Here is a 115,343-nt window from a genome sequence, read left to right on the forward strand (position 1 = left end):
GTAAAATTAATTCAGGAACAAAAATGTTTATTTATATTCCTATGTAGAGATTTGTAAATGATCATTTCTTATAAAAGTAACGATTGCAAAACCATTGATTATAATAGCATATAATACAAAAATTATAAGCTATAAATCTTTTACGTTAGCTATTATCAGTTCAGTATCAAACGTGTAAACCCTTGGTATACCTGTTGCAATATCTACTTTTACAATATCAAGCGGACTGATTTTTTCCAGATACATCATCAGGGATCTCAGACTATTGCCATGTGCAACCAGTAAAACATTTTGTCCCATTTTTAATTTTGGTTCTATTTCGTCTTTATAATAAGGAACCACGCGATTGTAAGTATCCAAAAGGCTTTCGCCACCGGGAGGACATATATCATAACTTCTTCTCCAGATTTCTACCTGTTCGAGTCCATATTTTTTTGCCGTTTCATCTTTATTTAGTCCCTGTAAACTGCCATACATTCGCTCATTAAAAGCTTTATTTTTTACTACAGGAATTTTTATCTTCATATCATTTAAGATAATCTGCAATGTTTCCTGAGCCCTGATAAGCATTGAAGTATACGCAATATCAAAAACATGGCCTTTTAGTTTTTCTCCTGCAAGTTTTGCCTGCTCTTTTCCAAGTTCTGTCAGCGGAATATCGACGTTTCCTGTAAATCTGTTTTCTAAATTATAAAGGGATTGTCCATGTCGGACAAAAATTAATTGCGCCATTTTTGTTATTTAAAGCCATATTACAGCTAACATAAAGATAAAACAAATACTTCTTTAGTTTTCAGAATTCCGCACCATTCAACATTAAATTTCATTTTAAGGAACTAAGCTAAAACAAATGAGCCCGATAAATATCGGGCTCATTATTACTTTTAAATTCATGTACGCTTTTGGGTTTAGAATTTACAGTATTTTTTTTTTAGATAAATATGATTTTAATGTAAATCAAATCTGTCCAGATTCATTACTTTATTCCAAACGGCAACAAAGTCATTAACAAATTTTTCCTGAGCATCAGCACTTGCATAAACTTCTGCTATTGCTCTCAATTCAGAATTAGAACCAAAAACAAGATCTGCTCGTGTTCCAATCCATTTAGGCTGACCAGTTGTACGGTCGTTTCCTGTGTATAATTCCTTATCACTTGACACAGCTTGCCATTGGGTATTCATATCCAGCAGATTTATAAAAAAATCATTGGTCAACTGACCCGGACGATGTGTAAACACGCCGTTTTTTGTTTTATCAGTATTAATATCCAATACACGCAATCCGCCTAAAAGTACCGTTAATTCTGGCGCTGTCAGGGTTAATAAATTAGCTTTATCAATAAGAAGTTCTTCTGTAGAAACTGTTGATTTTGTTTTTCTGTAATTTCTAAAACCGTCTGCTTTAGGTTCTAAATAACCAAATGATTCTACATCTGTCTGTTCTGCTGACGCATCCATACGACCTGGAGAAAATGGTACTTTAGCCGAAATTCCTGTTTGTTTAATTGCATTTTCTACTCCTACGGATCCAGCTAATACAATTAAATCTGCTAATGAAACTTTCTTGTTTCCAGGCTGTGCAGCATTAAATTGGGATTGAATGCCTTCCAGTTTATCTAAAACCTGCTTAAGATTTGAAGGGTTATTTACCTGCCAGTCTTTTTGAGGTGCCAGTCTTATACGTGCACCATTGGCGCCGCCACGCTTATCTGATCCTCTAAAAGTAGCTGCAGACGCCCATGCCGTTCCTACCAATTGTGATATGCTTAATCCTGAATTTTGTATTTTTTCTTTTAATTGGTTAGTATCGTTTTCGTCAATTAATTCATGATTTACTTCCGGAATTGGATCTTGCCATAACAACTCTTCCTGCGGAACATCCGGACCTAAATAACGGTCACGTGGTCCCATATCACGATGTGTTAGTTTAAACCATGCACGTGAAAAAGCGTCTGCAAACTCATCCGGATTTTCGAAAAAACGACGTGATATTTTCTCATACTCAGGATCTAATTTTAATGATAAATCTGTTGTAAGCATTGTTGGCAGATGTTTTTTTGTACTATCAAAAGCATCCGGAATAATTGCTTCGGCATTTTTAGCAACCCATTGATGAGCGCCTCCGGGACTTTTAGTAAGTTCCCATTCAAAGCCAAATAAATTTTCGAAAAAATTATTACTCCATTGCGTTGGAGTTTTTGTCCAGGTAACTTCAAGTCCGCTTGTAATCGCATCCGAACCTTTACCGGAACCAAAACTATTTTTCCAGCCAAAGCCTTGTAATTCTAAACCTGCAGCTTCCGGCTCTTTGTCTACGTGATCAGAAGTAGCTGCACCGTGAGTTTTACCAAATGTATGACCACCTGCAATTAAAGCTACGGTTTCTTCGTCGTTCATTGCCATGCGGCCAAACGTATCTCTAATATCTTTTGCGGCTGCAATAGGATCAGGATTTCCGTCAGGACCTTCAGGATTTACATAAATAAGTCCCATTTGTACCGCTGCAAGAGGTTTTTCCAGATTTCTGTTATGAATATTTCCATCAGCATCATCATCTGATGATACAACTCCGTGATCTTTCGGCACACCTTCAGAACCGTTGTCATAACGCTCATCTCCACCAAGCCATGTCGTTTCAGAACCCCAGTAAACAGATTCGTCCGGTTCCCAAACGTCAGCTCTTCCACCTGCAAAACCAAATGTTTTAAAGCCCATGGATTCCAACGCTATATTCCCGGTCAAAATCATTAAGTCAGCCCAGGAAATTTTTTGTCCATATTTTTGTTTTATTGGCCATAATAATCTTCTGGCTTTATCAAGGCTCACATTATCAGGCCAGCTGTTTAAGGGTGCAAAACGCTGTTGCCCCGCTCCTGCACCACCACGTCCGTCATGTACACGATATGTTCCGGCGCTATGCCATGCCATTCGTATAAAAAGACCTCCGTAATGACCAAAATCTGCAGGCCACCAATCTTGTGAATTAGTCATGAGTTCGTGTAAATCTTTTTTTACAGCCTCAAGATCAAGAGTTTTAAAAGCTTCAGCATAATTAAAATCCTTATTCATAGGATTTGATAAAGCTGAATTCTGTCTAAGGATATTTACCTTTAACTGCTTTGGCCACCAGTCACGGTTTTTTGTGCCTGTTGCGGCTTCATTATCCATACTGCCATTATGAAAAGGGCATTTGCTGATGTCATTTGATTGATTCTCCATAATTCCAAAATTTTATTTTGATACTAATTTACAAAGTAAACCAAGAGAATGCTATTAGCTTTAATAATAAATAATTTTTATTTGATAGCTAAAATCTATACAAAGCAAATAGTTTTCTAATAATCAATTCTTTTATGGAAAGAAGGCAATTATTCGAAATCAACAAAAATACTATTGAATATGGGAAAATACTGAAGAAAACCTAAAACTGTATTCTTTATTATACATCAAAATGAATTTGATTATTTTCAAGTTAATGATATCATGAATTTTTAAAAATTAACAGGATTTATATTTTTTATAACTTTTAATCATTTGAATTATTCCTAAGGAAATAAAAAACAACGGAATAAAAACAGGAATTATGAACTTTGAGAATTGATTTGTTTTTACAAAAATAGTCTGCAATACTACAATCAAACTAAACATTCCTAAAAAAACACCTATTACAGTTCCTGCAATATAATAGTATTTTAAATCTCTTTCGACACTAATATATTCTTTGTTAAGCAAATAGAGATTCCAACTTGTCCAGAAAGGCAGCTGCAAAAAATTAACGCCATTTAATATTATACCTATTATAAAGGGTGAATACAGTAGATATTCCTGTAAAAAGTTATTCGAATTTTCTGTCTGATTAAAATTTAAATAAAAAACAAGAGCCAGAATAAACATAAAAAGTACTGAAAATAAATCGATTATCTTTAATAGCTTTTTATTCTGTATGAGTTTTTTGGCGAAAAGTAAGGTAAAATAAATTACAAAAGTTTCTACAAAAACGACTCCAAATAAAAAGAATACCAAATTATGCAATCCTGATTTTGAATAAATTTCTACTCCTGCAAGGTTTAGATATCCTAATGGAATTGATCCCAGAAAGCTGACTACAAAACCAATCGAAATATTTTTTATTCGTTTCATTTTTAAAAATTCATGATTTTACTGTTTTGTGCCAAATGCAGTCTGTATTCCCTGATGCCTACTTTGTAATTTAAATAAGGAACTCCCATTTTATGGTTTTCAACACTTATTTCATACATATAAGTAATGTGTCGCGCCAATTCTTTCCAGGCAAACCAAACGGAATGTTTAGGGTCGTAAATATGTGTGGGTTCACTTGCGGCTCCGTTGAGCTCCACGATTTGAAAGTTTTCTCCTCTTTCCAATTCTTCAAAAGTGTTGTACATAATATCAAAACGTCCAAAATAGAATTCCGGGATTTGAATCGCAATTTCATTAATCATCCAGGTTAATTTTGGCGTAATCAAATCGCTTCCATCCAGAAATTTTGCTCCGCGGGCATGATTGCCAAACGGAACCAAATTTAATGTTTCGTCTTTGGCTAAAATACAATATAGCTGATCTCCATATTCTTCTTTTAAAACTTCTAACTGTAATTCAAACCGTGGCGTTTGTTTGATTAAATCTTCTATAGTTGATTTTCCGTCTCCTGTTACAATCAAAAATTCTTTGGACACGATTCCGGTTATTTTTCCGTTTTTCTGGAGCGGATGCCGAACATAAAAAATACCCACTTCATTTTTATACGGAATCAAATCCTGTATCAAAAAATCGAAATTTGCTTTTTCAGCATACTGTTTCAGCTCAGAAGCGGTCCTGATTTTTTTTACACCGGAACCGCGCAAACCAATATCAGGTTTTGCGATTAACGGAAAATAGATTTGTTTCTCGACCACACTATCCACTATCTGTTTTAAATCAGTTTTCTCCTTAATTAAAATAGTTTTGGGATAATATTTTTTAGGAAGCAAATCGTAGATTTGTTTTTTACTTTCCATAATAAATCCTCCATTTTTAATTTTTGGATTAGAAGCATTAAAGAAAAAAACAGACCTTGCTTTGATTGCATAATATGCCCAAAGAAAATAAATAGGTGCATACAAAACCTGAAAAGGCCAATACTCCCAATTGGTTATTTTATGGATAAATAATTTCATTTCTCTCAATTTTAAATACGAATAAACGTGGTTGAAAAATTTCTTGTTTTTACTAAATCATAATATTGCATCATGCCTTTATTTTTTTCAATTACAGTTTGCGTGACACTTAAAGTTTTCATGGTGTTTTCTCTGTTGATGACTAAACCATTTTCAGAATCACCACTTTCTGTATTTCGATGAAAATCGAGCATCTGTGCAGGCGAGATTTTATTTTTATCTTTCAAAAAATCAAAAAACCAATCATTTCGTTTCTTTCTGATTTCACCAGGATATAAAGTAACCGATGACCAAATATGATTTTTAGTACTGTCCAGAAAAATCTTCATTTTGACGAGACCGTCCCAGATCAATTCATACAATTTTTCGTTTTGAAATAATACTAATGTAAAGGGTTCAATATTTTCGAGATCGATCTCACTCCAAAAATCTTTTGGCGACTGGTTCGCCATAATATCCAAAGCAATCAATCCGCGGCTTTTTCTATACGGAAATATCGGATTGTGTTTTGCTATTCCACCATTTAATAACACCAGAACAGTTCCGTTTTGATCTATGGCAAACCAGGTTCCTCCAGCTTTTGGATCTTTTGGATACATAATATTTTTGCCGTTATGACAATAATTTCGTGGTACAACAGCAGCGGGACGAATTACTTTTTCGTCCCGGTTTGAAGTAATAATTACAACTCCGCTATTATTGATAAAACTTACTGTACACATTGTCTTCTGTATTCTATAGTTGATCGTGCCACACCAAAATTTTCATTCATTAAAATGTTTTCAAATTGCAAAGCAGCAACTTTTATCAAGGCCTGATGATGAATACAATGTTCCAGATTATAGAGCAATTCTCTGTAATAATTGCTTTGAATCCTGATGGCAAGATGGTCAATTACCTGTTCGAGGTAGATTGTTTTATTTTCGCTTTTTAATCCTGTTTTAATTTCGATGATAGCTTGTTTGGCAAATGCTGTTTCTGTTTGAATACGATTATTTCTCTCGCGGTTATCATAATTCAAAACGGCTGAATCGTAGCTTTTTTCAAGACATTGAAACATTTCAATGATGTGTCTTGTATGTTCGCCGATAGTCGTATTGCTTAAAGCTTCGCAAGATTTTGAATAATCCTTATCAGACAATTGGTCTAACAGATCAACTAATTCATCTAAACTGTGGCGTATTGATTTTAGTAACATAACTTTTAATTTAGAAGATTAAACAATTTATTTTTATTGAAATAAAGCAATCCCAGACAACATAACAGGGTAATAACAGCCAAGGCAAAAAGAGTTCCTCCGTCATTTTTAACCACTATTCCCAGAACAAATAAGTGTGATAAAATAGCTCCTGTCATAATACCAAATCCGCCTAAAGCACCAATCCAGGTCGTTTTTGGTATTAAAATCAAAATTGCTGCGAGCAACTCGGCAATTCCTGAACCAATTCTGCCGTAAGGTTCTAGTCCTAAAGTCGAGAAAATATAAATACTTTCTTCTGCTCCGCTGAATTTAAAATATAATGTCTGCAATAAAATTACCGAAGCCACTATTCTGAGTATCCACATTATAATTTCCTTTTTCATGGCTCCGGATTATTTGTATATTTTTTTCCAATTATTATCTGCCTGGTTTTTTAAAGTATTCTGGTCTTTGTTCCAGCTTTTCAGGGTATTATTAAAATATGCATTGTAAAAAAGATATAATTTACCGTCGATAATTTTGAACGTTTCCGGGTTTATTGACACTTTTTCTCCGGCGCTTCCCATCGCATATGCACACCATCCACCATATTGAGGTTCATATTTTGACGGATTTGCGAGGAAGGCATTTTTATTTTCAGCTGACGAAAAATTATAAACCACACCCTGATAAGAAACTGAGATTTCTTTTTTTCCTTTGATTGCTTTTCCCTGATTAAAATATCCTACGGGATCGTAACCCTGAATGGCAACTTTATGTTCTACATTATATTGATTAATGCGTTTGGTCTCATTTTGAGCAAATGAAACTCCAGAAACCAAAACCAATAAAAATAATACTAGCTTTTTCATGTTTTTTATTTTAAGTTTTTTAATATAGAAACCAGTAATTCGGTTGTTATACGCTGTTTAAAATCGGGCGAAACATATTCAAAAAGTATGTCACTCTCAGTGTTTACAACAAAAACGGAAGGAACTGGTAAAAAACTCGTATTGATTCCATTAGAATGTACGTTAATTACTGATTTGTAGTTTTCCGGAGCTTCAAAAGCAATTCCAACTGCTTTTATTAATTCTCCTTTTGAGTCAGAAAGCAAGGTATATTTTACATTATCTTTTTGTTCTGTGCTTTTCAAATTTTCAGCAGAATCCGGGCTTACTGCAATAATCTGATATCCCAAATCCAGAATTTGTTTTTCGGCTTCGGCCATTGCCTGTAAATGCAGATTGCAATATGGGCACCAGCCACCGCGATAAAAAACGAGAACTGTTTTTTTCTTTTTTAGCAAGTCCGAAATTTGAACAGCTGTATTTTCAGATGATTTTAAAGTAATGTCCGGGATCTTCTCTCCTATTAATAAAGGAGCGATATCAGTCGCAGATTTAGGGATTGCGTTCTGGGCATTAGTAACCGAAGTCAGGGCTACTAAAAACATAAAAAGTAATTTTTTCATAGTAAATAGTTTTACATCTTTTTTGATGATGTAAAATTATTGTACTGTGAAAAAGCAAAATGTCGGCTAATTTACACTTGGATTGAATTAACTATAATTGGGTAATATCTGTAATGATAATTTCTTTTCTATTATAGTGTAAAAGATTATTGGTTTCCATTTCGTTCAGCAATTGTGTTGCGGTTTGTCTTGAGGTACAAATGATTTGGGCAATATCATTTTGGGTTAAATAATTTTCAATTATTACTGTATTTCCGTTTTGAATGCCTTCTTGTTCTGCCCAGTCTTTCAGGAACTGATACAATCTGGTTTTAGCATCTTTAGAAATTAAATTGGCATAACTATTTTTAATCCGTTTCATTTTCAAGCCTACAAACTTGGTGTACGAAAGTGCCAATGTTGGGTTTCTAAGCAATAAATCTTCAAAATCAGACATTAAAAAACTGCAAATTGCAACATCGTCAGAAAGTACTTTTGCATATTCTTCGACTTTGTTATCTGTTTCTAAAGTCAACTCGCCAAATAAATCGCCTTTTTGAATAATGTCTTTTATGGTTTCGTTGCCATTATCATCGATGGCAACAATTTTTATATTTCCTTTTTTAAGTAAAAAAATCCGAGGCACATCTGAAGATGAAAAATAAATAATTTCGCCTTTTGATGCTTTCTTAAAGCCTGTAATAATACACAATTGTTTGATCTGCGAATAGCTAAGTGTCCTGAATAATTTATGATCCCGCAAGTACCAATATTTTAATTCTTCGTACATATTTATTTGTATTATTTGTGTAAATATACCAATTTAACAAATAATAAATTTTCAGATTTAATGGTAAAGCAAATTTCATTCTTTGGTAACAGCTATATGTTGATTTAAATAAAGATCCTCGGTCTTTCTTGCTATATATAACAAATTAACAAAAATTAGGAGGTTATTTACTTGGATAAAGCAAATTACATTTTATATATTTACCACTATTTAAATTAAGTCTAAATAATAATGATACGAATTTCTACATGCCTATTATTCCTGTTCTTCACTATGGGTTCACTTTCTGCCCAACAGATTTCTAAAACAAATACAAATAACGAAAAAGATAAAAATAGTAAAAGCCAGGATACCATCTTAAATGATAAATCAGCAGATAATGAACTACAGGAAATTGTTGTTTCTGCTTCCAGAAAGGCTGAGATTTTAGATGAAGTTCCTTCTTCTGTTACATTATTATCCAAAAAACAAATACAACAGCAACTCAATATAAGTTCTAATCTTAGTGATATTTTGGGCGCATCAGTTCCCGGTTTGGGATTTACGACCAATAGAACTCAAAATTTAGGTCAGACTTTACGTGGCCGTCGTGTATTAGTTATGATTGACGGTATTCCTCAATCTACACCTTTAAGAGACGGGGCAAAAGACATGCGTTCTCTGGATCCTACCGTATTAGATCGCGTTGAAGTGATTAAGGGAGCAACTGCAATTTATGGTAATGGTGCAGATGGCGGTTTGATTAACTATATTACTAAAAGAGCAAATGTTGACAAAGCAATAAGCGGATCAACGGAGGCAGGAACTAATTTTTCTCTTGTAAAACCTAAAGGAACAGCCGGTTTCTTTGTATCTCAGTTATTGACCGGAAAAGTAAACAAAATTGATTATGTTGTAAGCAGCCGTTATGAAGAAACAGGGCTTTATCGTGATGCGAAAGGACGTGTACTTTCTCCTGAATATGGAATGAACGATCTTAAAAACTGGAATGCTTTTGCAAAAATTGGATATGACATAAATGACAATAATCGCCTGGAATTAATGTATAATTATTTCCAGAGCACGCAACATACTGATTATATAGCGAAAGCTGGGGTTTACGGCAATTTTGATTCTCCAACTATTGGGGTTAAAGGACAAAGACCGGGAGATCCGGAAGGAACGCCGTACAATCATAACGCAAGTTTAAGTTATATTGGAAAGAATTTTATTGGAAAAACGGATGTTAATGCGTCTTTATATTTTCAGGATTATCTAACGTTAATTAATTACAGTGACTTTTTTGAAAATAACGGACAACCTGCTACTCAAAGTAAAAAACTGGGTTTTCGTTTGAATTTAAATACGCCATATGAATTCAGTTCTCTTATATCAGGGAATTTAACGTATGGATTGGATATTCTATCTGATATAACAGATACACATCTTACAGACGGCAGATTGGTAATTCCTGAAATGAAGATGAACAATCTGGCGCCTTATTTCCAGCTTAAAAACATGTTTGGGCCAAATTTGGTATTGAAAACCGGTTTAAGGCTTGAAAATGTTAATATCGATGTACCGGATTATACCACCATTGGCATTCGTAATTATGTAAACGGCACTTATGTTGGCGGTGGTGTTGCAGTAAATGGCGGAGCATTAGATTTTAATGCGCTTATGTTCAATGCAGGATTGCGTTATACAAAATGGACATTGTTTAAACCTTTTGTAAGTTTTTCGCAGAGTTTTAGTGTGGCTGATTTAGGTTTGGTGCTTCGTGCTGCAAAAGAAAATACGGTCAACAACACTTCGATAAAAGCGGTTACAGCCAATAATTACGAATTTGGATTTTCAGGAGCTGTGGATAAACTTTCTTATGAAGGAGCTGTTTATTACAGTACTTCAAAATTAGGGGCTTCTTATGTTTATGTTGATGGTAATCCGCAAATTTCACGATCACCTGAAAAAATCTATGGTTTTGAGTTGTCAGCAAAATATCGTCTTCATCCAAAAGTTGATGTTGGAGCAAATTATTCTTATACAGAAGGGAAACGTGAACTTACAGATAAAAAAGTATATCTGGGAGGAGATCGTATAAATCCGCCAAAATTAGTAGCTTATACTGTTTATAGACCTCTGGAAGACTGGTCAGTATTTTTGCAAATGATTAATACAACAGGAAGAGATCGATTTGAACCTGTTAATGGAGCTTATACTTATGGAACGGGACCTATAAAATCTTTTACGGCTTTTAATCTTTCTTCGAGTTATACCTTCAAAGAAAAAAGTACGATTCGTTTGGGTGTCGAAAACCTTTTTAATAAAGATTATTATAGTGTTATATCGCAATGGCAATCTAATAATATGAATTATGTCAAAGAAAATGGTACACGCTTAACGATTAGTTTTGCGCAGGCTTTCTAAAAATATTTGTATAATTAAACGAACAAAACCTTCAAAGTCATTATATTTTGAAGGTTTTTTGCTTCAATTCAGTGGCAGGAAACTTAATTTGGTAAGTTCGATAAGTTGGGTTCATATATTTAGTAATTTTATCCTTTACAGAACAACTTATATGAGCTTAAAAAATGCTTTTTAATGGATCAAATAGTTAGCTTTTTTGTTGCAGGAACAACTTTATTACTGGCATTTTTAATTTTTGCAAATATTAATCAGGTAAACACCAAATCAAATCGATGGTTTGGGGCTTTTATTGTATGTGTTTTTATTATTCAGTTTAATGACTTATTAGAAAAAACTGAGTTTATGAAAACAAGAATGCTCTTAAATGATTTTCTGGGCCTGACAGATTTTATTGTAGCTCCTGTTTTTTATTTTAGTGTAGTTTATTTTATTCAACCTAATAGAAAATGGCAACTAAAGGATCATTTTCATTTTGCATTTGCTGTTATCGTGCTAATGTTACTTTGTCTTTCGGTACTAATTGAGGTAAAACCACCAACTGACATCGATATAAAAAATGCTGCTGTTATACTTAAATTTTTTAATCTGGTGTTTTGTATTCAGGTTATTTCGTATTGCGTTTTAGCGTATAAAAAAATCAGCTCCTATCAAAAAAACTTGTTTTTGTATACCTCAAATGCGGCTGCAATTAACTTAAAATGGTTACAAAAAGTAGTAGTTTGCGTATTACTAATTACGGTTCTTTGGCTAATTGACAATGTTTTTAAATTAGCCAGAACAAATATTTTATTTGACCAGTTTGCGAGTGTAATTTATCTTGCCGGATTTTTTTATATTGCTTATTATGCTTTAAAACAAAAAGAAATTTCAGAACTTAATCAACATGAAAAAAAAGAAATTGATAGTATTATAAAAGAGAATTTTAATGTAGAAAGCAATCAGAAAAAACTAATTCCGGATGTTGAACTACAAGAAATGAAATTGATTTTAATTGAAGTAATGCATACTAAAAAACCTTTTTTAGATCCTGAATTGAGCGTCTTTAAATTGGCTTCGCAATTGGATATTTCATCTCATCAGCTTTCCTATATTATCAATAAAGGTTTTGACGAAAATTTTTATCAATTTATTAATGGGCACCGAATCGAAGAAGCCAAAAAAATGATCCAGGATCCTAATATGCAGCATTTAAATTTAATTGGAATTGCTTTTGAAGTGGGCTTTAATTCTAAAACAGTTTTTAATACCACTTTTAAGAAAAGAACCAATCAAACGCCATCAGAATTTAAAAAAGCAAATTTTGCTTTGGTATAATTCATTATCGTTATTTTGATTTTTTGCAGCTGAATGGGTTTGTAGATTATAGTTCGTTTAAAAGAGGTTCTGATTCATAAATCAGAACTTTTAATTGGTAAATGATACTAATATTTGTATCGAATTTACTTTAAAAACGAATTAAACTACCATGATCCTTAAAAAAGAACTCCGAAAATTAAACCCAAATAAAAACATTAAAATTAGACTGTTAGCTGTTTTTATAATTCTTATTTCTATATTCTCTTCTGCTTCTTGTTCTGACGATTATAAAAATCGAAATACAGATTATCAGGAAACTGCGGTAGATTTAGGAACTCACAAACTGATGGCATATACGGTATCAAAAAAATCAAAATATCTGGTTGTTTTTGAATCAGGTCATGGCAATGATCATACATCCTGGTACAGCACCGGAAAATCTTCTGAAATTTTTTCTATAGCTGATTTTTTAGATTCTGATGTTTTATTATATGACAGGGCCGGTTACGGAAAATCAGAATTTAATACGGAACCCAGAAATATCAATACATTAAGAAGTGAATTAGAAACTGTTATCGATCAATTTGCAAACGGCAGAAAAGTTGTACTTGTCGGGCATTCGTTAGGAGGTTTGATTATTAGGGATTATGCCATAAAAAATCCAGAAAGGGTTGCGGGATTGGTATTTATTGATGCTTCTCACGAAAAATACAATCATTTTTCGCAGGATCAGATCAATACTTTTTATACAAATTATAAAACAATGTATGGGGCAAATTCCGGTATAGCATTAGAAACGCTTCAATTAATTGAAGATTTTAAATATGCGGCAACATTGCCCAATTTACCTGATGTTCCGGTTCTTGCCATAACGAGTATGAAAATAGATGCTGAACATAATGCTGCAGACAGGCAGTTATGGTACGATTCTAAGGAAGCTCTTAAGACTGGAATAACCAATTTTAAACACATTACAACAATAAAATCCGGGCACTTTATCCAGCTTGAGGAACCTAAACTTGTTTTAGGAAATATTCGATCAATGTTATCGCAACTTCCTTTTTAATTTTATTCAAAACATAAAAAAACCTCAATTGCTTTACGGATTGAGGTTTAAATAAATTTTATCTTTTGACTGAATTATACAGTAACATTTCTCTTTTGAAGTTTAGCAACTAAAAGTCGAATTCGTTTGTGCAGCATACTTCTGGTAGACTTTTTTTTGAGTTCATAATCTTTCGCACATTTCTTTAGTTCAGCGAGTAGGAACTTAAAGTTGTTATATAATGCAGCGAGTTCTTCCATGTCTTTTTGAATTTTGGAATACTCCTCAGATGTCACATTATTTTTGTCAATGACAGACATTTGCTCATATTTATAAAACACATCCAATAAATTTCGATGCTCCCTATTGTCAATTCCCTGCATAGTCCTTAAAAATCTTTTAAATTATAATATCGTTTTAAATTAAGGTATTATATGCAGCAAGGGATCAGCATCTGTAGTAATGACAGAAAGTGGTAATGACCTTAATGTTGATGTTTTTTGTTTTGCTGTATTTCCGTTTATGGTGTTTAATGCCGTTTTTAATAAAATTTCTGACGGATTACCAAGGGTAAAAATTTCTGGTCCCTGAAGTTCATTGGTATAAATAGTTGGATTAATTCCTTTAGAATATTCTCCTTCATGTCTGGAATTGAATAATTTATAGATCGAAGGATATAATATCCATCCTTTAGTTCCCGGAATTCGGTCATCTTCAACAGGAAATCCGGCTACATCTTTGCCAAATGTTTTTTCTCCTATAGTTACAACATTCATATAGGGTTTGAGATTATTAATAATAAGTTCTGATGCAGATGCAGTACGGTTTCCGCATAAAATATACACTTTATTTATCGACGGATGAACGTTGCGTAAAGCATCAAAACCTATTTTGGATTCATTGCTTTCTAATGCCTGCAAAAAGGACTGATCTATATTGCCTCCGTTGGCATTTGCTTCAAATTTTATAAACAGATCGCCCGATTTGATATTAGGTGCTAAAATTATACTTAATGCTGCGGCGGCGGCGATATCTCCTCCTCCATTATATCTTAAATCTATAATTAACTCTGTGATGCCTTTACTTTTTAATTCCTGAAAAACGGGAAGAAACAATTGTGCTTGTCCAACATCAAAATGCGGAATTTCGACATATCCAATTTTGGTGTTTTTATCCTGGATTATTTGATATGAAACGGGCTGTAAAAAACTATATCCCTGCAATAAGGAAACTTCTTTTAATGCCGAAAAACCGGATTGTGAGGTATAAGAACTTATTTCTAGTTTTAATTGTGATGCAGCAATCATGTTTTGATACAATCTATCGTAATTTCCCTGATCCAGCCCTGTTCCTTCTATTTTAGTAATGAGTTGTCCTCTTTGCAGTCCGCTTTTTTGCGCCGGTGAATCTGCTAATACATATAAAATTGCGCCGTAAGTTTTTCCTTCAAACTCAAAAAATGACACGTCAAATCCAAATTTTCTTCTCAGGCTTTGTGGCGCCGTTTCAGGTAATGCAGGATGTAATGCATAAGAATAAATATCATCCTTTTGTAATAATCCTGCAAAATATTGCTTTGGATTCACAGATAAGTCATTTTGTTGTGGCATTGTCGCACTCCAGCGGTAGTATTTTTTCATTTGCTGATACATCCAGTCATTTACATATTCATTTGAACCTTCCTGATAAAGAGGAACAGAAGGATCATCTGATGTACACGAAAAAATAATAGTTACCAAAAAAAATAATGGTAAAATGAGAACTGAAGGATATTTCTTCATTTGAAACATTTGAAATTTATACATCCGGATTTTGACTTTTTCTGCAACAACAGGAAATTTAATTACTTAAAAACAAAATAATCTGTAAGGTTCAGGGTTCCGTCTACGCCAGAAAAAGCAGCATTGGCATCCTTTTTTTCTTCTAATATTATCAATTTTGATTTATTTACGGACATGGTCATATTCAGCGTTATTTTTTTTCCCGGAACATACGATTCTGTTGTACCGTGTTTAACAAGTTCCATTATAATTGTTGGCGGTGAGCTAAACGGAAACTCGATGAATGCACTATATTGATCTTTGCTTATATTTTCTACAACTCCCAAAAGCTGACCATTAAGTTTGCGTATAATCCCGTCTAATTTGCCATTATAACCTGTTTTTGAATACAAGTTAAGCGTAGGAAAAATAAATTTATATCCGTTATAACCTGTTTGTTTTAAAACTCCTGGTTTTAAAGAAACAACGTTATCCAGCCAAATATTTTCTTTAGCAAAGAAAGAAAGGGTATCTTTTACTTTTTTTGCACTAAAATGGTACGTTCGCAACAGTTCTTTTGTTGTTTTATTGGTAAACTCAAAAACTTTCTCTTCGTCACCATGATACACGAATTCATAATCTTTCTCGACTTTTTTAACAAAAGCGGTGCGTTTCTCTTTTCCTATTTCTACCGGTTTGCCATTTACCGTTATTTGTATCGAATCATTTAATGCACTGTATCCTATAATCACTACTTTTCCGGGCTGATTTTTTTCATTTCCATATAAAGAAGTCAGATCATCATTAGCACATGATGCAAAAAAAGCCAGTGAAATCGAGAAAATTAAAACCCTTGTCAATATATTCTTCATATTCTTTTTTTTGTATTGTAATAACTGGTTTATCGAAAAAGTGTAAACTTTGACGATTTTACTTTTTGATAAATTTTAATTTTGCTGTTCTATTATTATTGGATACTAAAAGAAAATAAACTCCTTGTGCTAACTCACCAACAGTTAAATTGTCTTTTTTATAAGGTGTTTCTTTTACTAATAAACCAATAGAATTGTAAATTTTTACAGTTGTTTCCTCTGTTTGAAATTGTTCTCCTAATTCTAAATCTAAATATTCCTGAACCGGATTTTGATTCAGCCTGCAAATATTTGCTGCTGACTCAAGATCATCAAGTCCTAAAAGTGCTTCGGCATTTATAGTAACTTTATCAATTTCATACCCAATAAAACCTGTCGTCGTATTATTTCCCAATGCTATATATACTGCACTTTGACCTGAAAACTGAGATATATCTATTGAATAATCTTTAAATTCAGGTTCATCAATGGTTAGTCTTTCGAGTATAATTTTACCAATTAGTGTAAATGATGCCGGATCCGGTGAGGTCGATCCATATACTGATAATTCCTGATTACTGTCGTAAGCACTAGGTTGAGCATTTAAAACCAGTGACACTTTACCGGAATAAAATGATAAATCCTGAACTGGAGATATGGCTAAGTTATCTTCTAAAGTTTCTAAAGGCGATGCGGTTGCTAAATCTATATTGTAGTTTCCTAAAACAGAAGCTGTACCGTCTACAATAACATTATTTTCGTCTAGTTTGATATTTTTTCTGGCAATCCAGTTACTTCCGTTGCCATCTTTATCAAGCAAGATCCAGTCTGAAGCATCGGCATCATCAAAATCATCTTCCCAAACTGTAAATTGTGCTGATGATACAGCCGAAACCATAATAAATAATAATAAAAGTAGATTTTTTTTCATTTTTTTTATTTTTAAAAACATGGACAGAAATATTCTGCCCATGTTCAATTTTAATAATTTAACCTAATTAAAAATTTGTAAACTTAGTCCAGTTGCTTGTCCAATTGGCTTCTGTTTTAAATGCTCCTGTAGTTCCTGTAAAATCTAATGGACCATCATTAAAAAACGGTTGGCTAAGTGACCATTTTGTAGCTGGGTTTACTGTAGAGGTAGCGTTACCAATACCTCCTAAAACAGTTCCTGCTGGTAAAAGTGGGTTATCGAATCCATGAATTGATACTCTTAACCATGTAGAACCGCTTGGTACAGATGGAGACTCCCATCTAATTCCTGTTTTATATCCTGTTACTGTTGCATCAGTCAATGAAATTTTACCTGCTCTGCGCACGTGTATTGCATTTTCGTATAATGCAGCTACAGTTGAAGAACTTACACCAATGATTGATAATTGAGAGATAACTGGTCTTGTGATAAGTGTTGTAACAGTTCCTCCTGCATTATTATCTAATTCGATACCGTTAGAATCAGGATTTCCTCCGCTTAAACTGTGCGTAGAATTACTGTCAGCAATTGCAATTGCTTTTGTAATTGAACCTGTGTAACCAAGATCAAAATCAAAATTATCATCATCAGCAGCAAATGATACTAAATGAGTTGCATTTACAGTACCTCCAAAAAATTCATAAGAATCGTCTCTTCCGTACGAAACCTGAATATGGTTTACTACTGTTCCGTTACCTACACCTGCAAATGTTAATCCGTTGATTTCGATATCAGTATCTAAAATACGTCCGGCAAACTCGATACGTACATAAGTTAATGAACCTGCATTATGAGCATTGTTTGTACCACCATAATAGAATTCAGTAAAATTAGCCTGATCGTCTAATCCTTCAACAATGTTTGTAGTCAAACCATTGTTTACTTCAGCATTACCCAATATAACTACACCTCCAAAATCTCCCGGAGATGCTACTGTATTTGCGTTGCCATCTAATAAATTATAACTTGTAAAAACTACTGGCGCAGTAGCTGTTCCCTGAGCGTCTATCTGACCACTTTTTGTAATAACAAGTACTCCTGTTGCTACTCCCGGAGCTAAAGGTTTTGCCTTAATGAAAGTACCTGGCTGAATAGTAAGTTTAGCACCATCTTTTACAGTAATTACTCCGTCAATTTCCCAAACTTTGTCGTTTGTCCATGTAGTATTGGTTGTAATAGCACCGCTTACCGTCTGAACTGTTGCTGGATATCCTGTGTAATCAGCACCTGAAGCCTTCATAGAAAAAGAAGAATCTGCAGAAGAATCATCATTTTGGCAAGAGCTCACTAACAGAGCTACCATTGCGAATAGAAAAAAATTTTTCATAATAATTTAATTATTGCTATATTTGCCGCTATTACAAACTAGACCTTTGGAGAGAGCAGCAAAATATCTTTCCTTGGGTCTTTCTCTTTTTTGGTAAAGATCCTTTTCTATAAACGGTCCCGCTTTACCATCGGGGTTTATACCTAAATATCTCTTTCACTCTTAGGTTTTTTTTATCGCAGTGAAGATTCGCTTTCCATCCTTTTAAAATTTTCACATAAAAAGAGCAACAGTTTTTGCTTCGATTTTAAAAGACCATCTGAAAGTATTTTTCTCTGTTTTTTATTTAATGCACTAAACAAAAAGAAATCTAATACTTACAACTATATACATTAGCTTTTGAAAACTTAAAATATCATCCCTGATTTTTATTGTTAACGGTTTCTTAATGTTTAAGATTTATAGCCCTCTGTTTGGTGATCTGTGTGCTTAAAAATTGTAATTAAGAGACAGTGATGCCGTTCTGCCACTCCACGCCTTAAATACAACCTGATCAATATCTTCATCATATTTATCTGTTGCATGAGCGCCAAGACTGTAACGATCTCGTGGGTTTGAACCATACGGAACTTCCTCGATATGCGAATAACTGTTTGTATTGTTATAGGTTTCAATGCCGGCATCAAACATGTTTTTAATACTGAACTTTAATTCCAGATTTCTTTCCTTAAAAAATTTATAACTCACCTGAGCATCTGTTACGGCATATGGCATTCTTATTTCTTCAGACTCATAGGCATAACCTACCAGAATATACTGATCTCCAATAGCGTTGTGTCTAAGACTAAACCCAAATCGTTCGCCTACATAATCTAATCCCAGATTATAGGTATAAGGTGATTGCCCGTATAATGGTCTGTTGGCTTCATATAATCCGCCGGTTCCGTCCAGGTTTACATACGATGTTACTTTTGTATCGTTGAAAGCGGCATTACCATAAACAAATATATTTTTCAGGGTTTCTCCTTCTCCTAAAAAAGACAAGCTTTTATAAAATTCCATTTCAACTCCCCACAATTTGGCATTATTAGAGTTAAGATTGTAGATATTCCTGATTTTTGAAGGCGTATAATTACCAACAGCTTCAATAGGATTGTCTATATTTTTATGGTAAACACCAAAAGATAAAATTTCTCCGCCAGACGGAAACCATTCCATTTTAAAATCATAATTATCAGCAACGCTGGAAACCATTCCGTTTGAATAGTTATAGATTTTTGCAGAGCGTATCGGGTCAAAATAAGGTATACTTACACGTTCAGAAAATTGAGGTCTTAACACAGATCTGTTATATCCTAAACGAAGGTTCATTTTATTTGTCGGGCTAAAAATAAAACTGGCAGAAGGTAAAAATTGCCATTTTTTATCGTCTTTCTGATCTGTTATAAAATCACTTGCAGATTCTGCCTGACTTGCAATCTGAGTATAGATATAACTCTCTGCACGCACACCCCAAACCAGTCTGAATAAATTATTTATTTTGTTGTCTAACATTACATAAGGAGAATGTATTTTGACATCACCTTCGTATTTGTCACCAAAACGTCCGTAATTTCTCCAGCCAAAACCACCATAATAATACTTAGAACCGTCCAGTAATTCAGAAAGCGGTCCGTAAACATCTGCACGATCCACAGCAGCTCCCTGCCCTACAACGACCATTGCATTTGAAACCTGCTGGTTTGTAGCTTTTTTATAAGTACCAAAATAACCCGCCTTAATCGTATTGGTGAAAGTATCACTGAAGTCGAAGGGAAAATTTAGATTAACAGCCCAGTTATAATCATTTTCATCATTGGTATAGTTGTCCCTGCTAAACGGAAACTTGCTCGTGCTATTATAAACCTGATGGTAAAGTAATTCGTCATCACCTACTTTTTTACGGTAGGTATCGATAAAAGTAGCATCTTTTGTGTCTTTTGTAACATTGCCGTAAGCCGCATACCAATCCAGTTTTAATTTACCAAATTCGTGATTTCCTTCGAGTTTACTTTGGATAAAAGTTTGATAAACCGGGTAATTTGTTTCGGATGTATAAGGAAGTGCCGTACCGTTTACGATTTCTTCAGCACCTACATTATCTCTCCATCCGGTTATTTGAGTCAGCTGGTTGTTGTAAATATGCATTGCGGTATTACGCATTGTTATTTTATTGCTGCCTAACTGAATTGCAGTATTAAACATTCCGCCTAAAGTACTGTTATACGAATAATTAGCTCCACTGTTTCTAAAACCGAATTTCTCGAAAACCGAATATTCCCTGCCTTCTTCTCCTTCCTGACCAAATTGTGAATTGCTCATAAAGTTTCCTCTTTCGGTATGTTCGATTTCTAATTTTTCCTGTGTATTCTTAAAGATCAAAGACCCAACAAATCCCCATTTATTATTATCTTTTAATTCATAAGAGCGTCCTAAAGCAAACTGAAGCGTAGTTCCCGGTGCTGCATAGGTTTTATAAGTCGAAAAATTATCTTCTGTAAATCGTTTAGACTGTTCTATAAAAGGTCCGGATTCAGCTTCGGTTTTTGGCACATCCAGAGAGGCCAGGTTGGATGGATAATCACGTCTCCCGTCATCAAAACCCCAATAATCATAATCTCCTTCTTGTTTGGTAAGTCTTTCTTTAAAAACACTTCGGCTATTATAAGACGTACTTACAGAAACACTTGTAAAATCTTCTTTAGGAATATCTTTGGTTTTTACTTCTACAAATCCTCCGGCAAAATTGGCATACATATCCGGAGTAGCCGTTTTACTAACCACAATACTTTCTACCATTGCTGTTGGGATAATATCAAAAGAAAAGTTTTGCTGATAAGCATCTGTACTTGGCAGTGTAATACCATCCATTACAGCTTGGTTCCATCTTTCTCCCATCGAGCGAACCACCACATATTTATTGTCAATTGTGGTTACACCCGTGATACGTTTAAGCGAACTTGCCACATCTTTGTCCGGTGTTCTGGCAATTTGCTCTGCCGAAATACCATCAGAAAACTGCGCTGCCTTTTTTTGCTGCAGCAACATTCCCTGAACTGATGCAGTTGCCTGTTTGTAATTTTGAACAATTACAACTTCTTTCAGTGATTCTGCATCTTCTTTTAAAGAAACTACAAGCGGAGTTTCGCCGCCTTCCAGAACTTTAACAGCCGTAATTTTTTGTGTTTGAAAAGAGATTACACTAATCTCAACCGTATATTCGCCAGGCTCTAATTCCAGAACATAATTACCATCGATGTCTGATTGCGTTCCCAAACCCAGTTCAGCCACTTTTATATTGGCACCAGGTAACGAAAGTCCGTTGATGTCTACAACTTTACCAGTAATTTTTCCTTTCTTTTTTTTTTTGCCGGAATCCTTACTGTTTACGGCTATATTATTCTCGTTTCTTCTAAAATTTAAGTTGGTCTGATTTTGTAAATCATTTAAAATTTCGTCTATCGAAACATTATCTTTTTTAAGTGTTACTAATGGCAGACTTAAATCCAGATCTTTTTGATAAACAAATTGATATGGCGTACGGGATTTTAAGTTATCGATGATTTTTTGTGGTGACGAATTTTTAAAATCAACCGATACAGTTCCGGTTTGTGAATAAATAGTATTTACTCCGCAGAAAAAGCCAAAAAATAAAATCCAAAAGGCAAATTGCCTGGAAAAGTCATTGTTCATAATTGATGATTGTTAGTTTATTTTAATTATTTTAATTTGAATATTTGGGTCAATATCGTTCTGTAAATGCTACAGTTATCCTGTCGCTTAACAAGCAAGTATTTTTTGCCTGACTAAGCCACAATAGTTTTCTAAAATCTAGTTTTGTTTATTTACTGATCAAATAGGTGTTATTGCCTGTAGACCTAATTTTGATTTCCAGCGCAAATGCAATGGTTTGAAGCATCTCATATAAACCTTGCCTTGTATCAAGAGTTCCTTGTATGGTCCGGTTTTTTAGATCTTTATCGAGATAACTGACCTCAAACTGATGATCTGACTTTAGTTTATCCAGAACTTCCTCCAGCGTTAATCCGTCAACATAAATCAGTACTTTTTTCCATTCAGGTTCTAATACCGTTGTTTTTTGTTTTAATAAAGTTGCCGTTTTTGCTCCGTAAGTTGCTTTATAACCTCTCTCAAGCAAAACCATGTTCTGCACGGTTTCAACCCGCACTTTCCCGGTTCTTACATTTACCTCCGGTTTGTTGTCATTGTATGCATTTATATTAAAGGATGTTCCTAAAACAGTTGTTTTTATCGCTCCTGATGTAATAATAAAAGGTCGTGAAGGATCACGTTTTACTTCAAAAAAAGCTTCTCCTTTTAAGGTGACCGTTCTTTCGTGTTTTAAAAATGTAACAGGATATTCTATTTCAGAATTTTCATTAAGCCAAACCCTGGTTCCATCTGATAAACACAAAAGCCTGACATCATTTTTGAATGTTTTTGTTGCTGTGATTTCGATTTGGCTTTTATTTTTATCCAGCTGCGTAAAAATCTGATAAGTTGTAATCGAAAAAATAAATACAATACAGGCAACTGCAGTCCAATTATAAAAACCTTTATATTTATCAATGGTAACATTCCGTATATTGTTCCACATACGTGATTTAGTTTCATCCGGAAGAATTCCTCTGTTAGGTATTTCATTCCATTCTTCTTTTAATTTTCTGGATCCCATTTACAATTAACATTTAATATTTAAAAACTCGGGTAAAATCTACCGATTCAACTACATTAGATTTTCACTCTGTCAAATATCATGGGGCAACATTACTATTAACGTTTTCTTAATGTAAATGCGCATTATGCCAACCTTGATTTTTAGGTACAATAAAATATCACACTACATAAAATAGCGTAAAACGGCAGTTGATATAAACTAGAAAAATAAGACTGAATCAGGATACTAATTCTGACTGACTAATAAAAAATAAGGCAAACCAATAGAGTTCATGGTTTTTTACAGCGTTCTTTTTAAGAAATTGCAAGGTCTTCGAAATTTGGTTGGCCACAGCACTTTGAGACATATCCATTTCTGCCGCAATTTCTTTGTAGCTTCGGTCTTCAAATTTATGAAGGCTAAAAATTTTTCTTCTCTTTGCAGGTATTTTATTTAAGAGATATTCTATTTGTTCTAATTTTGCAGTGATATCTTCTTCTGTTTCTGATACGGTATCAAGCTCCTTAATAAGCTGATCGTTTTCGACTGAAAATATCTTATTTTGTTTTTTATACCATTTCGAAATTTCCTGTTTTGAACTTTTAAACAAAATGGCTTCTATATCTACTCCCGGATCTAATTTTGTTCTGTATTTCCAGAGATGAATAAATACATTTTGTGTTACATCCTCTGCATCTGCAAGCTGGGATGTATATTTTTTAACAAAACAAAAAACTTTAAAATGGTACAAGTCATAGATTTCTTTAAAACTGGAATCATCTCCTGCACGCAAGCAAATTAGCAAATTAGAACTCATAATATACTTTTAAATTGTTAAAGAAGACCCTTACAAAAGTATAATAAACCTCTTTTGATATTTTTTGCTAATTGGTCATTTAATAATTTATTAATATTGCGCTATTTTTACAAATTTTATTATAGTACCAGAAGATATATCAATGCCGTTAAGCGGCTTTTATCTTTGGAAACAACTTTATGATTAGTCCTTTAAGGCGTTGTTGATAATCCTCTATCAGCCACTTTTTATAATTTGTGCTGGCATTTTCCAGGCATTTTACATACTGTTTAACCCGCCATTCAATTTCAGGTAATAATGCTTCGGCCAGAAACAAAGCTTCTGATAAAGTGCCCGCATTATCCAGACACATTTTTGCCTGCTGTCTTATAGATTGCTGAATAACTGTTTTAGGCTTTTTATCCGTATGCAGCACTTCGTGATACTGTTCTTCAATATCAAAAGTCATTTCAAGTGTATTAGGAAAACGCGCTCGCAGTTCTGCCGAAAATCCATGCGACTGCACGGCTGATGTGCCGCCTCCCTGATAATGAAGCTGTTTCGCAAATACATCAGGATGATCAAAAACATTTTGCCAGTCAACCGGTTCTTCCCATTTGCCAAATCGCTGGATATTATTGCCAAGATCGATAATTCCAAAAGTTTTTTTAGAAGGCAGACTTCTTGCGCCGCGTCCTATCATTTGGTGGTATAATGTTATAGAAGTCGTGGCACGGTTTAGTATGATATGCTGTACCGTTGGCTCATCAAATCCGGTAGTCAAAATAGAAACAGAAGTCAAAACAGCCCCTTTCGTTTTTTTGAACCATTTTAAAATTTCTTTTCTTTCCTGATCAGAACACTTATTGTCCAGATGTTTAATCGAAATACCGGCATCTGTAAAAGTTTCATACACTTTTTGTGAAGCCGCAATTCCATTGTTAAAGATCAGTGTCTTTTTTCCCGCAGCATTTTCTTTATACGCTTTTAATAAGAGTTCCAGCATCACCGGAGAACTGTAAAGATCATTAGATGAACTAACTGTGTAATCGCCATGCAAACCTGTTTTCAGTGAATTTAGTTCTACTTCATAAACATATGATGTGGGTTTGGCCAGAAAACCCTTCTCAATAAGGCTCGAGATATTCTCGCCTGAAATCAGTGACTTATAATGACTGTTCATAGGTTTGGTAATATCAGAGCTAAAAGGTGTTGCAGTAACCCCAATCACAAAAGCCTTCTTAAAGCTCCCCATTAATTTCCTGAAAGAATTATGATGGGCTTCATCTACAATGACAAGACCAACATCTGCGGTTTTTATTTTTTTCGACTTTATCCTGTTACGCAATGTTTCTACCATAGCAACATAGCAGTCGCAGTTTGCTTTAAGGTTACCGCTTGTACTGTTTATAACACGATTTTCAACTCCCATATTTTTCAGCGTTTTAGAAGTCTGTGTGCATAATTCCTTGCGATGCGTCAGGATCATTACCTTTTTATTAAAACGTTCCATGAATTGTCTGGCAATTTCTGAAAACACAACTGTTTTTCCTCCGCCTGTAGGCAGTTGATACAAGAGCTTTAAATTTGAAGCATTTTCAAGCTGGTCTAGTATATTATTAATATCTGTTTGCTGATAAGCATATAATGCCTGAACAGGTTTTGTAGTTGTTTTCATTTTTTATGTGATTTTAATTATGCCATCCGTCTTTTTCATTTTAATCATTGAGGCAGAAACTGCAAATCAATTTTCCTGTGCTTCATTAACCAAAATTATGATATAGAACACCCATTGGCTTTACAGTTTTGCATTGCTTTATTATATTATCCTCACTGTAATAATGAAATCAAAGACAACAGAAACAGTTAATTGGATAAAATCAACTTTAGATAAATAATATATAAGATTATATTGTAAAGATGAGAATTTAACAATCCTTCTTTAAAATTGTATAAAATAGTCTTTGGATATATCCTGTACTTTTAAATTATATTCTATTTGAATAATTAGAACATTGGTACACTATTAATTTAAACCTATATTTATGAAATCCGACAATTACTTTTTTGGGTCTGAAGAATCTGCAGGCGATATGACATATTACGAAGAACAACTATTATTAAATTACGATGATTATCTGGACAGCGCTTTTGAAGCAGAATTAACAGCCAGTAATCATTACAACTTAGAGCTTGGAGATCTGGAAGAGGATCTTGAAGATGATATGCATTCTGAGTACGACGAAAATGATTGGGAAGAACTGGATTCAGAAAATGATCCTGAAGGAGAATACGATAAGAGCGAACAGGAACCGGGAACTTTCCTGATGTAAAGCCAGATCCGGACTAACAATATAACAAAAAGCCGATGAGATAATTTCATCGGCTTTTTATATGAACAATAATCATACATGAGAATTATAAAACATTAAACTGAAATTATATAAGAACTATTACAATCATAATAGTACTTTTCTTTCTTATATTTTTTTTAAACCAACCTATATATGACGAAACTTTACACTATTATTTCCACATTAATTTTCGGTTTACTTATACATTTCAGCAAAAGCTTTGTCTTTTATAATTAAACCCAAAAATATAATGATATACAAAAACATACTTCAAATCGACGATGATATCGACGATTGTGAATTTTTTATGGAAGCCGTTCAGGAAATTTCAGGCGCTGCTTATACAGGCATGCAGAATCCTGTTGAGGCTTTACGCAAATTAATTGGAAAACAAATTCAGCCGGATGTTATTTTTCTGGACCTGAATATGCCGGTAATGTCCGGATTTGAATTCTTAACTGAAATAAAAAAACAGGATATCATCAAAAATATTCCTATCATAATATTTTCTACTTCTCAATTGAATGAAGTAATATTAAAAGCAAAAAATTACGGTGCCAACGAATATATTTCGAAACCAAGCGATTTTAATGAATTAAAAAAAATTCTTAGTTATTATATCATATAATACATGTCTATACCTAATCCTATATCTGCGCTATTTTTTAAATGTCTTCTTTTTTTTGCTATTTTTATTATTGAATTAAGGTTCAACTTCATTTTATTTTAAGAGGAAGACAATGAAACTATCGACTCAAATATTGTGGGCATTCACTCTTGTAATTTTACTTTCTATTGCAGATTCGTATACCAATTACAATATGTCGAAAAAAGTACAGCTTAATTCGCAATTCCTTTCTAAATCTGAAGCTATAATTAGAAATTCAAACAAAACGCATAGAGCAATTCTTGAAATGCAAAGTGCCGTACGCGGATATTTCCTTACTAACGACACTACATTTTTAGATGAATATTATCAGGGGATTAAAACAGTACCGAAATTTTTTCAGGAGCAACAAATCCTTGTTGGAAAAAATAATACCCAGCGGTCAATTCTCGATTCGATCAGCGTACTTCACAATCAATGGCTGGCTTATACTTCTAAATTAATTCAGGCAAGAAATCAAAATACAAAGTCGTACGAGGTACTTTTTGAAACCGGATTAAAAAAACATTATGGCAAGAATATAAACGATAATATTACCCAAAAGTTTAAAAGGTTTGACAAAATAGAATACAAAACACGAAAACACCATAGTACGATGTTGTTGCATTCGTTAGAGAAAACCAGAATATTTTCATTAATATTTTTATCGCTAACCATATTTGTAGGCTTTTGCAGCATCATTTATATTGTTATTATGATCACTAACCGAATCAACTCTATGGTTCAGGTTGCAGACACGATCTCAAAAGGAAAATTCACAGTTATAGAAGATTATAGAAACGATGAGTTGAGTGCCCTTGCAGCCTCATTGAATATTATGTCGCGCAGGCTTGAAAAAAACATTCATGAGCTGGAAAACAAAAATGAGGAACTCAACAAATTTGCTTACGTAGTTTCCCACGATCTTAAAGCACCTTTGCGAGGTATATACAACGTTATTACCTGGATCGAAGAAGATTTTTCGCAAGAGGTTTCTCCAAATCTAAAAAACTATCTGGACATAATACCTAAAAGAACCCAGCGTATGGAAGCGCTGATTAATGGTTTGCTGGATTATGCGCGTATCAATCGTAAAACTCCTTCTGAACAGGTAAATATCAATACGCTGGTTGCTGACATTACCCAATTGATCGTACCAAGAACGTTCATACTTACTATTGATCAGCTTCCTGAGCTTTATACAGAACGTCTTAAACTCGAACAATTATTCTCTAACCTGATAAGCAATGCTGTTAAATATGCAAAACCGGAAAACGCCCGCATCGAAATAAGATGCAAAAAAGTGGGCAGCTTTTACGAATTTTCAATAAAAGACAATGGTATTGGCATTGATCAGGAATATCATCAAAAAATATTTGAAATTTTCCAGACCCTGAGAGAGAAAAATGAAGTAGAAAGTACCGGCGTGGGATTGGCGATAGTTAAAAAAATTATTGACGAACAGGGAGAAAACATCTATGTTCAATCAAAGCTGGGCGAAGGCACTGAATTTACCTTTACATGGCGAAATAATAAATAACATGAGAACACCTAACATTTTACTAATTGAAGATGATGAACTGGACACTATTTCTGTAGAACGTTCCTTAAAAAAATTAGAAATCACCTATATTCTTCATACGGCTTACAATGGTCTTGAAGCGCTTAATTTATTGCGGGATAAAAATAAACCGCTCGTTCCGGACGTTATTCTTTTAGATATTAACATGCCGAGAATGAACGGAATAGAGTTTCTTAAAATTCTAAGATCTGATGAAGAACTAAAAGACCTGAAAGTTTTTATCATGACCACGTCATCAGAAAGTAATGACAGGATAACCGCAGAAGAATTAGGGATTTCAGGATATATCATTAAACCATTAAATTATACGGATAATTCCAAAAGACCGGATTCAATGGATGCCTTTGTGCAGTTTCACCTTCGGAAAATTTTAATAAATGCCGATCTCTAAATCTTAAAAAATATTTACCAATAGCAGACCAAAACCCAAAATCAAAAACTTAATCCTACACCAACGTACACCTAGCTATGAAAAAAACAAAACATATCGACAAAATACCAGACGATAAGTTGCTCATTGCACTGCCTGTTATAACAGATGAAAATACTACTGGCAGCAAAAGCAAAAAAAAGAATCCTGACGAGGAATCTATCCTGAGTGATGCGGAGTTTTTAAAAATTTTACTAAAAGTTAAAAATGGTAATTTCTCCCAGCGTTTTCCTACCGATCAAAACGGAATAAAAAGATCGATCTGCGATACTTTAAACGAAATTATTGACCTGAACGAAAGGATGGTTTTTGAATTTCAGAAAGTAGGAAAAAGTATTGGTAAACAAGGAAAATTAACCAATCGTGTTGTTCTGGATGGTGCACGCGGTTCCTGGAGTTCGTGTGTCGATTCTGTAAATACACTGATCTCAGATCTGGTTCACCCAACGATTGAAATAGCGCACGTAATTACCTCAGTAGCAAAAGGAAACCTGTCACAGGAAATGCCATTGTCTATTGAAGGGAATCCGCTTCAGGGAGAATTTTTAAGGATTGCCAAAGAGGTAAACGGAATGGTGAAACAGCTGAACCTTTTCTCGATGGAGGTTACGCGTGTGGCACGTGAGGTAGGTACAGAAGGTAAACTGGGTGGTCAGGCCAAAGTGCGTGGTGTGGGCGGTGTATGGAAAGATTTGACCGATTCTGTAAATAAAATGGCGAGTAACCTTACTGGTCAGGTTCGTAATATTGCCGATGTAACAACGGCGGTGGCAAAAGGAGATTTATCTAAAAAAATTACCGTTGACGTAAAAGGAGAAATCCTCGAATTAAAAAATACCATCAATACCATGGTGGATCAGCTGAACTCCTTCTCGTCTGAGGTGACCCGTGTGGCGCGTGAAGTAGGTACCGAAGGAAAACTGGGCGGACAGGCGCAGGTAAAAGGTGTTGGAGGAACCTGGAAAGATTTGACCGATTCCGTGAATCAGATGGCATCGAACTTAACAGGTCAGGTTCGTAATATTGCCGATGTAACAACAGCGGTAGCAAAAGGAGATCTTTCGAAAAAAATTACCGTTGACGTAAAAGGAGAAATCCTCGAGCTTAAAGATACGATTAACACGATGGTAGATCAGCTGAACTCCTTCTCGTCTGAGGTAACGCGTGTGGCGCGTGAGGTAGGTTCTGAAGGAAAACTGGGAGGTCAGGCAAAAGTACGAGGTGTTGGTGGAGTTTGGAAAGATTTGACCGATTCCGTGAACCAGATGGCATCCAACTTAACCGGACAGGTACGTAACATTGCCGAGGTAACAACTGCCGTAGCAAAAGGAGATTTATCTAAAAAAATTACGGTAAACGTTGAGGGAGAAATCCTGGAACTAAAAAATACCATTAATACGATGGTGGATCAGCTGAACTCTTTTGGTGCCGAGGTAACGCGTGTGGCGCGTGAAGTAGGTTCTGAAGGAAAACTGGGTGGTCAGGCAAAAGTAAAAGGTGTTGGTGGAACCTGGAAAGATTTAACCGATTCCGTAAACCAGATGGCATCCAACTTAACCGGTCAAGTGCGTAATATTGCCGAGGTAACAACTGCCGTAGCAAATGGTGACCTTTCGAAAAAAATTACGGCTGTAGCCGAAGGGGAAATTCTGGAGCTCAAAAAAACCATTAATACCATGGTAGATCAGTTGAACTCCTTCTCGTCTGAGGTTACGCGTGTGGCACTTGAGGTTGGTACAGAAGGAAAACTGGGCGGACAGGCAAAAGTAAAAGGTGTTGGAGGAACCTGGAAAGATTTAACGGATTCCGTGAATCAGATGGCATCCAACTTAACCGGACAGGTGCGTAATATTGCCGAGGTAACAACTGCGGTAGCAAAAGGCGATTTATCACGTCAGATTACCGTTGATACCAAAGGAGAAATCTTAGAGCTTAAAAATACGATTAATACCATGGTGGGGCAGCTGAATTCGTTTGCCTCTGAGGTAACCCGTGTAGCACGTGAAGTAGGTACTGAAGGAAAACTGGGTGGGCAAGCACAAGTTGAAGGTGTTGGTGGAACCTGGAAAGATTTGACCGATTCCGTGAACCAGATGGCATCCAACTTAACCGGACAGGTACGTAATATTGCCGAAGTAACAACAGCCGTAGCAAAAGGAGATTTATCGCTCCAGATTACCGTTGACGTAAAAGGAGAAATCTTAGAGCTTAAAAATACAATTAATACGATGGTGGATCAGCTTCGTGGCTTTGCCTCAGAAGTAACAAGGGTTTCACGAGAAGTAGGAACCGAAGGAAAACTGGGCGGACAGGCTAATGTTCCCGGAGTTGCCGGAACATGGAAAGATTTAACCGATTCCGTGAACCAGATGGCAGGGAACCTTACGGCTCAGGTACGTAATATTGCCGATGTGGCGATTGCCGTGGCAAATGGAGATATGTCCCGAAAAATTACGGTTGACGTTCGTGGGGAAATCCTTCAGTTAAAAGAAACCTTAAATACTATGGTAGACCAGCTTCGTGAGTTTGCCTCTGAGGTAACCCGTGTGGCACGTGAGGTTGGTACCGAAGGAAAACTGGGCGGACAGGCAAATGTTCCCGGAGTTGCAGGAACCTGGAAGGATTTAACCGATTCCGTGAACCAGATGGCGGGTAACCTAACCACTCAGGTACGTAATATTGCTGAGGTAACGATTGCCGTGGCAAATGGTGATATGTCGAAAAAAATTACCGCCGACGTACGTGGAGAGATTCTGCAATTGAAGGAAACTGTAAATACCATGGTGGATCAGCTTCGTGCCTTTGCCTCTGAGGTAACTCGCGTGGCACGTGAGGTAGGAACTGACGGTAAACTGGGCGGTCAGGCATTCGTGCCGGGTGTTGCAGGAACCTGGAAAGATTTAACAGATTCCGTGAATCAAATGGCATCTAACTTAACCGGACAGGTTCGTAATATTGCCGATGTAACAAAAGCGGTGGCAAATGGTGACCTTTCGAAACAAATTACCGTTGACGTAAAAGGAGAAATCCTGGATCTAAAGAATACTTTTAATACGATGGTAGAACAGCTGAATTCTTTTGCATCTGAGGTAACGCGTGTGGCGCGTGAAGTAGGTACAGAAGGAAAACTTGGAGGACAATCTCAGGTAAAAGGTGTTGCGGGAACCTGGAAAGATTTAACGGATTCTGTAAACGTAATGGCTTCAAATTTAACGGGTCAGGTTCGTGGAATCGCAAAAGTTGTAACTTCTGTAGCAAAAGGAAACCTAAAACAAAAATTATCTATTGATGCTAAAGGCGAGGTTGCACAACTAACCGATACGATCAACGAAATGATTGATACGCTGGCTACATTCTCTGATCAGGTAACTACAGTGGCACGTGAGGTGGGTGCAGAAGGAAAACTGGGAGGACAGGCAAATGTACCGGGAGCTTCAGGAACCTGGAAAAACCTAACCGAAAACGTAAACCAGCTGGCAGCAAATCTTACTACTCAGGTACGTGCGATTTCTGAGGTTGCATCTGCGGTAACACAAGGAGATTTAACTCGAACAATTGGTGTTGAAGCAAAAGGTGAAGTTGAAGCTCTTAAAGATACTATAAATCAAATGATTTATAATCTTAAAGCAACCACTTTACGTAATCAGGAGCAAGACTGGCTGAAATCGAATTTAGCTAAATTTACACAGATGCTTCAGGGGCAAAAAGAACTTAATGCCGTTACTAAAAAAATCCTGTCTGAACTTGCTGCCGTTGTTACTGCGCAGCACGGACTTTTCTATATTCTTGAAGAAGGCGAAGAATTTATGGATTCTAAACTGAATTTAATTGCTTCGTATGCTTATATCAAAAGAAAAAATTCCCCTACCTCCTACGCTATGGGCGAAGGACTTATTGGTCAGGTTGCGGTCGAAAAGGAACGAATTATTTTAAGTAATGTTCCTAAAGACTACATCAGGATCAATTCAGGATTGGGAGATGCAAAACCAAAAGATGTTATTATCCTGCCTGTTCTTTTTGAAGGCCAGCTTAAAGCTGTTATTGAACTGGCTTCACTTGATACCTTTAGCCAGACGCATTTAGATTTCCTTGAAGGACTAACAGAAAGTATTGGTATTGTATTAAACACCATTGAATCAAATTCAAGAACCGAAGAATTATTAGTACAATCACAATCACTGGCAAGTGAGCTGAAAAGCCAACAGGAAGTATTGAAAAATACGAATGAGGAACTGGAAGAGAAAGCTATTTTATTGGCAAATCAAAAAGAAGAAGTTGAGCTTAAAAACCAGGAAGTTGAGGTAGCCCGTAAAGCGCTGGAAGAAAAAGCAGATCAGTTAACCCTTACTTCAAAATATAAATCGGAGTTTCTTGCCAATATGTCGCATGAGTTAAGAACGCCGCTAAACAGCTTACAGATTCTGGCTAACGAATTGATTGCGAACAGAGACGGAAATTTATCCGAAAAACAAATTCAGTTCGCCATCACCATCAACTCTTGCGGAGATGACCTTATCCAGTTAATCAATGATATTCTGGATCTTTCTAAAATTGAATCCGGATATATTTCTGTCGATTATAATCCGATTAGTTTTGCTGAAATCAGCCGATTTGTAGAATCTACCTTCAACCCTATTTCTCAGGCGAAACATCTTCATTTTGAAATCAATATGGATGAAAATCTGCCAGAGGTTATGGAAACCGATTCGCAAAGGCTAAATCAGATTCTGAAAAACCTTTTATCCAATTCGTTCAAGTTTACTGAAAAAGGAGAAGTTACACTGAATATTTACAAAGCCAATAATACCTGGAAAACCAAAAACATTAGTCTGGACAACGCTGAAGCAGTTGTGGCGTTTGAAATTTCGGATACGGGAATTGGAATTTCCAAAGAAAAACAAAACATTATTTTTGAGGCATTCCAGCAAGCAGAAGGTTCTACAAGCCGTAAATATGGAGGAACAGGTTTGGGATTATCGATCAGCCGCGGTCTTTCGGATTTATTGGGAGGAAGCATCGAACTGGAAAGTGATACCAATATTGGAAGTAAATTTACCCTTTACCTTCCTTTGAAATTTGTACATATTCCGGAATTAGAAGATATTACGGTCAATGAGGAAACCAATGTAATCCATGCCGGAAAAAGCCGTTTAAAATCACTTCCTTCTGCTAGTTTCAATACATCAGATATCGATTTGTATTTTGTAGATGAAGTTGGCGATGACAGAACAGATATTAAACCTGATGATAAAATTCTTTTAATTGCGGAGGATAATGTGACTTTTGCCAAAGTTTTGCTCGAAAGAGCGCATCAGCACGGCATAAAAGCCATTGTAACGACTAAAGGAAATGATGTTATTGACTTTATAAACCAATTTCAGCCACATGCTATAACAATGGATCTTAACATGCCTGATACCAGCGGATGGAAAATTCTGGACAGGTTAAAAACCGATTTCACGCTACGCCATATTCCTGTTTATATTATTTCAGGAGAAGACGAAAGAAATAAAGGACTGAAACGCGGCGCAAGGAATTTCATGCTGAAACCGGTAAAAAATGAAGCACTGACTTCGCTGTTTAATGACATTCATAATTTCAAAAACAAAAAAGAAAAAAACCTTCTGATTGTTGATGATAACGAAAGTGAATTACAACGCATTGTAGAATCAGTTTCCGGTGAGGATATTTCGATTTTTACAGCGCTGACAGCAAAAGATGCAGTAGCACTAATTGCTGAAAAATCATTTGATTGTATTATTTTAGATCTGGCATTGCCTGATGCTGACGGGCTTGATCTTATTAGTGATCTCGAGAATAATATTGCAGGACAGGAAACCGCAATCATTATACACTCTGCAGGAGATGTAAATAAAAAGCAACGCAGTAAACTAAGCAGGTTTGCACACAATATTATTACAAAAAGTGCAGTTTCTATTGACGAATTAGTAGACCAGACCGCTTTGTTTATGCATCGTTTGCATAAAGATCTTCCTGAAAGTATGCGAGAAAGAATTGAAAAATATTACCTGAAAGAAGATGTTCTCATAAACAAAAAAGTATTGCTGGTTGATGACGATGTTCGAAATTTATTTGCTTTAACCACAGCTCTGGAACGTTTTGGACTGGATGTAATAAGCGCCGAATCCGGACATGAAGCTATTGATATTCTAAATCAGAACCTGAAAATTGATATTGTCTTGATGGATATCATGATGCCGGAACTCGATGGTTATGAAACAATGAAAATAATTAGAAAAAACATCAAACATAAGGATTTAACGATAATAGCTGTGACCGCCAAGGCTATGAAAGGAGACCGACAACGCTGCATTGAGTCAGGCGCATCAGATTATATAACCAAGCCTGTAAATGTTGAACAATTATCCTCTTTGATGAGAGTATGGTTAAAATAATTATTTTTAATACTAAGCCCCATGGAAGAACACGCTGTTAAAATACTAATCGTTGATGACAAAAAAGAAAACCTACTTTCTTTACAAGTCATCCTTGCTGATAAAGGCTATGAATTTGTTGAGGCAACGTCCGGTAAAGATGCCTTACGAATTTTACTTAAAAATCAGGATTTTGCTATCATTTTGATGGATGTACAAATGCCTCTTATGGATGGATTTGAAACCGCAGAACTCATACGTCAGAGCGACAAGCTAAAAGATGTACCTATTATATTTTTGACAGCCAATATGAATACTACAGATTACATTTTTAAAGGATATCAGTCCGGTGCTGTAGATTATATGATTAAACCGTTGTCACGTGAAATACTTCAGGCAAAAGTCGCTGTGTTTACGGAGCTGTATAAAAAAAACAGGGAATTACGGTTCAGGGAAGAAGAAACGAGAACGCTAAATTCTAAGATTACAAAAGCTAATGAAGAATTGGCGGCGCAATATCAGGCAATAGAAAAATATGCCACTGAGCTTAAAAAGAAAAACATTGAACTCGATGCCTTTACTCATATTTCAAGCCACGATCTTCAGGAACCTTTGCGAAAAATACAAACTTTTACGAATATTATACTCGCTAATGAATATCCAAATCTGACTGCTGAAGGCAAGAGCAAATTTGAAAGGATATTATATTCTACCAATCGAATGCGGGATTTAATTAACGATTTGCTGGTTTTTTCACGTACGAATATTGCTGATCGGGTTTTTGAAATTACTGATTTAAATAAATTAGTCGAAGACCTGAAAGAAACCATGCAGGAGAATATCTCAGAAAAAGGCGCAGCGATTATTACGGATCTTCATGGTCCTGCTAAAATTATTCCGTTCTTGTTTGTGCAGCTTCTGGAGAATTTACTGAACAATGCGCTGAAGTTCTCCCAAAAAGAAATTCCGATTGAAATTCAAATTAAAAGCTGTATTAAAAAAGGCGAAGAACTTCAAAATGAAGAGCTGGCTTTATCCGAAAACTATTGCCATATCGTTTTTCAGGATAACGGAATAGGTTTTGAACCGGAACATAGTGAGAAAATTTTTGGTGTATTTCAACGGCTTCATAGCAGAGATGTGTATGATGGCACAGGAATTGGTCTGGCTATTGTAAAGAAAATTGTCGAAAATCACAACGGTATAATTACAGCAACGGCATTCCCTATGAAAGGCGCTACATTTAATATCTATTTGCCGCAATAATAAGATCGAAAAGTAAAATTAAAGGGACAGAAAAAATCTGTCCCTTTTTATATAAAGCAAGGTTGTGCAAATTCTAATACAAAAAAACATTACAAACCGGCTCTTACCGGCATCGTAACGGTAAATATTGTTCCTTTTCCCACAACAGATTTCACATCGATTAAACCATTATGAAGGCTGAGAATTTGTTTTACGACTGATAAACCAACGCCATACCCTATTTGGTGGCTTTTATTTTTTCCTCTGTAAAACAAATTATAGATTTTCTCGAGATCTTCTTCAGGAATACCAATTCCGTTATCAGAGAACGTAAGAATAATACTTTCAGCAGAAGCCTTTATGTCTACATGGCAGGAATGATCTGTTGAATATTTGCAGGCATTTTCCATAATATTAGAAAAAGCAATTTGCAGAAGATACGGATTACCAATATAATTATAGAAATTCGAATCGCTGTCTTCTAAGTTCGTGTAACTTATGCCTATTTTATATTTTACCTCTTTTTTATTCAGCAAATTTAGTTTGGCGTCAACAAGAACTTCGTCGATTCGAATATTTGACATTTTTATTTGTGATATATCATAATTAGCCCTTGCAAAATCAAGAAGTGCAGTCGAAAGCTGAGAAACATGATTTGCTTCTTCCAAGGCATTGTCTAAGGACACTTTATAATCATCGATAGTCTGATTTAGTTCTTTTCCCAATTCAATTTCAGCAATTAAAATCGAAAGCGGCGTACGAAACTCATGCGATATTGTGGTTACAAAATTCCTGTGATTATTGAACGATTTCTCTAATCGGTTAAAAGTATCGTTAAAAGTCTCCGTAAGTTCATAAAGCTCATCCTTGGCTTTTGGGACAATTATACGCTTATTAAGATTGTGTTCTGATATATCCCTGATTTGAAAAATAATATCCTTTAGTGGTTTTAAGGTATAATAGGAAAATCCAAAACCAATAATAAATATCAATACTATAGAAATAAAATACACATAAACTACATTTTCCTTAAATGCATTAATATGATTAAGACCGCTTACATCGATTGCTCGTCCTACGATATAAAATTCTTTATTATTATCTGTGTATAAAATACCGCGGTATTGGTATTTATCATCAGACCAGTTTAGGTATTTATTCTTTTTTATCGACTGCAATATTTTTTTATTGCCAAGAGGCGGTATATTATCAGAAAAATAAAGGTTAAACTTATTGTCATAAACGCTTATATCGGCTTCATTAAGGACTTTTTTGTTTTTTGTATGAAGAAATTTTATAAGGTCTTTATTAATCTGCGCATCAAATATAAACTCGGCTCGCCAGGTTATTTTATAATCCAGACGGTCAAAAAACTCCTCTTTTCTGTTTCTTTCAGATACAAAATATACGCTGTAGGCAAAAACAAAAAGAATAAAAGCAGTTAAAATGGCATATGTAAGAGCTGTTCTGGTTACTAATTTCATATTTTACTACTTAAAATAAATCCCATTCCCACTTTTGTATGAATGAGTTTCTGATCAAAACCTTTGTCTATCTTTTTTCTAAGATAAGCGATATATACATCAATATAATTGGTTCCGGTATCAAAATTATTGCCCCAGACATTATCTGCTATTTCGTCGCGGGTAAGAAGCCTTTCCGGGTTCTGCATCATAAAATGCAGTAAATTAAATTCTTTTGGAGTCAGGTTAATCGTCACGCCTTCTCTATAAATAACTTTGGTACGTTTATCCATAACAAGATCATTATAGGTAAGTTGAGAACTCTCTTCTAAAGTATTTGTTGTGTCATTTTTGCGTTGCAGCAAAGCCTTGACCCTTGCATAAAGTTCTCTTATCTCAAAAGGTTTTACCAGATAATCATCTGCACCGGCATCAAATCCTTCAATCTTTTCATCGATAGTTCCTAATGCGGTCAGCATAATGATTGGGATTTTTTTTCCGGAATGGCGTATTTTTTTACAGAACGTAATTCCGTCCATTCCTCCCAGCATAATATCTGTGATAATCAATTCAAAATCAATTTTCTCTAAAAGTATCAGTCCTTCCTCAGCTTCTTCTGCAATATAAACCTGATAACCCTGACTTTCCAGTCCTCGTTTAAGCAATGCAGAAACACGGCTGTTATCTTCTACTATCAATATCTTCATTTGTATGGGTTGATTTTAAAATCAGAGTCAAATTTACGACAATATTTTCTTTATCAAAAAGACCAATGTTTGCAGACTGGTTTTTCTAACACTTAAAAACCACTGACTATCAATTATTTAAAATTAAAACAACCAGTTTTCTAATAACATTCTATAGTCTTTCTAATGGTTTTCTAATACCCCAAAGACGATGCTGAATCTACCTTTGTCCTGTCAAAAACAAGTAGTGATCACTACCAAACAAAATGTAAATTTTAACTAAACATGAAAACAGGTTATTTAAAAATTGGAATATGTTTTTCTCTGCTTACCGGGTTATTTAATACTATAAATGCCCAAAAGAAGAACGATTTTGGAAACCCAACTCTTACACATTATCTCAACGACGAAAAAACGCGTTCGATATCCTTTAGCGGTTATACTGAAATATGGGCACGCTATTTAGAGCTTAATCCGGGAAGTCTTGTAAATGGTGAACAGGTCAACAGTGTTTCGGATTTATCATTGCGCAGAGTACGGGTAAAAATGGCCTATCAGCCTACAGAAAAATTCACTTTTATATTACAGGGAGGTTTAACAAATGTAAATGTAGCCACAAAAACATCGCCAACATTTGAACTTCTGGATGCTTATGCAGAGTATAAATTCAATGATGTTATTGCTGCCGGTGCCGGTCGATCTACCTGGAAAGGATTATCGCGATTTACGACAGGACCTTTGAATACTTTGTTATATGATTTTCCTTCTTATGCTACCGGAAACGCAGGTATATCTGATGAAACCGTAAGGGAATTTAGCGTATATGCAAAAGGACAAATAGGCAAACTTGATTACCGTTTGGTTATTGCAGATCCATACACGAATGTAAGCTCAGATCCGCAATATAATATGGCTACTTTCAGTAAAACGCATCCTAATAAAGATTACTCGGGATATGTGAAATATGAATTTTTTGAAACAGAAAATAATTCTACACCTTTTCATTCCGGAACATATAGCGGTAAAAAGAAAGTACTTGCATTAGGCGCCGGATTTGAATACATACACAATGAACTGTGGCATCTTGATGAAGCGAAAAATACCATTAATGATGACGAAAAAAGTTTTGCCGTTGACCTTTTCTACGATACGCCAATAAATAAAGAACGCGGTACTTCTTTCAGCGCTTATGCCATGGCAATGAATAATAATTATGGTCCTAACTATACCCGTTATTCCGGTGTCAGCAATCCTGCTAGCGGTGTAAATGCAGCCGAAAGCAGTCTTAACGGTGCCGGTAATACATCGCCGGTTATAGGAACTGGTAATACTTATTATGTACAAATTGGTGGTACACTACCCTATTTTAATAAAGATAAGAACAATTTGCAGCTGCAGCCTGCGGGAAGTATTATGTTATCTGATCTTGACGGACTTCATGATAAAGCACTGACTTATGATGCGGGTGTATCATTGTTAATGAATGGTATGTCGTCCAGATTGACTTTTGATGCTCAAAACCGCCCTATTTATGCCTTAAATGATGTAAATCAGGCCACAGTATCAGACAGAAAATGGCAGTTTGTTTTGAAATACAGAATCGACTTTAATTAAAAACTAACGATTATGAAACGAAGAAATTTTATTATTACATCAGCAAGTGCCGGAGCGCTTTCGCTTATTGGAGGAAAAGTATTGGCAAATAACAGCAATATAATAGCACCTCAACCTAAGGCAATCTATTTTCATTATTTGTTGTTTTGGCTTAAACCGGAACTTAATGCAGCGCAGGTAAAAGAGTTTCAAAACTTTTTTGAAGGGCTTAAAAAGCTGCCATATGTAAAAAATGTGCGTTATGGCGGACCCGCAAATTCATCTCCAAGACCTGTAATGGACAATTCTTTTACTTACAACGCCTCAATGGAGTTTGATTCTCTTGAAGACTTAGAAACTTATGGGAAACTTGACGGACATCTGGCTTTGGTCGCAAAATACAAACCATTTTTTAATAAAATGATGGTTCACGATTCCGTTTACATTCAATAAAAAATTATTACTTTTAAATTACTATCCAAATGAAAAATTTATTAAAAGGGTTTATCCTATCTGTAGTCCTTATGACAGCAAACAGCAATACTGCTCAAAATCACAAAAATGTATCAGTGAAACCATTGGAAGAAGCGGCTGAGATTCCTGCTTACCGCCTTATCAATAATCCTGATGGCACGAGTTCATTCGAGAAAGGTTCTATCCCGTCTTTAAAGCATATGAATACTGCTTCGTTCTGGTACAGCAATAAAACCGAAGAATGGGAAAAAAATGCACATCCTGCGCCCAGAAAACAATATGTAATAACAGTAAAGGGCAAAATTAGATTTAAGGTATCTGATGGAAGCACTTTTATCATAGAACCGGGTGTAATTTTACTTGCAGAAGATCTAAAAGGTAAAGGTCATAGCTGGGATATGGTTGATACTGATGTTTGGGAACGTTTGTATATCCCTATTACAGATAATTCAGACGATCTTTTTGAGCCTGAATCAAAATAAACTTAAGTCGCAAAATTAAAATCCCCTTCTGCTAAAGGGGATTTTTTTATGTTATCTAAACTCATTTTACTTTTATAAAGCAGTAATTATAAACTCACTTCGCCTGTTTACCTGATGTTGTTCTTCGGTACATTTTACGCCATCAAAACAACCATTTAGGAGCTCTGATTCTCCATATCCCCTGCCAGTTAATCTACTGGGATCTATTCCGTTTTTAATGAGCCATTTTACAGTTGACTGCGCTCTTCGATCTGATAAGGCTTCGTTGTAATAGCGTGTCTGGCGACTGTCTGTATGCGAGCGTATATCGAGTTTCATTGTTGGATTTTCAATAAGGGCATTTCGTATTTTTTCTAAATCAACGGCAGCTTCAGGTCGGATATCTGATTTATCCAAATCAAAATAGATCATTTTAATGCCAAAACATTTTCCTAAATCATCACCAATCGTTACTTTACATTTCGCATTATCCATCGCAATTGGCAAGCTGGTTTTTCCGCTTATTTTTAAAATACTGACATTTACTTCTTTGGTGGTATACTCTTTTTTCTCTGCTCGTACATTATATGTTTTGCCACAAACAACTGCAAAGTTATAAGAGCCAGAAAGATTTGAAAAGGTTGAGTTTATTAAGGTTTCATTTTCATAAAGTGACAATTTGGTTTCGGGCAATATACTTCCGGTTTCAGCATCTGTAATAATACCATCCAATTCCTGGATACATTGCAGTTTTTTGGTTTCTAAAAACTTATAAATATCATCAGAACCTTGTCCTCCGTCTTTATTAGAACTAAAATATCCTTTTCTGGTAACAGGATCAATTATATAGGCAAAATCATCTTTTGGTGAATTAACGTCTTCCCCAACGTTCTCAATATCAGTTACAGTTCCGTTGCTTTCTATTTTACCCACAAAAACATCCAGTCCGCCAAGTCCGGGATGACCGTCTGAAGCAAAATAAATTTCATTTTCATTCGTAACATACGGAAAAGTTTCCCTGCCTTCCGTATTAATAGGTTTTCCCAGATTTTCAGGTTTTCCAAAACTTCCGTCAGCATGAACCTCAACTCTGTAAATATCAGACTGACCTATTGTTCCCGGCCTGTCAGAAGCAAAATACAAAGTCTTTTCATCCGGACTAAGCGCAGGATGTGCGGTACTGAACGTATCACTGTTAAACGGAAGTTCTGTAATATTTGTCCATTTGCCATTTTCTAAACTCGCTTTATAAATTTTTACAAAAGTAATTTTATGTTCGTCTTTTCCTTTTTTGCCTTTTACATAATTGTTTCTGGTAAAATAAACTGTTTTACCATCTCTGGTAAAGGCTGGAGCAGCTTCATGAAATTTAGAATTTAAAGCTGTTTTAAACTTTTCTACCTTGGCAGAATCTATATTTGAAACATACAGATTGGTAAAATATTCTCCGCTCCAGGTATGTATTCTTTTAGAAAAATTTCCTGTGTCCCTTGCAGAGGCAAAATATATTTTATTGTTATAGACAAAGGTGCTGTAGTCTGAATATTTAGAATTAATACCTGCATCTTCTATTTTATAACGTCCAGAATTAGCTTTGATAAGATACTGATAATTAGTGTTTTCCTTATAAAGAAAACCTCTTTTATCCTGATTAAATTTAGTATTGAACTCTTCCATGAGTTTATTAGACTTATCAATTTGTTCTGTTGATTTTAAAGACTGGGCATATCGGTAATAATATTCAGACCCAACTGCAGTATTCATCGCAAATAATTCTCCGTACCACCTTGCAGCCGCTTCATAATCTGAATTAAAATAGTACGAATTGCCCAGCTTTTTGAACATATCTTCAGATTTATATCCTTTCTCAGCTACTTTTTCATATATTTTAATGGCATCAACATAGGCATATTTGTTATAGCTTTTATCAGCATCATTAATTTTGCTTTGCTGCGCATAACTATTGAATGAAAAAATGCTTAAAATTGTCAGGTATAAAGCGCTGTAACTTTTCATGATTATTGGTTTTAAAAGAAACGTGGAGTACTCATTCTACTCGTGCTTTTAATAAATTCATAACGCAGGAATATTTCATGTGATCCTGAATTATAATTGTTAAGATGCGTAGTTTCACGATCGTAACCATATCCTACATAAAGACCTTCTGTTATCTGAAATCCTGCCATGGCACTCAAAGATGCACTCCACCGGTATGCCACGCCAAGGACAAATTTGTCTATAAACATAAAGTTAGCAGATATATCTACCTGCAACGGGGCGCCTTCTACCATTTTTGCAAGTACGGCAGGTTTAAATTTATAATACTCGTAACGGTCCAGATTAAATACATAACCAGCCATTAAATAATAATTGATTTTATCTTTATAAATGGCGATATCATTATCATCATAACGATTTGTTTCGATAAAATTAGGAACTGATAAACCTATGTATGCATTGTCAGAATGCCAATAGACTCCTGCTCCTACATTGGGCGAAAATTTATTATCCAGATCCTGAAACTGTGGATCTCCCTGATCTTCGGGATTTAATTTATTGATGTCCAGATTAAATAAATTCGCCGTTCCCTTTATACCAAACGACAGCTTGAAATTGGCAGATGCCTGTACGGTATACGAAAAATCTACTGAAAAATTATTCTCATTCGTTGGTCCTATTTTGTCATTAACAAGTGAAACTCCAACGCCTAGATTGCTGTTATTTATAGGCGTATTGGCAGAAAAACTGCTGGTCTCCGGAGCTCCGTCCAACCCAACCCATTGTGTGCGGTATAAGCCAAAAATACTTAATGCTCCACGAGAACCAGCATATGCCGGATTAATATTTATGGTATTATACATATACTGGGTATATTGTGCATCTTGCTGTGCATAACCGCTAAGGGTTATGAATATAATGACTGAGGCAAATAATATAGTTCTCATAACAGCTGATTTTGTTCAATGAATATTCGTCTTATTTCTGGTTTTACAGATTAATTTCCGGATAAATACAAATAACCGGTTTTACTTACAGATTCATTGAGATATGTTTTATAAGTGATTACATAAAAATAGGTTCCGTCCGGAAGTCTTTTTTGTTTGTTGACAGTGGCTCTTCCTTCAGAAATTCCTCTAAAGGCAATCGAATTATTATCGTAACCGTAAGCATCATACACTAAAACTCCCCAACGATCATAAATTTGTACGTAGGAATCTTTATAACATTCAATTCCGGCAATTTTAAAAATATCATTTCTGCCATCACCATTAGGCGAAACAGCATTATAAACAATAATTTTACATGCGTTAAGAGGAAGAATTGTGGGATCATCTTCCAAATTAGAATTATCATCAGAGATATCTGTAGTTTTCAAACCATCAGGACTTGCAGCTTCGACTACAGCTTGATTTTCTACATTTCCTGCATCTATATCTGCACTTGTTAAAAAGTATGTTCCGGTAAAGGTTTCGTTGTCAGTTTCGTTTTGCACTAAAATTATAGGGCCACCGCTAATAGTAACTCCTGGTTTAGGATCTTTTACCACTACATTTACCAAGAGTATATTTCCTGTATTAGTTACGCTAAAATGGTAGGTTATGGTTTCACCTATTTCGGCATAGCCATTTTTATTCTCATCATTAAACACCGCTGTTTTTATAATGGAAACTGCCGGAACTGTATTCAGGTCAATTCCTGTATTGTCGTCATCTCCTAAAAGATTTCCGTCGTCACTGTCTGAAATATCAGTTACCTGTGTTCCGTCAGGAGCATCACTTATTACTACGGCTGTATTAATAACTTCGCCTTGCACTACATCTGCTGCAGTTACGGTATACGAAGCACTTGCAGTACCAATTTGTCCGGGTGCCAGCACATTAGGCGTTACTGCTATTGTTCCGGCACCCAGCATTGGGTCAGCAATTACTATATTGCTTAAAATAACGTTTCCTGTGTTTTTAACAATAAAACTATAATTGATAACAGATCCTGCGCCGCCATTTCCGGTTAATCTTCCTCCTTTGATCAATGTTATTTTTTTCAATTGGTTTACCGGAGTTACTGTAGGATCGTCTTTTCCAATTAAATTAGGATCATCACTGTCTGATAAATCCTGAATCGCATTTCCTGTCAACGGCTGTGCTGTCACTAACGCCTGATTGGTAACAGTTCCTAAATTGATATCGACCTGCGTTAATACATAAGTTGCGGTATAATTTGTAACATTCATCTGACCAACTGCTAAAGTGGCAATTGGATTTCCGGAAACAACTGCTTTTGGATCTGTAACAATAACATTATTTAAAGCTATGGTTCCGGTATTGGTAATCGAGAAGGTATATTTAATTAATTCTCCGGGCTGTGCATAACCATCTCCGTTTGTATCTGAGAATATTCCTCTTTTTACCAAAGTAACAGACGGCTGTAAAACTGTTATTTTAATTACTGCCTGATCGCAATTTGCAGGATTTAAATTTTCGCATATTTCATAAACGATTGTATAAATTCCAGATGAAGTTGCTGCCGGAACACTTACAGAACCTGTCGCAGTATTTAAAACAGGAACTGATCCGGAATTGATACTGTCTGCAGGCGAAACCACGTTTATTTTTACTTGTGATGCTGTTGGTGCTGTATTATTCAATAAGTCATTTGTTAAGACATTCAATACATTATTTGCTCCGTCCAAACCATTAATTCCGCCAATATTATCGTCATTTGCAAGTATCGGACCTGAAATAACTGTTACAATAATATCTGCCTGACTGCAATTTGCAGGATTTAGATTTTCGCAAATTTGATATCTGATCGTATAATCCCCGCTTGGCGTACCTGCCGGAACATTTACATTTCCTGTTGTGATATCCAGATTGGGTACCGGACCTCCGTTTATTGAAGCAGCAGGAGTTACTACTGCAATTGTAATCTCAGGCAACTGGGCTGAAACTCCATTAAGATTGTCATTTGCAATTGCATTTATAACATTGGCCTGACCCTGATAACCATTAATATTTAAAACAGTATCATTATTAGCCTCTATCAATGTTGCGGTTACGGTAATAAACACTGTTGCATCATCAAAATTGGCAGGGTTTAAATTCTCTGCAATTCGGTATTCTATTCTATATAATCCTGCAGGAGTTTGTGGCGGTACACTAACAATTCCGGTTGCGGGATCAAGAGATGGCACATTTGGATTTCCGTTGATAGGATCAGCAGGATCTAAAACAGTAATCGTAATTTGACTAATATTTATAGGAACTGCTTTTGCTTTTTTAGTTATCGCAGCATTATTAAAGCTGTCATTATCTAAAACATTCAATGCATTTACCGCTCCTGTATAACCATTTACATTGAGATCAATATCATTATTAGCAATAATTCCGGCAACATCTACCTCAACTGTAATATCTGCTTCACTGCAATTTGCCGGATTTAATTTTTCACATATTCCATAATGAATTGTATAGGTTCCTGCTGCTGTTCCTGCCGGTACGTTTACATTTCCTGTTGTGATGTCGAGAGCCGGAACCGGATTTCCTGAAACATAATCCGGCGGATTTGTGGTACTTATTGAGCTTATATTAATTTGTGGTAATTGAACGGCAACTCCGTTTAATACGTCATTAGTAATCGCATTAACAACATTTGCTTCACCGGTATAACCATTAATATCGCTCACTGAATCATTGACTGCTAAAATTGGAGCTCCAATAACCTCTACAAATACGCTGGCATCATTACAATTAGCAGGATTTATTTTTTCGCAAATGGTATATTTAATTTCATAATTACCTGCCGGGGTTCCGGCTGCAATACTAACATATCCTGTTAATGGTTCTAATACAGGAACTGGTCCGCCGTTTATTGGCGCAGCAACGGCATCAACAGTTATATTTACTTTAGAAACATCCGTAACAGCTGCATTAAGAGTATCATTTGATAATACATTAATTGCATTTGATGTGGCAACGTAACCGTTTACATTTGTAAGTGAATCATCATTTGCCTCAATAACGGGAGCGGTAACTTCTATCGAAATAAGGGCAACATCAGTATTGTTAAGGTTAATTTTTTCGCTTAAGCGATACGTTATATTGTAAGTTCCTGCTGCGGTTCCTGCCGGTACATCTACATTTCCGGTTAACGGATTTAATATTGGCACTAAACTTCCGTTGATTGAAGCCGCCGGAATTAAAACTGTTATCTGGACTTCTGAAGGAAGAACCAATGCTCCGTTTAAAGTATCATTGTCTAAGGCATTTATAGCATTCGCATTTCCGGTAAATCCATTTATTGAAGCAAACGGAATATCATTGACTGCGTCTATCTGCGCCGGAATTACTGTAATGGTTATAATGGCCTGATCACAATTTCCGGTATTAAGATTTTCGCAAATTTCATAAACAATTTTATATTCTCCGGCCGGAGTTCCCGCAGGAACACTAACAAAACCAGTTGCGGGATCCAAAGTCGGAATTGGTCCGCCATTTATGGCACTTGGATACGAAACAATAGTTGTCGTTATGCCCGAAAGATCGAGTGATCCTCCGTTTAATGTATCATTATCATAAGCATTGATAATATTTGCAGCGCCTGTATAACCATTAATATTTGCCACATCGTCGTCGTTTGCCACAATAGGAGGTGCTACCACATTGATTATTATAACGGCATCATCACAATTGCCTTTTCTCAAATCTCCACTTATTGGCGGAACTGCTGGCGTATTAAGATTTTCGCAAATTTGATATTTAATCTGATATTGTCCTGCAGGTGTTCCTTCCGGAATATTAACTCTTCCTGAAGCTACAACTAATTCCGGAACTGGTGCTCCAGCCGTTTTTGGGGTTGCCGGAATTAAAACCGTTGGAGTTAAAAGACCTGCCAGATTAATGTTTAAAACGGCTCCGTTAAAAGTATCATTGCTGGTATAGGCGTTAATTATATTGACAGCTCCTTCATATCCGTTTACATTTGGCACCAGATTATCGTTGACAATAAGCGGGGCCGGATCTACCACTATAGCAATACTAGCATCTGAACAGTTTGCCGGATTTAATTTTTCGCAAATATGATAAGTAATATAATACGTATCAGCAGGAGTTCCTTCCGGTACAGATACCCAGCCGGTTGTTGTGCTGAAAACCGGTACATTGGCACCCGGATAAATAGCTGTTGCACCGGTTTCCTGCGTTACTGTAATTTCATTACTATTGGCTGCCGTAATCAAAACTCCGTTTAAACGATCATTTGTCAGCGCGTTAACAACATTAACTTGTCCGGTATATCCATTAATATCTTCTGCTTTGTCATCATTCGCATCAATTATTGTCGCTTCAACCTGTACTAAAATACTTGCTGTATCGCAATTTGAAGGGTTGCCAATTTCGCAGATTCTGTATTTAATTTCATAAAGACCTTTTACGGTACCTGCCGGCACATTTACGTTTCCGGTACTCACATCTAAAGATGGTACATTTAAAACGGCAGGATTTACAGGTAAAGCCGGACTGGTTACTGACAGCGTTACATTTGATAAAGTTGCCGGTGCGCTCGCTAATCTGTCATTTGTGAGTGCATTGATAACATTTGTTGCTCCGGTATATCCGTTTACGGCAGGAGTTACAATATCAATTTTGGCATCGATACCAGCCGTTGTCACTTCTATAGTTTCAGTTGTTGTGGAGCAATTGCTTAAATTTCCAACTTCGCAAATGGTATAAGTAAGTGTATAATTGTCAGCCGGTGTGCCTGCTGCAACAGCAATAGTATTGGTTAAGGAATCAAAAGTCAGATAGCTTGAAATAGAATTTACTGTTACCTGAACATTTGAAGCTGTTACCGGAATTCCGTTTAATGTATCACTGTCTAAAATCGTCTGTGTTCCTGTATTTCCTCCAACATCACCGGATATTGAAGCAAAGGCTTCCGGATTTGCACATATTCGGTTAAAAATTGTAAAGGGCGTTCCTGCAGAAATACAAGTATTCAGACTAATTCGTCGTACATAAATCTGTACATTTCCGGTAGGTAATCCGGTAAATATATTACTTGCCTGAAAATTTATTCCATCTTTACTGTATTCATATCCAGTACCTAAATCAGGATTGGTAATTGCTACTGTACCGGTTGCAATGGTACAAGAAGGCTGCTGTGTTACGGTACCAACAGGCGCAGCCGGCAAATCGAAAACATTTAATGTAACCTGATTTGAAATAGTCTGACAGCCTGATTGTGATTGCGAAATTAAAACTCTAAAATATCTGTTGCCCGCTGTAGCATACGGTGGTGTTGTATATGAAGCTGTTGTTCCGCCTGTTCCGTCAGTTACATTAGTGTATGGTCCGGTTAAGATTGATGCAGTCTGCCATTGATATAACAAAGTACCTGAAGGAATATTTCCTGTTGCAGTAACCGTAAAAGTATGGGGTTGATTGATACAAACTTGTCCATTTACAGGCTGTAAGTTTATTATTGGGGATTCGAAAACCGCTACTTTTGCCGCATCCGAATTGACAACTCCACAACCAATACCAGGATCAGTTACCTGCAATCTATAAAAAGTATCTGCATTTAGTGCTCCGGTTGTATATGATGTTGTGTTTGCTCCTGATCCATCTGTTACATTTGCCCATCCGGTAGTTCCGTCTAAAGATTTTTGCCATTGATAGCTATAAGTTCCGGAACCGTTTGTGGCATTCGATGTTAAAGTAAAAATACCGCCTTCGCAAATGTTACCGCCTAGAGGTTGTAAAGCTATTACAGGATCTGGTATTACAGTGGCAGCAACAACATCTGAGATAAGTGTACAAGAAGGAGTTGTTGCCGTTATAATGGAGCGATAATAAGTTGTTGCTGTTAATAGTCCTGATGTATAATTTGCTGTTGAACCGCCTGTTCCGCCAGAAACATTTGTCCATCCGGTTGTTCCGTCTGCTGAACTTTGCCATTGATATGTAAAATTAGCAGAACCACCATTTGAAGATGCCTGCACGGAAACCGAAACAGTTCCACCAACACAAACTGTTGGAGGTACGCTTGGCTGTGTGGTAATACTTGGAACAATAACTGCTGCAATAGAGGATGCAACAGGATCACATCCCTGAGTACTATCTGAAATTACAACTTGATAATAAGTATTTTGCGTTAAGGCAGGAGTTGTATAACTTGCCGAAGTTGCTCCGGGAATATCATTATACGGACCTGCCAGAACAATAGAATTTTTCCATTGATAAGTGTAATTTCCTGAACCACCATTTGCTGTTACATTTAGGGTTGCCGTTGATCCGCTGCAAATATTTGTTTTCTGAACGGGCTGTACTGCAATCGAAACATCTGATAAAATGGTTACGGTTGCAACATTTGATGTAATTGTCGTACAGCCATTTCCGCTGGCAGCAACATCAACCCTGTAATAGGTTGTCTGGGTTAGAACCGGTGTTACATAAGTTGAGGCAGTTGCTCCTGCAATAGCTGTAAATGTTATATTATTTGTACTGCTAAACCATTGATAGGTTAAACCCGGAGTTCCATCCGTTGCTGTTACTGATAAAGTATGATTTCCTCCGGAACAAATTGTCGTTCCTGCCGGCTGCACCGTTATAGCGGGATCAGGAACCACTGTTGCCGTAACCGGATCAGAAATCAATGTACAATTTGTGGCTGATGAAGTAACTATACATCTAAAAATTGTCGTTACAGACAAAGCATCTGATGTAAAATTTGCTGTTGTCGCTGTTGGATTTGTTTCGTTTACAAAACCGGAACCTGAATCACTTTGCCATTGATAACTTAATGTTCCGGAACCTCCATTTATTAAGGCGGTTATACTCAAACTCACTGTTCCTCCTACACAAATAGCAGCAGGAGTTGTTGGCTGTCCTCCAATTGTAGTAACAAATACCGGAGCTGTATCAGAATAAACCTCACAGTCACTGGAAGCTTGTGTTATTCTAACTCTATAATATAAATTTGATGTTAATGCTGCTGTTGTATAAGAGTCTGTTGTATCTCCTATACCGCCTGTTACATTCGCCCAGCCTGATGTTCCGTCTAAAGAACTTTGCCATTGATAAATTAAAGTTCCACCCGCTGCATTACCGGAAGCAACAACATTCATGGTGTGCGTTGTGCCGGAACAAATCGTGTTTCCAACTGGCTGTGTTGTAACAACGGGATCAGGAATCACATCTACTAAAACACTATTTGAAATAATAGAATTACAACCGTTTCCTGTTGCTGAAACATCTACTCTATAATAGGTATCTGAAGTTAGAACCGAAGTTGTATAAGTATTTAAATTTGCTCCGGAAATTAATGTAAAGCTTACATTATCTGCACTGCTAAACCATTGATAATTTAAACCAGGAGTTCCTCCGGTTGCCGAAACCGATAAAGTATAAGTTCCGCCCGTACAAACCACACCCGCTGTTGGCTGTGCCGCTATTGCCGGATCAGAAACCACAGTTGCTGTAACTGCATTTGAAGTTAAAATACAATTTGTTGTTGACGATGTGACTAAACATCTAAATTGTGTGGTAACAGACAAAGCATCTGATGTAAAATTTGCTGTTGTTGCTGTTGGGTTGGTTTCATTTACAAAACCGGAACCTGAATCACTTTGCCATTGATAACTTAACGTTCCAGTGCCTCCGTTTACAGATGCTGTCACATTAAGATTTACAAATCCTCCTACGCAAATTGCTGGCGGAGTTACAGGTTCTCCTGTTATTGTTGTAACTGTTACTAATGCCGGATTTGAGAAAGTTTCGCAACCACTTCCTGATTGTGTAATCTGGACTCTAAAATACAAATTATCAGTTAATCCGGCAGTTGTATAAGTATCTGTATTAGCGCCGGTTCCTCCGGAAACATTTGTCCAGCCTGATACTCCGTCAACTGAACTTTGCCATTGATATGCAATTGTTCCCGCATTTGGGTTTGTTGTAGCTGCAGCCACATTCATGGTATGTGTATTGCCGGAACAAATCGTATTTCCTATAGGCTGCGTGGTAACAACAGGATCCGGAATAATAGTAAGTTTAGCCACATTACTGGTGATCTGAGCACAAGTACTGGACACATTTACCCTGTAATAATATTCTCCGGCAGTTAGATTATTAACAGATGTAAAGGATGCATTGGTCTGTCCTGAAATATCTGTCCAACCTGTTGTTCCATCTGTTGATGATTGCCATTGATAGGTATAAGGTGCTATACTTCCTGAAGGAGTGGTGTTTAAAGTTATGGTTCCGTCTTCGCATATTGTACTGTCATTTGCTAATGCCGAAGTCGCCAAATCTGCCGGTCTATCGATATTTACCTCATCTGAATAAGCCGTACAAGAACCATTGCTGATTGTCCATTTTAATCGTGTTGTTCCAATTGAAATATTTGTTACTGTTGTATTAAATACATTTGGATCTGTAATTGCTGCTGTATTTCCGGGATTCGAAACAAAAGTCCAGATTCCGTTTCCGGTCGAAGGATTATTTCCATTTAATGTTACTGTTGATGCATTACAGATAGTCTGATCAATTCCCGCATCTGCCAAAGGAGGCAAAGGATTTATTGTAACAGATACAATACTGGAACTTGGAGGACAGGAACCGCTTGAAATAGTCCATTGAAATTCATATGCTCCCGCCTGAGTACCAAAAACAGCTGTTGCAGGAGAAGATGGCGTTTCGAAAACTACCGCTGCAGGTCCGGAAATTTGTGTCCACAGTCCCGTTCCGACTGTTGGTGTATTTGCTGCTAAATTTAATGCTTGAAATTCACATATCGAAATTGGCAATCCTGCAACAGAAGCTGTAGGCAATTGATCAGCAATTATTGTTACATCGTCAAAAAATATACAGGAAAGATTAGTGGCTGTCCAACGTAAAACATAAGTTCCGGCTCCATTAGGCGTAAATGTAGCAGTTGGACTTGAAGTATCAGAAAAAGATCCAAAATTTGGTCCGCTAAATTGTGACCATTCTCCAGTTCCTACTGTAATTGTATTTGCTGCTAAAGTCGCCGTTAATGACTGGCAGATTGTTTGGTCTGGTCCAGCTTGCGGAACCGTTAAATCTGCTGTAACTGTAATTTGAACATTAGTAGTTGTTGCTGTACATACTGTTCCGTTTGTAACAGTCCAGCTAAAAACATATACACCTCCAGTTTGGGTTAAATTTGAAACTGTTGTCGTTGGTAAAATTTCCGAACTGAAAACAGCCGTTGTAGGTCCGGAAATCTGAGCCCATTTTCCTGTTCCTACAGTTGGCGGTGTTGCCGTTAGCTCTGTCACAGAACCACAAATTGCATTATCGCCTTCTGCTACTGCGGCTGAAGGTGAAGCGGCATATTCAACCCTCACCTGATCTGAATTACTACAGCTTCCGGAACTTACTGTCCAGTTAAAAACATAAATTCCAAATCCGGGATTAATATATTTTGCATTAGGAAGTGCTGCATCATCAAAAGATCCTCCTGAAGGTCCAGAAAGTACCGTCCATAATCCGGTTCCTTGTATCGGACTTGTTGCTGCAAGCTGAATTTCCTGTGCCGGCAAATTAGCGCTGCACAAAACCTGATCAGGCCCTGCGTTGGCTGTAGACGCTTGCCCATTAACCGTTACCTGAATATCATCTGAAGATTGCGGGCAGGAACCTTGTACCGGAATTGTATATCTAAAAACATATACACCCGGTATTAGTCCAGTTACCGCAGCACTATTGTTTCCTGTTGCTGTTATAGTTGGTGCTCCGCTTCCGCCGGAAACATACGTCCAGGTTCCTGTGCTGGTTGGATTTCCTGTCAAATAAAGAGGACCAACTAAGCAAGTAGAAAAATCTGAACCCGCCGCCGCAACTTCAGTTACTTTTATACTTACCTGATCTGTGCTCGCAGGACAATTTATTCCGGTATTGGTTGTCCATTCCAGAATATATTCTCCTGTTATCAATCCTGACAAAGTTGAATTTGCAGCTGTTACATTCGAAAAAACAGGCGAATTTGGTCCGCTTATTAACGACCACAAACCAGTAGTACCGGCATCTGGTACTGTAGCGCCAAGCGTTACACTTGTCTGATTACAAACCGTTTGATCCGGTCCTGCTATTGCGGTCGATGGTGCCTGATTTATATTAAGCTGAACAGAATCTGAAGAAGAAGCACATGCACCTCTGGAAATAGTCCATTTATAGACCCACGAACCTTGTGTTAAACCCGTAATCGTTGTTGAAGGATTTGTAGGATCTGTAATTATTGGACCATCTCCTCCACTCACAAATTCCCATAAACCAGTTTCACCTGCAGCTGGAGCATTTCCCGCCAGTGTTGCTGAAGATCCACAAATGTTTTGATCATTTCCAGCCTGCGCAACTGTAATTGTTGGAGCAATTGTTATGGCAACACTATCTTGCGCATCCGTACAACCAACGTTGCTTACTGTCCATTGAAACTCATAATTACCATCATTTAATCCCGTTACCGTTGTGTTATACAGGGCAGGATTTGTAATTGTTGCTGTAGCTCCCGCTGTCTGTATCCATAAACCTGTTCCTGGTGACGGATCAGTTGCTGCTAAAGTCAACGATGTCGTACCTGTTGCAAGACATTGATCTGTACCGGCATTTGCAGTAGCGCCTTGAGTAGCATTTGTAGTTACATCTACAGTATCCGAAGACGTTCCGCAACCATTTACAATCGTCCATGTAAAAGTATAAGTTGTATTTTGAGCCAGTCCGGAAGCAATTGCGTTAGGGTCATTTATATCATTAAAAGTTACTCCTGCAGCTGGAGAAACTGTCCATGTTCCTATTTCACTTGCAATCACTGCATTTGCCTGTAACTGAACCGGTGCACCAAAACAAATGGACTGATCATTACCAGCTTGTGCTGGTGTAGGTGTTGCACTTGATACAATGACTTCTGCTATACTTTGTGTTACACTACAAGCCGGTCCGCCAGAAATAGTCCACCTAAACCTGTATTTACCACTTATTAATCCGGATACTGTTGTTTCAGGATTTTTAATATCAGAGAATACCGCCGTTGAAGGCCCTGAAACCTGTGACCAGGTTCCTCGTCCTCTTGTTGGTGTATTTCCTGCTAACTGTGCGGTGGTTAAATTGCAGGCTAAATTTTGAAGCGTTCCTCCGCTTGATGCTGAAGGCGGTGCTGAAATTACTATTGAAACATCGTCATAAACCGTTTCGCACTGACTTCCCGGATTTGGCTCTTTTATTAATCTGATCACATAAATACCTGAAACTCTTAAGCTGTCAATTACTATTGAGTTTCCTGAAAAATTAACCAAAGGTGTCGGAAAAGAAGGATATGTAATGGTGTAAGGAGTTGGACCGCTAACGATTTGCCAGCTCATTTGTCCGTTACCTGTTGAGGTAACCGGAATAGTTGCCGAAAATTCACTGCATCCTAATGTCTGGTCCGGACCGCCAGATATGGATATTACTTCTTCTAAAGTAACATTGTAAATTCCTGTAGAAGTACATCCTGTTGTACTATTGTTTAAGGTATATAAAAAATTATAAGTTCCCAGTGCTGTCATACCGGTAACCAGTGTTGAAGATGAATTGGGATTTTGAATTGTAGCCGTAACAGGTCCACCGGTTTGCGACCATTGTACCGTTTCATTTACATATAACGGAATTGTTCCTTGTAAAACAGTTGAGGTTCTGCCATCACAATAAACAAAATTAGCATTTAAAACATTGGTAACATCTGCTGTTGGTGCCGGAACAGTTATGGTAACTTCATCGGTTCCGTTAGCACAGTTTCCCACAACTGTCCATCTTAAAACATAGGTTCCTTCTATTAAACCATTAACATTTGTATTGTTATCGTTGGCATTTGAAAAATTAGGAACATTTGGTCCGGATACCACCGTCCAGGTACCTATTTGCTGTCCGGAAGTATTGCCGCCAAAGCTGCCATTTAGATTTACATTTTGTGTCGAAGAATAACAGTTTGAGAGTGTAATATCCCCGCCTGCAGTTACAGGCTCAATGCCTCCCAAAGTAGTAATGGTTACTGTATCATAACTTTGGCAATTTGAAGCACTATTCACTATTGTCCATCGTAGTGTTGTTGTACCTGATACAGCACCTGAAATTGTTATTGCGGAATTTGGCGAATTTGGACTACTGATACTAATACCTGCATTATTACTTCCTTCTATTGTCCAGGTTCCAGTTTCAGAAGCTCCTGTTGGATTTCCATTTAAAGCATACGTTCCCGGGCAATATGTTTGGTCTGTTCCAGCATTTGCCAATGTTATGGGTTTTATAGTAATAACAAAATCATCAAATACCGTCGAACCATCCTGACATTGTGCTGTTAGTCTAAAACCATACGAATTTCCCGGACTGGCACCTCTTACGAAACTCTGAAGACTGGCGGGATCATCAATAATAACAGAAGGTCCTGATATTTGACTCCAATTTGGATTTTGCAAATAACCTAATCCTGCATCTGCATTGGCTGTACCTAATAAAACAAACTGATCAACAGGAAGTCCAGTTTCTCCTCCAGGGCAAATTATCCTGTCTACGTTTGCATTAACAGTACAATTTTGAGAAAAAGAAAATATCGGCAAAAGCAATACAAGGCATAGCAAAACTCTTTTTGTTACTTTAAAATCAAAAAGGGAGTAATTTAATTTCATAAATCTGGTACTTAGAATTTAAAAAATAAATCTGATGCTCGCGGATATTGAAATCATTCTGAATTATGCAATTGATAATTCATAGAGGAGTATATAGTCGTAAAATGTAATTCGTTTTTATCTTACTATTTACATTTTTATAAAATAAAAAACGCACAGGTTTATATGGATCTGGTTTAGGCAGGTTATTCAATTTAAAAATGTAAACACATAATTATTATATAATTAGAACTTACATATAACTAACTAAAAACAAACACAATACTGAATTAAAAATTTGCAAATACAGCATTATATCCCATAAAAAACAAAGTTTACACCCAAGATTTGGAAGAATAAAATTATGATAAACTTAACAACAATTCTTAAAAAAGTTGTTTCAAGTTATAATTTGCAACATCTTAATTCTTACATATTTACCTAGTGATTTAATATTTTTATAATTTTAATTCCGTATGGAATTCAATCGATTTGAACATAATTATTTGATGATTATGTGGTAACCAATTAAACTTTTCTGCTATTAATAATCCCATTAATATTGTATTGTTCCGCTCTTTTTTCAAACTAAAAAAAATCTTATAATGAAAAGTAATTTTTTACTGTTGATACTGCTTCCGTTTCTATTTTGCAGTTCAATACAAGCTCAGGAAAATACCTCGACTAAAAACTGGCCTGACAGAACAACTTTACCTATTGAGGCTTATCAAAAAACAGGTAAAATCGAACCTAACATTAAGGATTCAGATCCTATAGAATGGCCAAAAGAAATAAGTGCCCCGGAAGGAGCGCCAAACGTACTATTAATTCTGATAGACGATGTAGGTTTTGGTGCAACTTCTACTTTTGGAGGCCCAATTCCAACGCCTAATTTTGATGCTTTGGCAAAAAACGGATTAATTTACAATCGTTTTCATACTACGGCAGTTTGTTCACCATCGCGTGCAGCACTTATAACAGGCCGAAACCATCATACTGCAGCCACAGGAATTATTATGGAATTCTCGACTCCTTATCCGGGTTATAATAGTTTAGTCCCTAAAAGTGTGGCAACCATAGGAAAAATATTAACCGATAATGGGTATGGTACTTCATGGTTTGGGAAAAACCACAATGTTCCGGACTGGCAGTCTACACCGGCAGGACCATTTTATTTATGGCCAACCGGTTTGGGATTTGAATATTTTTACGGGTTTCTTGGAGCAGATGCACATCAGTTCAGGCCTTCTTTAATTGAAGGAACAAAACCTATTGACCCTTATTTGGTCGATGGTAAAGTAGATCCTAATTATATTTTAGATAAAGATTTAGCCAATCATGCCATTAAATGGATCCAAACTCAAAAAGCGGTATCACCAAATAAACCATTCTTCGCTTATTATACTCCCGGAACTGCACATGCTCCGCATCAGGCACCGAAGGAATGGATTGCAAAATTTAAAGGCAAATTTGATTATGGTTTTGATAAACAACGCCAAATGACTTTTGAAAAGCAAAAAGCAATGGGTATTATTCCTAAAGATGCTAAACTGGCTCCTACTCCTGATGATTATCAAAAATGGGATGCACTGAGTCCAAACATGAAAAAAGTTGTAGCACGAGAAATGGAAGTCTACGCTGCTCAGCTTGCATATTGCGATAACCAGATTGGAAGGGTGATTCAGTCTATAAAAGATTTAGGAGAACTTGACAATACACTTATTATTTATATCATGGGAGATAATGGCGCAAGTGCCGAAGACCCAACCGGACAAGGACTGACCAGCGAGATAGGAATAATGGTAAACGGTGAAAAAGATACAGAAGAATTTATGCTTAAAAACTTAGATGAATTTGGTGGTCCGTGGACACAGGAACATTATTCGCAAAGTTGGGCACATGCCATGAATACGCCTTATCAATGGGATAAAAAAATAGCATCGCATTTGGGAGGAACCAGAACCGGAATGGTTATTTCGTGGCCAAAAGGTATTAAGCAAACAGGCCAAATTCGCAGTCAATATGCACATATTACAGACATCGTTCCTACTATTCTTGAAGCAGCAAAAATTCCTGCTCCTACAACTGTAGACGGGTTTAAACAAGTGCCTATGGCCGGAAAAAGCCTTATTTATAGTTTTGATAACGCATCAGCACCTGAGACACATACCACGCAATATTATGAGATTATTGCCAACAGAGGAATTTATAAAGATGGCTGGCTGGCCAATACAACGCCTAGAAATTTGCCTTGGCAAGGACATCCTATTCCATCAGAAGATCCTATGAAGGATTATAAATGGGAATTGTATGACTTAAAAAAAGATTTTAGCCAGACTGATAACGTTGCGGCTCAAAATCCTGAGAAATTAAAAGAACTTCAAAAAGCTTTTCTGGAAGAAGGACGTAAGTTTAATGTGTTTCCTTTGGATGATCGTTATATAGATCGTGTAAATCCGGAAAATCGTCCTAATTTAAATAAAGGAAGAACCAGTTATGTGTATCACGAAGGAAATTCACGTATTACAGAAGGAATGGCTCCAAACATGAAAAATACATCTTTTAGTATTACTGCTGATATCGAAGTTAAAGCCGGTGATGAAGGAATGATTATCACGCAAGGCGGTTATTTTGCCGGATTAGCTTTAATGCTTCAAAAAGGAAAACCAACTTTTGCATATGCTTTTTCTCATTATCCACAATCAAAATGGACGATTCAATCTAAAACGGCTTTGACTGCAGGCAAACATAATGTTACTGTAAATTTTGATTATGCCGGCGGCGGTGCAGGTAAAGCTGCAAAAGTTACTTTACTGGTAGATGGAAAAGAAGTTGCAAAAGGTGATATTCCTAAAACAGTTCCAAGCAGATTCTCAGCCGATGAAACTTTAGATGTTGGAGAAGATTTTGGAACTCCCGTAGTACGATCTTATGATGTACCGTTTACTTTTCAGGGTGAAATAGATAAAGTGACCGTGAATTTAAAACAATAATAATTAAATAAAATTTTATATAAGCTCTTTTAAAAACCAGTTAAAGTATTCATAAGCAGAATTTTAAGCCCATAATTAAATTGTTGTATTGAACAATCTTGGTCGTTTGTAAAAAGACAGGATTGCTATTTTTCCTGACAGAACTGAATCAATATTAATTAATACAAGAAATTATGAACGCAAAAAAAATTATCGCGCTTAACAACAGCATGATCCTTTTTATTTTCTGCCTATTGTTCTTTAACCTTCCGGATAAAGCAATGGCACAGGCTGATCCCCAACAAATAACAAAGGAAACTTTTAAAGGCAAAATTAGTCTTGATATTCGGGACTCAAAAGAAGATTGGACTCCCTATACTCCCAAAACAGCGCCAAAAGGTGCACCAAATATCTTATTTATTTTATATGATGACACTGGACTTGCCGCATGGTCACCATTTGGAGGAGGAATTAACATGCCTACTCTACAAAAATTAGCTGATAATGGTCTGATTTACACACAATGGCATACTACAGCTTTATGTTCTCCAACACGTTCTACTTTATTAACAGGACGTAACCATCATTTAAACGGAATGGCGGCAATTACTGAAGCGGCAGCAGGATATCCCGGAGCAAGCGGCAGATTACCCAAACAAGTTGCCACCATAGGACAGGTTTTACAAGATAATGGCTGGAGTACATTCTGGATAGGTAAAGACCACAATGTTCCGGAACAAGATGTTGCATCAGGCGGAGATCGAAGTACGTGGCCAATGCAAATGGGATTTGATCGCTATTACGGCTTTCTGGGAGGAGAAACCAATCAATGGTATCCGGATTTAGTAGAAGACAATCACTTTACAGAAGCAAAATACGGACCTGAAGATGGATATCACTTATCTAAAGATTTAGCAGATCACGCTTTAGAATATATTCGCGATCAGCAGGCAACAAACCCTTCTAAACCCTGGTTTATGTGGTATTGTCCCGGAGCAAATCATGCACCACATCATGCACCCGAAGAGTATATAGCAAAATACAAAGGCAAATTTGATGAAGGTTATGATGCCTATCGAAAATGGGTATTACCGCGCATGATTGCAAAAGGAGTAATTCCGGCGGGAACTAAATTTGACAAATTCAATCCGCTTCCTCCGGGAGTTTCAAATCCGGGTGATGAAGTTTTAGACTGGAATAAATTAAGTGCAGACGAAAAGAAATTATTCTCAAGATTAGCCGAAGTATATGCAGGTTTCTCTGAATATACAGATGCTCAGGTAGGGCGTATAATTGATTATCTGGAAAAAACGGGGCAATTAGAAAATACCATCGTTTTGTATGCTGCTGATAATGGAGCTTCCGGAGAAGGTTCTCCTTCAGGATCTGTAAATGAAAATAAATTTTTTAATGGATATCCGGATGAATTGAAGGAAAACTTAAAATATCTGGACAAATTAGGAGGTCCTGACACTTATGAACATTATCCAACGGGTTGGGCAGCTGCTTTTTCTACCCCATTTAAAATGTTTAAAAGATACAGTGAATATGCCGGAGGAACTTGTGATCCATTAGTTATTTCGTGGCCAAAAGGAATTAAAGCCAAAGGCGAAGTACGCAATCAGTTTCACCATTCTACAGATATTGTTCCTACTTTATTAGAAGTTTGTGGGGTCGAAATGCCAAAAGTATATCGTGGTGTTCCTCAATATCCATTATCCGGTGTTTCTATGAAATATACTTTTGATGCCGCACCAGATGCAAAAACTCAAAAACACATTCAGTATTTTGCCATGTTAGGAAGCCGTGCTTTATGGAAAGATGGCTGGAAAGCTGTGGCATTACATACTCCGCTTGTTGGAAAAGGAAATTTTGACAAAGACGAATGGGAACTTTATAATACTGATGTAGACAGAGCTGAATCTAATAATTTAGCCAAAAAAAATCCAGACAAATTAAAAGAATTAATTGCCGATTGGAATTCAGAAGCTGCAAAAAATTTGGTTTTACCGCTTGATGACCGTTCTGCTATTGAAGTTTTAGGAACAGAAAGACCATCATCAGAAGCTCCTCGTGATCAATATGTTTATTATCCGGGAACTGCTCCGGTACCGGAAGGTGTTGCAGTAAATGTTCGCGGACGCTCTTATAAAATTGTAGCTGATGTTGATATTAAAGATGTTAATGCTACAGGTGTACTTTTTGCACATGGTTCCAGATTTGGAGGACATACTTTGTTTCTTAAAAACAAAAAATTACATTATGTATACAATTTCTTAGGAATTTCGCCGGAACAAAAATTCACTTCAAATGTTGATATTACAGCAGGAAAGCATGTTTTTGGTATGGAATTTACACGTGAAAAAGCAGGTCCAAATGGCGAATCTCTTGGAAAAATGAAACTCTATATTGACGGAAAAGAAGTGGCATCAGGACCTATGAGAACACAAACTGGGAAATTTACACTTTCCGGAGATGGTCTTTGTATAGGATTTGACAGTGGAGATGCTGTGAGCAAAGAATACAAAACTCCCGGAGAATTTAAAGGAGGCGAAATTTACGGAGTTGGTATTAACGTTGGAAAAATTGAATATTCTGATTTAAATTCTGAAGCAAAAAGAGCTTTAAACAGAGACTAGTCAATAAATTATACTTAATAGAGGTATTTGCTTTAAACAATAAAATGTACAGCAAATACCTCTTTTTTATTCGATTCATTTAAACAAATATTAAAATGATAATTAAACCAATTCAAACTGGAATCTTCCTGTTTTATTTTGTACTCCTGCCGAGTTGCAAATGTATTTCGCAGGAAAATGAAACATCATTTAAACCGCATCACCAACTCGCATTGGTAATTAGTCATGCACATGTTTTTGAAGGAAGAAATGAAGAGGGAGATCGTGAAGTGCTTTCGCTGCCGGCATGGGGAATTGATTATACGTATCACTTTCATCAAAAATGGGCAATTGGATTGCATACAGATATTATAATAGAAAAATTTAAAGTCGAAAAAAGTTTCGAAAAAGGCGGCGAAAAAGAAACAGTGGAACGCAGTTATCCCGTTGCTCCTGCCCTTATGGGAATTTACAAATTAAATGAACACTGGAGTTTTTTAATCGGAATGGGAGGTGAATTTGCGAAGGAAGAAAATTATCTGCTTACCCGCGCCGGTGTCGAATACGGTTATGATTTTTTTAAAGGATGGGAAGTTTTAGGAAGCATTGGTTACGATTTTAAATGGAATGCATACGACACCTGGACTATTGGTATTGGTATCTCGAAAAATTTTGGACAAAAACATAATTAATATACTGATCCTGCAAAATCCAAATGGCATTATGTAACAAAAACATCCTAAAAAATAACTAATTTCGAGACACTTAACTAAAAACATTCGTATGAAAAATTTCTCTATCCTTTTAATATCAATTTTCTTTTGTTCATGTCAACAAAAAGAAAACAAGATTGCTCCTGCTCCATCCTCAGAATCATCTGTTACAAAAGATTCAGTTACTACAAACAAAATTGAAGAAGAGAACAAACAAACAGGCGATACTATTGTCCTGAATTTTAAAGACGAAAAAGGTTTTTATACCGCCGAAGGTTCTCTCGATTCTATTCATCCCAGAATATATCTTAAATTTAAAAATGAAGATTCAGGCGAATTAAATGCAAAGATTGTTCCCACTACGGGAAAGGGAAACATTCGTTTTAACCAAATTATTTTTCCAGATAAAAGCTCAGACGGACCATTTGGAATGGATTTAAAAATTAACCTCACACAAAAAGGCGATCATATTATAATGGTTGGTCATTCGCAAATGGCTGATAATCCGTTTTGGGGTAAATTCAAAGTGCAGCTTGAGAATAAAAAGCAATAATATTCATTACTTAACCTAGATTAATCGATAAGTCTTTTCTACCCCTGTAAATTTGTAAAAGAATTTAAATCAATAAAAAATTAACACAATCGAGATTTAAAACTCAAACATTATTTATAAAAGTTATTAACCTAAAACTAAAAGAAAGATGAGCACAATTACAGTAAAAGACGGAACACAAATTTATTACAAAGATTGGGGAACAGGACAACCTATTGTTTTTCACCATGGCTGGCCATTATCCAGTGATGACTGGGATGCACAGATGATGTTTTTCCTAAAACAAGGATACAGAGTTATTGCACATGACAGACGCGGACATGGTCGTTCAGGACAAAGTTCTGAAGGAAACAACATGGAAACTTATGCAGCAGACGTAGCTGAATTAACCGCTGCGCTGGATTTAAAAAATGCCATTCATATTGGTCACTCAACCGGTGGCGGAGAAGTAATACTTTACGCAGCAAAATATGGTAAAGAACGTGTTGCAAAAGCAATCATAATTAGTGCGGTAACGCCAATAATGATAAAAAATGAATCAAATCCTGATGGTGTTCCATTGTCTGTTTTTGATGAAATAAGAGAAGGCACAGGATTTAACAGAGCACAATATTTTTATGATTTCCCAATACCTTTCTACGGATGGAATCGCGAAGGAAAAACAGTTCAGGAAGGTATTAAACATAACTGGTGGCGTCAGGGAATGATGGGTTCTGTTTTGGCTCATTATGAAGGAATCAAAGCTTTCTCTGAATCTGATTTTACAGAAGATCTTAAAAGTTTAGATATTCCGGTTCTTGTATTACATGGCGAAGATGACCAAATTGTGCCTTATAACCAGGCACCCAAAGCAGCTAAACTATTAAAAAACGGAAAACTAATTTCGTATCCGGGATTTCCACACGGTATGCCAACTACTGAAGCGGAAACCATTAATAAGGATATTTTAGACTTTATAAAATCTTAAGAAATAGCTAAAATAAAAATATAAAACCTCCAAAATCATATGACTTTGGAGGTTTTTAAGTTTTTGAGATGCTTAATCCGTTTTGAAATTAGGTGTCTTGCTGACCGTTTTTTACAATTCGGTATTTAGCATGTATCAAGCTGTTTATTTTACATCAAACCACAATTTTGTAGTCAGTAAATCTTTTCCCTGAGCAGATACTGCCGTTTGGTAACTTGTTCCGTTTAGGGATTGTTCTGTACCTGGATAAAAGAAGCGAGAAGGAATCTGTCCGTTCAAAACGGTATCAGGACCTGCAGTTAATACCGGATAGTCCAGTCTTCTCCACTCTACAAAAGCATCAAGACCCTGCCCAAAGAATGCGATCCATTTTTGCGTACCTATTGATTTGGCATAATTCGACGCATCGTATTTTACCGTTGGCTGATTTAGGTAATTCGCAACAGTTGTTGCATTGGTAATACCAAATTGATTCAGCGATGCCGTAATCGCATTTTTATAAAGCTGCTCTGCATCTCCTGCAATGTAACCACGTGCTACAGCTTCAGAAAGATTGAAAAGCACTTCAGAATAAGAAACAATTACAGCCGGCGATGCAGAAGTAAGGAAATAAGTTCCCGGTTTTGATGTTTTGGCAAAACCCTGACTATTTGCAGCACTGTTTGATAATCCGTTGCCACCGCCAACATATTTACCTACAGTTGCATCTGATGGTAACTGAGCATAAACAGGTAAACGAGGATCTGATAATTCGTTTAGCTTATCAACCAATGTCTTCGAAATACGAAAATCATCTCTGGTTTCAAACCACGCCGAAGCCGGATTTTGCTGAGGCGAACTAATGTAAATAAACTGAAAGATTTCACTATTACTGCTAATTAATCCTCCGGCATCACTTGTCGCTTCTATCGCTGCTTGTTTTGCCAAAGCTGGTTCTTTGTCTGAAATTCTCAATGCGATACGCAAACGAAGGGAATTTACCAGTTTTTTCCATTTTAGAACGTCTCCTTTATAAGCTAAATCACCGGTTACAATTCCGTTTGACGGACTTAATAAAGACTGCGCTTGTTTTAAATCTTCAAGCAATCCTGTGTAGACTTCTTTTTGTGTGTTATATGCCGGCGTTACTTTTAGACCTGCTTCTTTATAAGGAATACTCCCGTAAGCATCTGTCAACAATAAAAACGTCCATGAACGCAGCGCCAGTGCAATTCCTTTATAATTGGAGTTTGCCTGTTGATCCGGGAAATTAATAATCGTATTTAAATCTGTAATCAGGGTTGCATATCCCGTATTCCATAAAGAAACAAATGAAGTGTTGGATACATCGTATCTGTCCGGCTCCGTATATTGAATTTTAGCCCAATGCTGAACAAAAAGCAAAGAAGAGTTAAAGTTATTATCTGATCCCCAATATATATCAGCGCCCTGTTTTAATGAGCCTGTTAATAAATAAGGTGCCAGAGGTGTTTCGGTTGCATTTGGATTTTTATTAATTTCATCCAGACTGTCGCTGCAAGAGACCAGTGATACTGCAAACAGCGTTATATAGGCTAATTTTTTCAGCATGATTTCGTGTTTTTAAAATTTAAGATTAACATTAAGGCTAAAACTTCTGGTAGTTGGCAACGCCAGACTTTCCAGTCCCTGACCGTTTCCGGTATTAAATGCTGATTCAGGATCGATATTGGGTACGTCTTTGTAGATAAAAAACAAATTACGCCCCACAGCAGTGATACTTGCTCCCTGAAAGCCCAGCTTTTTAGCAAATGATTTATTAAAATTATAAGCCAGTTTTACTTCTCTTAATTTTACAAAAGTTGAGCTGTAAATATAAGCTTCACTGATATTGTATGATGCTTTGTAATATTCCTGCGCACTAAGTATGGAAGTATTTGGAGTTCCATCAGCATATACACCGTTAAAAATCATTCCGTCATCATAAACAGGCACACCACCAGGAGCTGCAGCCCCACTTGGAAGCAATGTTTTTGTAGTTCCGGTACTTGTAGTTGTTACATAGTAATTTAAACCTCCATTTGCAGCATCACGACCCGGAAGTGTCTGAGCCAATACACCTGTATAATTTCCGGTTCTGTTTGTTCCTGAAAAAAGTTCCCCGCCTACACGAGCATCAACCAGAAATGAAAATTCAAGATTTTTATACGTCAATGTGTTTGTAACACCGCCTAAAAAGTCCGGAGTATAATGTCCTAAAACTCTTTTTTGAGGATCAGCTTGTGGCAAACCATTTGCTCCTACTACTATATTTCCGTTTGCATCACGCAAATAAGCTGTACCATAAAGTGCACCATATGCTTGTCCTACAGATGCTAATACATCAACACCTCCCGATGTAGCAATTGTATAGTTCTGAATCTGTTTTTCATAGTCAAGAACATCTACTTTGCTTATATTCTTTGAATAATTTACACCAACATTCCATTTGAAATTATCTGTTTGAACAGGAGTTCCATCCAATTGAATTTCGATACCGTGGTTGTTTATTTTTCCTGCATTGATTAATTGCGAATTATAACCGCTTGCAGTTGTTGTTTTTATCTCCAGAATCTGGTCAAAACTATTTGTATTATAATAAGCAACATCAAGATGCAATCTGTTTTTCCAGAAAGAAGATTCAAGACCCAATTCAGTAGAACGGGTTGTTTCCGGTTTCAGGTTCTCATTCAGTTTCTTTTTAGATGAAGTTTGAATTGGATTTCCGTCAAATGCAGTCTGAAAATCATAAACCGTAGCCAATTGATACGGATCTGCATCGTTACCTACTTCAGACCATCCGCCACGAAGTTTTAAGAAATCAAGCATACTGCTTTTTAAATTCAAAGCATCAGATAATACCAAACTACCACTAATAGAAGGATAAAAATAAGAGCGGTTGCTGCTTGGCAATGTCGATGACCAGTCGTTACGTCCGGTTACGTTTAAAAAGGCATAATTTTTATACCCCAATTGTGCCGAAGCATAAGCACTGTATACTTTTAATTCTGAGAATACATTTGATGAAGTCAAAGGGTCACGTGAATTGGTCAAAGTATATAAATCCGGCACAGCCAAACGTGGTGCTTTTTGATAATTGTTTGCATCGCTATGATTACGTATGTTGAATCCGGCAAGTGCATCTACGCTAAAATCATCGTTTACTTTTTTAGTATATTGCAAAATACCCTCTGTATTTCTCTCGTCTACAGTATAAGCGTCTTCAGCATAAGATCCAAAAGGTGTTCCGTTTGTACCATACTTAATCGTGTATTTTCTGCGATCATTATAATAATCAACTCCGGTGCGGAATTTAAAAAGAAGACCATCTATAATTTTTGCTTCTAAATGGATATCTCCTATAAAACGGTTACGCTGTTGACTGGTTGTATTATAATAAGCATTCCAATACGGATTGCTATAATAACTGTTATTCCAGTTTACATCTCTGTTATTTCTAAGCTGATCTGTATCTACCTGACGCCCAAACCAAAGAAACTGAAGCATTACACCCGCAGCACGGTTTCCTGTTGGTCCACCCGGCAATGTTGGTGCTGTGGTCACAATATAGTTTCCTGTTACACCCACTTTTATACTTTTTGTTATTTGATAGTTCGTATTTACAGTAAAATTTGTTTTGTTTATTTCACTGTTAGGCACAGTTCCTAATTGTTTTTGATTATTTACTCCTAAACGAAAATCTGATTTCTCATCTGATTTTGCGATAGAAATACTATTGTCATAAGTAAGTCCTGTATTAAAAAAGTTTTTTACATTATCAGGATGCGCCACAAAAGGTACAGCTACCCCATTTGAATTAAATTGAGGAATTAGGCGTCCGTCCATTTTAGGTCCCCAGCTTTCATCAACCCCATCATTAACTCCGCCTCCTTTACCATCTACATAACTAAATCTTCCATTTGATCCTTGTCCGAATGAGTTTTGAAATTTAGGCAAGCTCGCAACTTGTGAGATTGTTATCCCTGAATTAAAAGTTATTCCAAGTCCTTGTTGTGTTTTACCAGATTTTGTAGTGATAAGAACCACACCATGTGCAGCACGCGATCCGTAAAGAGCAGCCGCATTTGGACCTTTTAATACTGTTATTGTTTCAATATCCTGAGGATTTAAATCAGCAACTGCGTTTCTAAAATCACGCGTAGCTCCACCAACGCTTCCTAATTGCGAGTTATCTACCGGAACTCCGTCTACCACAAATAAAGGTTGGTTATTTCCTGAAATAGAAGTTTCACCACGAATAATAATACGCGAAGATCCCATATCTCCCTGCGAATTGGTGATACGAACTCCTGCTAATTTACCGCTAAGACTATTTAAGAAATTCGTTTCTTTTGTGTCTGACAATTCCTTGCCTTTAAGTGCCTGTGTAGTATATCCCAGAGATTTCTTTTCTTTCGTTATACCAAGTGCCGTAACGACTACTTCTGACAGCGCATTTTGCTCCTGATCAATACTAACAGTAACCGGATTTGAAGTCACTACGATTTCTGTTTTTTTATACCCCAAATAACTAACGATTAAGGTATAAGGAAACTTTTGTCCGGTCTGGAAATAAAACTTTCCATCAAAATCTGTTACAGCGCCGTGTGTAGTACCTTTTATGTTTATAGAAGCCCCAATAACAGGCTCTTTTGTAACGGCATCGATTACTATTCCTTCAAGTTTGGACTGAATTAACGGCTTGGTTTCCTGAGCTTTAATTCCTATGGAAATTAACAAAATGCAAAACAATGCATATCTATTTAATTTTTTTTTCATTACTTTGTTTTAGTTTAATAATAAGGTGAGCCGAAACGGATTTACTCCACTCTCGCTTTCCTTACAGAGATGTACAATTTCTTTAAGCTTCGCCATTTCTGCTGCAACAGAAATGGTTTTTTTATCTGCAATGCATTCGCTTTTTCATTTTTACTTTATTTTGGATTATTATTATTTTAACGTGTCTCTACAAGATTTCAATCCTAAAATTTAGAATCCATCTTATTAAATATTTTTGTGAATTAAAGTTTGAAGAGTTTTTAACAGCGGCAAATTATAAAGCTTAGAATGCCAAATGATTTTTGCCTGCTCGAAAATGAAATTTTATTTAATATTTTTTATTGTCTTATTTTAATCTTAATTTTTAAATTCTACCAATTTGATAGAACAAAAGTATGTTAAAAATATTAACCCGAAAATTTTAAACGTTTTTTTTGCAAAAAAAATGTTAATTAAAGTTTTACTAAAATTTTAGATTCCTATAAATAAAGGACTTAACAGATATACGGTTTTCTTTACCGTGTAAGATTTTTTTTAAAACTATAGTCCTGAATAGCCAATATTGCTACAAAATATAATTTGCTTCTTCTGCTAAAACGATTTAATAATACCATATTCTACATCTGATTTTCGATTTATGTTTACCCTATTCTTATACTTCATAAAGAAAAAATAATGTTTTTAGAAGCTTCAAATTCTAAAATAAACAGCATCAAATACTTACAAAAGTATAGGTCGAAATAAAAATTTTAAGATATTACTTATTAACAATTTCAAATAATAATCAGATATATCTTGTTATAAATTATATTTAATGTATAAATTGTGCGCTTAAAAATGGACTAATTATTAACATTAAAACTATAATAAATTCTTCATGAAAAATTTACAAGAAGCATCAGAGCGTTGGAAAAAAGAAGGAAACGAATACAAAACGGCCATTAATGAGTGGTTGGATATTATCTACATTCAGAAAGAAAATCCAGCAACAGAATGTCCTGAAGAAACCAGAAAAGACATGGGCGATTATGTTCTGGAACAACTTATTGAGTACAATAAAAATGGCAAGCACAAAGAATTTCGCGATCTTTTTCCTCCTGATAATGATCCGCTTTCTGATATTTTAGACGATTCGATGTGGTATAAAGTACGAAAAGTAGCCATGCTGGATGACAATCGAATACTAGCGAAACTGGGTGATTATTATGAATGGCAAGGTGTTTATAGCATTAAAGATGACGAAATAACTTTATTAGATGACTTAATTGGTTTTGGTTTTAGCGAGAGTAAAAAATATTTTGCAAAAGTTTATAATACAAAAATTGACGTACACGAAGGTTGGGACGGTCCAATAATATCAACATTTGATTTGCCGGACAATGCAACTATCGAACAACTTCAATTCGATAGTATCGAGGTTTTTTCGACCGGTAAACAAGTAGTATTGATTACTTATAATGGCATTTTTGTTATTAATGAAAATGGTTTTGAATTAATACACGGAAGCCTTCTTAGTGATGAAGAAGAAGATGAGGATGACGAAGAGGAAGAGGAAGAAGATTATGAGGAAGAAAATGACGAAGAGGAATCTCCATATCAATTTCTTCATTATCCACATGCCGCAATTTCGCCTGATGATAAATATATTACCGTAGGATCTCAAAATTCATCGCACATTATACTCATACAGCAAAATGGAAAATGGGAAGAAACTGCCAATATAGAACAGCGCTCTTCTTATCCTAATATAGCGTGTTTTAATTATAAATTTCAGCCGCCATTACTGGCATTAGGTTCTTGCCATTTTTCACGAAGCGCAACTTTGGGTGTATTACTAGATAAAATTGACGGTTTGCAAGCTTCCGGTTATGATATGGATAGCGATGCCCTTTTAGTTGTAGACGACAGAAGATGGATATTTAGTATGTATCCGTCAGCTCATGGATTTTATCTGGGGTCTAATGATGGTTATTTATGGCTAAAAGTAAGCGATGAAAAATCACACTACACGCACATAGGCGGTACGATTATGTCTATAGATATTGCATCAGACAGGCAACATATTGTTCTAGGTACAGTATCAGGACAAATAATTGTATTGCGCTGGGAGAATATAACCCCGGTCGAAGGCAAAAATACTCGCGTTGATCCTTACCTTATAACAAACTTACCGGTGGTTGATGAAAAAAGATATCTTTTTAGAAGCGGTAATGAACCTTTGATTTGGTAGTAAACAGTTTAATTACACTTCCAAAAAGTATAAAAAAAATGCTAAACTTAATTGTTTAGCATTTTTTTATCTCTGGATTTTCTATCTGTAAATTTTATTGAACAAGATTTTTCTGCTGCAATAATTACAGGATCCTATTGTATTTTAACCAGTTCTACTCTTCGGTTTTCTGCTTTATTTTCTTCAGTATCATTGGTTTTTAAAGGTTTTGAAGAACCAAATCCTTTTGCTTTTAATCTTTGTATATCAATTCCTTTTGCTGCCAAGGCATACATCACAGTATTAGCTCTTTGACTCGAAAGAGTTTGATTTCTGGCTTCAGTACCGGAGTTATCCGTATGACCTTCTATAGACAGTTTGAGCTTTGGATCAGCATTTAACAAAGCAGCTATTTCGTCAACAATTTCTTGTCCGTCTTCTTGTAAAGAAGCTTTATCTGTATCAAAATTAATATGCAATATCGCTTTCCCTGTTTTATCAATGTCGGTTTTCATTTGTGCTGCCGAATATTTTTTAATGGTTTGCTCAAAATCTTTAAGCTCCATTATAAAAATATTTCCCTGTGCTGAATTCGACTGAATATTTACGATATATTTTTTTCCACCGTTCTTAAAAGCATAAACAGCAAATGGCGAATCGCTTTCTCTTAAAAGACCACTCGTACGTTTTTTTCCGGTCCATGAGTTTTTTTCTAATATCGCTCTTTGCTTTTCATCCTCCGGAAACTCTCCTTTATAAATTTGCTTCGCTCCTATTTTATCCAGATAATCATAAAAACTTTTGTCAAATAATTTTTGATTAAAATCTTTACCATCAGAACCTTCAAAAGTCAAAATCCCCAGTTTTCCCTCAGTAGTATAAATACTGCTGCCTGTGTAGTTTTGCATCGTTTCGTAATCAAAAAATTCAGAAAGCCCTTCTTTTTCATTACTTATCTTAAGTCCTGCAGGAGCAGTAAAAAAAGGAAAATTGCCAATATCTTTTAGATCAGGAATTTCACTCCAGTTTATATCTTTTGAAACAGTCTGTTCTTTTGTGTTTTCTACTTGATCCGTTTCTATTTTTTGCTCTTCTTTTTTCTCGTTTTTACAAGAAAACATTAAAATTCCCAATAGTGCAACAATTGCCGTTTTTTTCATTTTTACAATTTTAGAATTATAGCTTTAAGTTTGATTATAACATTCAATAATCGATCAAATATTCTTTATAAATGCTTATGAGTAATCAGTTTATAGAGATAAAATCTTTATTATAGCTAATGTATAATTATAATTTTTAATAATAAAGGGTTTTATGTTACGATTCAAAAATCAAAAAAATAGTTTTATTCCAAATAATTATCGCACTAGAAATTGCCGGGATAATTTTTTCAGATGCACAAAATTGATATGCCATTCGTTAAAAAAAATTCTTATTTTTAACTAAACCTTCATTTTTTTATTATGATCAACAAATCAGAACTCCGAAGTTCCATTTTCAGACATCTCGACGGCTTAGCTGTTGCTCCTGTTGCAATAGCTTTAAAAAACAATGCAGTATTAGATTTTATCCTGAAAAAAAAGCAGGTACAATTACCGCAGCTTGTCACTGTTTTTAAAGCAAATGAAGGCTATCTGAATATTGGTTTGAGGATTTTGGCCTCTCAGGGTTTTGTAGATTATGAAGTCGATAACAAAACACAGGAAATTACGATTTTGGTAAATGAAAAGACCGAAATCGCTTTTTCGATGTTTCATCTCTATGAAGATGTGGTTGATTTATTACAGTTTTCGATCCAGTTTCATCCGCGTTTATTTGAAGATGTGCCATTTGAAAAACTCAATCTTATTTTTGAAAAATATAAAAAAAGATACGGAATTGAACCTTCTGAGGATATCCTGACAAACAGCATTCAGGAACAGATTTTAAAACATATCGAGGGGTATTTGATTGGACCTACAATAGTACGCCTGGCGATGAAAGGAATGTTTCACAAATATTTTATGGAAACGTCTTTCAAACCGGAAGAGTTTCATAAATCTCCTGAAAATTTCAAAAAAATATTAGACTTTTTTACGCATCTTGGCTGGTTTCTGGAAAAAAACGGCAATTATCAATTTACCGAAACAGGGTTATTTTTTGCAAAAAGAGCCAGCGCTTACGGAGTTACAGTTTCTTATTTACCCACATTTGCCAAAATCGAAGAACTCATTTTTGGCGATCCTGCTATATTAAGAATGGTTGCCAATGGTGAAAACGAAATTCATGTTGATCGCGAAATGAATGTATGGGGAAGCGGTGGTGCGCACGACACTTATTTTAAAGTTGTAGATGAGATTATTATTAAACTTTTTAACATGCCAATTGATGAACAGCCAAAAGGAATTCTGGATATGGGCTGTGGTAATGGGGCTTTCCTGCAGCATATTTTTGAAGTTATCGACAGGCAAACCTTACGGGGCAAAATGCTGGATGAGTATCCATTGTTTCTCGTTGGGGCAGATTATAATCAGGCAGCTCTTAAAATAACCAGGGCCAATCTTATCAAGGCAGATATTTGGGCAAAGGTTATTTGGGGAGATATTGGGCGACCAGATGTACTATCTGATGACTTAAGGGAAAATTATAACATTGATTTGAAGGATTTACTTAACGTAAGGACTTTTTTAGATCATAACCGAATTTGGCAAACTCCTAAAAACATCAACGAAAACAGAATTAGTAAATCTACCGGTGCATTTGCCTACAGAGGTAAAAGAATTAATAACAATCTGGTTGAAGATAATCTTCTGGAACATTTACAAAAATGGTCGCCGTATGTTCGCAAATTTGGTTTGCTTTTAATCGAATTACATACCATAAATCCAAAATTGGCAGCCGGTAATTTAGGCAAAACCCCTGCAACAGCTTATGATGCCACGCATGGTTTTTCTGATCAGTATATTGTTGAGATAGATGTTTTTAATAGTGTTGCTGCAGAAGCCGGATTATTTCCTGATAAATCAATCTTCAAAAGATTTCCCGAAGCTGATATTGCAACAGTAAGTATCAATTTACTAAAAGGTTAAATTGTCTATTTATTTGATTTTTCTACTATATATAGAGTTAATTCCAGAAAATAAAAGAGGATATCTTTTGGACATCCTCTTTTACTTTAAAATCAGCTGAGCAAAATATCTAAAAATAATTAGCGATTACAAAGCCTCTTTCAATTATCTGATGATTCTATTATTTTTCTCCGCCATTCATAAAAGTCATTAAAAGTGTATACGCATTTTTAATCACAATCTTAGAAGACTTATCTATATCAGAAGATTTAATCTGGCGATATCCGTTACTTGCAGTTCCTGGTTCAATTGAAACCATTTTGTATTTATTATTTCCAATTAAAGAAAAAACAAAAAACTTGCCTTGCCATCTTACGACCGCATCTTCAGGAACTGTAAGGGCTTTTTCGTTTTCAAATTCTGCTTCAGCATTAATAAAAAGTCCGGGAATCAAAGCGCTGTCATATTGATTTACTTTACAAATCACCTCTGCAGCACGATCATCATTAAGGCTTTGATTGATATAAGCAATTTTTGCCTGATACTTTTTTGAAGGTTTTGCATTGGTAAAAACAGTAACGTTTTGTCCAACAGAAAGCAGGTGGATATCTTTTTCAAAAGCATTCATCACAAGTACAATATCGCTCATTTCCATCAGTTCAAAAAGCATATCTGTTGGTGCGATGTATTTGCCTACGTTTACATTCACCTTAGAAACCAAACCATTTACAGGCGAAGTAATAAAGACCGTTTTGCTAATATTTGACGCTGTCAATGTTTTTACGTTGATATTCAGCAAGGCTAATTTTTGTGCCAATGCTGACATATAAATTCGCTGTGTCTGCATTTCTGTAGCCGTTTGTTCAAACAATTTATCACTGCTGGCCTTCTTTGCATTCAGTTCTTTTTGTCTGTCGTATTCGCTTTTAGCCAATTGAAATTTTTCTTTAGCAGTAAGATAATCCTGTTGCAGCTGTATATATTGCATATCTTCGACAACTGCTAATAATTGCCCTTTTCTAACATGCATTCCTGCCATCAAATCGGTTTTTTTAATATATCCGCCTAAAGGAATGCTAACATTAACCACACTTTTTGGCGGTACAGTAACCGTTCCCTGAAGCTGCAATATACCTTTTACAGTTCTTTCTTCAGGATTACCTGCAATTAGTCCGGCATTTTTAACCTGCTCATTGGTTAACTGAATACTGTTTGCCTGCTTGGATGCCGTTGTATCAAGCTGTTCTTTTTTATCTTTCTGGCAAGAAACCAGGAATAAAAAACTAAAAATTAGGATGCGATATTTTTTCATTATATTATAAATTATTAAGGGTTTGCACGTTAATGATTGCTTTGTTATAATCATTAATCCTGTCCAGATATTCATTTTTTATAGTAATTGCCTGATTCACGACCAAAACCCATTGCAGATAATCAATATCCCCATTCTCTAACTGACTGTTGGCAGCATCGATAATTACAGTAGCATTTTTAAGTCCTTCATTTTCATAATAATTAAGGCTTTCCTTATACTTTTCGACCTCACTTATTGCATTGGCAATTTCTGTAGTCATTTCGATTTTTGTGTTTTCTGCTATGATCTTATAATTTTCATATTCGATTTTGGCTGCTTTGTTTCGTGATGACTGACTCGAAAAAAATAACGGAATCGACAATCCTAAATTTACATAACTAAACCTGTGGCTGCTGTCATAATACACTTCCTGACCTGCAGAATTCGCTTGTGTCCCAATGATACTCAAATTGTTATATCCTACAGTTATATCAGGCATTAGTTTAGCCTGTTCTGTTTTCCATTTCCATTTTGCAGCTTCGGCTTCATAGTTCGAAAGCTGTATTTGAGGAAGACTGGCCGTATTGCTTTTTTCATTCAATGAAATCGCAAAATCAGTTTTGATATTCTCTGCAGATGGCACATAATCAACATTATCCTGAAGGAATGTATTAAATGATTTCAGCGTAATGGCAATATCTTTATTGACCATTGCAAGTTGATTGGTATAAAATTGTCGGGCAGATTGTGAGGCACTTTTTTCTAATACATTGGTTTCACCGGCTTTATAACGCAAATCCGATTTTTGTTCCATCAATCTGTAAATAGAATCGGCGTAAGTCAATAATTCCTTTTTGCTTTTAAGCCAGATATAATAATAAAATAAACTTCTTACATTCGATTTAATCTGTTGCACCGTTAAGTGAGATTGTACTTTTGCGATATTATAATTTTCCTGCAAAGCTTTCTTCTGATGACTATATAAGGTAGGAAAAGCAAAAGTCTGGCTCACACCAAAACGAGTATCATTTATGCCACTATTAAACTGACCATAATCAGCATCTAAAGCCATTTTAGGAATATCATACCCTGATTTTTGCAATTGTTCTTTTGATTGTTCATTCAGTTGTGCTGATTTTACTCTTTTATTATTTTTAATAGCTATCGATACCGATTCGTTTAGAGATATAGGAGTTTCTTGCGCCTGAACTGAAACTGTACAGCATAAAGCAACAAGAAATAAAGTCAGTTTGTTCATTTTATATTTTTTAATTTTTTTTGAAGACACTTTAGTATGATAGGTCATTAAATAAATGGCCGGAAGTACAAATAAAGTAAGCAAAGTTGCAGTTATCAGACCGCCAATAACGACTGTAGCTAATGGTCGCTGAACTTCGGCTCCTGCACCATTACTTAAAGCCATGGGCAAAAATCCTAAAGAAGCCACAGCAGCAGTCATTAAAACCGGACGTAATCTGTTTTTTGTTCCGGTAATAATAATCTGAAATGCATCGGTAATTTCGCCCTGTTTCTGTATTCGGTTGAACTCAGATATTAAAACAATTCCGTTTAATACTGCAACTCCAAAGAGTGCAATAAAGCCAACTCCGGCTGAAATACTAAAAGGCATATCGCGCAGTGCCAACCCAAACACACCGCCAATGGCTGATAATGGAATTGCGGTAAAAATGATAATTCCTTCCTTAAACGATCTAAATGCAAAGTACAACAACGCCAAAATCATAAACAAAGCCGCAGGAACGGCAACACCAAGACGTGATTTTGCTTGTTGCAGGTTCTCGAAAGTACCGCCATATGTGATGTAATAACCCGGATCAAATTTGATCTGGCTGTTAACTTTTTTCTGTAATTCTTCTACGATAGATTGTACATCGCGTCCTCTAACATTAAAACCCACAATAATTCTTCTCTTGGCATCTTCACGCTGGATTTGGTTGGGTCCTTCAACCTCTTTTACAGATGCTACCTGATAAAGCGGAATCTGCATTCCGGAACGTGTTGAGATCAAAAGGTTACGAACGTCAGAAATGTCTTTTCGTCCGCTTGCTTCTACTCTTACGACCATATCAAAACGTTTTTCTCCTTCGTAGATACTTCCTGCAACTGCTCCTGCAAAAGCAGCATTTACGATTTGGTTGATATCTGAAACATAAATGCCGTATTTCGCCATTTCGGCCCAATCATAATCAATTACGATTTGTGGCATTCCCGTCACTTTTTCGACATAAAGATCAGTTGCACCTTCTACGGTTTTACTAATAGCACCTAATTGTTCTGCATATTGAGCCAGTTTATCCAGGTCTTCTCCGTAAATTTTACATACCAAATCCTGTTTTGCTCCAGTCATCAATTCATTGAAACGCATTTGTACCGGAAACTGAAAACCAGTCGTCACTCCGGGCGCGACTTCTTTTACGGTTTCAGTCATTTTATCTGCGAGTTCCGGAAACGAAGAAGCACTTGTCCATTCTGATTTATCCTTTAATACAATAATCATGTCTCCGCCTTCAATAGGCATAGGATCTGTTGGGATTTCGGCACTACCAATTCTCGAAACTACTTTTTCAACTTCGGGATATTTACTTTTAAGTGCCGATGAAATCTTCTGAATCGTTTCTGTTGTAGTCGAAAGATTGGTTCCTAACAACAATCGGGTTTCTACGGCAAAATCTCCTTCTTCGAGCTGCGGAATAAACTCTCCTCCCATTCTACTGAACAACAACAAGGCTATTCCGAATAAAACAAAAGCAGAAATAACAATTCCTTTTCTGACTTGTAAAGCTTTAGACAAGGCTCTTTCATAATAATTTTCAAGCTTTGCCATAATTCGGTCAGAAAGATTTGGTTTATGGCTGATCTTTTTATTAATAAACAAAGCACTCACCATTGGTACATAAGTAAGCGAAAGAATAAAAGCTCCTAAAATTGCAAAGGCAACAGTTTGTGCCATTGGTTTAAACATTTTGCCTTCGATTCCTTCAAGAGACAAAATAGGAAGATATACAATCAGGATAATAATTTGACCAAAAACGGCAGCATTCATCATTCGTCCGGCTGAACCTGTAACTTCTTTGTCCATTTCTTCCTGCGAAATACTATCGACGCCTTTATATTTTTTAGCACTATGAATGTGATGCAAAATGGCTTCGACAATAATGACGGCGCCATCGACAATTAAACCAAAATCCAGCGCTCCAAGGCTCATCAGGTTTCCGCTTACGCCAAAGGTGTTCATCATAATAATGGCAAACAACATGGCTAACGGAATCACCGAAGCAACGATAAATCCGGCGCGTAAATTCCCAAGAAAAAGTACCAGGACCAAAACTACAATCAAGGCACCTTCGATCAGGTTTTTCTGTACTGTACCAATCGCATTGTCTACCATTTTAGTACGATCCAGAAAAGGTTCGATTTTTAACCCTTTTGGCAGGATCTTTTCTATTTCGGCAACGCGTTTTTTTACGGTAACAATCACATTATTGGCATTTTCGCCTTTAAGCATCATGACAATACCACCTACAGATTCACCAATATCATCTGTAGTTAAAGCGCCGTAACGTATTGCTGAAGATAGCTTTACTTCGGCAATATCTTTGATCAGGATTGGTGTTCCTGCCTGTGTGTTTTTGACAATAATATTTTGGATATCCTTAATATTTCGGGTCAAACCTACACTTCGGATGTATAGTACTGTTGGTCCTTTTTCGATATAAGCGCCACCGGTATTTTCGTTATTACTGCTTAATGCCGTAAAAACTTCTTTTATGGTAAGATTTTGTGCTTTTAATCTCGACGGATTTACAGCAATTTCATATTGTTTTAGCTTTCCGCCAAAAGTAGCCACATCAGCAATTCCGGGAGTTCCTAAAAGCTGTCTTCGAATGGTCCAGTCCTGAATAGTACGGAGGTCTTCGAGAGAATATTTTGTTTCATATCCTGGCTGTGGTTTTAAGACATATTGGTAAATTTCGCCTAATCCGGTAGTTGCCGGAGCCATTTCAGGGATACTGGCATTTTCTGCGATTTCTATTTTCTGTAAACGCTCTGATACTTGCTGACGTGCCCAATACACATCTGTATTATCATCAAAAACAATGGTCACAAGCGAAAGTCCGAAACGGGAAATACTGCGGCTTTCTTTAAGCTGCGGTATATTGCTGATTGCTTGTTCAATAGGAAAAGTGATGAGACGTTCCACATCTTCTGCACCTAAAGAGGGAGCGGTTGTAATAATTTGTACCTGATTGTTGGTGATGTCAGGAACAGCATCAATTGGTAAACGGGTAACTTCAAACACGCCATAAACAATCCATAGCAATGTGAAGACACCAATTACCAGTTTATTATTAACTGAGAATTGTATGATCTTATTAAGCATAATATGATTTAATTTTTTGAAATAATAGTGCCGTCGTCAAAACATATATATGTCTTAACTACGATAAAAATCTTCGAAAATTAAATTATGCTACCGGAGGTCTGAATACCGCAAATAAAGCGGGATTAGAATATAAATTATCTGTATAAGGAATGCTGTCAGACCTTGAAAATCCAATAGTAAAAGGGATATAAAATACAGGTTTATCTGCAGGAACAAATACAAGTTGAAATGAAGAACTTGAAATATGTTTAAAAGGAAGCTGCATATCACGATCTGTATCATTATCGTTTAAATCTTCTCCCCAATAATGCATCTCGAGAAAATCAATAAAGCTTACGTTTTGTAATTGTTTATGTTCTTTATAATGTTCGATCAATATGGGCAATTTATAAAATTGCTGAAAGAACCCAATATTGGATACAATTAAAAAAATGAATATGTAAATAATTACTTTTCGCACTTCACAAATTTAGTTGATACGCTAAAATAAACCCAAATCTTAAGCAAGATCTAAGAGACTTTTATCATTTTACCTGAATAATCAGGGAAAAATTTAGTTTATATTATTAAAACTTATAAAATAATAAAGTCTTATTGATTTCGATCATTTACTTTAATAGTAAAAACCTCTAAATTCGTTTGATTTTAGAGGTTTTTATTTTTGATAGTGTTTATAAAATACTTTTGATTAATCTTTATTCTCTTGCCATTTTAACTTTAAATTCGTGTTCAACATTTTGATACGCATCGTCACTTACATCATAAACTACTTTTGCAATACTTCCTCCAGTAAAATCAAATTTAGCTTTGTATTGTTTGCTTACCGGATCTCCTGAGTCACGGCCTATACATAATCCTTCTCCTGAAAGTGAATAATGCCCTGCTTGTGTACGGAATGCTTTTTCTTCGACCACTTTTCCGTCAACATAAAGTTTCATTTTTCCCAGAGTTTCATTCTTTTCGCTCATTTTTTCTTTTACGAATTCAACCCCAACTATATGTTGTCCGGTTGCAGGCAATGAGGTGCTTAAAACCTGCTCTGGTGCGAGTCCCAGAAAATTGTATACATACGTGAGTTTTCCGCCGCTGGCAAATAAACTATATCCTCCAAAACGAGATCCCTGAGAAACGATAACCCCTTTTGTTTTTTTTGTAAAATCTACTTCTGCTAAAATTTTAAAAGAGCGTCCAAGAGTTGGTGCCGCAGAAGCTTCGGGAATTTCTGTAGTTCCCGGATAATAGATAAATCTTCCGTCTGCCGGTATCTCTTTATGATATTCCATAGCATGAAATTCATTTACTGAAACATCATTTAATGGTAAAACATTATACTTCTTAGCTTCATCCATCCATACTTGTTGCAGTTCCTTAACCTTATCGGGATATTTTGAAGCTAGATCTGTAGATTCTGAGCGATCTGCATCCACATGATACAACTCCCATTTATCCTTATCAAAATTTCCAATATTTACCGGAAGTGCTCCATGAACTGCTGTAACTTTCCAGCCATCTTTCCAGAGTCCTCTTGTACCCACCATTTCGTAATATTGTACTTTTTTTGTGGTTGGCGCCTTTTCATTATCGAAACTGTATTTCATAGAAACCCCTGCAAGCGGGGTTTGTTTTACGCCATCTACTACATCAGGCATTTTAACTCCGCAGACTTCTAATATCGTTGGCACAATATCTGTACAATGATGGTATTGGCTTCTAATTTCGCCTTTGGCTTTTATACCTTTTGGCCAGCAAATTACAAGAGGATCTGCTGTACCACCACTATATCCTGAATATCTTTTAAACATTTTAAATGGTGTCGAAAAAGCAGTTGCCCAGCCTGTTGGATAATGATTATAGGTATCTTGTGATCCCAGTTTATCGATCATGCTTAAATTAACATTCAGATCATCCGGATAGGCATTAAAAAAATTATTTTCATTTACAGAACCATTTGGAGAACCTTCTCCAGAGGCACCATTATCTGCGCAATACATGATTAATGTGTTATCAAACTGTCCTGAATCTTTTAAGTATTTAATTACGCGTCCCACTTCTGCATCAGTATATTCAGAATAAGCAGCATAAACCTCGGCCATACGACTGAACAGTTTTTTCTCTTCCGGTGATAGTGTGTTCCAAGGTCTTACTGTATCACCTTCAGAAAATTTTCCTTTAGGCATAGGATTTATTGGTGTAAGTTTCGTGTCTTTTGGCAGGATACCTTTATCGATCATACGTTTTAATACCCAATCTCTGTAGGCTTCATATCCATCATCAAACTTGCCTTTGTATTTCGCAATATAATCTGCAGGTGCTTGATGTGGTGCATGATTAGCTCCCGGATTGTACCACATAAACCAGGGCTTATCCGGTTTTGACTGTTTCGTGTCCTGAATGTAAGCAATTGCCTTATCAGCCAAATCCTTACTCAAATGATACCCGTCATCAGGCTGATATGGCTGATCTACAAAATGATTGTCTTCTATCAGGGCCGGATACCATTGATTGGTTTCTCCGCCTATAAAACCATAAAACCTATCAAAACCCAGTCCCAAAGGCCAGCGATCTTTTGAGGAAGCCATATCCAGCGCATCAACAGGAACATTATGATTTTTGCCTATCCAGAATGTAGACCATCCTGCCTGACGAAGTACTGTAGCAAGCGTAGCATTTTCTCTTGGAATATGACCGCTGTATCCCGGAAATCCTACTGCAGATTCAGATATGGAACCAAATCCGTTTTGATGATGATTTCGTCCTGTTAATAATGTCGAACGCGTAGGTGAACATACAGATGTAGTATGCCATTGTGTGTAGGTTAAACCGTCTTTTGCAAGCGCATCCATAGTAGGCATATTGATTCGGCCTCCATAAGGCGACCAGGCTGCGAAACCGGTATCATCGTACAATATAATTAATACATTAGGAGAATCTTTTGGCGCTTTAGTTTCCAGAAATGCTGGCCAGTCTCCTTTTGAATCGCGGATATCTAATTTTATGTCTCCACTGAATTTTTTATCTCCTTGTTTAGTAGGATTTTGTGACATTGCTGTTAAACAGCAAAATAGCAAGATGATTTTTAATTTTTTTTTCATGATAGATTTAGTTAAATGTTAATACTTATTCAATATTGCATGGATCGTATGGTTTCTAACTTTTTCGTAAACAAACCTTTAAATTTAAATCAAATACTACTATTCACCTTACTGAAAAACAAAGAATTAGGTTGCAAAATATAAAATGAAACAAAATTTTGTACTTAAATGCTGCGATACCTTTTGAAAATAAAAAACCTCCAAAATCAAATGACTTTGGAGGTTTGTAATTTTGGTTCTAATTTTAAATAAAAGAAAACATTGATTATTTAACGATCAGTTTTTTAGAAACATTAGAAATGATGATAACACATTATCTTGCTCACCTTCTATAATATTATTTAATATCATTTTCTTTCAATTCATTTTCAAGTCTTTTAATTTCTATTTGATCATTAAGTTCTTTTATTCTCTTTCTATTTGGGTCAACTTCTTTACCAGTTAATGTCAAATCAGCTCTCAATCCTAAACTTACAATTGATTGATTTCCACTAAAGCCTGCTATATTCTGACTTCTCTTAAATGACGTTATGTTCATTTCTCCATAAAATTTTGAAACTTCAAGTCTCACTCCAAAATTAGTTCCATTAAAACTTAATTTTTCAGTTCCTAAAAATTCATTTCTAATTTTAGTGTTAGAATCTAGTCCATAATCTCCACCTAGTCTTCTTGTTGCTAGTCCAAAAGACATAATTAATTTTATTTTCTCATTAGTATTAAACAATAAAGTATTCAATATTAAATAGTCAATATTTAATTCAAATGAATTAATTGTAGTTGGAACAGACAAAGTGTCTTTTATCCAAGTAGTATTATTAACTCTAAAACTAGAATTTAATCCAAATCTTTTTACATTAAAAGGTGATAAATTATCTCCAACATTTTTATAAAAACTCTTTATTCCTAATTTAATGTAAAAATTACTTATCTTATTTGAACTATTTTCAGGTACTAATAAATTTGAACCAAACGCTTTAGTATTAGTAGAATCAATCGCAACGATTTCTTTATTTTGTGAATAAACTGTAAAATTTACATCTCCATAGAACGAGCTTCTTTCAAACTTCAAGCCTAATGTTCCTATCCCTGCAGTTGCCTCCTTTGTGGAATTACTTGCTGGTGTTGAAAAATTGATGTTAGTAGCAATAGAAACTTTAACTGAATCTATCTGACTATTTACATCTTGAGAATAAAATAGGGAACAATTTATAAATAAAATAAAAATTAAATGTAGTTTTCTTCTCATGTTTCTGATTTTAGTTGTTTATAATATTATTTAAGGTCATGATGAACAATAATGAATAAGACAAGAACATTAACGTTATGTATTTTAACCAGTTACAGAATATTTATGTAATTGAAATCTAATTTACATAACGTTGCAGAAAAAAGCACTAAGTATAATTACCTGATTTTAACAACAAAAATTTTACATACAAAAAAAGGCAAGACTACTTAAGTCTTGCCTTTTGGATAAACAAACATGTTGCAATTTGTTAGTAAAAAAACTATTTCACAATTAGCTTTTTAGAAACATTAAAATCAATAGAATTAATGGTAACAACATATATTCCTGAAGCTAAATCATGATTGATTTTTGCAGAAGCAGGAATCTTTTTTACGAGAACTTTTCTTCCATTAATATCAATAACGGTTACTGTTGCAATATCACCTGCTTTTAATTCCGGAAGTACAATATTAAATTCATTGTTGGTTGCGGGATTAGGATAAATATTGATCGAAGAATTATTTTCAACTGTTACTTCGGCTTCATTTGTATTGATTTTTTTTGATGTAGAAACAGTTTGAAATTGCCATTGCGCGCTTTCCCAATTGTTTTGAGCTCCGGCATATTGAGCAGAACCATTTAGGTTTTCGATATGAATCATGCTTCCTGTCTGCCATCTGTTTTTGATTCTCACCCACGTAGCATCAACATTTTCCGTTGACCATTGTGCGCTGTACCAACCAGTAGATCCAGCAGTACATTGCACTGCACCGGTTAAGTTTTCTATATGTATTATATCTCCTGTACCTACATTTTTTAGAATATAATAAGTAGCATCAACCGCAACTTTTTCCCATTTGTAATTATTGTTTGCTACAGTCGCACCATATCCTACATTGGCTCCGGCATCATATAAATAATTACCAGTCCATTTATTTTTAATCGTAAAATAATTTCCTGTTGCTGTACTTACGGTAATTGCAGCTGTACTTGTTTTATTTCCGTCTGCAGTTGTTACTGTAATTGTTGCCGTTCCGTTAGAAACTGCCGTCACCAAACCAGAAGCATTAACCGTTGCTACACCAGTATTATTTGATGCATAACTTACTGTTTTATTTGTTGCATTAGACGGCAGAACCGTTGGTGTTAATTGTTGTGTTGCACCAACGCTTAATGATGCCGAACCCGGACTAAGACTCACGCTTGTTACTGCCACATTTGATGAATTTACGGTGATTACAGCAGTTGCCGTTTTGGCGCCATCCTGAGTAGTAACTGTAATTGTTGCAGATCCTGAAGCAATTGCAGTAACTAAACCTGAACCGTTTACAGTTGCTACACCAGTATTATTAGAACTATACGTTACCGTTTTGTTTGTAGCATTTGCCGGAGCAACGGTTGGCGTTAATTGATGTGTTGCACCAATGCTCAAAGTAGCTGTTGCAGGTGTAACTGTAACTCCTGTAACCGGAACTGATGTACCCGAACAATTGCTGCTTGGTGTCCAGGAAAATGTACCAATTGCACTGGTTTCTTCATTACTGCCTGCGTTACCGCCTCTGTTAGAATAATTCATGTTGCAATACGTACCATTTCCAGCGGGAGAACCTGCTATAAGTACAAAAAATCCTCTGCCCCAGTTTCTGTTAAGCGCATTATTATTTGGATATTCTTTCCCAGTTCCGTTTACGGTTATATCCTTAAAACTAAGATTATAAATACCATCTCCTGATCTTTTGCTTATAGAAATAGCATCGTTTCTTGAATCCAGAATATCGATGTTATAAAGCTGAACATTTTTTACCTGAGATCCTGCATTAGTAGCGCTAAAAATATCTACCGCCGCTACTGGATTGTTATACGTATCATTAAAAGTTCCGCATGTTGATACTGTGATATCGTGTATTTCATGCATTCCGTCATTGTTAAATGGTGCTCCGGGAAAATTATTACTTACTCTGATTCCTGCTTCCAGATTGTCTTTTATAATTAAATTGTAAGCTTTGTTATTTTTTCCGCCATAAATAGCCAGACCACAAGCACGCCAGCAATTTTCTGAAGTATTGTATCTAAACGTATTATTGATACATTCCAGTCCGTCAGCAGACCAGATTGCCTGATCGTCATCACCATTGTTTCTAAAATTACAATGCTCTACAATAGAATTTGCCGTTCCTTTGCAAAGGTTGATTCCATCAGCATAATTATTTCTAAAACGACAATTTGATAAAGTAAAACCATCTGCAATTGCAGGTCCGCCAACATTGTATTGTGCGATCCAGGCGCCGCATTCAAAATGTTCTGCCCAAATATTTTTTACGGCTGAACCAGCTGTAAAAACGCCATTAATCGCTTTATACGAATTACTTCTCGATGCCGAATTTGTTGTTAAATAAAGATCTGTAAAGGAGATATTGCTTGCATTGGCACGTAATCCTCCATTACCGCTGCTGGTGTTGGTAAAATTAATTTGGGTATACCACATTCCGGCACCTATTAGTGAAGTATTTGCAGCACCAAAATACAATTCTCTGTTAACGTTAAAAACACCGCTTGGAACAAATATTTTTTTACCGCCGTTTGCATCAATAAAAGTCTGAAGATCACTTCCGTTTCCGGTATATGTCACAGAACCGGCCGGAGCAGTAACCGCTGTTGGAACCGGTTCCATCTCAGCAAAATCTACATGAACATTACCGGATTCCCTTACCAGTTTTAACGTTCCGGATACTGCTATTTTAGCCGGAAGTTTATAACGTACTTCGTCAAATCGCATTCTCGGGTTTTGATTTGTAATTCCGTTATTATTAGGGTTTCCGTTGCTCCATAAATATTCCCATGACCAGGTTGCCGTCAAGGTAAGTGTTGTAATTTTTGTATTGCCGTTATACACGCCCAAAGTAGCTGTTTGCCCGTCAGGAACACTGTATCGAATTACAAGTCCGTCGGCAGCTTCATTAAGCGTCCATTGAACCGTTGCATTTGCTGCAGACATGTTTACACATTGCTGGTCTGAGGCTTCTGACTGAAGATCAGCCTGAACATACGATTTGGGAGTAATCGAGCTTCCATTAGACAATTGCCCCAGATTTGCTTCATATCTTTTATACGGCGCATCATAATAGCCACGCTGCGCTTGTAGATTTGAGGTTAAAAGGACGAAAAACATCCACATTAAAAGACAATATTTGCCTCTTTTAAAATAAATAGCATGTAATGGATTATTCATAATTTCGGTTTTATTAGATTAGTTAATTCCTACAAAAGGATGTAACGAAACTAGAATTAAAAACGAAACTAAAAAAAAGATGGGGTAAAAATCAAGATTTACATTATATCTAAATAAACATAAATACTTATTAATCAATAAATTATAATTTTAAATGAAATAAAAAATCAAGAATCAATATAGATAATAAATCAGCATTTAAGAGAAATCAAATACGAATATTAAAAAAATTAACATCATTTATAATGACATTCTTTCTTTTTATATATAATAATATAAAATTCATTTTTAAAGAACCAAATTTAGTAGAATTGGCAACGAAAGAGATTACAAAAATTGTTTGAAAGATTTATTTTCTCATACTTTCTTTGACTTTTTCCCTGTGCATTTGTCCCCAAATGCTAAGTTCGCGTATTACACTTTTTAGTGTACGGCTGTATTCTGTTGCTTCATATATAATACTCACCGGAGTTGTAGAATGTACAGTACGTTTAATAAAGTCATTTAATTCCAGATCTTTAAGTTCTTTCGCTAAAACTTTTGGCGAGATCCCTTCAATCTCTTTTTTTATTTCATTAAAACGTTTAGGTGACTGAATAATACTCAGAATTAAAGCAATCTTCCATTTTCCATTTAAAACATAGAGTGCATCTATAATATTTCTAAGAGATCCTGTACATTCATCCTTTGTAGGAAGCTCTTGTTCTTCGATTGTTTTCATGGCAGTAAAGATACAAAGTTTCCTAAAGGTAACTGATTTCCTTTAGGAAACTCCTGTCTTTTGCACACTTCGCAACTGTAACTTTGCTTTGAATAAAACCTATATGGCTAATCATTATTAGACTGTAAAAAGTAACATTAAAACCCTATAAATTATGAAACACATTCTTCATGTAATCTCCAGTATTCAGCTCAAAGAATCCTACAGTATTAAACTTGGTAACGTTATTATCGAAAAAATTCAGGAAAAATATCCTAATAGTACAGTTGACGAATTAAATCTGACAGATCTGGATATTCCGCATCTTAATCCGGAATCGCTTCGAAAACTATTTACTCCGGCTGATTATCTGAGTAAGGAAGAATTAGAATCTGTCACATTCTCAAATAATTTAATTGAACAATTATTAGCAGCTGATATCGTGGTTATTGGTGCACCGCTCTACAACTTTACCATTCCTTCGACATTAAAAGCCTGGATTGATCATATTACAAGACCCGGAATAACTTTTGGATACGGAGAAGACGGCAGGCCAACAGGTTTAATAAAAAATAAAAAAGTGTATGTTGCCATGACTTCCGGTGGTGTATATTCTGAAGGGCCAGGTCAGGCAAATGATTTTGTTGTTCCTTATTTGCAGGCTTTTTTAGGATTTCTGGGTATGACAAATCTCACAGCATTTCGCGCAGAAGGACTAAAAGTTCCTGAATTAAAGGAAAATGCCATGAGTAAAGCGATCAATAGCATAACGATTGATTAGTTTTCAGGACTTCTATAAACGAAGAAAACCTCCAGATTCAAATGAATTTGGAGGTTTAATTTTTTTAAAATATAGTATTACATTTCGTTCAATTCGTTGAACTCGTGTAAAGATTTTAATGTGTTTTCGTAAAATAAAATCGCTGCGATTAAGTTTCCTTTATCAGAATATGGCATCATTTTTCTTTGAAACTCTACGGTTGTATCTAAGAAAGTTGTAGTACCAACTGCTTGCGCATCTAATACTTTTTTGTGCTCAGTGTCGTCCGGAATACCTAAATCTGCCATTGTAACTCCTGGTTTAGTAACCAAAGCTATGTACGGAAGTGTTTTTACTAACACTTTAATACGTTCAATGTATAGTTCCAAAAGTTCTCCTTTTTGCATACCACTCAATTCTTTTTGATCATGGTATTTACGGATAAGAGCTGTTGTACTTATAATACTTCTTGGAGCATTTTTTGCCTGAGCTGAAATAGCTCCGGTTGTCAAGAAAAAAAGGATACTTAGTAAAATAATTTTGCTGTTCATTTTCTTAATGTAATTGGTTGTTGATTAAAACAAAAATATATAAATTAACTTAAATTGCAACTTTATTGATTTCTTTTTTTTTTATTTTTTTTAACAAATCGTTTTATGTCATTCTATTGGCCTTTAACGGCGTATTAATGCAATCTGTCTTGAAAAAGAATCATTATAAGATTTTTACTTATGATTTGATAATCCTGAAACGTCCCGGATATTTGATCCATATACTTTTTTTGTTGCCGTAATAGTCCATAAAGTCTTCACAAACAAAAACGGCATGTGCTGTTGACCATGCTACAACGCCGCAAAATTCGCTTCCTGATTCCCGTTTTAGTTTTTGTATTTGCTTGCCTTCTTTAAATCCTAAATATTTGTAAATTGTTGGGGTATATACTGTACCGTCTTCCAAATCTTCGAGTGCCTTGTCAAAAGTTGACTTTTTGTCGATGATCTGTTTGTATTTTGCCATCACTGCATAAGTCATTACGGCATAATCTGTAATTTTTTCGCTCTCGCAATTGTCTTTTATATAGACAAATCCGGCAGAAAAATTAGCTTTTTCTATCTCTGAATTTTTAAGATTAAATGATGCGTTATTTTTTAATGTTATTTTATACAAACTGTCATTTACGGTTTCGGTTACAAAAAGATTGTCTAATCCGTAAACATTCAAAGCTGCTTTAATAAATGCAATTGAGGAACAGTTGGTACGTTCTCCTTGTTTAAAGCTTTCAAATATTTGATCTGAGCTCAGTTGTGCATAAGAAGTGCTGCAAATAAAAATGAAAAATAAAAATATTGAAGTAACAGATTTCATTGTCGTTAGATTTTATAATTTTTTCTCCACTATTTTTTGGAAATATATTGATTTTACAAATCTATAAAAATCAGTCCATACTTGTCTTTTTAGTTCTTAACTTTTATTAAAAATTGTAAAAGGCGCTAAAATACTGGGGTTGTAAAAGTATAATGACTTAAATTATTTTCTAAATAAAAAAAATCCGTAAGAAAATTAATATTGTTTCCTGCTCTGCTAACTTATGAGCAGCCAATAAACACAAACCAAATAAAAACGTCTCAAATCCTAAAATTTGAGACGTTTTTATTTTCTACTTTTTTTCTTCATTATTGAGTTTATCATCTAAATCTGGTTGTTCGCCTTTGAACTTGTGCGTATCAACATCATAATTCTCATCGTTTGTTAAAACTTCATCATGATCTTTATATTGATGTTTTCTCATGTCACTACGAGTATCAGAGCCACTTTTTTTAGTGCTATTCTGATTTTGATTGTTTGTGTTCATATCTCTAAGTTTTAAATTTTAATAAAATTACTTAAATACTAATACGTACGCTTATACAATCATTTCTAAAAGTTATAAAATACCACCATAGCTTTTTTGATTATTTATTATTATTTCCCTTTTCCCCATTAAACTCTGATTTAAAATACATTGAATCCTGTTTAGCCGTTAAGCGTATTTTACTTATTTTTGTGTAAATAAATCCAACAAATGAAACGTTCCGGCACAGCAGATCTTCCCTTACATTATGGGCATGTTCCTTTATGGCTTTCAGAACGAATGTCTAAACTTGGTTTTGCTATTGTAGAAACCATTGCTTTAGAATTTTCTACTTCAGAAGTAATCAGTAAATTAAGTAATCCTTTCTGGTTTCAAAGTTTTGGTGCTGTTATGGGAATGGACTGGCATTCCTCCGGCATTACCACATCTGTACTTGGCGCATTGAAAAGATCCGTAAACCCGCATTCTAAAGAACTTGGAATATACATTTGCGGAGGCAAAGGAAAAAGTTCAATGTTAACTCCTCAGGAACTTTTATTTGTAGGTGAAAAAACGGGTCTTGACGGTAATAATCTGGCAAATTGCAGCAGGCTTACCGCTAAAGTAGACAATACAGCGATTCAGGACGGATTTCAATTGTACCAGCATAATTTTATTGTAGACAACAAAGGGCAATGGGCGGTAATCCAGCAAGGAATGAACCCTAACTCTCAGACTGCAAGAAGATATCATTGGCAATCAGCAGATTTAAAGTCTTTTATAAATGAGCCGCATACCTTTATTTATGGCGAAAATCAAGGTACAATATTAAATCTTACGGCTCAGGCAGCAACAAAATCCCGAGAAGGTATTTTAGAATTATCAAAAGAATCTCCCACAAAAATCATGAAGGAAATGCAGTATCTTTCTATGCCGGCGCATCATGATGTACGAATCGAAGATGTAAACATGAAGAGACTTGGCGCAATGCTCTGGACAACGCATGAGAATAAACCGGAAGATTTTGAGGAACTATTGCTTTTAAAAGGTATGGGACCAAGAGCTTTGCAGTCACTGGCATTGGTTAGCGAAATAATTTACGGTACTCCTACCCGATTTGAAGATCCTGCGCGTTTTTCATTTGCTCACGGAGGAAAAGACGGACATCCGTTTCCTGTTCCTGTAAAAATCTATGATGAGACTATCGACACTTTACAAAGAGCGATTCAACGTGCGAAAATTGGCAATAGTGATAAAATACACGCGATTCAGAAATTATCTGAAATCTCACGAAAAGCCGAAGAAAGTTTTACACCCAATACGAACTTCGATGCACTGATCCAGAGAGAACGGGACGAATCGCATAAATACGGCGGAAGAACTATTTTTGGAGATGCAAAACCTCCTAAAAAAAGACCTGAAAATCCCGGAAATCAACTGGAATTATTTTAACTTAGTGTGTAATTGAATTCAAATAAAAATTTATTGTACCTGTTGCTATTTTCACTGCGGTACAAACCAAAACACCTTATAATTATCAAAAATGACTGATCCGATTTTAGAAAATCTAAACGCACAACAACTTCAGGCTGTTAAAACTACCGAAGGTTATGTACGTGTTATTGCCGGAGCAGGATCAGGAAAAACAAAAGCCCTGACATCTAGATTTGCTTATATTGTAAACAGGCTTGGAATTAATTCCTCGAATATTCTTTGTGTGACTTTTACCAATAAGGCAGCGCAGGAAATGAAAAAAAGAGTAAAAGCGCTTATTGGCGATACTTTTGATGTGAGCCTTATTACCACTTACCACGGTTTTTGCGTGCGGTTTCTGCGAGAAGAAATCAACAAAATTCATTATCCTAAAAATTTCATTATTCTGGATACCGAAGATCAAAAGACCATTTTGCGTGATGTTTTTACAGAACTTGATATAAACTCCAAACACCTGACTTTTAAACAAGTGCTTCAGTTTATTTCAAAATCAAAAAGTACATCAGATTATCTGAGTTATATTCTGGACAATAAAGCTTTTGAAGATCAGGAAACCGAAAATTTATCGTTGAAAGTATTTCATAGGTATCTGGACAAACAGAAACGTAATTATGCTTTGGATTTTGACGATCTGATACATTTTACGGTTTATATCTTAAACTCTTTTAAGGAAGTGCTGCTTAAATGGCAGAAAAATATGCATTATATACAGGTAGATGAAGCTCAGGATAGTTCTGACAGCCAGTTTGAGCTTGTTGAAATGCTTTCCCGAATTCATAAAAATTTATTTGTGGTGGGAGATCCTGATCAGACTATTTATGAATGGCGAGGTGCGAAACCTGAATATCTGGTAGATTTTGATAAGATGTTTCCGGATTGTGAAACGATTATCATGAATCAGAATTACCGTTCTACGCCCAATATCCTGAAAGTAGGAAATCATATTATTAAAAATAACAAAATAAGGGTTGCCAAAGATATGATTACCGAAAAACCGGAAGGTTTTGAGGTAGTGCATTTTCATGGAAAAAATGATTTTGAAGAAGCTTTATGGATTGCCAATGAAATCAAGGATATTGTTAAAACCGATAATGCCAAATATTCTGATATTACAATTTTGTATCGTGCCAATCATATTTCAAGAAATATCGAGCAATGCCTGATTAAAGAAAATATCCCCTATTCTATTTTTGGCGGAATAAAATTCTTTGAAAGAAAAGAAATAAAAGATGTTTTATCGCTGTTAAGACTGATTGTTTTAGGAGATAACATTTCGTTTTTGCGAATGTTCAATCATCCGACAAGAGGTCTTGGAAAAAAATTTCTGGAACGTCTAAACTATATTGGCCGCGAACAAAATCTTTCTCTTCTCGAAGCCCTGAAAAGAAATATTGAGGACAAGGAATTAGGCAAAAAAGGTGCAATCGAATTTCTGGCTTTACTGGAAGAATTAAAACAGTTGTCCCAAACCAAATCAATATCTGATCTGGTAAAAGATATTCTGGAAAAAAGCGGTCTGGCTGAGCTTTACAGAAAAGACGGCGATGAGGACCGACTAGAGAATATTAAAGAACTGGTAAGTTCTATGCTGATTCTGGAAAAAGAAAATAATGGTGCCATAAATATCGAAGAATATCTGCAGGAAGTTTCCTTGTATACAGATCTGGATACCAATAATGAAAATCAGGACAAGGTAAAATTAATGACAATCCATATCTCGAAAGGACTCGAATTTCCTTATGTTTTTCTTTGCGGATTCACAGAAGGCGTTCTGCCTAGTGCCATGTCAATAAAAGAAAGACGAAAACGTGCCATTGAAGAAGAAAGAAGACTTACTTATGTTGCCGTTACCAGAGCCGAAAAAAGATTTTATATCACAGACTCTGAAGGATTTAATTTTACTACAGGTCTTAATAAATATCCATCACGCTTTCTTTTTGAAATAAGCGAAGAATTCTACATTCGAAAAGGCAAATTAAGTCAGGAAATTATCGACAGCAGCAAGCAGCAATCAAACAATATTCAAGCAGAAAACGACACGAATTTTAGTGTTGGGGATTTCGTGATGCATGAAGTATGGAAAAAAGGAAAAGTTACCGAGGTCAATGCGGATAAAAACGAATACATCATCGATTTCTTTGAAATTGGGAAGGAGAAACCAATAGATTTTTCTTTTCAGTTTCTAACAAAAATACCTAATGAACAAGAAGATGCTATTCCTGTAAATACTGATAAACAAAAAGCTGCCAGAGATTTTGAATTGCATTTAGAATCACAGGAAAATCCTTTTGAAGAAAATAATACCGAAATAAATTCTAAAATAGAAACCGCAGTCGAACCTGAAATAATTAAAACTGTAAAACCGGAGTCCAAAATTGATTTTGACTCAGAAAGTGAAACAGAAAACACCTCAGACATGGATAAAAAATGGTGGAAATTTTGGGATTAAAACTCCCCAGATTTTAATCTGTATATTCTTCCCCATCGGTTTTGCTTAACCTGGAGAATGTTATACTCGAAAAAATGGTAAAAATGGCAAGTGTTATAAAAGTATATTGAAAGGCATGTTTGGTATTCATTTCGAACATACCGGACTGAAATAACGAAAGTACAAGACTTGCTACAGATACTCCAAAACTTACTGATAATTGCTGCATGATTACGAGCATTGTATTTCCGCCGCTGGCGGTATTTTGATCCAGATCAGAAAGCGTGATGGTATTCATCGCAGACATTTGTATCGAAGTAAAGATTCCGTAAAAAACCATTAGTACGATATAATAGCCAAGCGGCGTATCTTTTTCTACAAATCCCAGTACAATCAATATCACTCCCAGCATTATCGTATTGCTTATGAGCACATTTCTGTATCCCATAAATTTTATAATGCGCACCATAAAAGGTTTAATTGCAACATTTGCCAAAGCCGACGGTAACAACAAAAGTCCGGATACAGAAGCCGAATAACCAAAACTGGTCTGAAGCATTAAAGGCAATAATAAAGGTAATCCGCCAATACCAAGCCTTGTGATCAAACTGCCTGTTAAACCTATTTTTAGTGTTCTTATATTAAGTAATCGTAAGTCTATAATAGGTTTTTCGGTTCTTTTGTAATGAATAAAATAAAACACAGAAAGTAATCCTGACAGGAATAACAGTCCCATAATAAGCATAATATGCATTCGGCCTCTGCCAATAAGTTCCAGAACCATGGTGATAAATATCAGCGCGAGACTAAAGTAAATTAATCCTCTAAAATCAAATCTGCCAACAGCATGCTTAAAATTAGGCATGATTTTGTAAGCCATAGAAATCCCAATAATCCCAATGGGAACATTCACTAAAAATATCCAGTGCCAGGAGAAATTATCAGACAGAAATCCGCCCAGACTTGGTCCAACGACCATTCCTAATAAACCAAAAATCGTTATAAAGTTCATGGTTTTTAATAATTCTTTCTTGGGATATTGATATAAAATGGCAAGTCTTGCTACAGGAACCATCATAGATGCGCCAATTGCCTGCACCACTCTGGCAAGGTTAAACGTGGTTAAATCAACAGAAAGCGCACAAAAAAGCGAACCGGTTACAAATAAGCCAACAGCAATCATAAACATTGTTCTTGTGCCAAATTTATCTGCCAGCCAGCCTGACAACGGAATAAACATGGCAAGCGTAAGTGTATAGGTAACAATAACAGAATGCATTTGTGTAGGCGAATAGGCCATATCACGTGCTATGGACGGAAGTGAGGTATTTAAAATTGTACCGTCAAGGGATTGAATAAACATTGCCACAGCAGTAACCCATGGCAGAAGATGCACCGCATTGTTCTCTTTCTGCTCTGTTTTAATGATCTCTTTTATATTGGTTTCTATTGTATTAGTTTCTGTTTTATTTATCATAGTATAAGTAATCGAAGCCTGAATGAATCACGCTTTTTTCATTTGTTGAAATTCGCGTTTTTTAATTCGCACAAGGCAGCTGCAGTACATTGGCGTTTAAAGGCTGTTCTATTTTTCTTTGAAGTTTTTCCTGGTTTACTGTTATGTATATTTCCATAGAACCGGTTCCTACTTTAAGCCCAAGAATATGTCCGCCATAGGCATCAAATTTTTCATCTGTGGCGATTCCGTGAATATGCAGGGAGGGTTTATCTTCATTCCAGGCAATAGAACCTGTCAGATTTCCCATTTCGACTTTATGGAAGGTTTTTGGATTAAATTTCTTTTTATTAAAATCATAAAAGCCAAATGTAACTTCCTGCGCAAAACCAATACCGGTAAAGTTCGCAGAAGGAATTTGTTGCTCTTTTGACAGATTTTCGATTAAAGCAAGTACATTATCTCCTTCTCTTAAAACCATCAAATAACCGTAAGATGTTTTGGTATAACGGCATTTTTCGCTGTTTTCTTTTTGTTGCGCGCCCACTAAATTTACTATCAGACAAAGCATTGCCCCGACTATTATTTTTTTTGATGCTAAAAACATAGGGATTCAATTTTAAAAATTAATTAAATTTACCGAATTACCACATGAGGAAATTTACAGTATTTTTTATTGTTATTACACAACTCCAATCCTTAATTTTGAGAGAAAATCAACAATAAGTATTTATTGCCTGCAAAATCAAATGACTTTAGAAATTCCCTTAAAAATGATTCTTTTTATTTGAAAATTTTACCAATAATTTTTCCGATATCCGCAAAATCATCCAGATTACTTACCGCTCTTTTTTCGGTCTCGGTATTGTCAATTTTAGAGAACGGATAAATTAATATGTAATTGTTATTGCTAAGGTTTTTATTTAAAATCTCGGGAACTTTCTGCATCTGCGGAAAATAAGAATGCATACCTCTGTCTGCCATTAAAAGAACCAAACCTTCATCCTCTTCTAAGCTACTTGCTGCATTTTGTGCCTCTTGCCAGGAAGTAACGGTATTGAAAACGGCTTCGATACTGGCTTTTTTAGCAATACTTTTTAATATTGCTACTGTTTTTTCATTTGCATAAAAATTCATTTTAGCTCCAGAGTTTTTTCCAATATTCCATACCCTTAATAAAGAATGAAAAAAACCGGGTTCATGCTCTGCATTGGCAGGAATAAGAACGGCATATTTTTTTATGGTCGCAATGGGCTGAACGGCATGGTATATAATTACATTAATTTGCTTGTTATGCAAATAGCCATTATAAAGATTATAAATAAAAGAAGATGAAAATCCTTTTTCTTCTTCCAGGCCTATAATCAAATCAGTAATATTCTGCTCTTTTACTACATTGTTTATACCTGCAATTACGTCATTATCATGACGCGTTATAGGATTTAGTGTAACATCTGCAGCAGCGGCCATATTTACGGCAGCACTAAGTAACCTTTCGGCATTTTTTGCAGACGATTCACTCTTGTCTTCATTAATCACATTAAGGGCAAAAAGTTTGTCTTTATTGGTTTGATTTTTAATAAGAAGTCCCAGATTAACCATTTTCTCAACAGTATGTTCATGATTAACAGCCAGCAGAATATTTTCGTCTTCATCACCAGCTCCTGCAACTGTTTCTTCTTTATCTGCATCAGCAATTCTTTGTGCGCTTGCCATAGAAACAAACGACGAAATGGTACACGAAATCAATATCAGTAAAATGCTTCCGTTAAGAACATGCTCATTTAAAAGTCGGATAGGTTCTCCGGTTTCACTTTCAGACAGGATAATATTATACCCAACCATTACAGATGCCAGTGTGGCTGCTGCAGATGCAGCACTCATTCCAAAAATAAGCCTGCCTTCATCATCTGTAAAACCAAAAGTTTTTTTGGTAAAAACAGCTGCAGCATATTTTCCGCCTATTGAAGCTACGAGCATAACTGCCGCTACACCAAGTGTTTCCCAACTCTGAATAAAAGCATTAAAATCAATCAGCATTCCTACGCTAATTAGAAAAAAGGGAATAAAAATGGCATTTCCCACAAATTCTACGCGATTCATAAGCGATGACGTATGCGGAATAAGCCTGTTTAAGGCAAGACCGGCAAAAAATGCCCCAATAATTGCTTCAATTCCGGCGAGTTCTGCCAGTAAAGCAGCGAGATATATCATAACAATTACAAAAATGTATTGCGAGATCTTGTCTTCGACATTCTTAAAAAACCAGCGCGCTATGATAGGAAATACGAGTAAAACAATCAAGGCAAATACCACCATCGATAAGGAGAGTTTTACCCAGAATGATGTTCCTACTTCTCCCTGCGACATTCCTACTACAACCGCCAATACAACCAGCGATAGTACATCTGTAATCATGGTACCGCCTACGGTAATATTTACGGCTAATTTTTTAGCGATTCCCAGTTTGCTTACCATAGGATAAACAATAAGCGTGTGTGACGAAAAAAGACTGGCAAACAATACCGTGGTCAAAAGAGAAAAATGCAGTACATAATACCCGCCTATTAATCCCAGCACAAATGGCACGATGAAGGTATATAATGAAAAAGTAATACTCTTCCATTTATTTTTTTTAAAGTCGCCCATATCAATTTCCAGTCCGGCTAAAAACATGATGTACAAAAGCCCTGTTGTACCAGTTACCACCACACTGCTGTCTCTGGCAAGAACATTAAACCCGTTGGGACCAATTACTGCTCCGGCAATAATAAGCCCTAAAAGATGCGGCACTTTTATCTTATTTAATAAAAGCGGAATACATAAGATGATTATTAATTCGATAAGAAATTTTAACAGCGGATCCTCAATTGGAAGGCTGACGTGTTGTATACTTAATAACATACCTTATTTTTTTTGAGGAAGGGTAAGTTCTACTGAGAATCTCGCAGTACAGTTATCTTGTCCTGTTATTGTTTGCGTTCCTTTAATAACATTGTTTTTGATATCGTCAAGAACCACATTCATTTTTACTTTATTTTTTGAAAGACTGTCACTGCTGAATTCAAGCATTATTTTATTCTCCATATATTTTGCTTTAAAAACACGTATCAGTTTGGTATTGTTTAGAACATTGGTATAAATTCCGGTAGAATCTGATACAAATTGCCAGGATTCATTGCGTTGATCGCCTATTACATATTGATTGCAATTTGATTCTCTGCATAACATTTTACTGTTCCAGATGCCACGAAGATTTTCCGGCCATTCTTTTATGGATACTTTTTTATCCTCTTCAGAATGTTTTAGTGAAAGGATACTGTCCCGCATTAAGAGCAAGTATTGATAATCTGCTTCTTTCTCTGCAAATTGTTCTTCTTTTAAAGTGATGGCTTTTTCCCTGTTTTGCAGTTCAAGTTCTTTTTTATTTTCACATGAAATAAAAATGCCTGTGAGGATCAAAAGCAGCGATATCTTTTTCATAAATTTTTTTTTGGATATACAATTTAGCCAAAATATACTGGTATACCAAAAAAAGTGTGATAAAACAGGCATAAAATAACCCCAAGGCGAAATTCTAAACCTAATTACCAGTTTGGTTCTAATGTCTTTTTTGGTAAAATTATAAGGTAGTTTTGTACTGGTAATCTTTTGTCTTAAATTTGCGCGACTTCAAAAAAGGCAAAATGCTGAAAAATATAAATCTCTCACATTAAATTCTGCAGAAGTACTAAAATCAATATTATCGATTTTAGATAAGGCATGAATTGTATCGTCTAATTTTTCTATAAAGTGAAGTCAGGATCAAATAAATAAAATGGAAGAAAAAAAAGGGAAGAATGAAGACGGAAGCTGGACTATTTGTGAGGAATGTCAGGGTCGTGGCAAAAAAAGCCGCAGACTCAGCAAGAAAGTTCGGCTTAACTACCAGATAGCTTTAGATCAATTCGAAAAAACGTCAAGCGAAGGAACAGCTCCCGTACGTCCTAAAAGTCCTTTGTATTCCTGCCAGGACTGTCAGGGATCAGGATTGATACGCTCTGCACAATATCCTGTGGCTGATCCTGAAAATTACCCACACGTTGCCATTATTGGAGGCGGTATTGGAGGCGTTGCTTTGGCTGTTGCCTGTTTGCATCGCGGAATTCCTTTTACGCTTTTTGAACGTGACACCCATTTTGATGCCCGATCACAGGGTTACGGACTTACCTTGCAACAAGCCAGTAAAGCAATCGAAGCATTGGGAATTTTTTCGCTGGCAGATGGCGTGGTTTCGACAAGACATATGGTTCATACCACAGAAGGAAAAGTGATTGGAGAATGGGGAATTAGAAAGTGGCTACAAACCGATTCAAAAACTGCTGTAAAACGCACAAACATTCATATTGCACGACAATCTTTGCGTTTAGAATTACTGGAACAATTGGGCGGAGATAATGCTGTGCAATGGGGACATCAGTTAATAGATTTTACACAAAATAATGCTGAAGATGTTGTATTGAAATTTCAGGTAAACGGAGAAATAAAAAGTTATAACGCAGATCTTGTTGTTGGCGCAGATGGTATTCGCAGTTCTGTTCGCAGGCTGTTGATTGGTGAGGATAGTACTCCTTTACGTTATTTGGGCTGCATTGTAATATTGGGTATTTGCCCTTTAAGTGTTCTCGAAAATCTCGATAGTCCGTTACTGGATTCGGCTACCGTATTTCAAACTGCGAATGGTAACGAACGTATTTACATAATGCCTTTTACATCAGATTCTGTAATGTGGCAGCTTAGTTTTCCTATGCCGGAAAATGAAGCAAAGGCTCTTAGCGCTCAGGGAACTCAGGCACTTAAGGAAGAAGCGTGTCGCAGAACGCAATGGCACAATCCTGTTCCTCAGATTTTAGCCGCAACGCAGGAAGCCCAAATTTCAGGATATCCTGTATATGACCGCGAATTACCAACGTTAGAATTATTGAATAAAAACGGAAAAGCAACCTTGATTGGGGATGCAGCGCACCCAATGAGTCCGTTTAAAGGACAAGGTGCAAATCAGGCGCTGCTGGATGCGCTTGCACTTGCCCGCGGAATTTCGAAAGGCTGCAGACCTTTATCACAATGGAGAAAAGCGGGAATAAGAGAAAGTGTATTGACTGAGTTTGAAGCAGAAATGTTAGAACGAAGTGCTGTAAAAGTAAAAGATTCAGCAGATGCGGCTCAGTTTCTGCATTCTGAAATTGTACTTTATGAAGGTGATGAACCACGCGGACGCTGTTTAAAGAATAAAGAATAATTTCTATTTTATATTCTTAAGTAGAAACTGTAAAGGATATGTCGGCAAACATTCCATAATCATTTGAAGTTTAATCTCTATTTTTGTACTTAAAAAGTGTTGCAATCTTGAAAAATCAAAACCAAAATATTAAACAATTTGAACTTCCACCTTCTGCAAAGTCAGGAATTATCATTGTTAATATGGAGGATAAAAAAGCAGAAAATCACGACATCTCAAAACCGCACCGGGATAACCATTGCCAATTAATGGTAGCTGTAAGGGGAAAGTTTAAATTAAACATTGATTTTGAGATTATCGAATTTACGCAACCTGCCCTACTTTGCATTTTTCCTGAAGAAGTGCATCATATTATCGAAGTAACAAATCCAAAAGGATGGATGATTAGTTTTGATCCGTCGCTGGTTAACAAAGAAGTCCTGCAGCTTTTAGAAAATAAAATAAATAACCCGTTTTTACCTCAACCAGAATCTGCTCTTTTCAAACAGCTTGTTATCCTGATGGATCTCATTGAAAAAGTGCAGTCAGAAAACCTTAATAACTACACTCAAAAAACGATTCATTCCTTATTAAATGGTCTTTTAAGCCTTATTGCCGGAGAAATCACTTCGCATTTACCACTTGAGAAAGAGAAAGAAAATCGCGGAATTATTATTAAAGAAGCTTTTATAAAACTCACAAAAGAACACTATAAAACCTGGAAACAGCCTGCACAATATGCATCGGCACTTTCTATCTCGACCGCACATTTAAACGATACTGTAAAATCAGTAACCGGAAGTCCCGTTTCTGTTCATATTCAGGAAGCATCGATTCTGGAAGCTAAAAGACTCTTGTACTTTACAGATAATACGGTCAGGGAAATTGCTTATGAAGTTGGTTATGATGAACCTGTTTATTTTGGAAAACTGTTTAAAAAAGTAACCAACCTCACTCCGCTTGAATTTCGGAAAAAATTCCGTGATCAGGACTATCCTTCCCTTCATTAAAACTATCTTTTAGGACGAACCTGTAAGTAGCTTTGCATTGTAATTAATACTACAAATGATATGCAAAACGAAATCAATAATAACATCATACTCGATGCAGTACGAAAAGTAGGTAACGTCTTTTTAACAGACTACAAGCAAAATTCCATACCACAAACTATGGATGAACTCTTAAAACAATTAGAAGATATCGATACATTGTGTCTTACTTCTTTAAAAGAGGATTTATCTACGGAATTCCCAAATACGCCCTGGCATATTGGAGACGAATTTGATACCAATTCTCAAAGAAATCCTGCAGAAATTGAAGAATACTGGCTTTGTGATGCCATGGATGGCGCTATACAATATCTTCAGCATATTGCAGGATGGACGATAAATTTGGTACTTATACGCAACGGAAAACCTTTTTTTGCGGTAATTTATGATCCATTGGCCAATGAAATGTTTTGGGCACAAGACGGTAAAGGTGCTTTTATGAATGGGGAATCTCTAAAAATCAGTCGTAAAACAGATCCTGCGGTTATGCTTGCTGTTTTTGAATATGGTCATCAGGATAAATCCAATAATAACCTGAATGAGAAAATTGGTGCAACCGTAACTAAACTGCTGGGAAATTTTGGGATTGTTAGAAATTACGGCCCACACGGATTGCAATTAGCCTATGTTGGCGCAGGAAGAATTGATTTGTTTGTTCAGGAAGATATCGATACATACAACTGGATTGCAGGTTTGCTGATCGCCAAAGAAGCCGGTGCCGAAATCCTGACCACTACCGGAAACTCATGGAAATGGGGAAGCGAAAGCTTACTGGTCGCACAAAAAAACATCACTGAAAAATATCTGCAAATTAAATCATCAAACTAAAATGAATATAGCAATTATAGGAGCCGGAGCAGGAATTGGACTTGAATCTGTTTTAAAAGCACTAAAAAACGGACATGTGGTAACGGCGTTATCTACCAATACGGATAAAATCCCAGATCATCCTAACTTAATTAAAATCAACGGGAGTGCCACATCGCCAATAGATTTAAAAAATGCCATTAAAGGTTCTGATGCTGTGCTTATAACTGTGGGAACAAAAAATAAAAAAGCCACTACTCTATTTTCTGATATTGCGATTGCACTTTTAAAAGTGGCTGATGAATTAAATTTTTCTTCTCCTGTTTTGGTGATTACTGGTTTTGGAGCCGGAGAAAGTAAAAATTATTTAAGCTTTTTTATGAAAACCGTGATCTCGTTATTCCTTAAAGAACAATATGCCAATAAAACCATAATGGAAGAACTGATTACAAAAAGCAACCTAAAATGGGAAATCGTACGACCGGGAATGCTAACAAATGCTGATGCAACCTCAGCTTACAAGGTATTACCCGTTTTACAAAAAGGAATGAAAGTTACAAAGATTTCACGCGCAGATGTTGCTCATTATTTAATAAATGAAGCCGAAAACCCAAAAATGCTGTATCAATATGTTGCCTTAACAAATTAATTTAAATAGGTTGGTGTTATTTTACTACAAAGGGCACAAAGTTTTTTTTCAGTAGAGTTTAAATAAACCACAAAGAACGCAAAGCTTTGTGTTCTTTGTGGTTGTCAACCTATTTATTAAAAAATCTTTGTGCCTTTTGCGGTAAATTTTTTATTTCTATAAAGATTTACTTTTAAAAACCATCATTTTCTCTCTCACCATATCTTCTATTGTATAAGAGATTCCGCCCATCCCTAAACCCGAAGAATCCCTGCCGCCAAAAGGCATCCAGTCTACTCTAAAAGCAGTATTGTCATTAATCATAACAGCTGTGGCATTTAATTTTTTTGCAGTATCTAAAGCAATATCAACATTTTTTGTAAATACGGCTGCCTGAAAATGAACTTCTAATGCATTTGCTCTTTTTATGGCTTCTTCCCTGTCTGTAAAAGAATAAATACAAACTACAGGACCAAAAATTTCACTGGTTGATACTTTTGAATTTTCTGACGGGTTAAACAAAACTGTTGGCTGAAAACAAGTGTCGGAAATTCGTTTTCCCCCAGTAATTAATGTTGCTCCTTCTTGTATTGCTTCATTAACCCATTGTTCAACTCGATCGACTTCTTTTGGCGTAATAAGCGAACCTACATCTGTTGTTTTATCAAACGGATTACCAACAATTAGTTTATCGGTTGCCTCAGCAAAAACTTCAATAAAACGATCACTAATTTCCTGATTCACATAAATTTTCTGTACAGAAACGCAAACCTGTCCTGCATGATAAAAACCTCCTTTTACCAAATCCGGAATCATCTCGCTAAAATCAGCGTCACTTTCTACAATTACCGGTGCCGCACCTCCATGTTCTAATGCACATCTGGTTCCCGGAGACAATTTACTTTTTAAGGACCAGCCTACTTTTGCTGAGCCTATAAAAGTTAAAAAATGAATCCTGCGATCTGTTACCAATAATTCTGCGGTTTCATTGTCGCATAAAACCACTTGCAGCCATCCTGCAGGTAATCCGGCTTCTTTTAGAATATCTGCAAGTGCAAGACCTGATAATGGCGTACTGCTTGCCGGTTTAAATATTACCGGACAACCGGCAGCAATAGCAGTTGCAACTTGATGCACCGCTAAGTTTAAAGGGTGATTAAAAGCACTTACAGCAGCAACAACACCTATAGGTTCTTTTGATGTAAAAGCAATCCTGTTTACAGATGCTTCTGTAAGTGCCATTGGTATTTGTTCGCCTTTTATTTGTGAGATGTGCTCTGCAGCTAATTTTACTCCTTTTATCGCTCTAAGTATTTCTGCTTTTGAATCTTTATATGGTTTTCCGCCTTCACTTATGGCAAGATGTATCAATTCCTCGCTCCTGTCATTCATGATCGAAGCTGTTTTTTCTAATATTTCGATTCTTTTATAAGCCGGAATCCAGCCGGATTGATTCTCAAATAAAGTATAAGCAGTATTGAGTATTGTTTCAACGTCGTTTTTATTGATCATCGGTACTTCTTTTACCGGACTTTGATCGTATGGGAATATTATTTGTGCTGTCTTTTCCATAATTATTTTTATATATAAACTTAAATTTAGTCAAATTATCCCTGATCACAATGTCAATTCATTCAAAAATCAACAATCAAATCATTCAAAAATCTAACAATCTAATCTAAAGGAGTTGCCAGGATAATTTCTCTTTTTTCTAATAAAGGAACGATTTTGCCCAAAACCAATTCCTGAAAATGTGTAGAATTTCTATGCTCTGTTACCGCCAATTCGTTTGTATATCCTTCAAATAAGACTAAAGTATCAGCATCTGAATTACTTTGATGAATGGTATAGAACAGGTTTCCTTCTTCTTTTACGCTTTCGGCCTGTACGGTTTTAAGTATATTTAAAACGTTTGTAAGCTGGCCTTCTTTCACTTTCCATGTAGCGAAAACATTAACCGGATTTTGATTTTCCATTTTTATATTTTTTAAAATTATATTAATCAATTATATGTGTTTAGTGAAATCTATTGATCTTCTTTCAAGTAAGAAGACCAATAGAATCAGGATATTACTTTTTAGAAGATTCTAAAATTACAATCATTTTTTCAGCTACGCCTTTTGCCGAAGCAGGATTTTGACCCGTAACCAGATTACCATCAGCAATACTATGCGCTGACCAAATTGCTGCGGCATGAAATTTTGCGCCTTGTTTCGTTAATGCTGTTTCTAATAAAAAGGGTACATCAGCAATTGCGTAACCTCTTTCTTCTTCATCTGTAAACGAGGTGATATTTTTATCCTTTACCAGATAGTTTCCGTTGCTTAGTTTTACATTTAATAATGATACCGGACCGTGACACACTGCTCCTACAACTGCATTACGTTCGTAGGTTTCTTTAATCACTTTTTTAAGAAGATCGTTTTCCGGCATATCCACCATTGGTGCAAGTCCGCCTGGTACAAAAACAGCATCGTATTTACTGGTATCTACATTTGATAATTTAACTGCTTTTTGCATTGCTTCCCATCCTTTTCCGGTTAAAAAAGCAAGATTATCAGGATCATTTGCCAAATTAAGCGCGTCTAAATAAGGTGTATCTCCTGTTAGGCTGGCAAAATCTATTTGGTAATTTGCTTTGTCGAATTCAGCATAAGGATGTGCTACTTCTGGTAAAAATATTCCGGTTCTTCTGTTGTTTGGTCCAATTGCATTGGCATTAGACACAATAATTAAAATTCGCTTGTTCATTTTTGTTTCTTTTTTAAGGGTTGTTTTTTGTGATGTGTTTTCTTTTTGGTTTTGTGCATACGAAGAAAAAAAGGCAAGTGCCATTGTTGCGATCATAAGTTTTTTCATTGCTATAATTTTTTAGTTGTTATGAATTATTTACAAGGCAAATTTATGTCGGTACCCAACCTCAATACGAGGATCAAAGTCACAAAAAAAGTGTGATGGAAATCACACTTTAAGAATTAAACAGCTATTTATTTATTGTTGGAGTAAAGCCTGCTAAGGGTTTCACGGCTTACACCAAGATATTCTGCGATATATTTTTTGGGGATTTTTTGCATGAGATTGGGATAAAGGTCTGCAAATTCTTTATATCGCTGCTGCGGATTATTAGAAAGCAATGAGATTACCCTTTGCTGAAGCGCCATATACCCTTTAGTAAGTTTTACTCTAAAAAAGTGTTCCATTTTATGTAGTGTAACCGAGAGTTTTTCCCTTCCGTCAAGTGTAAGGCACAAAACCTCCCCAGCCTCCATACAAACCACATACATATTTGCGGGCTTTTGATTGAAATAGGAAATGTAATCAGACATCCACCAGTTTTCTGTGGCAAATTGCACAATGTGTTCTTTACCATCTTCATCCAGATAAAAAACCCTGAAAATACCGCTCATAATAATATACTCATATTTGGCATCGTCTCCTTGCTGAATAAGATATTGATTTTTTAATACCTTTCTGATCGTGAAAAATGGCTTGATCGACTCAAACTCTTCATCACTTACCGGTATAATTTCTTCAATATGTTTTCTAAGCTTTTCCATTAGGTTATTTTTACATTTTCAAAGATAAAAGATTTATTATTGTTTAATAACATCGAGAATATTTAAAATAGTTGCTGTGTTATCTATAGATTGCTGCATTATCATTATCTGTTTTTCGCTATTATAATGGGTACAATAATTAGCAAAAGATTCGGCTTCAAAAAATAAACCACTGCCAAAAGGAACTTCGATTTTCTCTAATTCATAATTCCAGTCTAAACCTTTTTTAACCTCGATATAAGCTGTATTGGGTTTTGTAATATTATTGTAACCTGCCGTAATAATACCATTAGATCCTATTACACGAACATAACGATGCGGAGCTGCATTAAAATTACAATTTAACTGCGCCGTTATTCCGTTTTCAAACTGTAGCATTGCAGAAACAGCAGTATCTAAACCTTTATCGTTAAAACTGCCAAATGCTACTATTTCTTTCGGATTCTTGCCCGTAATTTCACGAATAATACTAACCGGATAAGCTCCTGCATCCCACATTACACCTCCTCCCAGTTCCGGATTCAGTCGTATATTGTTTTCGGCATTGTCAACAGTAAAACCAAAGTCGGCATAGATTTGTGATACTTCGCCAATAGCACCCTCTTTTATCATTTTCAGCATCAAAATAGTCTGGGGTTGAAATTTATACGGAAAACCTTCCATTAAAAATACATTGTTGCGTATTGCTTCTTCATACATTTTAGTTACATCTTCGATTGTCAGGGCAATTGGTTTTTCACATAAAATATGTTTTTTTGCCTGAGCAGCTTTTATCACCCATTCTGCATGCAATGTATTAGGCAATGGTATATAAACAGCTTCTATTTCAGGATCATCAAGAAGTTCCTCATAAGAAGCATACGCTTTTTCTATACCAAATTCAGCTGCAAAATTTGTGGCTTTTTCTAAGCTGCGACTTGCTATTGCTGTGATTTTAATTGTCGCAGAATCTTTTAAAACCTCTGTAAAGGAGCGCGAAACATTTGCCGTACCCATGATTCCTATTTTTAGCATATCTTCTAAAATTTGTCGGTTTTTGTTATATTTAACCGTGTTAAGGAAACAAAAGTAGCGGTATGATTTGGTCCTGAAAAGTACTTACCATTTGGTTAGGTATTCACATATTAGTTAGATTTGCAGAAAATTAGATCGTTATGAACGAAAAAAAATTAGAAAAAAATACAATCGGAGAAAATTACACAGATGGTGATGCGTATTTTTCCTGTCATGTTGAACTTGCCAACAAAAGTATCAGTGGCAAATGGAAAATACTTATTTTATACAGATTGTCCCTGAGTCCCGTAATAAGATATAGTGAACTAAGAAAAGAAGTAGGAACAATTTCTGAAAAGATGCTTGCAAGCCAGCTTAGAGATCTTGAAAATGATGGTCTGGTTCACAGAACAGTATATCCTGTAATACCGCCTAAAGTTGAATATAGCCTTACGGAAAACGGAAAAGGAATTATTCCGGTTATTATAGCTTTGAGAAATTTTGGTTGTTTTTTAAAACATCGTTCTTAAAAACATTTCTTAAGGTTATGATTCTGATATAAATTCCCCTTTTTGGGTTACAATCTGATTTCCCCAATTGGTGATGGCTTCTAATGCCGGAATGAAGGTTTTACCAAAATCTGTCATTTCGTAAATCACTTTAATGGGAGGTTTTTCGCCATATACTTTTCTGGTTACTATTCCATCTTTTTCGAGTTGTTTTAATTGTAAACTCAAAGTCATTTCTGTCACTAACGAAATTTCTTTTCTCAATTCACTGAATCTTTTTTCAGTGTCTTTTAGATGATACAAAATTACAGCTTTCCATTTTCCACCAATTAAATCCATTGCCAGGCTTACGGTACAAGGATAAGTCTTTCCTGCAACTTTTACATAATTCCCCACACATTCTTTACTACTTTTTTTTGACATTGTTTTCCTTTATTTGACCTATCTATTTTGATAGTTATTGCACAATCAGATAACTATAAATAATTTTGCAGCTATAATTTTTATAGTCCAAATTTAAAATAAATAAAATAGTATGCAAAATTCAATTGTATGGCCTGACGAATATCTTCCGGGAACAACAGATAATTATTGTTCAAATGAAGTTATCGTTGCGGGTTTAACCACAAATGATATCTGGCCTTTTCTTAGTAATCCTTTTGCCTGGCCTAAATATTACAGCAATTCATCTGACATAGAATTTATCAATAAAGAAGATCAATTATTGTATGAAAACGTACGATTTAGATTCAAAACTTTTGGTTTTCCTATCGAAGCACAAATAACAGAATTTATCGCTCCTAAACTCGGTGAACCTGCAAGAATAGCATGGCATGGATGGGCCGAAGGAGATTCTGAAACAAGATTAGATGTTATTCATGCATGGCTTATCGAGGATTTATCAGGCGGGAGAGTTAGAATCCTGACTCAGGAATCTCAAATTGGCAAACCAGCGCAGGAATTGGCCAATACAAAACCTAACCCAATGATAAACGGGCATCAGGATTGGCTGGACGGTTTGGTTAAAGCGGCAAAAGAAAATCTAAAATCCAGTTATTGAGATCTGATAGGATAACTTCAAACTGCTAAAACATTTATAAGTTTTTTTTAATTCAAAAAGCCCTAAATCAACTGATTTAGGGCTTTTTGAATTTTGTTTTTATTGCTATTTAATAAAGCTTCAGGACTTATTTTGCCTCTACAAACACATATAGTTTTTGAACTTTGCCATTTTCAATCACAAATAAATCCATTCCGGTTACGGTATCAGGTTTTGCTTTTGAACCAAATTGCCAGTAAAGACGCGCCACATTATGATTTGTTTCAACAGATTTAGCCGTAAATTTAGAATCCGGATTTTTTTGCTGTAACCCAATAATAAAGGAACTTATTTCGTCGTGTCCTACTGCTATAAAGTTACGGTCAACCATTTCTATATCAGTTGCATAAATTTGATTTAATAATGAAATGCGTTTTGTCTGATCTTTTTCATTCCAGACTTCAAGATGTTTTGCAATTAATGCTTTGTTCTTACCGGAATCAAAATCAGCTGTATTTGCTTTATATACTGCTGCATTTTTTGGTGACCATAACAGGATTTTGGGATTCGATTTTTCATACCCTTTTCCGTTTGGATAGGAAACTAGTTCCATTTTAGAACCCCACGGTGTTTCAAAATAAACCCATGATTCTCCTGCCGTATCTCCGGAAGGTGTCAGGAAAGGTTCTCCCAGTATTTTGACTCCCTTACTTTTAAGATATTTTACTGCAGCCTGAATATCTGCAGTATAAAAAGCAATATGCGATGCCCCAATATCATCTGCGTCAGGATGAACACGTTTACCTTTATTATCTGCATATTGAAATACCTCGATACTGGCGCCGGTTCCGGCATTTATCATTTTTATGGTAACCGCCCCAGTTTCGGGATTAATATGATTTAGTTCTTTCCAGGCTGCATCAAGTGGTATGGGACCAAGTTGTGTTACGGGCGTAAATCCCAATACATTGCTAAAAAAATCTACCGCACTATTAAGGTCCGGAACATTTATTCCTACATGATCAATGCCTATAATTCCTGCGTTGTTTTGTGCCGCTGCTTTTTCTGAAGTAGAAAAAAATAAAACCAGATTCAGTAACGCAATTGCTGAAGTTTGTAATTGTTTTGATTTATTATTTGTTTTCATTGTATAAGTATTCTATTATTGAATAGTGATTTAAAAATGAATTAATTACTGTAAGCTGCTAACCATTTTGCTTTAATTGCTGCGCGTGCCTGAATAAATTCTTTATCTGTTCCTTGTGCAATCGCATCTAATGGAAAACGTAATGGACGTTCTCCTTTTTTCATGTTAACCAACTCAAGGATTCCATCGGCAATGGTTTGCGGATTCATATCAAACTGAGCCATTTTACCAAATAATGCAGCTCCCAATGCGTTGAATTTATCTGCAGCAGCGTCACCATATTGATCTATTATTTCCTGTTTATCTGCATGTATACCCGCTTTTGAGCCATTATTCATTTCTGTAGGATATACACCGGGTTGTATGCTTACGTTTTCGATTCCGTAATCAGCAAGTTCATCCTGTAAGCCTTCAGTAAAACTTTCTACCACAAGTTTTGATGCGATATACGGAATCATAAATGGCAATGTATGCCCACTTGCGCCTGTAGTAATATTAATGATTAGTCCATTTTTAGCTTCTCTCATAGAAGGAAGAACAGCCTGATAAGTGCGAAGTATACTGTAAACATTTACATCAAACATTTTACGCATCTGATCGATAGAATATCCTTCGAGTAAACCAAAACCGCTTACGGCAGCATTATTAATAAGGACATCGATTTTGCCGTATTTAGCAAGTACTTTTTCAAAGGCATTTTTTACAGATGTGTCGTCTGTAACATCAATATCGACTACCTCAATATTGGGCAATGCTGCCATTTCTTTTGCTGTGTCTGCATTTTTATCTTTTGTATTGCGCATTCCTGCAATTACTGAATGGCCTGCGTTTGCTAATGTTATAGCGGTAAGTTTACCAAAGCCTGTACTTGTACCTGTAATGAAAATTGTTTTTGACATGATTTCTAATTTTAAATGTTTATAATGTTTATTTCTTTTTAACATTACAAAGTTGCGCAGATTGCAAAACCTGTACATTGATTAGAAATAAGTAAAAACTTGATATAGATCAAGCCTTTTTCATACAGCATAAAAAAAGGAGCTTAGAAGCTCCTTATATATTATGATTATTTTTTTGCCGTTAGTTTTCGTATACGGCTTAATGTCTCCGGCGTCATGCCCAGATAAGAGGCTATCATTGTTTGTGGAATACGCGAAGCAAATCCCGGATATTTATGTATAAAATTTAAATATTTTTCTTCTGCAGTCAAACTTAACGAGGCCTGAATGCGGTTTTGAGCTGCTATAAAGCTTTTTTGCAAAATTGTATTCACCATAGTATTAAAGGCGGGTATTTCACGACAAAGCAATTCAAAATTATCATGGGTAAACAATACAAGTTCACTATCTTCAATAGCATCTATATTAAAACGTGATGGCTGCTGAAACATTAAACTTTCCCTGTCGCCTGTCCACCAGTTTTCTATACTGAAACTATTAACATGTTCACTCCCTTTTTCATCTACTGAATAAGTACGCAGACAACCTTGTGTAATAAAAGCATCATATTTCCAGATGTCTCCTTCCTGAAGCAAATATTGTCTTTTACGAAGCTTTTTTATAATAGCAAATGACTTGATATAATCTGACTCAGCTAATGTAAGCGTTGCTTTATCCTCCAGATATTTTTGAAATATTTCATACATAGATTGTAAAATTATATAAAAGTTCCCAAATTATCCTTTTTGATATAAAGCAATCTTAACCAGATTTTCTGTAATAACCTGTAAATTATATAATTTCAAAATGTTTAAATATAAACTTTTGTAATGGCAACCTATTTATATTTAGCTCTTTATCCTATTCTCGCACAATAAAACTTCAGAAAAATAAACTTTTTTACTTTAAATTTTCTACTTAAAAAGGAACTTAAAAATTGATATATTATGAATTATGAAGAAAAAGAAAATCATAATCGACATGGTAAGGATTTTCAAGACAATAAGAAAAAAATGAGGACTCATGATTTAAATTCTTCTTCTTTATATCATTCCATAACTATTGGAGGTGAATATGAAATTTGCCTAAATTTGAGAAATAAATGTAATGCTCTAAAATGGGATGACGAAGATTTATTTAAAACTAAAAAGGACGATAATTTTGACCATAAAGACAATTGTGATGGATAATATGATCTCTTATTTACCATTATTATATAATGCACAGCATTTTTAAATCTATAAAAAAATCACAAATTAATTATCGTCATAAGATGGTAATTATATAAAAATCAAGCCTTAATTATATAAAAAAATATTTTGTCCCTAAATTATTTTTGGTTAAATAACATTAAAATGATTAACATTATGGACACAAGAAAATCAAATCCTACTGTCGGAAAAAAACATGACGACCAGGACAAAAAAGCTGATGGTTCTAGAAATGTAACGCACAAATCAGTTCACAATTCCGAAAAAAATGGAAACAGAAAAGATGCGAAGAAATAATTTGTAATTTAAAATTATGAATCGCATTATGGCATTTATTCAAGAGAACATTTTGAATAAATTTAAAAAATCTAAATTATCTGATGAAAACAAGGCACAGACTGTTGAAGAATTTATAAATAATGATCCCAATCATAAAGAAAATAATGATACAGTGCATTCATCAGATAATTTAGATAATAAAAATGAATAGGATGAGATAAATTTAGATCTAAAACTAAATTTCATTTATTCATGTACGTCCCACATTCTATAACTTTTGTAGACATACTATTTATAGAATTCAATTTATACTTTACTTCAAAAATATAAATTATAATTTTTTATTATGGAAAATATAATGAATACGAATACGCCAGACGAGGCGGTAAAAAATGTAAGTAAGTATTATCCTGCGGTTTACTTTCTCTGCGCAGGATTAGGATCCTTAGCGATTGGATCTGCCTTAAAAATGTTTGGACAAAATCAAATGGGTTCTGTTATTTCAAAATTTACAATGCCTTTAATAGCTGTTGGTCTTTATAAAACCTTGAAAAATATCTCCCCAACAGAAAACACAGACCAAACAAATCAAAAAGAGGAACAAATAGAAAAAGAATAATTTTAAAAATTACTTCCTGTATCCCACCTTCTTTTAGCATTTTAAAACTTACTCTTGATTATCTACTATAATCAACGGATACAGGAAGTTTTTATATAACAATCTTTCATTCCAATATTCTCTTCCCTCTATCATCTTTCCTCTATCCTCTTTTTTCTATCCTCTTCTTCCTGAAAACATGGAAATTATATAACAAAAAAATGAAATTATATAAACTCGTGTTTGGTCATGATTTTACATTTACGAAAATTAATTGAAAATAACTTTAAGAAAAGAATTATGAAAATGCTAAAAATTAGAATTATTTTGACCATTATTTTAATTACAATTTTAAATGCAAACTGCGCTCCTCACTGTGATGACGAAGATTATGCACGTGATAAAAAAGAGGCTGCACTTTATCAAAAGGATTCACTTCACGTTTCTATAGTGGATTAATTTCTCTACAATTTTTTTAGGAAAAGCTTGTTGTGCAGATAACAAGCTTTTTTTACCCCTCATGCTAATTAATTATGAAAAAATTCTTACTATTCATCCCTCCCGTATAATTTTTTGATTTCTCATAACAGAATTATGTTATTTAACCACAAGTTTTTCTAAAGAATTACACTTGCAAATTGTGCTACAATCAACAATCAAATCATTATGAAATATAAAAACATTCTACAAATAGATGACGATTATGATGACTGCAATTTCTTTTTAGAGGCACTCGAGGAGGTTTCTGCTGCTGCTTATACAGCGATTCATAATCCAGTTCATGCTTTGCAAAAGCTTATCAATAATGAAATTCGTCCTGATCTGATTTTTCTTGATATCAATATGCCTTTTATGAATGGTA

At 35.6% G+C, this 115,343-nt stretch carries 85 protein-coding genes (2 of these 85 cut by a window edge); 35 read left to right on the forward strand and 50 right to left on the reverse strand.

Going from position 1 to position 115,343, the window contains the following annotated elements:
* Nucleotides 1-47, forward strand: the end of a protein-coding gene (locus BXU01_RS23965; protein WP_369819523.1) for an ATP-binding protein. Its footprint begins 166 nt before the window's first position; 47 of the gene's 213 nt are visible here — the last part of the coding sequence; its start codon lies beyond the left edge, outside the window; the stop codon is at nt 45-47.
* Nucleotides 48-129: 82 nt separating this feature from the next.
* Here BXU01_RS23965 and BXU01_RS00265 read toward each other — a convergent pair whose 3' ends face one another.
* The 10 genes from BXU01_RS00265 to BXU01_RS00310 all read right to left on the reverse strand — a co-directional run bounded on the left by BXU01_RS00265 (nt 130) and on the right by BXU01_RS00310 (nt 8,602).
* Nucleotides 130-732 (reverse strand): 2,3-diphosphoglycerate-dependent phosphoglycerate mutase, encoded by a 603-nt coding sequence (locus tag BXU01_RS00265; RefSeq protein WP_083691171.1) that lies wholly within the window; start codon nt 730-732, stop codon nt 130-132.
* A 215-nt stretch (nt 733-947) separates the two neighbouring features.
* Nucleotides 948-3,221: a catalase/peroxidase HPI gene (gene katG / locus BXU01_RS00270; RefSeq protein ID WP_083691172.1), complete on the reverse strand. Its 2,274-nt coding sequence runs from the start codon at nt 3,219-3,221 to the stop codon at nt 948-950.
* Between the two features lie 279 nt (nt 3,222-3,500).
* Nucleotides 3,501-4,142 (reverse strand): hypothetical protein, encoded by a 642-nt coding sequence (locus tag BXU01_RS00275; RefSeq protein ID WP_083691173.1) that lies wholly within the window; start codon nt 4,140-4,142, stop codon nt 3,501-3,503.
* Nucleotides 4,143-4,144: 2 nt separating this feature from the next.
* Nucleotides 4,145-5,179, reverse strand: coding sequence for an ATP-grasp domain-containing protein (locus BXU01_RS00280; RefSeq protein ID WP_083691174.1), 1,035 nt, complete (start codon nt 5,177-5,179; stop codon nt 4,145-4,147).
* 11 nt (nt 5,180-5,190) lie between these two features.
* Nucleotides 5,191-5,901 carry an NRDE family protein gene (locus BXU01_RS00285; RefSeq protein ID WP_083691175.1) on the reverse strand — a complete coding sequence of 237 codons (711 nt, stop codon included), beginning with the start codon at nt 5,899-5,901 and terminating at the stop codon, nt 5,191-5,193.
* On the reverse strand, nt 5,889-6,377 hold the full coding sequence (locus BXU01_RS00290) for a hypothetical protein (protein ID WP_083691176.1): 489 nt from the start codon (nt 6,375-6,377) through the stop codon (nt 5,889-5,891). The genes BXU01_RS00285 and BXU01_RS00290 overlap by 13 nt, the downstream gene beginning before the upstream one ends.
* Nucleotides 6,378-6,382: 5 nt before the next feature.
* Nucleotides 6,383-6,763, reverse strand: coding sequence for a DoxX family protein (locus BXU01_RS00295; protein ID WP_083691177.1), 381 nt, complete (start codon nt 6,761-6,763; stop codon nt 6,383-6,385).
* Nucleotides 6,764-6,772: 9 nt separating this feature from the next.
* The gene (locus BXU01_RS00300) at nt 6,773-7,231 is read right to left on the reverse strand and encodes a YHS domain-containing (seleno)protein (RefSeq protein WP_083691178.1); all 459 of its coding nucleotides are present in this window, start codon (nt 7,229-7,231) and stop codon (nt 6,773-6,775) included.
* Between the two features lie 5 nt (nt 7,232-7,236).
* Complete coding sequence (locus BXU01_RS00305) at nt 7,237-7,833, reverse strand: peroxiredoxin-like family protein (RefSeq protein ID WP_083691179.1); 597 nt, start codon at nt 7,831-7,833, stop codon at nt 7,237-7,239.
* A 91-nt stretch (nt 7,834-7,924) separates the two neighbouring features.
* Nucleotides 7,925-8,602 (reverse strand): Crp/Fnr family transcriptional regulator, encoded by a 678-nt coding sequence (locus tag BXU01_RS00310; protein ID WP_083691180.1) that lies wholly within the window; start codon nt 8,600-8,602, stop codon nt 7,925-7,927.
* A gap of 231 nt (nt 8,603-8,833) precedes the next feature.
* Here BXU01_RS00310 and BXU01_RS00315 point away from each other — a divergent pair, with 231 nt between their 5' ends.
* The 3 genes from BXU01_RS00315 to BXU01_RS00325 all read left to right on the forward strand — a co-directional run bounded on the left by BXU01_RS00315 (nt 8,834) and on the right by BXU01_RS00325 (nt 13,370).
* Nucleotides 8,834-11,008: a TonB-dependent receptor gene (locus BXU01_RS00315; protein ID WP_083691181.1), complete on the forward strand. Its 2,175-nt coding sequence runs from the start codon at nt 8,834-8,836 to the stop codon at nt 11,006-11,008.
* A 174-nt stretch (nt 11,009-11,182) separates the two neighbouring features.
* A complete protein-coding gene (locus BXU01_RS00320; protein ID WP_083691182.1) occupies nt 11,183-12,322 on the forward strand; it encodes an AraC family transcriptional regulator in 1,140 nt (379 codons plus the stop codon).
* A gap of 151 nt (nt 12,323-12,473) precedes the next feature.
* On the forward strand, nt 12,474-13,370 hold the full coding sequence (locus BXU01_RS00325; protein WP_123773897.1) for an alpha/beta fold hydrolase: 897 nt from the start codon (nt 12,474-12,476) through the stop codon (nt 13,368-13,370).
* 74 nt (nt 13,371-13,444) lie between these two features.
* Here the strand turns inward: BXU01_RS00325 and BXU01_RS00330 are convergent, their stop codons facing one another.
* The 9 genes from BXU01_RS00330 to BXU01_RS00370 all read right to left on the reverse strand — a co-directional run bounded on the left by BXU01_RS00330 (nt 13,445) and on the right by BXU01_RS00370 (nt 25,391).
* Entirely contained in the window at nt 13,445-13,669 is a 225-nt protein-coding gene (locus tag BXU01_RS00330; RefSeq protein ID WP_255373670.1) for a hypothetical protein, read from the reverse strand.
* Between the two features lie 102 nt (nt 13,670-13,771).
* On the reverse strand, nt 13,772-15,130 hold the full coding sequence (locus BXU01_RS00335) for a S41 family peptidase (protein ID WP_083691843.1): 1,359 nt from the start codon (nt 15,128-15,130) through the stop codon (nt 13,772-13,774).
* A 62-nt stretch (nt 15,131-15,192) separates the two neighbouring features.
* Nucleotides 15,193-15,981 (reverse strand): hypothetical protein, encoded by a 789-nt coding sequence (locus tag BXU01_RS00340; protein WP_083691184.1) that lies wholly within the window; start codon nt 15,979-15,981, stop codon nt 15,193-15,195.
* Nucleotides 15,982-16,039: 58 nt separating this feature from the next.
* Nucleotides 16,040-16,891, reverse strand: a complete 852-nt coding sequence (locus tag BXU01_RS00345) for a T9SS type A sorting domain-containing protein (RefSeq protein WP_083691844.1) — start codon at nt 16,889-16,891, stop codon at nt 16,040-16,042.
* A gap of 67 nt (nt 16,892-16,958) precedes the next feature.
* The gene (locus BXU01_RS00350) at nt 16,959-18,260 is read right to left on the reverse strand and encodes a hypothetical protein (RefSeq protein ID WP_083691185.1); all 1,302 of its coding nucleotides are present in this window, start codon (nt 18,258-18,260) and stop codon (nt 16,959-16,961) included.
* Between the two features lie 429 nt (nt 18,261-18,689).
* Complete coding sequence (locus BXU01_RS00355) at nt 18,690-21,932, reverse strand: TonB-dependent receptor (protein ID WP_083691186.1); 3,243 nt, start codon at nt 21,930-21,932, stop codon at nt 18,690-18,692.
* Between the two features lie 148 nt (nt 21,933-22,080).
* A complete protein-coding gene (locus tag BXU01_RS00360) occupies nt 22,081-22,935 on the reverse strand; it encodes a FecR family protein (RefSeq protein WP_083691187.1) in 855 nt (284 codons plus the stop codon).
* A 220-nt stretch (nt 22,936-23,155) separates the two neighbouring features.
* On the reverse strand, nt 23,156-23,734 hold the full coding sequence (locus BXU01_RS00365; RefSeq protein WP_055092633.1) for an RNA polymerase sigma factor: 579 nt from the start codon (nt 23,732-23,734) through the stop codon (nt 23,156-23,158).
* Between the two features lie 148 nt (nt 23,735-23,882).
* Entirely contained in the window at nt 23,883-25,391 is a 1,509-nt protein-coding gene (locus BXU01_RS00370; protein ID WP_083691188.1) for a DEAD/DEAH box helicase, read from the reverse strand.
* A gap of 367 nt (nt 25,392-25,758) precedes the next feature.
* Here BXU01_RS00370 and BXU01_RS00375 point away from each other — a divergent pair, with 367 nt between their 5' ends.
* From BXU01_RS00375 to BXU01_RS00400, 6 genes are all read left to right on the forward strand, one after another.
* The gene (locus BXU01_RS00375; protein ID WP_083691189.1) at nt 25,759-26,046 is read left to right on the forward strand and encodes a hypothetical protein; all 288 of its coding nucleotides are present in this window, start codon (nt 25,759-25,761) and stop codon (nt 26,044-26,046) included.
* Nucleotides 26,047-26,317: 271 nt separating this feature from the next.
* Nucleotides 26,318-26,695 (forward strand): response regulator, encoded by a 378-nt coding sequence (locus BXU01_RS00380; RefSeq protein ID WP_055092641.1) that lies wholly within the window; start codon nt 26,318-26,320, stop codon nt 26,693-26,695.
* Between the two features lie 112 nt (nt 26,696-26,807).
* Nucleotides 26,808-28,253 (forward strand): ATP-binding protein, encoded by a 1,446-nt coding sequence (locus tag BXU01_RS00385; protein ID WP_083691190.1) that lies wholly within the window; start codon nt 26,808-26,810, stop codon nt 28,251-28,253.
* Nucleotide 28,254: 1 nt separating this feature from the next.
* Nucleotides 28,255-28,686 carry a response regulator gene (locus BXU01_RS00390; RefSeq protein WP_083691191.1) on the forward strand — a complete coding sequence of 144 codons (432 nt, stop codon included), beginning with the start codon at nt 28,255-28,257 and terminating at the stop codon, nt 28,684-28,686.
* 77 nt (nt 28,687-28,763) lie between these two features.
* The gene (locus BXU01_RS00395) at nt 28,764-35,141 is read left to right on the forward strand and encodes a HAMP domain-containing protein (RefSeq protein ID WP_083691192.1); all 6,378 of its coding nucleotides are present in this window, start codon (nt 28,764-28,766) and stop codon (nt 35,139-35,141) included.
* Nucleotides 35,142-35,162: 21 nt separating this feature from the next.
* Complete coding sequence (locus BXU01_RS00400) at nt 35,163-36,386, forward strand: response regulator (protein WP_083691193.1); 1,224 nt, start codon at nt 35,163-35,165, stop codon at nt 36,384-36,386.
* 89 nt (nt 36,387-36,475) lie between these two features.
* Here BXU01_RS00400 and BXU01_RS00405 read toward each other — a convergent pair whose 3' ends face one another.
* Nucleotides 36,476-37,849, reverse strand: a complete 1,374-nt coding sequence (locus BXU01_RS00405) for a HAMP domain-containing sensor histidine kinase (protein ID WP_083691194.1) — start codon at nt 37,847-37,849, stop codon at nt 36,476-36,478.
* The gene (locus BXU01_RS00410) at nt 37,846-38,535 is read right to left on the reverse strand and encodes a response regulator transcription factor (RefSeq protein WP_083691195.1); all 690 of its coding nucleotides are present in this window, start codon (nt 38,533-38,535) and stop codon (nt 37,846-37,848) included. Before BXU01_RS00410 ends, BXU01_RS00405 begins: the two co-directional genes overlap by 4 nt.
* Before the next feature lie 264 nt (nt 38,536-38,799).
* Here BXU01_RS00410 and BXU01_RS00415 point away from each other — a divergent pair, with 264 nt between their 5' ends.
* From BXU01_RS00415 to BXU01_RS00425, 3 genes are read left to right on the forward strand one after another with little or no spacing between them, the layout of a single operon-like run.
* The gene (locus BXU01_RS00415; protein ID WP_083691196.1) at nt 38,800-40,128 is read left to right on the forward strand and encodes a hypothetical protein; all 1,329 of its coding nucleotides are present in this window, start codon (nt 38,800-38,802) and stop codon (nt 40,126-40,128) included.
* 12 nt (nt 40,129-40,140) lie between these two features.
* A complete protein-coding gene (locus tag BXU01_RS00420) occupies nt 40,141-40,560 on the forward strand; it encodes a Dabb family protein (RefSeq protein ID WP_083691197.1) in 420 nt (139 codons plus the stop codon).
* A gap of 29 nt (nt 40,561-40,589) precedes the next feature.
* The gene (locus BXU01_RS00425) at nt 40,590-41,063 is read left to right on the forward strand and encodes a hypothetical protein (protein ID WP_082421207.1); all 474 of its coding nucleotides are present in this window, start codon (nt 40,590-40,592) and stop codon (nt 41,061-41,063) included.
* 72 nt (nt 41,064-41,135) lie between these two features.
* Here the strand turns inward: BXU01_RS00425 and BXU01_RS00430 are convergent, their stop codons facing one another.
* Genes BXU01_RS00430 through BXU01_RS00440 form a run of 3 tightly spaced genes read right to left on the reverse strand, consistent with a single transcriptional unit; the run spans nt 41,136 to nt 56,718 of the window.
* Nucleotides 41,136-43,058, reverse strand: a complete 1,923-nt coding sequence (locus tag BXU01_RS00430) for an OmpA family protein (protein ID WP_083691198.1) — start codon at nt 43,056-43,058, stop codon at nt 41,136-41,138.
* Between the two features lie 11 nt (nt 43,059-43,069).
* A complete protein-coding gene (locus tag BXU01_RS00435) occupies nt 43,070-43,987 on the reverse strand; it encodes a type IX secretion system membrane protein PorP/SprF (protein ID WP_083691199.1) in 918 nt (305 codons plus the stop codon).
* Nucleotides 43,988-44,037: 50 nt separating this feature from the next.
* A complete protein-coding gene (locus tag BXU01_RS00440) occupies nt 44,038-56,718 on the reverse strand; it encodes a gliding motility-associated C-terminal domain-containing protein (RefSeq protein WP_083691200.1) in 12,681 nt (4,226 codons plus the stop codon).
* A gap of 584 nt (nt 56,719-57,302) precedes the next feature.
* Here BXU01_RS00440 and BXU01_RS00445 point away from each other — a divergent pair.
* The 5 genes from BXU01_RS00445 (at nt 57,303) to BXU01_RS00465 (ending at nt 64,520) form a co-directional block, all read left to right on the forward strand.
* Nucleotides 57,303-59,690, forward strand: a complete 2,388-nt coding sequence (locus tag BXU01_RS00445; protein WP_083691201.1) for an arylsulfatase — start codon at nt 57,303-57,305, stop codon at nt 59,688-59,690.
* A gap of 173 nt (nt 59,691-59,863) precedes the next feature.
* Nucleotides 59,864-62,308, forward strand: coding sequence for an arylsulfatase (locus tag BXU01_RS00450; protein ID WP_083691202.1), 2,445 nt, complete (start codon nt 59,864-59,866; stop codon nt 62,306-62,308).
* Between the two features lie 95 nt (nt 62,309-62,403).
* The gene (locus BXU01_RS00455) at nt 62,404-62,979 is read left to right on the forward strand and encodes a hypothetical protein (RefSeq protein ID WP_083691203.1); all 576 of its coding nucleotides are present in this window, start codon (nt 62,404-62,406) and stop codon (nt 62,977-62,979) included.
* A gap of 91 nt (nt 62,980-63,070) precedes the next feature.
* Nucleotides 63,071-63,553 carry a hypothetical protein gene (locus tag BXU01_RS00460; RefSeq protein ID WP_083691204.1) on the forward strand — a complete coding sequence of 161 codons (483 nt, stop codon included), beginning with the start codon at nt 63,071-63,073 and terminating at the stop codon, nt 63,551-63,553.
* Between the two features lie 148 nt (nt 63,554-63,701).
* Nucleotides 63,702-64,520 (forward strand): alpha/beta fold hydrolase, encoded by an 819-nt coding sequence (locus tag BXU01_RS00465; protein WP_083691205.1) that lies wholly within the window; start codon nt 63,702-63,704, stop codon nt 64,518-64,520.
* 144 nt (nt 64,521-64,664) lie between these two features.
* On the opposite strand, the gene BXU01_RS00470 is transcribed toward BXU01_RS00465, so the two are convergent.
* Together BXU01_RS00470 and BXU01_RS00475 are read right to left on the reverse strand one after the other, a co-directional pair.
* A complete protein-coding gene (locus tag BXU01_RS00470; RefSeq protein WP_083691206.1) occupies nt 64,665-66,089 on the reverse strand; it encodes a SusD/RagB family nutrient-binding outer membrane lipoprotein in 1,425 nt (474 codons plus the stop codon).
* A 12-nt stretch (nt 66,090-66,101) separates the two neighbouring features.
* Complete coding sequence (locus tag BXU01_RS00475; protein WP_083691207.1) at nt 66,102-69,296, reverse strand: SusC/RagA family TonB-linked outer membrane protein; 3,195 nt, start codon at nt 69,294-69,296, stop codon at nt 66,102-66,104.
* Between the two features lie 877 nt (nt 69,297-70,173).
* Here BXU01_RS00475 and BXU01_RS00480 point away from each other — a divergent pair.
* Nucleotides 70,174-71,526 carry a hypothetical protein gene (locus tag BXU01_RS00480; protein WP_083691208.1) on the forward strand — a complete coding sequence of 451 codons (1,353 nt, stop codon included), beginning with the start codon at nt 70,174-70,176 and terminating at the stop codon, nt 71,524-71,526.
* Between the two features lie 134 nt (nt 71,527-71,660).
* Here BXU01_RS00480 and BXU01_RS00485 read toward each other — a convergent pair whose 3' ends face one another.
* A complete protein-coding gene (locus tag BXU01_RS00485; RefSeq protein ID WP_083691209.1) occupies nt 71,661-72,665 on the reverse strand; it encodes an OmpA family protein in 1,005 nt (334 codons plus the stop codon).
* Nucleotides 72,666-72,968: 303 nt separating this feature from the next.
* Here BXU01_RS00485 and BXU01_RS00490 point away from each other — a divergent pair, with 303 nt between their 5' ends.
* Nucleotides 72,969-74,573 carry a class I SAM-dependent methyltransferase gene (locus tag BXU01_RS00490; protein WP_083691210.1) on the forward strand — a complete coding sequence of 535 codons (1,605 nt, stop codon included), beginning with the start codon at nt 72,969-72,971 and terminating at the stop codon, nt 74,571-74,573.
* Between the two features lie 160 nt (nt 74,574-74,733).
* Here BXU01_RS00490 and BXU01_RS00495 read toward each other — a convergent pair whose 3' ends face one another.
* From BXU01_RS00495 to BXU01_RS00525, 7 genes are all read right to left on the reverse strand, one after another.
* Entirely contained in the window at nt 74,734-75,864 is a 1,131-nt protein-coding gene (locus BXU01_RS00495) for an efflux RND transporter periplasmic adaptor subunit (protein ID WP_083691845.1), read from the reverse strand.
* A gap of 4 nt (nt 75,865-75,868) precedes the next feature.
* Nucleotides 75,869-80,248: a CusA/CzcA family heavy metal efflux RND transporter gene (locus BXU01_RS00500; RefSeq protein WP_083691211.1), complete on the reverse strand. Its 4,380-nt coding sequence runs from the start codon at nt 80,246-80,248 to the stop codon at nt 75,869-75,871.
* An 85-nt stretch (nt 80,249-80,333) separates the two neighbouring features.
* Nucleotides 80,334-80,627, reverse strand: a complete 294-nt coding sequence (locus BXU01_RS00505; protein ID WP_255373671.1) for a hypothetical protein — start codon at nt 80,625-80,627, stop codon at nt 80,334-80,336.
* 319 nt (nt 80,628-80,946) lie between these two features.
* Complete coding sequence (locus BXU01_RS00510) at nt 80,947-83,343, reverse strand: arylsulfatase (protein ID WP_083691213.1); 2,397 nt, start codon at nt 83,341-83,343, stop codon at nt 80,947-80,949.
* Between the two features lie 337 nt (nt 83,344-83,680).
* Nucleotides 83,681-84,589, reverse strand: a complete 909-nt coding sequence (locus tag BXU01_RS00515) for a hypothetical protein (protein WP_083691214.1) — start codon at nt 84,587-84,589, stop codon at nt 83,681-83,683.
* 262 nt (nt 84,590-84,851) lie between these two features.
* Nucleotides 84,852-87,800, reverse strand: a complete 2,949-nt coding sequence (locus tag BXU01_RS00520; RefSeq protein ID WP_083691215.1) for an Ig-like domain-containing protein — start codon at nt 87,798-87,800, stop codon at nt 84,852-84,854.
* A gap of 349 nt (nt 87,801-88,149) precedes the next feature.
* On the reverse strand, nt 88,150-88,521 hold the full coding sequence (locus BXU01_RS00525) for a helix-turn-helix domain-containing protein (RefSeq protein WP_083691216.1): 372 nt from the start codon (nt 88,519-88,521) through the stop codon (nt 88,150-88,152).
* A 154-nt stretch (nt 88,522-88,675) separates the two neighbouring features.
* Between BXU01_RS00525 and BXU01_RS00530 the strand changes: the two genes are divergently transcribed.
* A complete protein-coding gene (locus tag BXU01_RS00530) occupies nt 88,676-89,281 on the forward strand; it encodes an FMN-dependent NADH-azoreductase (protein WP_083691217.1) in 606 nt (201 codons plus the stop codon).
* 77 nt (nt 89,282-89,358) lie between these two features.
* Here BXU01_RS00530 and BXU01_RS00535 read toward each other — a convergent pair whose 3' ends face one another.
* The 3 genes from BXU01_RS00535 to BXU01_RS00545 all read right to left on the reverse strand — a co-directional run bounded on the left by BXU01_RS00535 (nt 89,359) and on the right by BXU01_RS00545 (nt 91,112).
* Entirely contained in the window at nt 89,359-89,811 is a 453-nt protein-coding gene (locus tag BXU01_RS00535) for a hypothetical protein (RefSeq protein ID WP_083691218.1), read from the reverse strand.
* Nucleotides 89,812-89,989: 178 nt separating this feature from the next.
* A complete protein-coding gene (locus tag BXU01_RS00540; protein WP_083691219.1) occupies nt 89,990-90,625 on the reverse strand; it encodes a hypothetical protein in 636 nt (211 codons plus the stop codon).
* 292 nt (nt 90,626-90,917) lie between these two features.
* A complete protein-coding gene (locus tag BXU01_RS00545; RefSeq protein ID WP_083691220.1) occupies nt 90,918-91,112 on the reverse strand; it encodes a hypothetical protein in 195 nt (64 codons plus the stop codon).
* A gap of 210 nt (nt 91,113-91,322) precedes the next feature.
* On the opposite strand from BXU01_RS00545, the gene BXU01_RS00550 reads away from it, so the two are divergent.
* Nucleotides 91,323-92,543: a DUF763 domain-containing protein gene (locus BXU01_RS00550; RefSeq protein WP_083691221.1), complete on the forward strand. Its 1,221-nt coding sequence runs from the start codon at nt 91,323-91,325 to the stop codon at nt 92,541-92,543.
* A gap of 91 nt (nt 92,544-92,634) precedes the next feature.
* On the forward strand, nt 92,635-95,034 hold the full coding sequence (locus tag BXU01_RS00555) for an ATP-dependent helicase (protein ID WP_083691222.1): 2,400 nt from the start codon (nt 92,635-92,637) through the stop codon (nt 95,032-95,034).
* A 13-nt stretch (nt 95,035-95,047) separates the two neighbouring features.
* Here BXU01_RS00555 and BXU01_RS00560 read toward each other — a convergent pair whose 3' ends face one another.
* From BXU01_RS00560 to BXU01_RS00575, 4 genes are all read right to left on the reverse strand, one after another.
* Complete coding sequence (locus tag BXU01_RS00560) at nt 95,048-96,490, reverse strand: DHA2 family efflux MFS transporter permease subunit (RefSeq protein ID WP_083691223.1); 1,443 nt, start codon at nt 96,488-96,490, stop codon at nt 95,048-95,050.
* A 61-nt stretch (nt 96,491-96,551) separates the two neighbouring features.
* Entirely contained in the window at nt 96,552-97,076 is a 525-nt protein-coding gene (locus BXU01_RS00565) for a PPC domain-containing DNA-binding protein (RefSeq protein ID WP_083691224.1), read from the reverse strand.
* Between the two features lie 176 nt (nt 97,077-97,252).
* Nucleotides 97,253-99,373 (reverse strand): cation:proton antiporter, encoded by a 2,121-nt coding sequence (locus BXU01_RS00570; protein WP_083691225.1) that lies wholly within the window; start codon nt 99,371-99,373, stop codon nt 97,253-97,255.
* Nucleotides 99,374-99,376: 3 nt separating this feature from the next.
* On the reverse strand, nt 99,377-99,952 hold the full coding sequence (locus BXU01_RS00575) for a hypothetical protein (protein WP_083691226.1): 576 nt from the start codon (nt 99,950-99,952) through the stop codon (nt 99,377-99,379).
* 334 nt (nt 99,953-100,286) lie between these two features.
* Between BXU01_RS00575 and BXU01_RS00580 the strand changes: the two genes are divergently transcribed.
* The 4 genes from BXU01_RS00580 (at nt 100,287) to BXU01_RS00595 (ending at nt 104,231) form a co-directional block, all read left to right on the forward strand.
* Complete coding sequence (locus tag BXU01_RS00580; protein ID WP_083691227.1) at nt 100,287-101,747, forward strand: NAD(P)/FAD-dependent oxidoreductase; 1,461 nt, start codon at nt 100,287-100,289, stop codon at nt 101,745-101,747.
* Nucleotides 101,748-101,854: 107 nt separating this feature from the next.
* On the forward strand, nt 101,855-102,736 hold the full coding sequence (locus tag BXU01_RS00585) for a helix-turn-helix domain-containing protein (RefSeq protein WP_123773899.1): 882 nt from the start codon (nt 101,855-101,857) through the stop codon (nt 102,734-102,736).
* 60 nt (nt 102,737-102,796) lie between these two features.
* Nucleotides 102,797-103,603 (forward strand): inositol monophosphatase family protein, encoded by an 807-nt coding sequence (locus BXU01_RS00590; protein ID WP_083691229.1) that lies wholly within the window; start codon nt 102,797-102,799, stop codon nt 103,601-103,603.
* A gap of 1 nt (nt 103,604) precedes the next feature.
* Entirely contained in the window at nt 103,605-104,231 is a 627-nt protein-coding gene (locus tag BXU01_RS00595; RefSeq protein WP_083691230.1) for an NAD(P)-dependent oxidoreductase, read from the forward strand.
* Between the two features lie 156 nt (nt 104,232-104,387).
* Here the strand turns inward: BXU01_RS00595 and BXU01_RS00600 are convergent, their stop codons facing one another.
* From BXU01_RS00600 to BXU01_RS00620, 5 genes are all read right to left on the reverse strand, one after another.
* Nucleotides 104,388-105,782: an aldehyde dehydrogenase family protein gene (locus tag BXU01_RS00600; RefSeq protein WP_083691231.1), complete on the reverse strand. Its 1,395-nt coding sequence runs from the start codon at nt 105,780-105,782 to the stop codon at nt 104,388-104,390.
* A 101-nt stretch (nt 105,783-105,883) separates the two neighbouring features.
* A complete protein-coding gene (locus tag BXU01_RS00605) occupies nt 105,884-106,186 on the reverse strand; it encodes a putative quinol monooxygenase (protein ID WP_083691232.1) in 303 nt (100 codons plus the stop codon).
* 94 nt (nt 106,187-106,280) lie between these two features.
* Entirely contained in the window at nt 106,281-107,069 is a 789-nt protein-coding gene (locus tag BXU01_RS00610) for a type 1 glutamine amidotransferase domain-containing protein (protein WP_206196594.1), read from the reverse strand.
* 128 nt (nt 107,070-107,197) lie between these two features.
* Nucleotides 107,198-107,767: a Crp/Fnr family transcriptional regulator gene (locus tag BXU01_RS00615; protein WP_055092713.1), complete on the reverse strand. Its 570-nt coding sequence runs from the start codon at nt 107,765-107,767 to the stop codon at nt 107,198-107,200.
* Nucleotides 107,768-107,803: 36 nt separating this feature from the next.
* Nucleotides 107,804-108,781, reverse strand: coding sequence for a Gfo/Idh/MocA family protein (locus BXU01_RS00620; RefSeq protein ID WP_083691233.1), 978 nt, complete (start codon nt 108,779-108,781; stop codon nt 107,804-107,806).
* Between the two features lie 140 nt (nt 108,782-108,921).
* On the opposite strand from BXU01_RS00620, the gene BXU01_RS00625 reads away from it, so the two are divergent.
* Nucleotides 108,922-109,290: a helix-turn-helix domain-containing protein gene (locus BXU01_RS00625; protein WP_083691234.1), complete on the forward strand. Its 369-nt coding sequence runs from the start codon at nt 108,922-108,924 to the stop codon at nt 109,288-109,290.
* 15 nt (nt 109,291-109,305) lie between these two features.
* On the opposite strand, the gene BXU01_RS00630 is transcribed toward BXU01_RS00625, so the two are convergent.
* Complete coding sequence (locus tag BXU01_RS00630) at nt 109,306-109,692, reverse strand: helix-turn-helix domain-containing protein (protein WP_083691235.1); 387 nt, start codon at nt 109,690-109,692, stop codon at nt 109,306-109,308.
* 112 nt (nt 109,693-109,804) lie between these two features.
* Between BXU01_RS00630 and BXU01_RS00635 the strand changes: the two genes are divergently transcribed.
* Entirely contained in the window at nt 109,805-110,329 is a 525-nt protein-coding gene (locus tag BXU01_RS00635; RefSeq protein ID WP_083691236.1) for a polyketide cyclase, read from the forward strand.
* Between the two features lie 127 nt (nt 110,330-110,456).
* Here BXU01_RS00635 and BXU01_RS00640 read toward each other — a convergent pair whose 3' ends face one another.
* The 3 genes from BXU01_RS00640 to BXU01_RS00650 all read right to left on the reverse strand — a co-directional run bounded on the left by BXU01_RS00640 (nt 110,457) and on the right by BXU01_RS00650 (nt 113,100).
* Nucleotides 110,457-111,455, reverse strand: coding sequence for a VOC family protein (locus BXU01_RS00640; protein ID WP_083691237.1), 999 nt, complete (start codon nt 111,453-111,455; stop codon nt 110,457-110,459).
* Between the two features lie 41 nt (nt 111,456-111,496).
* Nucleotides 111,497-112,354 (reverse strand): SDR family oxidoreductase, encoded by an 858-nt coding sequence (locus BXU01_RS00645; protein ID WP_083691847.1) that lies wholly within the window; start codon nt 112,352-112,354, stop codon nt 111,497-111,499.
* 167 nt (nt 112,355-112,521) lie between these two features.
* On the reverse strand, nt 112,522-113,100 hold the full coding sequence (locus BXU01_RS00650; RefSeq protein ID WP_083691238.1) for a Crp/Fnr family transcriptional regulator: 579 nt from the start codon (nt 113,098-113,100) through the stop codon (nt 112,522-112,524).
* Between the two features lie 240 nt (nt 113,101-113,340).
* Here BXU01_RS00650 and BXU01_RS00655 point away from each other — a divergent pair, with 240 nt between their 5' ends.
* From BXU01_RS00655 to BXU01_RS00665, 6 genes are all read left to right on the forward strand, one after another.
* Entirely contained in the window at nt 113,341-113,583 is a 243-nt protein-coding gene (locus BXU01_RS00655) for a hypothetical protein (RefSeq protein WP_083691239.1), read from the forward strand.
* A 177-nt stretch (nt 113,584-113,760) separates the two neighbouring features.
* Complete coding sequence (locus BXU01_RS23570) at nt 113,761-113,901, forward strand: hypothetical protein (protein ID WP_165689739.1); 141 nt, start codon at nt 113,761-113,763, stop codon at nt 113,899-113,901.
* A gap of 28 nt (nt 113,902-113,929) precedes the next feature.
* Nucleotides 113,930-114,094 (forward strand): hypothetical protein, encoded by a 165-nt coding sequence (locus BXU01_RS23575; RefSeq protein ID WP_165689740.1) that lies wholly within the window; start codon nt 113,930-113,932, stop codon nt 114,092-114,094.
* Nucleotides 114,095-114,229: 135 nt separating this feature from the next.
* Nucleotides 114,230-114,502: a hypothetical protein gene (locus BXU01_RS00660; RefSeq protein ID WP_083691240.1), complete on the forward strand. Its 273-nt coding sequence runs from the start codon at nt 114,230-114,232 to the stop codon at nt 114,500-114,502.
* Between the two features lie 279 nt (nt 114,503-114,781).
* A complete protein-coding gene (locus BXU01_RS23580) occupies nt 114,782-114,940 on the forward strand; it encodes a hypothetical protein (protein WP_165689741.1) in 159 nt (52 codons plus the stop codon).
* Nucleotides 114,941-115,147: 207 nt separating this feature from the next.
* Nucleotides 115,148-115,343, forward strand: the 5' portion of a protein-coding gene (locus BXU01_RS00665) for a response regulator (protein WP_083691241.1). Its footprint extends 179 nt past the window's final position; 196 of the gene's 375 nt are visible here — the first part of the coding sequence; its start codon is at nt 115,148-115,150; its stop codon lies beyond the right edge, outside the window.

Source organism: [Flexibacter] sp. ATCC 35103, from assembly GCF_001975985.1.
Taxonomy (GTDB): Bacteria; Bacteroidota; Bacteroidia; order Flavobacteriales; family Flavobacteriaceae; genus Flavobacterium.

Excerpts from the sequence above, each read along its gene's own strand:
- BXU01_RS00265 (WP_083691171.1), bottom strand. The coding sequence starts at position 732 with ATGGCGCAATTAATTTTTGTCCGACATGGACAATCCCTTTATAATTTA.
- katG (WP_083691172.1), bottom strand. The coding sequence starts at position 3,221 with ATGGAGAATCAATCAAATGACATCAGCAAATGCCCTTTTCATAATGGC.
- BXU01_RS00275 (WP_083691173.1), bottom strand. The coding sequence starts at position 4,142 with ATGAAACGAATAAAAAATATTTCGATTGGTTTTGTAGTCAGCTTTCTG.
- BXU01_RS00280 (WP_083691174.1), bottom strand. The coding sequence starts at position 5,179 with ATGAAATTATTTATCCATAAAATAACCAATTGGGAGTATTGGCCTTTT.
- BXU01_RS00285 (WP_083691175.1), bottom strand. The coding sequence starts at position 5,901 with ATGTGTACAGTAAGTTTTATCAATAATAGCGGAGTTGTAATTATTACT.
- BXU01_RS00290 (WP_083691176.1), bottom strand. The coding sequence starts at position 6,377 with ATGTTACTAAAATCAATACGCCACAGTTTAGATGAATTAGTTGATCTG.
- BXU01_RS00295 (WP_083691177.1), bottom strand. The coding sequence starts at position 6,763 with ATGAAAAAGGAAATTATAATGTGGATACTCAGAATAGTGGCTTCGGTA.
- BXU01_RS00300 (WP_083691178.1), bottom strand. The coding sequence starts at position 7,231 with ATGAAAAAGCTAGTATTATTTTTATTGGTTTTGGTTTCTGGAGTTTCA.
- BXU01_RS00305 (WP_083691179.1), bottom strand. The coding sequence starts at position 7,833 with ATGAAAAAATTACTTTTTATGTTTTTAGTAGCCCTGACTTCGGTTACT.
- BXU01_RS00310 (WP_083691180.1), bottom strand. The coding sequence starts at position 8,602 with ATGTACGAAGAATTAAAATATTGGTACTTGCGGGATCATAAATTATTC.
- BXU01_RS00315 (WP_083691181.1), top strand. The coding sequence starts at position 8,834 with ATGATACGAATTTCTACATGCCTATTATTCCTGTTCTTCACTATGGGT.
- BXU01_RS00320 (WP_083691182.1), top strand. The coding sequence starts at position 11,183 with ATGGATCAAATAGTTAGCTTTTTTGTTGCAGGAACAACTTTATTACTG.
- BXU01_RS00325 (WP_123773897.1), top strand. The coding sequence starts at position 12,474 with ATGATCCTTAAAAAAGAACTCCGAAAATTAAACCCAAATAAAAACATT.
- BXU01_RS00330 (WP_255373670.1), bottom strand. The coding sequence starts at position 13,669 with ATGTCTGTCATTGACAAAAATAATGTGACATCTGAGGAGTATTCCAAA.
- BXU01_RS00335 (WP_083691843.1), bottom strand. The coding sequence starts at position 15,130 with ATGAAGAAATATCCTTCAGTTCTCATTTTACCATTATTTTTTTTGGTA.
- BXU01_RS00340 (WP_083691184.1), bottom strand. The coding sequence starts at position 15,981 with ATGAAGAATATATTGACAAGGGTTTTAATTTTCTCGATTTCACTGGCT.
- BXU01_RS00345 (WP_083691844.1), bottom strand. The coding sequence starts at position 16,891 with ATGAAAAAAAATCTACTTTTATTATTATTTATTATGGTTTCGGCTGTA.
- BXU01_RS00350 (WP_083691185.1), bottom strand. The coding sequence starts at position 18,260 with ATGAAAAATTTTTTTCTATTCGCAATGGTAGCTCTGTTAGTGAGCTCT.
- BXU01_RS00355 (WP_083691186.1), bottom strand. The coding sequence starts at position 21,932 with ATGAACAATGACTTTTCCAGGCAATTTGCCTTTTGGATTTTATTTTTT.
- BXU01_RS00360 (WP_083691187.1), bottom strand. The coding sequence starts at position 22,935 with ATGGGATCCAGAAAATTAAAAGAAGAATGGAATGAAATACCTAACAGA.
- BXU01_RS00365 (WP_055092633.1), bottom strand. The coding sequence starts at position 23,734 with ATGAGTTCTAATTTGCTAATTTGCTTGCGTGCAGGAGATGATTCCAGT.
- BXU01_RS00370 (WP_083691188.1), bottom strand. The coding sequence starts at position 25,391 with ATGAAAACAACTACAAAACCTGTTCAGGCATTATATGCTTATCAGCAA.
- BXU01_RS00375 (WP_083691189.1), top strand. The coding sequence starts at position 25,759 with ATGAAATCCGACAATTACTTTTTTGGGTCTGAAGAATCTGCAGGCGAT.
- BXU01_RS00380 (WP_055092641.1), top strand. The coding sequence starts at position 26,318 with ATGATATACAAAAACATACTTCAAATCGACGATGATATCGACGATTGT.
- BXU01_RS00385 (WP_083691190.1), top strand. The coding sequence starts at position 26,808 with ATGAAACTATCGACTCAAATATTGTGGGCATTCACTCTTGTAATTTTA.
- BXU01_RS00390 (WP_083691191.1), top strand. The coding sequence starts at position 28,255 with ATGAGAACACCTAACATTTTACTAATTGAAGATGATGAACTGGACACT.
- BXU01_RS00395 (WP_083691192.1), top strand. The coding sequence starts at position 28,764 with ATGAAAAAAACAAAACATATCGACAAAATACCAGACGATAAGTTGCTC.
- BXU01_RS00400 (WP_083691193.1), top strand. The coding sequence starts at position 35,163 with ATGGAAGAACACGCTGTTAAAATACTAATCGTTGATGACAAAAAAGAA.
- BXU01_RS00405 (WP_083691194.1), bottom strand. The coding sequence starts at position 37,849 with ATGAAATTAGTAACCAGAACAGCTCTTACATATGCCATTTTAACTGCT.
- BXU01_RS00410 (WP_083691195.1), bottom strand. The coding sequence starts at position 38,535 with ATGAAGATATTGATAGTAGAAGATAACAGCCGTGTTTCTGCATTGCTT.
- BXU01_RS00415 (WP_083691196.1), top strand. The coding sequence starts at position 38,800 with ATGAAAACAGGTTATTTAAAAATTGGAATATGTTTTTCTCTGCTTACC.
- BXU01_RS00420 (WP_083691197.1), top strand. The coding sequence starts at position 40,141 with ATGAAACGAAGAAATTTTATTATTACATCAGCAAGTGCCGGAGCGCTT.
- BXU01_RS00425 (WP_082421207.1), top strand. The coding sequence starts at position 40,590 with ATGAAAAATTTATTAAAAGGGTTTATCCTATCTGTAGTCCTTATGACA.
- BXU01_RS00430 (WP_083691198.1), bottom strand. The coding sequence starts at position 43,058 with ATGAAAAGTTACAGCGCTTTATACCTGACAATTTTAAGCATTTTTTCA.
- BXU01_RS00435 (WP_083691199.1), bottom strand. The coding sequence starts at position 43,987 with ATGAGAACTATATTATTTGCCTCAGTCATTATATTCATAACCCTTAGC.
- BXU01_RS00440 (WP_083691200.1), bottom strand. The coding sequence starts at position 56,718 with ATGAAATTAAATTACTCCCTTTTTGATTTTAAAGTAACAAAAAGAGTT.
- BXU01_RS00445 (WP_083691201.1), top strand. The coding sequence starts at position 57,303 with ATGAAAAGTAATTTTTTACTGTTGATACTGCTTCCGTTTCTATTTTGC.
- BXU01_RS00450 (WP_083691202.1), top strand. The coding sequence starts at position 59,864 with ATGAACGCAAAAAAAATTATCGCGCTTAACAACAGCATGATCCTTTTT.
- BXU01_RS00455 (WP_083691203.1), top strand. The coding sequence starts at position 62,404 with ATGATAATTAAACCAATTCAAACTGGAATCTTCCTGTTTTATTTTGTA.
- BXU01_RS00460 (WP_083691204.1), top strand. The coding sequence starts at position 63,071 with ATGAAAAATTTCTCTATCCTTTTAATATCAATTTTCTTTTGTTCATGT.
- BXU01_RS00465 (WP_083691205.1), top strand. The coding sequence starts at position 63,702 with ATGAGCACAATTACAGTAAAAGACGGAACACAAATTTATTACAAAGAT.
- BXU01_RS00470 (WP_083691206.1), bottom strand. The coding sequence starts at position 66,089 with ATGCTGAAAAAATTAGCCTATATAACGCTGTTTGCAGTATCACTGGTC.
- BXU01_RS00475 (WP_083691207.1), bottom strand. The coding sequence starts at position 69,296 with ATGAAAAAAAAATTAAATAGATATGCATTGTTTTGCATTTTGTTAATT.
- BXU01_RS00480 (WP_083691208.1), top strand. The coding sequence starts at position 70,174 with ATGAAAAATTTACAAGAAGCATCAGAGCGTTGGAAAAAAGAAGGAAAC.
- BXU01_RS00485 (WP_083691209.1), bottom strand. The coding sequence starts at position 72,665 with ATGAAAAAAACGGCAATTGTTGCACTATTGGGAATTTTAATGTTTTCT.
- BXU01_RS00490 (WP_083691210.1), top strand. The coding sequence starts at position 72,969 with ATGATCAACAAATCAGAACTCCGAAGTTCCATTTTCAGACATCTCGAC.
- BXU01_RS00495 (WP_083691845.1), bottom strand. The coding sequence starts at position 75,864 with ATGAAAAAATATCGCATCCTAATTTTTAGTTTTTTATTCCTGGTTTCT.
- BXU01_RS00500 (WP_083691211.1), bottom strand. The coding sequence starts at position 80,248 with ATGCTTAATAAGATCATACAATTCTCAGTTAATAATAAACTGGTAATT.
- BXU01_RS00510 (WP_083691213.1), bottom strand. The coding sequence starts at position 83,343 with ATGAAAAAAAAATTAAAAATCATCTTGCTATTTTGCTGTTTAACAGCA.
- BXU01_RS00515 (WP_083691214.1), bottom strand. The coding sequence starts at position 84,589 with ATGAGAAGAAAACTACATTTAATTTTTATTTTATTTATAAATTGTTCC.
- BXU01_RS00520 (WP_083691215.1), bottom strand. The coding sequence starts at position 87,800 with ATGAATAATCCATTACATGCTATTTATTTTAAAAGAGGCAAATATTGT.
- BXU01_RS00525 (WP_083691216.1), bottom strand. The coding sequence starts at position 88,521 with ATGAAAACAATCGAAGAACAAGAGCTTCCTACAAAGGATGAATGTACA.
- BXU01_RS00530 (WP_083691217.1), top strand. The coding sequence starts at position 88,676 with ATGAAACACATTCTTCATGTAATCTCCAGTATTCAGCTCAAAGAATCC.
- BXU01_RS00535 (WP_083691218.1), bottom strand. The coding sequence starts at position 89,811 with ATGAACAGCAAAATTATTTTACTAAGTATCCTTTTTTTCTTGACAACC.
- BXU01_RS00540 (WP_083691219.1), bottom strand. The coding sequence starts at position 90,625 with ATGAAATCTGTTACTTCAATATTTTTATTTTTCATTTTTATTTGCAGC.
- BXU01_RS00545 (WP_083691220.1), bottom strand. The coding sequence starts at position 91,112 with ATGAACACAAACAATCAAAATCAGAATAGCACTAAAAAAAGTGGCTCT.
- BXU01_RS00550 (WP_083691221.1), top strand. The coding sequence starts at position 91,323 with ATGAAACGTTCCGGCACAGCAGATCTTCCCTTACATTATGGGCATGTT.
- BXU01_RS00555 (WP_083691222.1), top strand. The coding sequence starts at position 92,635 with ATGACTGATCCGATTTTAGAAAATCTAAACGCACAACAACTTCAGGCT.
- BXU01_RS00560 (WP_083691223.1), bottom strand. The coding sequence starts at position 96,490 with ATGATAAATAAAACAGAAACTAATACAATAGAAACCAATATAAAAGAG.
- BXU01_RS00565 (WP_083691224.1), bottom strand. The coding sequence starts at position 97,076 with ATGTTTTTAGCATCAAAAAAAATAATAGTCGGGGCAATGCTTTGTCTG.
- BXU01_RS00570 (WP_083691225.1), bottom strand. The coding sequence starts at position 99,373 with ATGTTATTAAGTATACAACACGTCAGCCTTCCAATTGAGGATCCGCTG.
- BXU01_RS00575 (WP_083691226.1), bottom strand. The coding sequence starts at position 99,952 with ATGAAAAAGATATCGCTGCTTTTGATCCTCACAGGCATTTTTATTTCA.
- BXU01_RS00580 (WP_083691227.1), top strand. The coding sequence starts at position 100,287 with ATGGAAGAAAAAAAAGGGAAGAATGAAGACGGAAGCTGGACTATTTGT.
- BXU01_RS00590 (WP_083691229.1), top strand. The coding sequence starts at position 102,797 with ATGCAAAACGAAATCAATAATAACATCATACTCGATGCAGTACGAAAA.
- BXU01_RS00595 (WP_083691230.1), top strand. The coding sequence starts at position 103,605 with ATGAATATAGCAATTATAGGAGCCGGAGCAGGAATTGGACTTGAATCT.
- BXU01_RS00600 (WP_083691231.1), bottom strand. The coding sequence starts at position 105,782 with ATGGAAAAGACAGCACAAATAATATTCCCATACGATCAAAGTCCGGTA.
- BXU01_RS00605 (WP_083691232.1), bottom strand. The coding sequence starts at position 106,186 with ATGGAAAATCAAAATCCGGTTAATGTTTTCGCTACATGGAAAGTGAAA.
- BXU01_RS00610 (WP_206196594.1), bottom strand. The coding sequence starts at position 107,069 with ATGAAAAAACTTATGATCGCAACAATGGCACTTGCCTTTTTTTCTTCG.
- BXU01_RS00615 (WP_055092713.1), bottom strand. The coding sequence starts at position 107,767 with ATGGAAAAGCTTAGAAAACATATTGAAGAAATTATACCGGTAAGTGAT.
- BXU01_RS00620 (WP_083691233.1), bottom strand. The coding sequence starts at position 108,781 with ATGCTAAAAATAGGAATCATGGGTACGGCAAATGTTTCGCGCTCCTTT.
- BXU01_RS00625 (WP_083691234.1), top strand. The coding sequence starts at position 108,922 with ATGAACGAAAAAAAATTAGAAAAAAATACAATCGGAGAAAATTACACA.
- BXU01_RS00630 (WP_083691235.1), bottom strand. The coding sequence starts at position 109,692 with ATGTCAAAAAAAAGTAGTAAAGAATGTGTGGGGAATTATGTAAAAGTT.
- BXU01_RS00635 (WP_083691236.1), top strand. The coding sequence starts at position 109,805 with ATGCAAAATTCAATTGTATGGCCTGACGAATATCTTCCGGGAACAACA.
- BXU01_RS00640 (WP_083691237.1), bottom strand. The coding sequence starts at position 111,455 with ATGAAAACAAATAATAAATCAAAACAATTACAAACTTCAGCAATTGCG.
- BXU01_RS00645 (WP_083691847.1), bottom strand. The coding sequence starts at position 112,354 with ATGTCAAAAACAATTTTCATTACAGGTACAAGTACAGGCTTTGGTAAA.
- BXU01_RS00650 (WP_083691238.1), bottom strand. The coding sequence starts at position 113,100 with ATGTATGAAATATTTCAAAAATATCTGGAGGATAAAGCAACGCTTACA.
- BXU01_RS00655 (WP_083691239.1), top strand. The coding sequence starts at position 113,341 with ATGAATTATGAAGAAAAAGAAAATCATAATCGACATGGTAAGGATTTT.
- BXU01_RS23570 (WP_165689739.1), top strand. The coding sequence starts at position 113,761 with ATGGACACAAGAAAATCAAATCCTACTGTCGGAAAAAAACATGACGAC.
- BXU01_RS23575 (WP_165689740.1), top strand. The coding sequence starts at position 113,930 with ATGGCATTTATTCAAGAGAACATTTTGAATAAATTTAAAAAATCTAAA.
- BXU01_RS00660 (WP_083691240.1), top strand. The coding sequence starts at position 114,230 with ATGGAAAATATAATGAATACGAATACGCCAGACGAGGCGGTAAAAAAT.
- BXU01_RS23580 (WP_165689741.1), top strand. The coding sequence starts at position 114,782 with ATGAAAATGCTAAAAATTAGAATTATTTTGACCATTATTTTAATTACA.